The 115343-nt window shown below is 70.9% G+C and carries 97 protein-coding genes and 4 pseudogenes (2 of these 101 running past the window's edge); 56 read left to right on the forward strand and 45 right to left on the reverse strand.

All coding sequences use genetic code 11. The features are described 5' to 3' along the window. Nucleotides 1–374, forward strand: partial view of a helix-turn-helix domain-containing protein gene (locus CRV15_RS31990; protein ID WP_003963306.1) — the 3' portion only. 355 nt of this gene lie to the left of the window's left edge; only the last 374 of its 729 coding nucleotides appear in the window; its start codon lies off the left edge, out of view; the stop codon is at nucleotides 372–374. Beyond that, nucleotides 371–1750: an MFS transporter gene (locus tag CRV15_RS31995; RefSeq protein WP_003963307.1), complete on the forward strand. Its 1380-nt coding sequence runs from the start codon at nucleotides 371–373 to the stop codon at nucleotides 1748–1750. Before CRV15_RS31990 ends, CRV15_RS31995 begins: the two co-directional genes overlap by 4 nt. A 236-nt stretch (nucleotides 1751–1986) precedes the next feature. On the opposite strand, the gene CRV15_RS32000 is transcribed toward CRV15_RS31995, so the two are convergent. Then, nucleotides 1987–5988 carry an FG-GAP-like repeat-containing protein gene (locus tag CRV15_RS32000; protein ID WP_009999315.1) on the reverse strand — a complete coding sequence of 1334 codons (4002 nt, stop codon included), beginning with the start codon at nucleotides 5986–5988 and terminating at the stop codon, nucleotides 1987–1989. A 385-nt stretch (nucleotides 5989–6373) separates the two neighbouring features. Between CRV15_RS32000 and CRV15_RS32005 the strand changes: the two genes are divergently transcribed. The 7 genes from CRV15_RS32005 (at nucleotide 6374) to CRV15_RS32035 (ending at nucleotide 15215) form a co-directional block, all read left to right on the forward strand. Further along, a complete protein-coding gene (locus CRV15_RS32005) occupies nucleotides 6374–7306 on the forward strand; it encodes an AfsA-related hotdog domain-containing protein (protein WP_230864307.1) in 933 nt (310 codons plus the stop codon). Further along, nucleotides 7287–7931: a methyltransferase family protein gene (locus CRV15_RS32010; protein ID WP_003953130.1), complete on the forward strand. Its 645-nt coding sequence runs from the start codon at nucleotides 7287–7289 to the stop codon at nucleotides 7929–7931. The genes CRV15_RS32005 and CRV15_RS32010 overlap by 20 nt, the downstream gene beginning before the upstream one ends. Then, a complete protein-coding gene (locus CRV15_RS32015; RefSeq protein WP_003953129.1) occupies nucleotides 7928–10771 on the forward strand; it encodes a PEP/pyruvate-binding domain-containing protein in 2844 nt (947 codons plus the stop codon). The genes CRV15_RS32010 and CRV15_RS32015 overlap by 4 nt, the downstream gene beginning before the upstream one ends. Further along, entirely contained in the window at nucleotides 10768–11751 is a 984-nt protein-coding gene (locus tag CRV15_RS32020; protein WP_003963309.1) for a UbiA prenyltransferase family protein, read from the forward strand. The genes CRV15_RS32015 and CRV15_RS32020 overlap by 4 nt, the downstream gene beginning before the upstream one ends. A 5-nt stretch (nucleotides 11752–11756) precedes the next feature. Further along, nucleotides 11757–13052 carry an MDR family NADP-dependent oxidoreductase gene (locus CRV15_RS32025; protein WP_306584020.1) on the forward strand — a complete coding sequence of 432 codons (1296 nt, stop codon included), beginning with the start codon at nucleotides 11757–11759 and terminating at the stop codon, nucleotides 13050–13052. Between the two features lie 161 nt (nucleotides 13053–13213). Next, entirely contained in the window at nucleotides 13214–13783 is a 570-nt protein-coding gene (locus tag CRV15_RS32030; RefSeq protein ID WP_003953126.1) for an NUDIX domain-containing protein, read from the forward strand. 145 nt (nucleotides 13784–13928) lie between these two features. Beyond that, nucleotides 13929–15215 carry an MFS transporter gene (locus CRV15_RS32035; protein WP_106432069.1) on the forward strand — a complete coding sequence of 429 codons (1287 nt, stop codon included), beginning with the start codon at nucleotides 13929–13931 and terminating at the stop codon, nucleotides 15213–15215. A 111-nt stretch (nucleotides 15216–15326) separates the two neighbouring features. On the opposite strand, the gene CRV15_RS32040 is transcribed toward CRV15_RS32035, so the two are convergent. Beyond that, a complete protein-coding gene (locus tag CRV15_RS32040; RefSeq protein WP_003963312.1) occupies nucleotides 15327–15986 on the reverse strand; it encodes a tellurite resistance TerB family protein in 660 nt (219 codons plus the stop codon). A gap of 266 nt (nucleotides 15987–16252) precedes the next feature. On the opposite strand from CRV15_RS32040, the gene tpx reads away from it, so the two are divergent. Further along, on the forward strand, nucleotides 16253–16750 hold the full coding sequence (gene tpx / locus CRV15_RS32045) for a thiol peroxidase (RefSeq protein WP_003953123.1): 498 nt from the start codon (nucleotides 16253–16255) through the stop codon (nucleotides 16748–16750). Nucleotides 16751–16878: 128 nt separating this feature from the next. Here tpx and CRV15_RS32050 read toward each other — a convergent pair whose 3' ends face one another. Together CRV15_RS32050 and CRV15_RS32055 are read right to left on the reverse strand one after the other, a co-directional pair. Beyond that, entirely contained in the window at nucleotides 16879–17970 is a 1092-nt protein-coding gene (locus CRV15_RS32050; RefSeq protein WP_003953122.1) for a PLL family lectin, read from the reverse strand. Nucleotides 17971–18222: 252 nt separating this feature from the next. Beyond that, nucleotides 18223–19008, reverse strand: a complete 786-nt coding sequence (locus CRV15_RS32055) for a dienelactone hydrolase family protein (RefSeq protein ID WP_003963313.1) — start codon at nucleotides 19006–19008, stop codon at nucleotides 18223–18225. A 243-nt stretch (nucleotides 19009–19251) separates the two neighbouring features. Here CRV15_RS32055 and CRV15_RS32060 point away from each other — a divergent pair, with 243 nt between their 5' ends. Continuing rightward, nucleotides 19252–19914: a lysophospholipid acyltransferase family protein gene (locus CRV15_RS32060; RefSeq protein ID WP_003963314.1), complete on the forward strand. Its 663-nt coding sequence runs from the start codon at nucleotides 19252–19254 to the stop codon at nucleotides 19912–19914. Between the two features lie 153 nt (nucleotides 19915–20067). Here CRV15_RS32060 and CRV15_RS32065 read toward each other — a convergent pair whose 3' ends face one another. The 3 genes from CRV15_RS32065 to CRV15_RS32075 form a co-directional block, all read right to left on the reverse strand. Next, complete coding sequence (locus CRV15_RS32065) at nucleotides 20068–20655, reverse strand: choice-of-anchor C family protein (RefSeq protein WP_003953119.1); 588 nt, start codon at nucleotides 20653–20655, stop codon at nucleotides 20068–20070. A 370-nt stretch (nucleotides 20656–21025) separates the two neighbouring features. After that, a complete protein-coding gene (locus CRV15_RS32070; protein ID WP_003953118.1) occupies nucleotides 21026–21241 on the reverse strand; it encodes a hypothetical protein in 216 nt (71 codons plus the stop codon). A 390-nt stretch (nucleotides 21242–21631) separates the two neighbouring features. Further along, complete coding sequence (locus CRV15_RS32075) at nucleotides 21632–22657, reverse strand: helix-turn-helix domain-containing protein (RefSeq protein ID WP_003953117.1); 1026 nt, start codon at nucleotides 22655–22657, stop codon at nucleotides 21632–21634. A 389-nt stretch (nucleotides 22658–23046) separates the two neighbouring features. Between CRV15_RS32075 and CRV15_RS32080 the strand changes: the two genes are divergently transcribed. Beyond that, nucleotides 23047–23820: a glucose 1-dehydrogenase gene (locus tag CRV15_RS32080; RefSeq protein ID WP_003953115.1), complete on the forward strand. Its 774-nt coding sequence runs from the start codon at nucleotides 23047–23049 to the stop codon at nucleotides 23818–23820. 7 nt (nucleotides 23821–23827) lie between these two features. On the opposite strand, the gene CRV15_RS32085 is transcribed toward CRV15_RS32080, so the two are convergent. Beyond that, the gene (locus CRV15_RS32085; protein WP_009999328.1) at nucleotides 23828–24724 is read right to left on the reverse strand and encodes a TetR/AcrR family transcriptional regulator C-terminal domain-containing protein; all 897 of its coding nucleotides are present in this window, start codon (nucleotides 24722–24724) and stop codon (nucleotides 23828–23830) included. Between the two features lie 154 nt (nucleotides 24725–24878). Here CRV15_RS32085 and CRV15_RS32090 point away from each other — a divergent pair, with 154 nt between their 5' ends. The 3 genes from CRV15_RS32090 to CRV15_RS32100 all read left to right on the forward strand — a co-directional run bounded on the left by CRV15_RS32090 (nucleotide 24879) and on the right by CRV15_RS32100 (nucleotide 27483). After that, complete coding sequence (locus CRV15_RS32090; RefSeq protein ID WP_003953113.1) at nucleotides 24879–26129, forward strand: ABC transporter ATP-binding protein; 1251 nt, start codon at nucleotides 24879–24881, stop codon at nucleotides 26127–26129. After that, the gene (locus CRV15_RS32095) at nucleotides 26122–26883 is read left to right on the forward strand and encodes an ABC transporter permease (protein WP_003963318.1); all 762 of its coding nucleotides are present in this window, start codon (nucleotides 26122–26124) and stop codon (nucleotides 26881–26883) included. The genes CRV15_RS32090 and CRV15_RS32095 overlap by 8 nt, the downstream gene beginning before the upstream one ends. A 129-nt stretch (nucleotides 26884–27012) precedes the next feature. Next, nucleotides 27013–27483 (forward strand): GNAT family N-acetyltransferase, encoded by a 471-nt coding sequence (locus CRV15_RS32100; protein ID WP_003953111.1) that lies wholly within the window; start codon nucleotides 27013–27015, stop codon nucleotides 27481–27483. A gap of 77 nt (nucleotides 27484–27560) precedes the next feature. Here CRV15_RS32100 and CRV15_RS32105 read toward each other — a convergent pair whose 3' ends face one another. Continuing rightward, on the reverse strand, nucleotides 27561–28070 hold the full coding sequence (locus CRV15_RS32105; protein WP_003953110.1) for a hypothetical protein: 510 nt from the start codon (nucleotides 28068–28070) through the stop codon (nucleotides 27561–27563). A 278-nt stretch (nucleotides 28071–28348) separates the two neighbouring features. Between CRV15_RS32105 and CRV15_RS32110 the strand changes: the two genes are divergently transcribed. From CRV15_RS32110 to CRV15_RS32125, 4 genes are all read left to right on the forward strand, one after another. After that, nucleotides 28349–28924, forward strand: coding sequence for a P-loop nucleotide/nucleoside kinase family protein (locus CRV15_RS32110; protein WP_003953109.1), 576 nt, complete (start codon nucleotides 28349–28351; stop codon nucleotides 28922–28924). Between the two features lie 116 nt (nucleotides 28925–29040). Further along, nucleotides 29041–29808 carry a methyltransferase domain-containing protein gene (locus CRV15_RS32115; RefSeq protein ID WP_003953108.1) on the forward strand — a complete coding sequence of 256 codons (768 nt, stop codon included), beginning with the start codon at nucleotides 29041–29043 and terminating at the stop codon, nucleotides 29806–29808. A 282-nt stretch (nucleotides 29809–30090) separates the two neighbouring features. After that, a complete protein-coding gene (locus tag CRV15_RS32120; protein ID WP_003953107.1) occupies nucleotides 30091–31152 on the forward strand; it encodes an RNA polymerase subunit sigma-70 in 1062 nt (353 codons plus the stop codon). Nucleotides 31153–31234: 82 nt separating this feature from the next. After that, on the forward strand, nucleotides 31235–31690 hold the full coding sequence (locus CRV15_RS32125; protein ID WP_003953106.1) for a hypothetical protein: 456 nt from the start codon (nucleotides 31235–31237) through the stop codon (nucleotides 31688–31690). 151 nt (nucleotides 31691–31841) lie between these two features. On the opposite strand, the gene CRV15_RS32130 is transcribed toward CRV15_RS32125, so the two are convergent. The 9 genes from CRV15_RS32130 to tap form a co-directional block, all read right to left on the reverse strand. After that, nucleotides 31842–32780: an aminoglycoside phosphotransferase family protein gene (locus CRV15_RS32130; protein ID WP_003953105.1), complete on the reverse strand. Its 939-nt coding sequence runs from the start codon at nucleotides 32778–32780 to the stop codon at nucleotides 31842–31844. A 270-nt stretch (nucleotides 32781–33050) separates the two neighbouring features. Then, nucleotides 33051–33791: a hypothetical protein gene (locus CRV15_RS32135; protein WP_003953104.1), complete on the reverse strand. Its 741-nt coding sequence runs from the start codon at nucleotides 33789–33791 to the stop codon at nucleotides 33051–33053. Beyond that, nucleotides 33788–34258 carry a hypothetical protein gene (locus CRV15_RS32140; protein ID WP_003953103.1) on the reverse strand — a complete coding sequence of 157 codons (471 nt, stop codon included), beginning with the start codon at nucleotides 34256–34258 and terminating at the stop codon, nucleotides 33788–33790. The genes CRV15_RS32135 and CRV15_RS32140 overlap by 4 nt, the downstream gene beginning before the upstream one ends. Before the next feature lie 13 nt (nucleotides 34259–34271). Continuing rightward, on the reverse strand, nucleotides 34272–36494 hold the full coding sequence (locus CRV15_RS32145; RefSeq protein ID WP_003953102.1) for a glycoside hydrolase domain-containing protein: 2223 nt from the start codon (nucleotides 36492–36494) through the stop codon (nucleotides 34272–34274). A gap of 385 nt (nucleotides 36495–36879) precedes the next feature. Further along, the gene (locus CRV15_RS32150; protein ID WP_003953101.1) at nucleotides 36880–37500 is read right to left on the reverse strand and encodes a flavodoxin family protein; all 621 of its coding nucleotides are present in this window, start codon (nucleotides 37498–37500) and stop codon (nucleotides 36880–36882) included. A gap of 73 nt (nucleotides 37501–37573) precedes the next feature. After that, on the reverse strand, nucleotides 37574–38173 hold the full coding sequence (locus CRV15_RS32155) for a dihydrofolate reductase family protein (RefSeq protein ID WP_003953100.1): 600 nt from the start codon (nucleotides 38171–38173) through the stop codon (nucleotides 37574–37576). An 86-nt stretch (nucleotides 38174–38259) separates the two neighbouring features. Further along, entirely contained in the window at nucleotides 38260–39144 is an 885-nt protein-coding gene (locus tag CRV15_RS32160) for a metalloregulator ArsR/SmtB family transcription factor (RefSeq protein ID WP_009999332.1), read from the reverse strand. 185 nt (nucleotides 39145–39329) lie between these two features. Then, a complete protein-coding gene (gene tpg / locus CRV15_RS32165; protein ID WP_003953098.1) occupies nucleotides 39330–39884 on the reverse strand; it encodes a telomere-protecting terminal protein Tpg in 555 nt (184 codons plus the stop codon). A gap of 7 nt (nucleotides 39885–39891) precedes the next feature. Then, nucleotides 39892–42471 (reverse strand): telomere-associated protein Tap, encoded by a 2580-nt coding sequence (gene tap, locus CRV15_RS32170; protein ID WP_003963323.1) that lies wholly within the window; start codon nucleotides 42469–42471, stop codon nucleotides 39892–39894. A 903-nt stretch (nucleotides 42472–43374) separates the two neighbouring features. On the opposite strand from tap, the gene CRV15_RS32180 reads away from it, so the two are divergent. From CRV15_RS32180 to CRV15_RS32190, 3 genes are read left to right on the forward strand one after another with little or no spacing between them, the layout of a single operon-like run. After that, nucleotides 43375–43980 carry a hypothetical protein gene (locus CRV15_RS32180; RefSeq protein WP_009999333.1) on the forward strand — a complete coding sequence of 202 codons (606 nt, stop codon included), beginning with the start codon at nucleotides 43375–43377 and terminating at the stop codon, nucleotides 43978–43980. 52 nt (nucleotides 43981–44032) lie between these two features. Then, on the forward strand, nucleotides 44033–45544 hold the full coding sequence (locus CRV15_RS32185) for a DUF6545 domain-containing protein (RefSeq protein WP_003963324.1): 1512 nt from the start codon (nucleotides 44033–44035) through the stop codon (nucleotides 45542–45544). Between the two features lie 29 nt (nucleotides 45545–45573). Beyond that, nucleotides 45574–46041 carry an NUDIX domain-containing protein gene (locus CRV15_RS32190; RefSeq protein ID WP_003963325.1) on the forward strand — a complete coding sequence of 156 codons (468 nt, stop codon included), beginning with the start codon at nucleotides 45574–45576 and terminating at the stop codon, nucleotides 46039–46041. 64 nt (nucleotides 46042–46105) lie between these two features. Here the strand turns inward: CRV15_RS32190 and CRV15_RS32195 are convergent, their stop codons facing one another. The 3 genes and pseudogenes from CRV15_RS32195 to CRV15_RS32205 form a co-directional block, all read right to left on the reverse strand. Next, complete coding sequence (locus CRV15_RS32195; RefSeq protein ID WP_231406030.1) at nucleotides 46106–47101, reverse strand: helix-turn-helix domain-containing protein; 996 nt, start codon at nucleotides 47099–47101, stop codon at nucleotides 46106–46108. A gap of 395 nt (nucleotides 47102–47496) precedes the next feature. Next, nucleotides 47497–47670, reverse strand: a pseudogene (locus CRV15_RS37195) (DNA-binding response regulator); the annotation flags it as partial. Further along, nucleotides 47655–48011: pseudogene (locus CRV15_RS32205) on the reverse strand (sensor histidine kinase); the annotation flags it as partial. The pseudogenes CRV15_RS32205 and CRV15_RS37195, both read right to left, overlap by 16 nt. A 511-nt stretch (nucleotides 48012–48522) precedes the next feature. Between CRV15_RS32205 and CRV15_RS32210 the strand changes: the two are divergent. The 3 genes from CRV15_RS32210 (at nucleotide 48523) to CRV15_RS32220 (ending at nucleotide 52493) form a co-directional block, all read left to right on the forward strand. Then, on the forward strand, nucleotides 48523–50568 hold the full coding sequence (locus CRV15_RS32210; protein ID WP_009999338.1) for an AfsR/SARP family transcriptional regulator: 2046 nt from the start codon (nucleotides 48523–48525) through the stop codon (nucleotides 50566–50568). Nucleotides 50569–51527: 959 nt separating this feature from the next. After that, nucleotides 51528–52001: a hypothetical protein gene (locus CRV15_RS32215; protein ID WP_003953088.1), complete on the forward strand. Its 474-nt coding sequence runs from the start codon at nucleotides 51528–51530 to the stop codon at nucleotides 51999–52001. Between the two features lie 117 nt (nucleotides 52002–52118). Beyond that, nucleotides 52119–52493, forward strand: coding sequence for a glyoxalase superfamily protein (locus tag CRV15_RS32220; RefSeq protein WP_003953087.1), 375 nt, complete (start codon nucleotides 52119–52121; stop codon nucleotides 52491–52493). A gap of 67 nt (nucleotides 52494–52560) precedes the next feature. On the opposite strand, the gene CRV15_RS32225 is transcribed toward CRV15_RS32220, so the two are convergent. Both CRV15_RS32225 and CRV15_RS32230 read right to left on the reverse strand, forming a co-directional pair. Continuing rightward, nucleotides 52561–53589 (reverse strand): trypsin-like serine peptidase, encoded by a 1029-nt coding sequence (locus CRV15_RS32225; RefSeq protein ID WP_230864305.1) that lies wholly within the window; start codon nucleotides 53587–53589, stop codon nucleotides 52561–52563. Nucleotides 53590–53967: 378 nt separating this feature from the next. After that, on the reverse strand, nucleotides 53968–54537 hold the full coding sequence (locus CRV15_RS32230) for a GNAT family N-acetyltransferase (protein ID WP_003953085.1): 570 nt from the start codon (nucleotides 54535–54537) through the stop codon (nucleotides 53968–53970). Between the two features lie 150 nt (nucleotides 54538–54687). On the opposite strand from CRV15_RS32230, the gene CRV15_RS32235 reads away from it, so the two are divergent. From CRV15_RS32235 to CRV15_RS32255, 5 genes are all read left to right on the forward strand, one after another. After that, entirely contained in the window at nucleotides 54688–55098 is a 411-nt protein-coding gene (locus tag CRV15_RS32235; protein ID WP_003953084.1) for a GntR family transcriptional regulator, read from the forward strand. Between the two features lie 201 nt (nucleotides 55099–55299). Next, nucleotides 55300–56313 (forward strand): ABC transporter ATP-binding protein, encoded by a 1014-nt coding sequence (locus CRV15_RS32240; RefSeq protein WP_009999341.1) that lies wholly within the window; start codon nucleotides 55300–55302, stop codon nucleotides 56311–56313. Beyond that, entirely contained in the window at nucleotides 56310–57287 is a 978-nt protein-coding gene (locus tag CRV15_RS32245; RefSeq protein WP_003953082.1) for an ABC-2 transporter permease, read from the forward strand. Before CRV15_RS32240 ends, CRV15_RS32245 begins: the two co-directional genes overlap by 4 nt. A 96-nt stretch (nucleotides 57288–57383) precedes the next feature. Then, entirely contained in the window at nucleotides 57384–57959 is a 576-nt protein-coding gene (locus CRV15_RS32250; protein ID WP_009999343.1) for a TetR/AcrR family transcriptional regulator, read from the forward strand. Nucleotides 57960–58217: 258 nt separating this feature from the next. Next, entirely contained in the window at nucleotides 58218–58604 is a 387-nt protein-coding gene (locus tag CRV15_RS32255) for a beta/gamma crystallin family protein (RefSeq protein ID WP_003963330.1), read from the forward strand. A gap of 122 nt (nucleotides 58605–58726) precedes the next feature. Here CRV15_RS32255 and CRV15_RS32260 read toward each other — a convergent pair whose 3' ends face one another. The 5 genes from CRV15_RS32260 to CRV15_RS32280 all read right to left on the reverse strand — a co-directional run bounded on the left by CRV15_RS32260 (nucleotide 58727) and on the right by CRV15_RS32280 (nucleotide 63731). After that, on the reverse strand, nucleotides 58727–60286 hold the full coding sequence (locus tag CRV15_RS32260) for an alpha/beta hydrolase (RefSeq protein ID WP_003953079.1): 1560 nt from the start codon (nucleotides 60284–60286) through the stop codon (nucleotides 58727–58729). Between the two features lie 249 nt (nucleotides 60287–60535). Further along, nucleotides 60536–61321 carry a glycine-rich domain-containing protein gene (locus tag CRV15_RS32265; RefSeq protein ID WP_003953076.1) on the reverse strand — a complete coding sequence of 262 codons (786 nt, stop codon included), beginning with the start codon at nucleotides 61319–61321 and terminating at the stop codon, nucleotides 60536–60538. A 195-nt stretch (nucleotides 61322–61516) separates the two neighbouring features. Then, nucleotides 61517–62638, reverse strand: a complete 1122-nt coding sequence (locus tag CRV15_RS32270; RefSeq protein ID WP_003953075.1) for a lipid II:glycine glycyltransferase FemX — start codon at nucleotides 62636–62638, stop codon at nucleotides 61517–61519. A gap of 83 nt (nucleotides 62639–62721) precedes the next feature. Next, nucleotides 62722–63363 carry an HAD-IA family hydrolase gene (locus CRV15_RS32275; RefSeq protein ID WP_003953074.1) on the reverse strand — a complete coding sequence of 214 codons (642 nt, stop codon included), beginning with the start codon at nucleotides 63361–63363 and terminating at the stop codon, nucleotides 62722–62724. Between the two features lie 158 nt (nucleotides 63364–63521). Further along, the gene (locus CRV15_RS32280) at nucleotides 63522–63731 is read right to left on the reverse strand and encodes a DUF397 domain-containing protein (RefSeq protein ID WP_009999346.1); all 210 of its coding nucleotides are present in this window, start codon (nucleotides 63729–63731) and stop codon (nucleotides 63522–63524) included. 158 nt (nucleotides 63732–63889) lie between these two features. Between CRV15_RS32280 and CRV15_RS32285 the strand changes: the two genes are divergently transcribed. Then, the gene (locus tag CRV15_RS32285; RefSeq protein WP_003953072.1) at nucleotides 63890–65101 is read left to right on the forward strand and encodes an NsdA family TPR-like regulatory protein; all 1212 of its coding nucleotides are present in this window, start codon (nucleotides 63890–63892) and stop codon (nucleotides 65099–65101) included. A gap of 54 nt (nucleotides 65102–65155) precedes the next feature. On the opposite strand, the gene CRV15_RS32290 is transcribed toward CRV15_RS32285, so the two are convergent. Both CRV15_RS32290 and CRV15_RS32295 read right to left on the reverse strand, forming a co-directional pair. Beyond that, nucleotides 65156–65365 (reverse strand): DUF397 domain-containing protein, encoded by a 210-nt coding sequence (locus CRV15_RS32290; protein WP_003953071.1) that lies wholly within the window; start codon nucleotides 65363–65365, stop codon nucleotides 65156–65158. Then, nucleotides 65362–66189 (reverse strand): helix-turn-helix domain-containing protein, encoded by an 828-nt coding sequence (locus CRV15_RS32295; RefSeq protein WP_003953070.1) that lies wholly within the window; start codon nucleotides 66187–66189, stop codon nucleotides 65362–65364. The genes CRV15_RS32290 and CRV15_RS32295 overlap by 4 nt, the downstream gene beginning before the upstream one ends. Nucleotides 66190–66368: 179 nt before the next feature. On the opposite strand from CRV15_RS32295, the gene CRV15_RS32300 reads away from it, so the two are divergent. After that, nucleotides 66369–66575, forward strand: coding sequence for a hypothetical protein (locus CRV15_RS32300; RefSeq protein WP_003953068.1), 207 nt, complete (start codon nucleotides 66369–66371; stop codon nucleotides 66573–66575). 424 nt (nucleotides 66576–66999) lie between these two features. Beyond that, nucleotides 67000–67491: a PLAT/LH2 domain-containing protein gene (locus CRV15_RS32305; RefSeq protein WP_003953067.1), complete on the forward strand. Its 492-nt coding sequence runs from the start codon at nucleotides 67000–67002 to the stop codon at nucleotides 67489–67491. A 1486-nt stretch (nucleotides 67492–68977) separates the two neighbouring features. Here the strand turns inward: CRV15_RS32305 and CRV15_RS32315 are convergent. Beyond that, nucleotides 68978–69334 (reverse strand): hypothetical protein, encoded by a 357-nt coding sequence (locus CRV15_RS32315; RefSeq protein ID WP_009999351.1) that lies wholly within the window; start codon nucleotides 69332–69334, stop codon nucleotides 68978–68980. A 436-nt stretch (nucleotides 69335–69770) separates the two neighbouring features. On the opposite strand from CRV15_RS32315, the gene CRV15_RS32320 reads away from it, so the two are divergent. Beyond that, nucleotides 69771–72842: a hypothetical protein gene (locus CRV15_RS32320; protein WP_230864303.1), complete on the forward strand. Its 3072-nt coding sequence runs from the start codon at nucleotides 69771–69773 to the stop codon at nucleotides 72840–72842. A gap of 299 nt (nucleotides 72843–73141) precedes the next feature. Further along, a pseudogene (locus CRV15_RS37200) lies at nucleotides 73142–73312 on the forward strand (transposase); the annotation flags it as partial. Between the two features lie 44 nt (nucleotides 73313–73356). Here the strand turns inward: CRV15_RS37200 and CRV15_RS32330 are convergent. Then, on the reverse strand, nucleotides 73357–73950 hold the full coding sequence (locus tag CRV15_RS32330) for a DinB family protein (RefSeq protein ID WP_003953061.1): 594 nt from the start codon (nucleotides 73948–73950) through the stop codon (nucleotides 73357–73359). 826 nt (nucleotides 73951–74776) lie between these two features. Here CRV15_RS32330 and CRV15_RS32340 point away from each other — a divergent pair. The 3 genes from CRV15_RS32340 (at nucleotide 74777) to CRV15_RS32350 (ending at nucleotide 77113) form a co-directional block, all read left to right on the forward strand. Continuing rightward, on the forward strand, nucleotides 74777–75505 hold the full coding sequence (locus tag CRV15_RS32340; RefSeq protein ID WP_003963339.1) for a hypothetical protein: 729 nt from the start codon (nucleotides 74777–74779) through the stop codon (nucleotides 75503–75505). Further along, on the forward strand, nucleotides 75502–75948 hold the full coding sequence (locus tag CRV15_RS32345; RefSeq protein ID WP_003953058.1) for a helix-turn-helix domain-containing protein: 447 nt from the start codon (nucleotides 75502–75504) through the stop codon (nucleotides 75946–75948). The genes CRV15_RS32340 and CRV15_RS32345 overlap by 4 nt, the downstream gene beginning before the upstream one ends. A 289-nt stretch (nucleotides 75949–76237) precedes the next feature. Beyond that, the gene (locus CRV15_RS32350) at nucleotides 76238–77113 is read left to right on the forward strand and encodes a class I SAM-dependent methyltransferase (RefSeq protein WP_003963340.1); all 876 of its coding nucleotides are present in this window, start codon (nucleotides 76238–76240) and stop codon (nucleotides 77111–77113) included. A gap of 133 nt (nucleotides 77114–77246) precedes the next feature. Here CRV15_RS32350 and CRV15_RS32355 read toward each other — a convergent pair whose 3' ends face one another. The 3 genes from CRV15_RS32355 to CRV15_RS32365 all read right to left on the reverse strand — a co-directional run bounded on the left by CRV15_RS32355 (nucleotide 77247) and on the right by CRV15_RS32365 (nucleotide 81991). Continuing rightward, nucleotides 77247–78881, reverse strand: a complete 1635-nt coding sequence (locus CRV15_RS32355) for a serine hydrolase domain-containing protein (RefSeq protein ID WP_003963342.1) — start codon at nucleotides 78879–78881, stop codon at nucleotides 77247–77249. A gap of 411 nt (nucleotides 78882–79292) precedes the next feature. Beyond that, entirely contained in the window at nucleotides 79293–80735 is a 1443-nt protein-coding gene (locus tag CRV15_RS32360; protein ID WP_003953055.1) for a ParB/RepB/Spo0J family partition protein, read from the reverse strand. Continuing rightward, complete coding sequence (locus tag CRV15_RS32365; protein ID WP_003953054.1) at nucleotides 80732–81991, reverse strand: AAA family ATPase; 1260 nt, start codon at nucleotides 81989–81991, stop codon at nucleotides 80732–80734. Before CRV15_RS32365 ends, CRV15_RS32360 begins: the two co-directional genes overlap by 4 nt. A 441-nt stretch (nucleotides 81992–82432) precedes the next feature. Between CRV15_RS32365 and CRV15_RS32370 the strand changes: the two genes are divergently transcribed. Both CRV15_RS32370 and CRV15_RS38000 read left to right on the forward strand, forming a co-directional pair. Further along, nucleotides 82433–82696 (forward strand): hypothetical protein, encoded by a 264-nt coding sequence (locus tag CRV15_RS32370; RefSeq protein WP_003953052.1) that lies wholly within the window; start codon nucleotides 82433–82435, stop codon nucleotides 82694–82696. Between the two features lie 13 nt (nucleotides 82697–82709). Continuing rightward, on the forward strand, nucleotides 82710–84278 hold the full coding sequence (locus tag CRV15_RS38000) for a DUF2637 domain-containing protein (protein WP_372461444.1): 1569 nt from the start codon (nucleotides 82710–82712) through the stop codon (nucleotides 84276–84278). Nucleotides 84279–84883: 605 nt separating this feature from the next. Here the strand turns inward: CRV15_RS38000 and CRV15_RS32380 are convergent. The 5 genes from CRV15_RS32380 to CRV15_RS32400 form a co-directional block, all read right to left on the reverse strand. Next, the gene (locus CRV15_RS32380) at nucleotides 84884–85288 is read right to left on the reverse strand and encodes a DUF6009 family protein (RefSeq protein WP_003963345.1); all 405 of its coding nucleotides are present in this window, start codon (nucleotides 85286–85288) and stop codon (nucleotides 84884–84886) included. Next, nucleotides 85285–86808 carry a DNA primase family protein gene (locus CRV15_RS32385; RefSeq protein ID WP_009999359.1) on the reverse strand — a complete coding sequence of 508 codons (1524 nt, stop codon included), beginning with the start codon at nucleotides 86806–86808 and terminating at the stop codon, nucleotides 85285–85287. Before CRV15_RS32385 ends, CRV15_RS32380 begins: the two co-directional genes overlap by 4 nt. Nucleotides 86809–86879: 71 nt before the next feature. Further along, the gene (locus CRV15_RS32390) at nucleotides 86880–88004 is read right to left on the reverse strand and encodes a bifunctional DNA primase/polymerase (RefSeq protein WP_003963347.1); all 1125 of its coding nucleotides are present in this window, start codon (nucleotides 88002–88004) and stop codon (nucleotides 86880–86882) included. Between the two features lie 648 nt (nucleotides 88005–88652). Beyond that, the gene (locus tag CRV15_RS32395) at nucleotides 88653–89270 is read right to left on the reverse strand and encodes a ScbR family autoregulator-binding transcription factor (protein ID WP_003963348.1); all 618 of its coding nucleotides are present in this window, start codon (nucleotides 89268–89270) and stop codon (nucleotides 88653–88655) included. Between the two features lie 336 nt (nucleotides 89271–89606). Next, nucleotides 89607–90353 (reverse strand): TetR/AcrR family transcriptional regulator, encoded by a 747-nt coding sequence (locus tag CRV15_RS32400; protein ID WP_003963349.1) that lies wholly within the window; start codon nucleotides 90351–90353, stop codon nucleotides 89607–89609. Nucleotides 90354–90661: 308 nt separating this feature from the next. Here CRV15_RS32400 and CRV15_RS36160 point away from each other — a divergent pair, with 308 nt between their 5' ends. Continuing rightward, complete coding sequence (locus CRV15_RS36160) at nucleotides 90662–92059, forward strand: hypothetical protein (protein WP_003963350.1); 1398 nt, start codon at nucleotides 90662–90664, stop codon at nucleotides 92057–92059. A gap of 110 nt (nucleotides 92060–92169) precedes the next feature. After that, complete coding sequence (locus CRV15_RS32415) at nucleotides 92170–92868, forward strand: ScbR family autoregulator-binding transcription factor (protein WP_003963351.1); 699 nt, start codon at nucleotides 92170–92172, stop codon at nucleotides 92866–92868. Nucleotides 92869–93169: 301 nt separating this feature from the next. On the opposite strand, the gene CRV15_RS32420 is transcribed toward CRV15_RS32415, so the two are convergent. Together CRV15_RS32420 and CRV15_RS32425 are read right to left on the reverse strand one after the other, a co-directional pair. Beyond that, nucleotides 93170–94252 (reverse strand): trypsin-like serine peptidase, encoded by a 1083-nt coding sequence (locus CRV15_RS32420; protein ID WP_003963352.1) that lies wholly within the window; start codon nucleotides 94250–94252, stop codon nucleotides 93170–93172. A gap of 219 nt (nucleotides 94253–94471) precedes the next feature. Further along, complete coding sequence (locus CRV15_RS32425; protein ID WP_003963353.1) at nucleotides 94472–95362, reverse strand: alpha/beta fold hydrolase; 891 nt, start codon at nucleotides 95360–95362, stop codon at nucleotides 94472–94474. Nucleotides 95363–95485: 123 nt separating this feature from the next. On the opposite strand from CRV15_RS32425, the gene CRV15_RS32430 reads away from it, so the two are divergent. From CRV15_RS32430 to CRV15_RS32440, 3 genes are all read left to right on the forward strand, one after another. Beyond that, nucleotides 95486–96076 carry a GNAT family N-acetyltransferase gene (locus tag CRV15_RS32430; protein ID WP_003952829.1) on the forward strand — a complete coding sequence of 197 codons (591 nt, stop codon included), beginning with the start codon at nucleotides 95486–95488 and terminating at the stop codon, nucleotides 96074–96076. Between the two features lie 315 nt (nucleotides 96077–96391). After that, on the forward strand, nucleotides 96392–98161 hold the full coding sequence (locus CRV15_RS32435) for an nSTAND1 domain-containing NTPase (RefSeq protein WP_438817809.1): 1770 nt from the start codon (nucleotides 96392–96394) through the stop codon (nucleotides 98159–98161). Between the two features lie 480 nt (nucleotides 98162–98641). After that, nucleotides 98642–100153, forward strand: coding sequence for a hypothetical protein (locus CRV15_RS32440; protein ID WP_009999367.1), 1512 nt, complete (start codon nucleotides 98642–98644; stop codon nucleotides 100151–100153). Between the two features lie 125 nt (nucleotides 100154–100278). Here the strand turns inward: CRV15_RS32440 and CRV15_RS32445 are convergent, their stop codons facing one another. Then, nucleotides 100279–101424, reverse strand: coding sequence for a hypothetical protein (locus tag CRV15_RS32445; protein WP_003952833.1), 1146 nt, complete (start codon nucleotides 101422–101424; stop codon nucleotides 100279–100281). Between the two features lie 338 nt (nucleotides 101425–101762). Next, nucleotides 101763–102353 carry a cysteine hydrolase family protein gene (locus CRV15_RS32450; RefSeq protein ID WP_003952834.1) on the reverse strand — a complete coding sequence of 197 codons (591 nt, stop codon included), beginning with the start codon at nucleotides 102351–102353 and terminating at the stop codon, nucleotides 101763–101765. A gap of 333 nt (nucleotides 102354–102686) precedes the next feature. Here CRV15_RS32450 and CRV15_RS32455 point away from each other — a divergent pair, with 333 nt between their 5' ends. Beyond that, entirely contained in the window at nucleotides 102687–103727 is a 1041-nt protein-coding gene (locus CRV15_RS32455) for a GlxA family transcriptional regulator (protein WP_003963355.1), read from the forward strand. 32 nt (nucleotides 103728–103759) lie between these two features. Here the strand turns inward: CRV15_RS32455 and CRV15_RS32460 are convergent, their stop codons facing one another. Further along, the gene (locus CRV15_RS32460; protein WP_003952836.1) at nucleotides 103760–104467 is read right to left on the reverse strand and encodes a TetR/AcrR family transcriptional regulator; all 708 of its coding nucleotides are present in this window, start codon (nucleotides 104465–104467) and stop codon (nucleotides 103760–103762) included. Nucleotides 104468–104652: 185 nt separating this feature from the next. Here CRV15_RS32460 and CRV15_RS32465 point away from each other — a divergent pair, with 185 nt between their 5' ends. The 10 genes and pseudogenes from CRV15_RS32465 to CRV15_RS32505 all read left to right on the forward strand — a co-directional run. After that, nucleotides 104653–105621, forward strand: a complete 969-nt coding sequence (locus tag CRV15_RS32465) for an MBL fold metallo-hydrolase (protein WP_003963356.1) — start codon at nucleotides 104653–104655, stop codon at nucleotides 105619–105621. A gap of 374 nt (nucleotides 105622–105995) precedes the next feature. Beyond that, a complete protein-coding gene (locus CRV15_RS32470) occupies nucleotides 105996–108428 on the forward strand; it encodes an ATP-binding cassette domain-containing protein (protein WP_003963357.1) in 2433 nt (810 codons plus the stop codon). A 629-nt stretch (nucleotides 108429–109057) separates the two neighbouring features. After that, a pseudogene (locus CRV15_RS32475) lies at nucleotides 109058–109309 on the forward strand (alkanesulfonate monooxygenase); the annotation flags it as partial. Further along, nucleotides 109306–109884: a GNAT family N-acetyltransferase gene (locus tag CRV15_RS32480; protein ID WP_003963359.1), complete on the forward strand. Its 579-nt coding sequence runs from the start codon at nucleotides 109306–109308 to the stop codon at nucleotides 109882–109884. The pseudogene CRV15_RS32475 and the gene CRV15_RS32480, both read left to right, overlap by 4 nt. A gap of 177 nt (nucleotides 109885–110061) precedes the next feature. Continuing rightward, nucleotides 110062–110619, forward strand: coding sequence for an NADPH-dependent FMN reductase (gene ssuE, locus CRV15_RS32485; protein ID WP_003952842.1), 558 nt, complete (start codon nucleotides 110062–110064; stop codon nucleotides 110617–110619). 154 nt (nucleotides 110620–110773) lie between these two features. After that, complete coding sequence (locus tag CRV15_RS37605; protein ID WP_009999368.1) at nucleotides 110774–110899, forward strand: putative leader peptide; 126 nt, start codon at nucleotides 110774–110776, stop codon at nucleotides 110897–110899. A gap of 117 nt (nucleotides 110900–111016) precedes the next feature. Next, the gene (locus CRV15_RS32490) at nucleotides 111017–111967 is read left to right on the forward strand and encodes a glutathione S-transferase C-terminal domain-containing protein (RefSeq protein WP_003952844.1); all 951 of its coding nucleotides are present in this window, start codon (nucleotides 111017–111019) and stop codon (nucleotides 111965–111967) included. 259 nt (nucleotides 111968–112226) lie between these two features. Next, nucleotides 112227–113699: an LLM class flavin-dependent oxidoreductase gene (locus tag CRV15_RS32495; protein WP_003963362.1), complete on the forward strand. Its 1473-nt coding sequence runs from the start codon at nucleotides 112227–112229 to the stop codon at nucleotides 113697–113699. Continuing rightward, nucleotides 113696–115108 (forward strand): NtaA/DmoA family FMN-dependent monooxygenase, encoded by a 1413-nt coding sequence (locus tag CRV15_RS32500; protein ID WP_003952846.1) that lies wholly within the window; start codon nucleotides 113696–113698, stop codon nucleotides 115106–115108. The genes CRV15_RS32495 and CRV15_RS32500 overlap by 4 nt, the downstream gene beginning before the upstream one ends. A 167-nt stretch (nucleotides 115109–115275) precedes the next feature. Continuing rightward, nucleotides 115276–115343, forward strand: the beginning of a protein-coding gene (locus CRV15_RS32505) for an LLM class flavin-dependent oxidoreductase (RefSeq protein WP_009999371.1). Its footprint extends 1063 nt past the window's final position; the window shows 68 of its 1131 coding nt (coding positions 1–68); its start codon is at nucleotides 115276–115278; its stop codon lies beyond the right edge, outside the window.

Genomic DNA, 115343 nt, shown 5'->3' on the forward strand with positions numbered 1-115343 from the left:
CGCTCGCGTATCTGCACTCCGTGGCCTCCGGCTACGCCCGGCGCACCCGGCAGGTCCTCGACGGGCTGGACACGATGCCACGCGCCTGGCGGCAGAGCCTGGACATCAGTGACTGGCTGCTGCGGCTCACCCCCGAGGAGGCCACCGCCCTGGGGGAGGAGTTGCAGGCCGTCGTCGACCGTTACCGGCAGGATCTGCCGGGGGCGGCCACCCCCGAGGGCGCCGAGCGGGTCTCGGTGATCCTGCATCTGCTGCCCGAACCGGGCACCGTCGACATCGCGGCCGACGCAGTGGCCGACCCGGCCGGCCCTCCGGACCACGGGAACGGGGACGGGCACGGGGACGGGGACGGGGACGGGGATGAGCCGAGGTGACGGAGCGGACCGCCGACCGCCGCCGTTCCTTACGCCCGCTGGTCGGTGTCCTCGCCGCCCTCGCGGTCTCGGTGACCGCCACACGGATCTCGGCGCTCGCCCTGCCCTGGTTCGTCCTCGTCACCACCGGCAGCCCGACCCGGATGGGGCTGGTCGCGTTCTGCGAGCTGGCCCCCTATGTGCTGGCCATGGCGCTCGCCGGTCCCCTGGTGGACCGGGTGGGTCCGCGTACCGTCTCCTGGGTCATGGACCTCGCCAGCGCGGCGGCGGCGCTGCTCGTTCCGCTGGGGCACGCCCTGGATCTGCTCTCCTTCCCGCTGCTGTTGCTCCTCGTCGCGCTGATCGGTGTGGCGCGCGGCCCCGGTGACCTGGCCAAGGAGGTCATGGTGCCGGAGGCCGCCGAGCGCGCCGGGGTGCCGCTGGAGCGGGCGACCGGACTCTCCGGGGTGGTCGAGAGGCTGGCCGCGACGGTCGGGCCGGTGGCCGGTGGAGTGCTGATCACCCTGACCGGCCCGCTGGCCGGGCTGCTCGTGAACGCCGTCTGCTTCGCCCTCGGGGCGGTGCTCGTCGCACTCGTCCTGCCCCGGCGGATGGGGCGCGCGGCGGCGGACGGGCCTCCGGCACCCGACGCGGCCCCAGGCACGGACCCGGGTACGGGTACGGGTACGGGTACAGGCGCGGACACGGGCGGGCGTCCGGCGGAGGCAGCAGCGGCGGGCTACTGGCGGCAGTTCGCCGAGGGGTGCGCCTTCCTCCGCAGCGACCGGCTGCTGTTCATGATGGTGTCGATGGTGGGTGTCACCAATCTGCTCGACTCGGCGTTCAGCACCGTCCTGCTTCCCCTCTGGGCGGCGGAGAGTGACGGTGGGCCCGCGCTGATCGGGCTGCTGACCGGGGCCTCCGCGGCCTCCGCGATCGGCGGGAGCCTGCTGGCGGCGGTGGTCGCGCACCGGCTGCCCCGACGGGTGGTGCTCTTCACCGCCTTTCTGCTCGCCGGGGCGCCGAGGTTTCTGATCCTCACTGCCGACGGGGCGCCGACCGGCGCGGTTCTCACCGTGTTCGTGGTCAGTGGCTTCGGCGCGGGCTTCCTCAATCCGATCCTCAGCGCGGTCTGGTTCGAACGGGTGCCGCGCCGGATGCTGGGCCGGGTCAACGCGCTGGGGGACGCGGTGGCCTGGGCGGGCATGCCTCTCGGCGGGCTGCTCGCGGGAGCGGTGGTGACGGCGGCGGGGCTGCTGCCGGTGCTGGTGGTGAGCGGGGTGCTGTATGTCCTGACGACCAGTCTGACCGGGCTGCGGCCGGAGTGGCGCGCGATCGACCGTTCACCCGCTGCCGCCGCGTCCGGGGGGAGCGCCGCCCCTGCGGCACCGGACTGACGCAGGGTGCTCCGGCCCGGCCCCGCCGCATTCCGCTTCGCCGTCCGTTCCCGCTCGTTCCGCTCCGCTCCGCTCATTCCGCTCCGCTCATTCCGTTCGGCTCGTTCCGTTCGGCTCGTTCCGGTGCGTTCCGTTCGCTTCCGTTGCAGGAAGGAGGCCCGCAGGCGGGCCGCCTGCGGGCCTCCTCCACCCCTCGCGCGTCGGGGTCCGTGATCGCTGGAGATCGCTGGATGTCGCTAGATACGGACCTGGCTCGCCGGGGCTCCGACGCCGGAGGCGATCGTGCCGAGGGCGGACCATCCGCCGCTCAGCTCGCCGCCGTTGTTGAACCAGGCCCGTACGGAGCCATCGGCGGCCAGGGCCAGATGGTCCGCGCGGCCGTCGCCGTTGACCTCGGCGAAGAGGACCTGACCGCCGCTCGCGCCGACGGTGGGGGCGTAGACGCCCTGCGGGGACCAGCCCCCGTTGCCGTTGCCACCGTTGTTGAACCAGGCGCGCACCGAACCGTTCGCGTCCACGATCAGATAGTCCGCACGGCCGTCGGCGTTCAGATCAGCCAACCGCACCTGGTCGCCCGTGGCGCCGGTGACACCGGAGGCGAGGGTGGTGCCGCTGCCCCAGCCGCCGTTGCCGTTGCCGCCCTGGTTGAGCCAGGCGCGGACCGAACCGTCGGCGGCGACCGCCAGATAGTCCGCGCGCCCGTCCGCGTTGACGTCGGCGAACCGCACCTGGGCGCCGGTCACACCGGAGACACCGGAGGCGTAGAGACCCAGCGGGGTCCAACCGCCACTGCCGTCACCGCCCTCGTTCAGCCAGGCGCGCACCGAACCGTTCGCGTCCACGATCAGATAGTCCGCGCGGCCGTCGGCGTTCAGATCCGCGAACCGCACCTGGTCGCCCGTGGCGCCCACGCCCGCGGTGAGCTGTCCGGCCTCCGTCCAGCCGCCCGCCGGGGCGGCGCTGTTGTTGAGCCAGGCCCGGACCGCGCCGTTCGCGTCGACGACCAGGTAGTCGTCCCGGCGGTCGGCGTCGACGTCCGCGAACAGCACCCGTCCGGCGGGGGCACCGACGCCGGTCGCGATGGTTCCGGCCGAGGTCCAGCCGCCACCGCCCACGCCGGTGCCGTCGCCGCCGTTGTTCAGCCAGGCGCGCACCGCCCCGTTGGCCTCGACGACCACATAGTCGGCGCGCCGGTCGGCGTTCAGGTCGGCGAACCGCACCGAGGAGCCGGGCACGCCGACGCCGGAGGCGATCTGTCCGGCGGCGTTCCAGCCCGCGACGCCGGTGCCACCCTTGTTGAGCCAGGCCCGGACCGCGCTGTTGGCGTCGACCACGACATAGTCGGCGTAGCCGTCGGCGTTGACGTCGGCGAAGCGCACCTGCTCGGCGGGGACACCGACACCGGTCGCGATGAGACCGGCCTCCGTCCAGCCCGCGACGCCGGTACCGCCCTGGTTCAGCCAGGCCCGGACCGCGCCCCGGGTGTCGACGGTGGTGTAGTCGGCGTAGCCGTCGCCGTTGAGGTCCGCGAAGCGCACCTGCTCGGCGGGGACACCGACACCCGTGGCGATCTGTCCGGCGGCGTTCCAGCCCGCGACGCCGGTACCGCCCTTGTTGAGCCAGGCCCGGACGGCGCCGTTCGCGTCGAGCGCCAGATAGTCGGCGTAGCCGTCGGCGTTGAGGTCGGCGAACCGTATCCGCCCGCCGGGGACACCGACGCCGGTGGCGACGGTCCCGGCCGAGGTCCAGCCGCCGCGGCCGTCGCCGCCCTTGTTGAGCCAGGCGCGCACGGCCCCGTTGGCCTCGACGACGAGGTAGTCGGCGCGGCGGTCGGCGTTCAGGTCGACCTGGTAGTCACCGAAACCGGAACGGGGCGGGGCGGGGCGGACGACCACCTCGGGGCTGATCGAGCCCGCGCGCGCGGCCCGTTCGATCCCGCCGTAGAACGCGTCGGCCATCTTGACGTAGCCGGCGTCGTTCGGGTGCAGCCGGTCCCTCAGATCGGCCGTGGTCAGCGCCGACATGGAGACCTGCTCCACCTTGTGCCCGACGGCCCGGCGCTCGGCGACGATCCGGGGGATCTGCGTGTTGTACGCGTTGACGCGTGCCTGTACGGCCGGTGAGGTGGAGGGCACCAGCGTTGCGACGATCACGGTGGTGGCCGGGGACGCGGCGATGATCTGGTCGATCAGCCCGGCCAGCCGGGCCGGGGCGGTGGCGACCTGGTGGTCGCGGTCCATGTCGTTGGTGCCGATGTGCAGCAGGACGACATTGGGCCGGGCGGCGGCCATCCAGGTGTCGATGTTCGCGGAAAGCCCCTCGATCAGCCAGCCGGAGTGGCCCTCGTGGTCGGTGTCCGGGAGCTGTCCGTGTTTCTGCGAGCCCACGAAGTCCAGCGCCGGGGTGCGGGCGGCGAGCCGCGGATGGAGCGCGGCGCGGTAACTGGAGCGGGTGGAGCTGCCCGCGCCCTCGGTGATCGAGTCACCGAGCGGCATCACGGTGAGCCGCGGCACCGTCCAGTTGCCGCCCTGGAGGTCGGGGACGCCGCCGTAGCCCGGGGTGTCACCGTGGTAGGTGTACGTGTTGAGCGCGTCGACGGCGCTCATCGGGTCACCGGTCTGATAGCGGTCGACGGCGAGGAAGTTCGGCTTCTTGCGGGCGGCGGGCGAGCAGAACCGCTGGGCGCGGTCGAGCGCCTTCTGGTTGTCGATGCCGGAGGTGATGTCGCCCGCCGCGTCCCGGAAGTGGTTCATGACGAACAGCCGGCGGAACTTGCTCTCCTCGCGGGAGAGGGGCACATTGCCCCAGCGGCTGTAGCAGCTCCAGTTCGAGTTGCCGATACCGGCGCCCATGGACCAGTAGTTCTCGGCCGTCCAGTCCCGTCCGAACGCGAAGCCGAGCCGGTTCTTGTCGGCGTCGTTCACATCGCTGAACAGCAGCAGCCGCTTGTTCTCGGCGATCATCCGGGAGACCTTGGGCCAGCCCCGCTCCGCCACCTTCCAGGGCTCCGCGTCCGGGTCGAACACCAGGCCGTGGAGCTGGCCGCCGGGGCCGAGATCGTCCCCGACCTCGGCGTTCAGCTCGTTGTAGCTGGACTCGTCCTGGACGAAGACCGTCACGATCTCACGCGGGTTGGCCTTCAGGAAGTCGGCGATGGCTCCGAAGACGTCCGACATGGGCTGGGAGGTCGGCAGACAGGCCCCGTGGCACATCCGGACCCGGCCGTTGAAGTCGTACGCGTCGAGCATCAGCGCCCGTACCCCGTTGTCGAGCTGGGTCCGGATGGAGTTGGGCTGGCTGGGCATCGGCGCGGCGCCGTTGGCGTCGTCCTGGTTGTAGAAGGCGTTGTGGGTGGTGAGAAAGGTGAGCTGGTCGAACGTCGGGTCCTCGGGCATATGGCCGCGCGCCGGGAGGATCGGCGTGATGTACCAGGTGGTGTACGCGATGTGGTCGTGGTACGCCTGCCATGCCTCCCGGGCCTGGAGCTTCTCGGGGGTCTGCGGCTCGGAGTGGGCGTCCGCCTCCGTCATCGCGGGTCGCGTCCGCGCGTTCTCGAAGGTCACGGGCCCGCCCTCGTGCGCGCTCCGCAGGAACTCCTGCGTCCCCGGCACACTGATGCGGTACCGCTCCCCCGCCTCCCGCTGGACGGTCCAGTCGGTGGCCGCCGCCGCGCAGTCGCGGACGGCGAGGCGCGCGCCCTCGGGTTCGGAGATCCGGGCCATGCACTGGTTGTCCCGGGTCGGGTTCCTGACCTTGAACGTGCCTGAGGCGGACGCCTCGAAGGACCACTGCTGGTGGTCCTCGTCGCCCTTGGGTCGGTGGGTGTTCAACAGCGGGGGTCCGGCCGAGATCTTGTATCCGCCGCCGACGCTCTGGAGGTAGAAGAGTCCGTCGGTGGGCGGGCCACCGCCCACGGGGGCGGCGGCGGGACGCGGCGCGGCGGTCGGCTGCGCGGCGCCGGGCTGAGCTGCGGTCGGCTGCGCGGCTGTCGTCGGCCGGGCCGCTGTGGGGTGGGCCGCTGTGCGGTGGGCTGTCGGCTGGGCCGCGGCGCTCACCGTTCCGGCGGCGAGCGCCCCGGTCACCAGGGCGACGACGAGCGCGCGGAGGCCGCGCCGTGCGGAGGCCGCCTGCCGGGGCGCGGGCGGGTGCTGCCGCGTGCCCTGGTGCTGCCGCGGGTCCTGGTGCTGTGGCTCGGACCCGTGCGCTGCGGCCGTGAACGCCGCGGGTCTCTGGGGCACGGTCCACCGCTGTCGCGGTGTTCCCGGATCTCGTCTCATCGAACGCCCTTTGGCTGGGGGGTGGTCATGTCGCCCAAGGTCTATGCCCCGCACACCTGTACAGTCCACCGCGCCCGACGAACTGTCCCGACCTGCGAAAAAGGTACCCACGCCCGGGACACCCCCACCCATGCGACCGAGCCGCCCGCCCGCGCGTCGGCGAGCGGCGCAGGACCCGGAGCGCGTGTTCGCGCAGTGCAAGCGTCCCGTCCAGCGGAGCGCAAGACCCGGTCAACAGAATCGGGGCTCAGAGTTTCGTGACTCACAGTTGCGCCGAACACACCGTCTCCGTTCCGCGCAGCCCGCATCAAGCCCGGGACCACACACCGTTCGAAGGAGGGCCGCTGTGGTACCACCCGTGGAGGAACACGTCACCACCGAGAAAGCCATGACCGAGAAAGACCTTTCTGGGAAAGGTCTTTCCGAGAAAGTCGTCTTCATCGTCGGTGACCATCTGGCGGGCAGTTCTCCCTCCCCTCATCTGATGTCCCTGTCCCAGCTCCTCTCCGGCCTGCGGGACGGGCAGGTGCGCGAGCCCTGGCCGACCCTGGTACCGGGCCAGGGCATCGAACAGTACGAACGAGGAATCGTCCGCGGTGAGCTGCGTCGACTCGGGCTGCCGGAGTCGATCCTCCTGGATATCCCGATGCCCGAGTTACTGGGCCACTCCGAGGTGCACAAGCACAATCCGGAGAATGTGCTCGTCGCGGGATTGCACCGGGTCGACGAGAATCTTTTCCGGGCGTCCTTCCGGATTTCCGACCGGCAGGAGATGGTCCTCGACCACGCGCCCAGCGCCCATGTGGCCGGCATGGTGATCACCGAACTGGTCCGGCAGATGTCACTGGCGGTCGGCGAGCGGTATCTGCTGCGCCCCACCGGGGTCTCCCGCCGGTTCATCCTCAACTCGCTGCAAACATCGTTCAGCAAATTCCTCCTCCCCCTCCCCGCCCTGATCGAGTACCGCGCGGAGAACCTGGTGCGGAAGGGGCCGGACTGGCTGCGCTTCCAAGGCCACTGCGATGTGGTGCAGGCGGGTGTCACCGCCGCGTCGGGCTCGATGGACATGGTCGTGATGGACGAGAGGCGGGCCGCCCGGATCGAGAAGAGGCAGTTCCTTGAGGTGATGCCGCTGCTCACCGATCTCCACCGGTTCCCGGTTCCGCTCCCACACCCACTCCCGCACTCGGCCCCGGCCCCGCACCCGGTTCCGGTTCCGGTTCCGGTTCCGCACCCGGCTCATTCCCCGGAAGGCGTCCATGCACTGGATTCTGCGTAAATATCCGCTCGTCATTCTTGGCGTCTGTGTGGCGGCGACCGCGACCGCGGTGCTGCGCGGGGTGCTCGACTGGTCCAACCCCTGGCAACGCGTGGCCGTGGTGCTCGCCGGGCTGCATCTGCTGTGGCTGCTGCTGGAGACCTGGACGACGGTCCGCAGTTCGACGTCCACGGAGACCGCCACCGACCGCGGCACCATCTATGTGTACGCCACCGCACGCGCGGCCACCGTCGCCGCCGCCTGTCTGCTGCCCGCCGACAACCAGACCTACCACCCCTGGATGCTCGCGGTGCCGGTGGTCTTCGCCGCCGCCGTGGCCGTGCGGCTGTCCGCGATCCGCACCCTCGGCCGCTTCTACTCGCACCGGGTGCGCGCCCTCGACGACCACCGGATCGTCCGCACGGGCCCGTACCGCTGGGTGCGGCACCCGGCGTATCTCGGCATGGCGCTGGCCCATGTGGTGTTCGTGCTCTTCTTCCTCAACACCGTCAGCGCGGCGGCGCTGATGGTCCTGCTCCCGACGCTCGTGGTGCGCATCCTCGTCGAGGAGCGGATGCTGCTCCGCCTTCCCGGTTACTCCGACTATGCGGCGTCCCACCGCCGCATCATCCCCTGGGTGTGGTGAAACGCTCCGTGAAACTCCCCTTCACACGGAAACTCCCCTTCACACGCTCCCGGCCCGCGGCCGTCGTGCGCGGGCGGGCGCTGCTGAACGCGTCGGCGGTGGGTCCCAAGTTCGCGCGGCAGGCGCGGATGGCCGGGGCCGGACTGCCCGTACCCCGCTTCTTCTGTCTGTCGGCGACGGTGTTCACCCGCGTCCTGCGCCCGGTGCGCGCCGAGATCGACGCCCTGCTGGACCGGCTGGACCCGGCGGACGCCTCGTCGGTCGAGGAGACGGCGGCGGCGCTCAGAGAACTGGTCCTGCGGGCGCCGGTGCCCGAGGATGTGGAACGCCTTCTGTACCGGACCTTCGACCAGGAGTTCGGGGCCGACGCCGTGGTCTCGGTCCGCTCCTCGGTCGTCGGGACGGCGGGCCAGCAGGGCGAGGACTCGGCGGACGACGCGTTCGCCGGTATCAGTGACAGCTTTCTCTATGTGACCCGGGCCGAGCTGCTGGACCGGGTGAAGCAGTGCTGGGCCTCGGGCTTCGGCTCGCAGGCACTCCTGTACCGGGCCGCCCGGGGCAGCGCGCAGCGGGGGTTCGCGGTCGCTGTCGGCGTTCAGCGGATGAGATTCGGCCAGCGGTCCTTCGTGCTGTTCACCTGCGATCCGCTGACGGGTGCCCGCGATCGGGTGCTCGCCGCCGGTCTGGGAATCGGCGAAGGGGTGGTCCAGGAGAAGGTCCCCGTCGACCACTACTTCATCTCGCGCCGCGATGACACCGTACGCGCGGTCATCGCGCACAAGACGGAGCGCATGACAGAGCCCGGGCCAGTACCCGAGGCGGAGCCCGGGACGGAACGCGGGACGGAATGTGGGTCGGGACGCAAAACGGAACGCGCGACAGAGCATGCGGCAGAACGCGCGGCGGCGCCCGGGACGGAACGCATGGCCGACGGCCCCCGTCTGTCGGCGGTGCCCGAGGAGCTGCGCGACCTGCCGGCGCTGACGGACGAGCAGATCCGCCAGGTGGTCGCGGCGGGCGACCGGATCGAGAAGCTGTTCGGCCGCCCGCAGGACATCGAGGGAACGTTCACCGCCGACGGCGCCCTGCATCTGCTCCAGGCCCGTCCGGTCGTGCTCGAACTCGACCGCCAGCGGCTGTGGAGCAACGCCAACATCACCGAGAGCTACCCCGGCGTCACCACCGCCCTGACCTACTCCTTCGCCCAGCACTTCTACCGCGAGGACTTCCACGACTTCTACCGCAAGCTCGGCGTCCCGCGCGATCTGCTCGACCGGCACGAGAACGAGCTGAGGGGAATGATCGGGCTGCTGCGCGGCCGGGTCTACTACTCGCTCAGCGCCTGGTACGTCCTGCACGGCCTCAGCAGGACCTTCCCGCTGTGGCGGAACAGCTTCGAGCGCATGATGGGCATGTCCCCGTCGGTCACCCATATCGCGCCCACCCCCCTGCTGAAACCGGCCGACCGCCTGCCCGCCACCGCGGCGGCCCTGCTGCGTCTCGCGGTGCGCTGGGCCCTTCACGTCCCGGCGGCCCGGCGGTTCGAACGGTGGTGGCACGGGACCATCACCGAGCACCGGAGGGCCGCCGCCACCGCCGACCCGCTCCAGCTCGTCCAGTTGATGCGGTCGCTGTGGCGCGAGGCGGGCAGCCACTGGGGCATCACCCTGGTCAACGACATCCTGCTCCAGATCCACGAGACACTGGCGCTGCGGCTGTTCGAACGCTGGCTGCCGGACGCCGACCCCGGCCTCCACAGCGATCTGCTGTGCGGCGGCGACGAGAACCGCAGCGTCGTGATCCTGATGTCGGTCATCGACATCGCCGAACGGGTGCGCGCCACCCCGGAGCTGCTGGACGCCCTCGCCACCAAACCCGTCGAGGAGGTCTGGCGGGACGTCGACAGCGGCGCCTACGGCACGGAACTCGCCAACCGGCTGCGCACCCATGGGGACCTGCACGGCGACCGGGGCCTCCAGGAGCTGAAGCTCGAAGTCCTGCTGCCGCGCGACCAGCCCTCGCAGCTCCTGCACATGGCGGCGGAGTACGCGCGCGGCGATGTCACCCGGACGATGCTGCGCACCCGCGAGACCGGCATCCGCGACGCCGCCGAGGAACGGCTGCGGGCGCTGCTCGCCCGCCGTCCGCTGCGCCGCAGGGTCCTGCGCGCCCTGGTCGCCGGGCAGCGCCGGTACGTCGACATCCGCGAGAACACCCGTTACAACCGCAGTGAACTGTTCAGTTTCGGCCGCTCCGTCTATCGCAGGCTCGGCGCCGATCTGGCGGCCCGCGGCCTCCTGGACTCCGCCGACGACGTGGTCCATCTGACCGAGGAGGAGATCCTCGGCACCTACGACGGCACCGCGGTCACCGACGATCTGCGCGGCCTGGTGGCGGTGCGCGGCGCCGAGTACCGGGCCAGGGGCGCCGAGCTGCCGATGGACTTCGTCACCATGGGCCCCGTCCTGGACGGGCTGCCGGAGCCCGCGTCCGGCACCGTCGGCGAGGGCACGCTGTACGGGCTGGGGTCCAGCAGCGGAGTGGTACGGGGCACCGCGCGCGTCGTGGTCGACCCGCACGAGCTGCGCGAACCCGGCGAGGGCATGATCCTCGTGGCCCGGGAGACCGACCCCGGCTGGCTGTTCCTGATGCTGTCGGCCCGCGGCATCGTGGTGGAGCGCGGCACCCTGCTGTCCCACACCGCCATCACCGGACGCAAGTTCGGCATCCCGACCATTGTCGCGCTCCAGCACGCGACGACCCGTATCCCGGACGGCGCCCGCGTCGAGATCGACGGCGCGGCCGGCACCGTGACCATCCTTGCAGAGGACAGCGCATGACCTCCCCCACGACGGACCCGACGCTCCACCCGCCCGCGCACCGGGGGCCCGTCTCCCTGGCCCGCAGCGTGCCACGGCTGTCCGCCTTCTTCGCCGAACGGGCACCGGCCCGGGTCTATGTGACCTACGCGGTCCTGTGGGTACTGGCCCTCCAGGGCACCCTGGCGGTGCTCAACCCCGCGGCCGGCTGGCGGCTCGGCGCCCCGCTCCTCGCGGAGATCGTCTCCGTCTATCTGGCACTGCTGTTCATCCGGGTCGTGGACGAGCAGAAGGACCTGGAGTACGACCGGCGGTACAACCCGGACCGGCCGCTGCCCCGCGGGGCGATCGACGTCGCGGAACTGCGCGCGGTCATGGCGCTGATCGTCGTCGCGCAGCTCGCGCTGAACGCCTGGTTCTCCTGGCCGCTGGCCCTGCTGATGGCGGTGGACCTCGCCTATATCTGCTTCCTCGTCCGGTTGGAGCGCTGGTCGGCGGTGGTCCGGGAGCGGATCTTCGTCAATCTGCTGGTGAGCTACCCGGTGCAGGCACTGCTCAGTGTGCATGTCTGGCTCGCGTTCCGGGAGGCCACCGGTACCGGACCGGCGACGGACGCGCTGCTCGCGGCCGTGCTGTGCGCCTGCACGTTCATGCACTACGAGTTCGCCCGCAAGACCGGCGCGCGGAAGGTGCCCGGCGCCACCCTCTACTCGAACGCCGTCGGCCTGCGCGCCTCGGTCGCCCTCACCGTCGGTTGCGCGGTGGCGGCCCTCGGGATCGCGCTCGCGGTGATCCGCCCCTGGGAGCTGAACGGGGCCGCCGCGCTGGCGGGATGGCTGCCGCTGACGGCGTTCGGCTTCATCTGGGGCGGGGCCGAACGGTTCACGGGCCGACGCACACCGACCTGGCCGCCCGGTCCTGCCATGGGCTTTCTGGCCTGGTGCTATCTCGGGGTGTTCGTGGCCGCGCTCGCGGTGGTCCGGCCCGGCGTGGGGGGATGAGCGCGATGCGACGACGCCCGCGGAGGGCGCCGGGACCGGGGGCGCGCCACCGGGACGGCCCGGCGCCGGGGGCCGGGACCGTGTACGGCATCGGCGCCGCGCCCGGTGCCGGGACCGCGACCGTCCACGAGATCGGGAGCGGGCACGAGACAGGGAGCGTGCACGGCGTCGGCGCGGCGACCGTGCCCGAGGTCCGGAACGGGGCCGAGGTCGGGAGCGGGCACGAGGTCGGGAGCGTGCACGAGGTCGGGAGCGTGCACGAGGTCGGGAGCGTGCACGAGGTCGGGAGCGGGGCGCTGCCCCCGACCTACCGCGAGGTCCGGCTGGCCGCCCGGCCCGGTCGGGACCCCCGTCCGGAGCACTTCGAGATCGTGCGGGCGCCGTTGCGGCCCCCGGCGGCGGGGCAGGTGCTGGTGCGCAATCTGGTGCTGCGCATCGGGGCCGCCACCCGCACCCTGATGGCGGACGAGCAGGTTCTGCCGATGGCCCCGTACCAGCCGGGGCAACCACTGCGCGGCACCGCCCTCGGTGCGGTGATCGCCGCCCCCGGCACCTCCCTCCGCAGCGGTGACCTGGTCCGTCATGACCTCGGCTGGCAGCAGTACGCCCTGCTGCCCGCCGCGCAGGTCCGGCGTGTCGACCCGGCCCGCTGGCCCGACCCCGCGGCCTGTCTCTCCCAGGGGTTCGTCGGCTGGCTGGCGGTGGACCGGGCCGCCCGGATCGAGCCCGGCGACACCGTGCTGGTGACCGGCGCGGCGGGCGGAGTCGGCTGTATCGCGGGGCAGTTCGCCCGGCTGCGCGGTGCGGGCAGGCTGATCGGCACCACCGGCTCCCGCTGGAAGGCCGACCATCTGACGGACCGGCTGGGCTTCGACACCGTGCTGGTCCGCGGCGAGGGACCGATCGAGGACCAGCTCCGCGCGGCGGCCCCGGACGGGGTCGACGTCCTGGTGGACACGGTGGGCGGCGAGCAGTTCCGGGCCGCGCTGGCCCTGGCCCGCAGGCGCGCCAGGCTCGTCGTGGTGGGAGCCCTCGCCGGTCAGGCCGGTGGCGGCACGCGCACCGTGACCGCCCTCGACACCCTGGCGCTCTGCTCCCGGGGCATCACGGTGAGCGGTCTCTCGGCCGCCGACCACGGCGCGGACGTCGAACGCTGGGAGGAGGAGTTCAGCGCCGGTCTCCGCACGGGCCTGCTCACGTTCCCCCATGTCCGGCTGACCGGCATCGACCGGGCCCCCGCCGCCCTGCGCGATCTGCTGGCGGGCCGCCACCTCGGCACGGTACTGGTGGAACCGACCTGAGCCCCGGACCGACCCGCCCACCACCCGCACCACCGCACGCCCACGCACCAGCGGACCACCCGCCACGCGAGCCGCCCGCGCCACTGGACCACCCGCACCGCCCGCACCCCCCACGACCACGCGAACCGCCCGCGACCACGCGCAAGGAAGGACCCGCAAGCATGGAGCAGCCGACCACGGAGGAGATCGTCGACCTCTACGCCCAGGACGAGGTACCCGGCCGGGTGACCGGCACCGAGTCCCGGAGCACGGTGCGAGCGCGGAACCTGCCGCACGCGGCCGTGAAGATCCTGCTCCGCGACGCCGCCGACCGGGTGTACGTGCACCGGCGCACCGAGAGCAAGGATCTCTACCCCGGCCTCATCGACGTCTGGATCGGCGGAGTGATCACCGCCGGAGAGGTCCCGCTCCCCGCCGCCGAGCGGGAGCTGGCCGAGGAGCTGGGCCTGCGCGGCTGTGCGCTCAGCCCGGTCGCACGCCGCTGGTACACCGACGCGCACACCAACTACCTGGCCCATCTGTACGAGACGCGCCACGACCCGGACGTCCACGGCCCGATCGTCCACCAGCGGTCCGAGATCGCCGACGGCTGGTGGCTCCCCTGGCACGAGCTGATGACCCGGCTGAACGACCCCGACTGGCCCTTCGTTCCCGATGGACGGTCGCACCTGACCCACTACGCGCACGGGGGACGCCCTCGCTCGGCGGCGCCGTCGCCGCCGCTCGGATGACCCGCGGGTCCGCCGCTCCGCCCCCGGGCACCGGACTCGCGCGAGGTGGGAGGGCCGGGGCCGGATGGCCCAACCCGGTCCCGCCGCACGCGCCGTACCCCCCGGACGGCGGCGCACCCGCCCCCCGGCGCCGTACGGTGACCGCATGGCCGGTCCACCTCGTCGCACCGCCCGTGCGGGGCACCCGGCCCGGCCGGGACACGGCGGCGTGCGTCCCGGATACCGGGCCGCGGCCCTCGTCTTCGCCGTGGGGATGGCCGGGGCGACCCTGCCCACGCCGCTCTACGGGCTCTACCGTGCCGAGCTGGGCTTCTCCGAACTGACGGTGACCCTTGTCTTCGCCGTCTACGGCCTCTCCGTCATCGGCACCCTGCTGTTCGCGGGCGACCTCTCCGACCGGTTCGGCCGCCGCCCCGTCCTGCTGCTCGCCCTGGGCTGCTCGGCGGCGAGCGACCTGTGCTTCCTGCTGGAGGGCGGACTGCCGCTCCTGTACGCCGGACGGGCGGCCTCCGGCGTCTCCGCCGGGCTGCTCAGCGGCGCCGCGACCGCCGCCGTACTCGAACTCGCGCCGCCCGGCGGGGAGAAGCGCGCCGGATTCGCCGCGACCGCCGCGAACATGGGCGGCCTCGGCTGCGGACCGCTGCTCGCGGGGGTGCTCGCCCAGTACGCCCCGGCGCCGCTGCGGACCCCGTTCCTCGCCCATCTGGCGCTGCTCGCCCTTGTCGTGCCCCTCGCCGCCGCCCTGCCGGAGACCGTGGACCGCGCCCGCCGCACGGACCGCGCCCGCCCGGACCACCGGCGGCAGGACCGCCGACGGGAACGCCGCCCGCGTGAACGGCCCCGGAGCGTGGCGGTGCCCCCGGGCGTACGGGGCGTCTTCGTCCCCGCCGCGACCGCCGCGTTCACCGGTTTCGCGCTGCTCGGCCTCTTCACCGCCGTCGCCCCCGCCTTCCTCTCCGAGACGCTGGGCGAACGCAACCACGCGGTGACGGGGGCCGTGGTCTTCTCCGTCTTCCTCGCCTCGACCCTGGGACAGTCGCTGACCGGCCGACTGGGGGTACGGCGTGCCCTGCCCACCGGGTGTCTCGTCCTCGTCGCCGGGCTGCTCCTGGTGGGCGGCTCCCTCGCGGCCGAATCGCTGCCCCTGCTCCTCGCGGGCGCGCTCATCGGCGGCTTCGGCCAGGGGCTCGCCTTCCGGGCGGCCCTCACCTCGGTCGGCTCCGCCGCCCCGCCCGCCCACCGGGCCGCCACCATCTCGGCCTTCTTCGTCGTCGCCTACGTCGGCATCTCGCTGCCGATCGTGGGCGTCGGCGCCCTCTCGCTCCCTCTCGGCCTGCGCGACGCGGGCATGCTCTTCACCGCCGTTTTCACCGTGGCCGCCCTGACGGTCGCCCTGCTGCTCGCCCGCGCGCCCCGCGCCGGGAAGGAGTGACCGGGAGGCCCACAGGTCCAGGACCGCCCCGGCCCCCGTCCCTTCCGGCTGCGACGGCACCGGCGATCCCCGGATGCCGTCACCGAGCGCGGGCCGGGGAGCCGGGTGCTGTCAGATGCCGAACTCCGCCGAGGACAGGCCGAGGGTCGTGCACGCCTCGCGCAGGATCTGCTCCTCGGCCGGGGTGATCCAGCCGTCGGCCCCGGCTATGACGATGCCGGTCTGGATGACGGCACGGGCCTCGGCGGGCTTCTTGGCCACCTTGGCCACCTCCTGGAACGCCTCCGTCCGGCCCCGGGCGAAGTCGGTCATCAGCAGGTCGACATGTTTGCCGAACCGGCTGCGGAGCTGGTCCGCCGGGAAGTTCTGGAGCACGCTGTTCGACGTGATCTGCGACTCGACGTGCTGTCGCTCGCTCGGGTCCACATGCCCGTCGGCAGCGGCCACCAGGGCGCACAGCGCCATGCTGGCGTCACGGAACGCCCCGCTCTTCAGCTCGGTCTTGAGCGAGTCGAGCTGCGTCTTGAGCAGGCCGACGAGCTGGTCCTTGGGGCCGCCCTTCCCGGCCGCCCCGCCCGGGGCGCCCGGGGCGCCGCCCATCGCGCCCGGCCCCGCGTGCCCGGTATGTCCACCGTGCCCGCCGTGCCCGCTGTGTCCATGGCCCGAGCCGGCTCCCCCCTGCATCTGCTGCTGGAGAGCCTTGGCCGCCTGGTCCTTGATCCGGTCCCACATCGCCACTGGTGCCACCTCGGCCTTGCGTATCGTTGCCATTCCCACGGACGCGCTCGGTCACGCGTCAACCAGGAGAACGCACACGGCGCCCGGCTGGTTCCGCACCACGGCGACGGCGTGATCCGATCCTGCATCCGATCCTGGCCCGGCCCTGATCCAGCCCAGATCCGGCCCTGATCCAGCCCAGATCCGATCCGCCGTGGCGTGCCGGTGTGCCAACGGGTGGACTCGGGGCGGCCGGGGCACACGGGCGGTCGGTAGGATCGCGAGGTCCAGCCGCAGCACTCGTCAGGAGGAATCTGTTCATGTCCAAGGTCACGCTGAAGGGCAACCCCGTCACCGTCGGCGGCACCCTGCCGGAGAAGGGCTCCGCCGCCCCCGCGTTCACGCTGGTCGGCGCGGGGCTCGCGGAGCGCTCCCTCGGCGACTGGGACGGTCAGCGCAAGGTGCTCAACATCTTCCCGAGCGTCGACACCCCGACCTGCGCGTCCTCGGTGCGCGAGTTCAACGCGCGGGCCCAGCAGGCCGACAACACCGTGGTGCTGTGCGTCTCCGCCGACCTGCCCTTCGCCCAGGCCCGCTTCTGCGGTGCCGAGGGACTGGAGAACGTCGTCTCCCTGTCCACCTTCCGGAACCCGGGCTTCCTCGCCGACTACGGTGTGGCGCTCGCGGACGGCCCCCTCGCCGGTCTCGCCGCGCGCGCGGTCGTCGTCCTGGACACCGACAACACCGTCCTGCACGTCCAGCTCGTCCCGGAGATCGCCGACGAGCCCGACTACGAGGCCGCCCTCGCCGCGCTCTGAGCCGTACGGCCCACCCGTACACATACGTACGGCCCGGCACCCGGGCCCCGCGGAGGACATCCGCGGGGCCCGGGCGTCACCCATCAGCCCACCGGGCGAACGGAATCGATCGGGCCGGTCTCACCGGGTCAGGCCCGGAGGATGCCGTCGAGGTGGGTCCAGTCGCCCCAGGGGCCGCTCGGATACCGCTGCGCCCGGGTGTAGATCTGGCCGGTGTCGCCGACGCCGAAGATCTGGAGCCGGCCGTCCTTGTTGGTCTCGACCGTCATCTGGGTCAGTCGCCCCCCGAAGGCCCGCCACCCGACCCAGGTCCCTCCCGCCCGCTCCTGGTAGTTGTTGTAGATCTCACCGTCGAAGCCGGTGCCGAAGACCTCCAGCCGGTAGTCGTGGTTCTTGGCCGCCGTGATGTTCGTCAGATGGCCGGGCATCCGCTGCCAGGGCTGCCAGGGGCCGTTGAAGCTGCTCTGCCAGCGGTGCCAGATCTCGCCCAGGGCGTTCACGCCGAAGATCTCGGTCCGGCCGTCCTCGTTGACCACGGCCGACACATGCGCCAGCGTCCCGTCGAACGGGCCCCAGCCGGTCCAGGGGCCACCGAACTGCACCTGCTCACGGCTCCAGATCTCGTGCGTGGCGTTGGTGCCGAAGACCTGAAGGCGGTTGCGGGAGTGCCGGACGGCCGTGAGGGAGTTCAACCGGCCGTCGAACCGGATCCAGGGGGACCACCCGGCCGGGTTCGCGGTGTCCTGCCAGCGGTGCCAGACCTCCCCCGCGGGGTCCACCGCGAACAGCTCGGTGCCGGAGTCCAGTTTGTTCACGGCCGCGATGGACCGCACCGTGCCGTCCAGCCGTCTCCACCCGCCGATCGGGCCGTTCGGCGTGGTCTGCATCCGGTAGTACAGCTCGTCATGGGGAGTGACGCCGTAGAACTCCAGAGACCCGTAGTACGAACGCAGGCTCGTGACGGACGAGCCCCAGTACGACACGGCGCTCCTGGTTCCCGCCGCCGGTGCGGGCGGCACCACCGCCCGCGCGGACGTGCCCTTCCCTGCTGCCGCGGGCGCGGCCATGGCCTGCCCCGTCAGCCCGGAGCCGAGCCCCACGAGGCCCGCTCCGACCGCTCCGGCGGCGAACATCATCCTCCGCCGGTCCATTCCCTGCCGCCCGGTGGACTCCGGTGCGGACGCCGTCGTCCCCCTGCCGATTTCCTCTGGATTACGCACAGTCTCAGCCTGCTTTCCGGTTCGAGAACGGTGGTTCACAGTCCCGGGGCCGCACACAGAGTCGGCTGGTCGTCGTGGATCGCTGAGTACAGAAACAGCGACCCCCATCGCCATCACACCCGCCACACGTGGCGCGTCCCCCCCAAAGCAGCCTCCCCAGGCCGCTGATCAGCAGCGTGACGTGCCGGACGATCACTTGTCGAGCGCTGTTTCTAGCCATAAAACCGGCCAAGGGTTGTCAAGTCGGGTATCTCAGCCTCCGCTTGACCGCCCGTCCACCCCGAGAGCACGGCCGACGAGACCCAGCAGCGCCGCCCAGTGCCGCGCGTCGGCCCCGGCGTCGTACGCGGCGGTGTCCGCCTGGGTGAAGCCGTGCCGCGCGCCCGCGTACACCTCGGTGCGATGGCGGACGCCCGCCTCGGTGAGGGCCTGTTCCAGCCGTTCGATCTGCTCCAGCGGCATGGCCTGGTCCTGGTCGGCGTGGGCGAAGTACACCTCCACCCCCCGGAGCCGGTCGACGAGCAGATGCGGACTGTCGGGTTCGGTCGTGGCGAGCTGCGCGCCGTGGAAACCCGCGACGGCGGCCACCCGGCCGGGGAACGCGGTCGCCGTCCGCAGGGCCAGTCCCGCGCCCATGCAGTAGCCGGTGAGGGCGACGGGGCCGTCCGTCGTCAGCGGGGACTCCGCCAGCCAGCGGAGATACGCGTCCGCGTCGCTCACGACCCGTTCCGGCGTCAGATCCGTCATGAGCGGCATGAGCCGCGAGAAGACCCCCGCGCGCTCATCCGGACCGATGAAGTCCGGCAGCTCGGTCACCGGGGCCCGGCCATGGCGGTGGAGGACGTTGGGAACAAGGACGGCGCAGCCGGAGGCGGCGATCCGGTCGGCCATGTTCCGCGACTGCGGGCGCACCCCGAAGGCGTCCGTGAAGAAGAGGACGGCAGGGTACGGGCCGGGGCCGTCGGGATGGGTCAGATAGGCATCGGCCGTGCCGTCCGGCGTGGGCACGTCCACAGTCGTTCCGCGTACAGAAACCATCGTTCGCACTCCTCCGCACTCCGCACTCCGGGCCGCGGGGCCGCTCGGCCCCTGACTCAGTGACTCAGTGACTCAGTGACTCAGTGACTCACCGTACGCCGGGACCGCATGATCACACGGGCACGACAGGAGGAAAGGCGCGAATGGTACAGAAGAGATGAGTACGAACGCTCAGGCCCGCGCCGCGTCGCACCGCAAGGATGGGGAGCGCCCGGTCCGCACACCTGTTCCCGGAAGGCTCCCATGCTCAGTCGTATCGCCGCTGCCGCCGTCCCCGTGCTCGGACGTCTGACCGTGACCTGCGAGCAGCGGACGGCTCCGGGGCCGGGCACGCTCATCGTCGCCAACCACACCTCCCTCGTGGACCCCGGGGTGGTGCTCGCCGCCCTGCGGGGCATCGGGGTCGAGCCCGTCGTCCTGGCCACCGCCGGTCTGTGGCGCATACCGGTCCTGGGGAGGCTGCTCGACCGCGACGGCCATATCCCGGTCCACCGCAGGACCGCCCGCGCGGCGGACGCGCTGGAGGCGGCGAGGACGGCGCTCACCGAGGGACGGTGTGTCCTGGTGTACGGGGAAGGACGCATTCCGCCCCGCCTGGACGCGGGCGAGGCGGCCCCCGAGCCCTTCCGCACCGGACCGGCGCGGCTGGCGGCGGCCACCGGGGCACAGGTCGTCCCCCTCGGTCAGGCGGGTGCGCGGCGCATCAGCTCGGGGAGCGGGGCGAAGCAGCTCGCCGGGTTCCTCACGGCGCCGGTGCGGCGGCCCCGGGTCCATGTGCATCTGGGGGCGCCGGTGCGGCTGCCCGCCACGCTGCCGGACGCCACCGCGGCGATGCACCGGGCCGTCACCGCCGCCTGGCGCAGCGCCGCCGATCAGCTCGGTGAGCCCGTGGCCCTGGCCTCGTGACGTCCGGGACCTCCCGGCATCGGCAGCGGAGCGACATCAGCGGGAACACCGGAAGGCGGTGACGGCGTCCAGCTCCACCGTCACCGCCCGGCACCTCACACGTCACGCCTCAGACGTCATGCCTCACGCAGAGGCCCGCCACGCGCCCGTCCGTCAGTCGCCGCAGCCACAACTGACACGGACCTGGACATCGTCGACGACCGGCCCCCACGCACCGGCGACGGTGCTCGCGAAGCCGAGCGTGGTCGACGGGCCACCGGCCACGAAGGTCACCTGCCGCCTGATGTAGCCCATGTTGGCCATGGTCTTGCCGGTCGAGTCAAAACTGAAGTCCTGCACGTTCTGACCGTCGATCAGGACCCGGCCCGTCTTGAGGGCCGGACCGCCCCCCGGATTCGCGGCGAGCGCGTAGGTGACCGTGTAGGCCCGCCCCGCCGTCGTGGTGAAGGTCTGCCCGACGGCCCCCGGCTGAGTGCCGTTGAGGTCGACGGACTGGTTGCCTTCGGCGGCCTGCCAGAAACCCGCGCCGATCAGGTCGACCGACCCCGACCCGACCTTCCACGGCCCGAGCGACTGACCGGCCGCCAGGGTCGCGAACGAGTTCACGGGGGCGAGCGGGTACTCGAAGCTCCCGTTGTCGAAACGGCTCAGTGCGGCGGCCGACGGAGCGGCCAGCGCCGTACCCGATCCCGCCGCGAGCATTCCTGCCGCCAGAACGAGCGCTAAGCGACGCGCGACCATGTGTGCCTCCCGAGGGATGAAGTGTGACTCTCGTACGACACGAGCACGATCAGCGTGCCGTGCCGCACAAGCCCTGAGGAGGCGTGCGAACGGCGCGCGGGAGCGCCGGGCAGGGTGCGCGCCAGGCGCGCGCGAAGACGCGCTCCAACAAGCCGGTTGAAGTCCGGAGAGCCGCTGCCACCAGCGGGAACATACCGTTCCGTAGTGTGCTGCGGGGCCGCGCCCCGCCCTCGGTCGCCCAGCGGTCGGGGCGGTCGGGGCGGTCGGGGCGGTCGGGGCGGTCGGGGCGGTCGGGACACCCTGACGGGTGAAACGGAGACCCCCGGGCCGAGGAGGAGTCGGCCCGGGGGCGTGTCGGAAGGCTTCAGCTTCAGGGAGTGTGTCGTTCGAAGACCCTCAGGGCCGCCTCGCTCTCGGCTGCGGGAGGCGACAGCTCGCTCAGTGTGTCCAGGTCGGTGTCCTGCACCAGCTCCGTCTCCCACTCGGCGGCGAGCCGCTCCTGCCGCTCACGCGGCTGCTGCTCGACGGTCTCCCGGTGCTGCGGGCTCAGGGCCTTCAGAAAACGTGTGACGGTGTCGTCCGGCATCGTGCTCTCCTCGATCGCTCGGTCCCGCGGAATCCGACACCAGCATGATCGGAAAGACCGTCCGTTCCGAGCGGCGCCACGACCGGCCAGACCCGAACGGACGGTGTGCGCCCACCCTCATGGCGCGGAGTCGACGGGAGTCGAACGGGAGTGACTTCGTGCCGGGCCCCCGTGTGAGGGCCCGGCACGTTCCCCCGTACGCCTCCAACCATGCCCAAGGGATCGCGCCATGTCGTTGGCACCGGGTGACCGGTTTCTTGTGGTTCAGTGACACCATCTGCCCTGGTGGCCATCAGCCTCGGACGGCCAGCCTCGGTGGCTGCCCCGGGTGGCCGACTGCCCCGGGTCGCCATCAGCCTCCGAGGCCGGCTGCCCCAGTGGTCAGCCGCCTCAGCGGTCGCCCGGCCCGGTCCGCCGGTGCAGTTGGCGGTAGTCGCTCGGGGACATCCCGTACGTGGCCCGGAAGGATCTGCTGAACTCCGCTGCCGTCAGCCCCCAGCGCGCCGCGACGGTGTGGACGCGCTCCCCCGCCCGGAGCGGATCGACGAGTTCGGCCCGGGCGCGCTCCAGCCGGGAGCGGCGGATCAGCGCCGCCACGGTGATGCCCTCCTCGCGGAAGATCCGGTGCAGATGGCCGGTGGAGATGTTGTGGGCGGCGGCGACGGCGGTCGGGGTCAGCTCCGGGTCGCCCAGGTTCCGCTCGATGAACGCCTTGATCCGCAGGACCGTCGTATACCGGTGGGTGTGCGGCGGCAGCGCGTTCTCCTGGTCCAGCGCGTGCGCGAACATCGTCGCGACGAGGTCCGCGGCCACCCCGCCCAGCCGGGGCCCGTCGGCGAGCCGGTAGTCGCCCGCGTTCCGCGCGACCTGGCGCAGGAACTGTCCCAGCAGGGCGCCGACGCCGTGCCGCTCCGACATGGGCAGCCCGATGGCGCGATCGGCGAGCCGCTTCGGTAACGGCAGGAGTTCCTTGGGCACTTCCAGCCCGATGATCTGGATGCGGCCCAGCTCGGACGAGCCCTGGATATCGACCGGCTGGGAGGTGTTCTGGCTGTGGAAGTGCCCGGGTCCGTAGTCCGCCTCCCAGTCCTGCCGGGTGACCACACCGTGCCCGTTCAGCAGCAGGGAGAGATGGTAGCTCTCGGGGTCCGACTGCCGGATGAGCTTCGTCGAGCGCCGCATGATCACCGAAGGGAAGGTGGCGGGCCACACCACCACATCGCCGAGGCCGAACACCTGCTGACGCGCCCGGAAGTCGTCGGCATGGTCGCTGAGCAGATCGAGGGGGGCGTGGGTGCTGCCCATCAGATCGCACCAGTAGGCGAAACGGTCGGACGCGGGGATGTCCATGCTGTCGAAGTGGACCATCGGCAGGGACGGTACGGGGCGGGGCTGCCGCGGGGGAGCTGTGGTCATGGTGGTACCTCCGGGCCACGGGATACGGGTGCGCGAGCCGTTCATGTACACGTGCAGCCTAGGGAATTCATGGGTCATCACGCGTAGGTACCGCATTCCGGGCGCTTGCGCGCGACCTCGATGGGCGCCACACATCTGCCCGGAGCCCGCCCGTATCCGCCGGGAGCCCGCCCGCGCCCGCCCCGGACCCACTGCCCCCGGCCGCCGTCAGAACGGCTGCTTTTCTGTCGTCATCACCAGGGAACGTGTGTACGTTCATCCTCGCGGCCACCGCGAACACCGCCGGGACACCCCACGCCATCCACACCATTCATGCCACCCGCATCAGCGGCATCAGCCGTGTCACTCAGCCATGTCAGCCATGTCAGCCATGAGAGAGGGGACGGCCCATGGGCTCCCTGACCCTGTCCGGCAGAACGGCGCTCGTCACCGGTGCCGGCCGAGGCATCGGCCGGGCGATCGCGATACGGCTCGCCGGGGAGGGCGCACTGGTCACGGTCCACTACGGGCGGAACACGAAGGCCGCCGATGAGGTAGTGACGGCCATCCGCGCGGCCGGTGGATCGGCCTTCGCCCTCCGCGCCGAACTCGGTGAACCCGGCGATGTCGAAGCCCTCTGGGACGGTTACGACCGCCAGGTCGTGGAGCACACGGACGACACCGGCCTCGACATTCTCGTCAACAACGCGGGCATCAATGTGCGCTGCGCGATCGGCGACACCTCACCGGAGACCTTCGACGAGATGTTCGCGGTCAATGTGCGCGCGCCGTTCTTCGTGGCGCAGCGGGCGCTGGAACGGATGCGGGACGGCGGCCGGATCGTCAATGTCTCCTCCGGCGCGGCCCGGATGGCCTTCCCCGAGATCACCGCGTACAGCATGACCAAGGGTGCGATCGACACGTTCAGCCGTACCCTCGCGCAGGCCCTCGGCCCCCGGGGCATCACCGTCAACTCGGTGTCTCCCGGGATTGTCGACACCGACATCAACGCGGCCTGGCTGCGCGGCGACGAGGAGGTGCGGCAGGCGGCGGCCGAGGTCTCCGCGCTGGGCCGGATCGGGCGTCCCGAGGATGTGGCCGACGTGGTCGCCTTCCTCACGTCGGACGCCGCCCGGTGGGTGACCGGGCAGGTCATCGACGCCTCCGGCGGCTCCCGCCTCTGACCGGAGGTCAGGCGCCGCGTTCCGGACACCCCTCGGCGGCCGACGGGCCCGTCCCTTCGGTCGCCGGTCCGTTACCGTCGGCCACCGGACCGGCCATTGGATGGGTCACCGGACCGGCCACCGGGTCGGCCACCGGGGCGCCGTCCTCCTCGTAGGCGCGGATCAGCGCCTCCACGCCGTCCAGAATCCTCGCCATCCCGAAGGTGAAGTCGAAGTCCGGCGGACCGGCCACGGTCATCACACCGGAGCCGAGGACACGCGCCACCGACGGAAAGCGCTCGGGGTCCGCGAGCCGCTTCAGCGTACGGATGTAGCGGCTCATCACCTCGTCCGGGCCGAGGCCGGACGAGGTGATCGCCTCATGGAGGTCGGCCTCCGTCGTCGCCTCATGACGGACAAACCCGGCGATCATCATGATCACCGAGATCCTCTCGCCGTCGTCGAGCGGGGTCTCCTCCAGAGCGGCGAGCCCCTGTTCCCACCACGCCACCGAGTTAGGCGTCGCGGGCGGCCCCACGATGGGCAGGCGCAGTACCCACGGATGACGCCGGACGGCCGCGCGCTGTGCGGTGGCCCACTCCAGCAGCGCCTGCCGCCAGCCCGTTCCCGGCGGGGGCGGTGGGGGCGGCGCGCCGACGGCGGCCTCCTGCATCAGGACATACAGCTCGTCCTTGGCGGCGACATAGCGGTAGAGGGACATCGTGGAGACACCGAGTTCCTTGGCGACCCGGCCCATCGACACCGCGCCGAGCCCTTCCGCCGATGCGACCGCCACGGCGGAGGCCACGATCCGGTCGATGCTCAGCCCCGGCCGGGGCCCTTTGGCGGGGCGTTCGCGCAGGCCCCATGCCGCTTCGACACTGGCGGGCAGCCAGGTGCCGCCGCCGTCGCTCTCGCCCACCATCACGTTCGCCCTTCGCCCGGCCGTGCCCTGTGGCCCGTGCCTCGTCCTGTCGCTCCCTCCGCCGCTCCTGCCGCGACGGCCGCTTGACGACCATCCTAGTAATGCGTAAGTCTTACGCAGTAGAGCGTATGGCATACGCAGAAGGGTGGTTCCCATGACCGACTCCCCTGCCGTCGAGGCCGTGGGCCTGGTGAAGTCCTATCGCCACGCACGCGTTCTCGACGGCATCGACCTCTCTGTCCCGCCCGGCACGGTCTTCGCCCTCCTCGGCCCGAACGGCGCCGGGAAGACCACCACCGTCCGGGTCCTGACCACGCTGACCAGACCCGACGCGGGCCGGGTCCGGGTCGCCGGACATGACGTGACCACCGAACGGCGCCTGGTGCGCCGGGCCATCGGACTGACCGGACAGTTCGCCTCCGTCGACGAGAAGCAGACCGGTGAGGAGAATCTGCGGCTGGTCGCCCGGCTGCGCGGGCTCTCCCCCGGCGCCGCCCGCCGACACGCCGCCGAGTTGATCGAACGGTTCGGCCTGAGCGGCGCCGCCCGGCGCACCGTCGAGACCTACTCGGGCGGCATGCGCCGACGGCTCGACCTGGCGGCGGGCCTGGTGGGCGATGTGCGCGTGGTCTTCCTCGACGAACCCACGACCGGGCTCGACCCCCGCGGGCGCACCGAGCTGTGGCGGGTCGTGACGGAGCTGGCGGCGCAGGGGACGACGGTCTTTCTGACGACCCAGTATCTGGAGGAGGCGGACAGGTTGGCGGACCGGATCGCCCTCCTCGACGGCGGGCGGCTCACCGCGCAGGGCACGGCGGACGAACTCAAGACCCGAGTGGCGGGCCACCGTCTGGAACTGACCGCCGCCGGAGCCGGGGCCTGGACACGGGTGCGGGAACGGCTCTCGGCCCGGGGGGTCCCTCAGGAGTACGGCGACGGCTCGGGGGCGGCGGACCTCATGAGCACCACAAGACTCAGGGACACCACAAGCCTCATGGGCGCGACAGCCCCGGAAGTGACAGCCCCGGAAGCGAAGGCCCCCGGAGCGCTGCCCTCCTCCTCCCACCGCCCGGAGCGGAGCACCGAACGGAACACAGAACGAGGCGCGGAACGGAGCACGGAACGGAATCGGAACCGGAATCCGGAACGGAGTGCGGCGGCGGCCGTGCGCGACGCGTTCCGTGTCCCGCACCCCGCGGGCCCGCGGGACTCCGCCGCTGCCCCCGCCTCCCTCCCCGTTCTCCAGGTCCCCACCGACGGCACCGCCGCCGATGTACGGGCCCTGCTCGATCTGGCCGATCCGGAACGGGGGGACATCCTCCGGTTCGCCGTACGGCGGGCCACCCTCGACGATGTTTTCCTCGCCCTCACCGGGCGGACCGCGCGGGAGCCCGGCCATGTCTGAGACGTTCACCCATATCGCCGTGCTGGCGGGCCGCTCCGTCCGGATCAGCAGGCGCGCCGTCGACGCTCTGGTCATGGCGCTGCTGCTGCCCCTGATGCTGCTGCTGGTCTTCGTCTACTTCTTCGGCGGCGCGATCGACACCGGCCGCGACACCGAGTACGTCACCTATGTCGTCCCCGGAATCCTGGTCCTCTGCGCCGCGTTCGGCGCGGGGACCACGGCGGTCTCGGTCAGCGACGACATGCAGGGCGGGACGGTCGACCGGTTCCGGGCACTGGACGTCAGCGGTACGGCGCTGCTGGCGGGGCATGTCGCCGCGAGCACCCTGCGGAACCTGGTCTCCACCGGGCTCGTCCTCGCGTTCGCCCTGCTGATCGGCTTCCGGCCGGACGCCTCCGCGGCGGGCTGGCTGGCGGCGGGTGCGCTGCTGGGCGCGTTCCTGGTGGCGATCTCCTGGTTCTCGGCGGCGATGGGGCTGCTGGCCCGCAGCCCCGAGGCGGCGGGCGGGTTCACGTTCCTCCTGACGTTCCTGCCCTATCCGAGCAGCGCGTTCGTCCCGGTCGACACCATGCCCGGCTGGCTGCACCCGTTCGCCGACCATCAGCCGGTGACGCCGCTGATCGAGTCGTTGCGCGGGCTGCTGCTCGGACTGCCGGTGGGGAACGCGCCCTGGATCGCGCTGCTGTGGTGCGGCGGGCTGCTGGCCGTGTCGGTCGCCGCCTCGGGGGTGCTGTTCCGGCTCCGCGTCGACTGAGCCGGTCCCGGACCGCGGTCGGCCCGGCACGGGGGTGCGGGCCGACCGCGCTGCCTTCCCGCAGTACACACCGCTCACCAGGCACGCCGTCCGGAAAACTGTTTGCTCCAACCACTTACAGTTGCGTGCATGACATCATCGCTCCGCCTGGAGAAGATCACCCCGGCCAATGTCGAGGCCGCGATCGGGGTGACGATCCGCCCCGACCAGGAGCACTCGGTCGAACCGGTGGCGCACTCCCTCGCCGAGGCGTACGCACGCGGCGACACGGCCTGGCCGCGCCTCATCCTCGACGGCGACCGTGTGGTGGGGTTTCTGATGGCCTTCCTGGACATCGACTGGAAGGGGGACGGCAGCCGGGAGGACGTCCGTTCCGGGCTGTGGCGGCTGAACATCGCCGCCGCCGAGCAGGGGAAGGGGTACGGCCGCTTCGCGGTCGAGTCCGTGGCCGCCGAGATCCGGCGCCGGGGCGGTACCCGTGTCTTCGTCACCTGGCACGCGGGGGCGGACGGCCCGGAGGAGTTCTATCTCAAGCTCGGCTTCCGGCCGACGGGAGAGACCAGCGGGGACCAGCCGGTCGGGGTCCTCGACCTGATGTGAGGGGAGGGGGCGGGCCGACCGCCGTCCAGTGGGCCCGCCCCCGGTGGAACAGCCGGTCAGAGACCGGACGTCAGCGCTCAGACCCTGCCGTTGTAGTACGTGATGTCCCAGTGGTTGCCCTCGTTGGCGTAGACGTTGCCCGCGCGGGACTTGTAGAGGGGAGCCCCGTCGGGGCGCGTACCCGCCCGTTCGAAGTTCCTGGTGATGTACCGGGTCACACAGCGGTACCGGGTCGACACATCGACCTTGTACCCGTTGCGGTGGCTGTACCGCCCGGACGCGTGGCCGACCTCGGTGCCGCCGGTGACGACCACCGTGCAGCGGCTCGCGCCCTTGAACGCGACGACTCCGGCGATGGTGGTCTTGTTGATGTTCGTGAACGAGGTGCACCTGCGGTTGTTCCAGTCGGAACAGTTGCCCGTGGACGACCAGCCGATCCCCGCCTGCCTCAGCTGGGCGGCTGCCTGGGCGTGGGTGTACTTGGCGGGCGCCGCTTCCGCGGCGCCGACGAGCACGGTGCCGACGAGTACGGTGCCGCCCAGGGCGATGGCTAAGACGGGCGTGAGCAGGCTCGATTTGGCCCTCATCACACCACTTCCCCTCGTTGTCGATGACTCCCCGACACCCCGACGGGCGCGGGGGGACCATCGTTGACGCAACGGACTATGCCGATCCATTCCCCGAAAAGGTGAAAACGGCGTAGCGAAGTTGACGTCTCGAAGGGGGCCGGGTCCCGCTGCCACGGTCGCTCTCCCCGCGCCCGGCGACGTCAGCGCCCCTCCACGGGCGTGCCAGGATGGGCCGGAGCCCGGGGGCGGGCAACGGGAAGTCCCGGGCAGGTACGGACCTACGGGAGGGGGACCACGTGATCATCTGGGTGAACGGCGGGTTCGGCAGCGGGAAGACCACGCTCGTGGACGAGTTGGCGCAGCGGTGGCAGGAGGCTCTGGTCTACGACCCGGAGCAGGTGGGCTATCTGCTCCAGGAGATCGTGGGGTCGCCGACCGGCAACTTCCAGGATCTGGCGCTGTGGCGGCAGCAGGCCGCCTCGCTCGCGATGGGACTGGTCACGGAGTACGGCCGTCCGGTGCTGGTTCCGATGACGCTGGTCGACGCCGGGTACGTACGGGAGATCCACGGCGCCCTGGCGGACGCGGGCATCACCGTCCAGCACTTCTTCCTCAAGGTCCCGCGCGCGGTCCTGGAGCAGCGGATCGACGGGCGGACCGTCGCGCCCGGTGATCCCGAGCAGAGCGAGCGGGCCCGGCTCTGGTGCCGGGAACAGATCGACTCGGCGCTCGCCGCGCCCGGTGTGCTGCCCGGCGGCACGGTATACCTGGACGGGGAGCTGACCACGGCGGAGCTGGCCGACCAGGTGCTGGCACGGGTCCACGCCGGGGCCGGGGCGGCGGCCTCGGGACTGTCCGGCATGAGCGGCTGACGGCGGCCCGTCCCGCCGGAGTGGCCCCGTCCAGGCCGGTCGTCCAAGGGAGACGGACGACGGAACAGACGGGTAGACAGACACGGGCAGACGGACCGACGGAGAGGATGTGTGGGATGCCGCGTGCGTTCGAGGAGTGGGTGGCCGAGGCGGCGGCCGAGCCGGTGGCGGGCTGGGACTTCTCCTGGCTGGACGGGCGGGCCACGGAGCAGCGGCCGAGCTGGGGCTATCAGCGGATGATGGGCGAGCGGATGGCCCGCGCCACCGCGGCGCTGGACCTTCAGACCGGTGGCGGCGAGGTGCTGGCCGGGGTACCGGTACGGCCGCGGCTGACGGTGGCCACCGAGGCGTGGCCGCCGAACGCGGCCACGGCCACGCGGCTGCTCCACCCCCTCGGGGTCGCCGTCGTCAGAAACGAGGACGAGCCGCCGCTGCCGTTCGCGGACGCGGCCTTCGACCTGGTGGTCAGCCGGCATCCGGTGAGCGTGTGGTGGGAGGAGATCGCCCGGGTGCTCATGCCCGGCGGGACGTACTTCTCGCAGCAGGTGGGGCCCGCCAGCGTCTTCGAGCTGACCGAGTTCTTCCTCGGTCCGCAGCCCGAGGAGGTGCGGCGGCTGCGCCATCCCGACACGGCCCGGCGGGATGCCGATGCGGCCGGTCTGGAGGTCGTGGACCTGCGCTCGGAGTCGCTGCCGGTCGAGTTCCGGGACATCGGCGCGGTGGTCTACTTTCTGCGCAAGGTGGTCTGGATCGTGCCGGGGTTCACCGTCGAGCGGTATCGGGAGCGGCTGCGCGAGCTGCATGAACGGATCGAGGACGAGGGGCCGTTCACCGCCCGTTCCACACGTTTCCTCATCGAGGCGCGCAAGCCCGTCTCCGGCTGACGGGTGTTTCGGACGTCGTGGTCCTGGGGCCCGCGGCGGCCGACTACCGTCGGTCGGGAGCGATGACATCACCACCACCACCGGTACCGGGCGGGAGCAGAGAACCACGTGGACGGCCAGCACAGCACGACGGCAGCATCGGCAGCGGCGGCAGCATCGGCGGCGGGAACAGGAGCAGGAGCAGGGGCAGGACAGCGGACAGGCAGCAGGGCGGAGAAGGGGCAGGGCATACGGCCCTCCGAGGACACGCGGCCTTCGAAGGACACGCGGTCCGCCAAAGGCATGTGGTCCTCGGCCGAGGACCAGCGGACCGCGGAGGCCATCAGAGCGGGGGACCAGTCCGCGTTCGGTGAGCTGGCAGCACGCCACCGCCATGAACTCCATGTCCACTGCTACCGGATGCTCGGGTCCTTCACGGAGGCCGAGGACATGGTGCAGGAAACGTTACTGCGGGCCTGGGACAAGCGCACGACCTTCGAGGGGCGCTCCGGTTTCCGCGCCTGGCTCTACCGGATCGCCACCAATGCCTGCCTCGACACCCTGGCCCGGCGACGGCGCCGGACCACGGCGGCGGTCGACAGCGGTGGCGGACCTGCGGCCTCGGTCGCGGCCGAGGTCACCTGGCTCCAGCCCTGCCCCGATCGGCTGCTCGACCTCGCCGCGCCCGCGGCGGCGGAGCCGGAGACCGCCGCCATCGGACGGGAGACGATCGAGCTGGCGTTCCTGGCGGCGATCCAGCATCTGCCGCCGCGTCAGCGGGCCGTCCTGGTGCTGCGGGACGCCGCCGGGCTGCCCGCCCAGGAGACCGCCGACACGCTGGAGATGAGCGTTCCCTCGGTCAAGAGCGCGCTTCAGCGCGCCCGCGCGACCCTGCGGGAGCATCTGCCCGAGAAACGTACGGACTGGAACGCGGCCACCGGTCCGACCCCGGCCGAACGGGCGCTGCTCGACCGGTATGTCGCCGCCTGCCGACGCTCCGACCTGCCCGCACTCACCGCGCTGCTGCACGAGGACGCGCGTCAGTGCATGCCTCCGGCGCATCTGGTGTTCAGCGGGCGGGAAGCGATCCTGGACATGTGGCGGCCGGTCCTGGAGGGCGAGGGCTCCTGGGGGGTCTGGTACTCGCGGACGCTGGAGGTGAACCGGCAGCCCGCCGCCGTGAACTATGTACGCCGTCCCGGCGCGGAGCGGTACACCGCCGTCAACATCGACGTCCTGCGGATCGAGAACGGTCTGATCACCGACATCACGACCTTTGGACCCGAGTTGCTGCCCGCCGCGGGCCTCTCCGCCACGCTCGACCCGGCGGATCTGGACCCGGCGGACCCCGACCCCGGCATGTGACGCAGGTCACTCGGGTTTCGCCGATTCCTTCGTGGGCGCTCCGCCGTCATATGAGCACCAACGCAAGGGAAAGGCACCTCATATGACCGACAACCGCTACGGCACCCCCGCTACCCGAGCCGACCTGGAGCTCCGCGCCCTGCACCGGCTCGCCGGGCCCTGGCGGGTCAGCGGGGGCGCCACCGGCACCGTCACCTATCGCTGGCTGGAGGGCGGGCACTTCCTCGCCCAGGACATCGATCTGACGCAGAACGGGCAGCGGATCGTCGGCATGGAGATCATCGGCCGGAGCAAGCCCTTCGGCGCCGAGAAGCCGGGCGAGGACATCCTCTCCCACTTCTACGACAACGAGGGCAACACCTTCGACTATGTCTACGACCCCTCCGACGACGGCGACACGCTCACGATCTGGGCCGGCGAGAAGGGCTCTCCCGCCTTCTACCAGGGCACGTTCAGCCCTGACGGCGACACCCTCAGCGGGAGCTGGACCTACCCGGGCGGCGGGGGGTACTCGTCCGTCATGACCCGGGTCCGCTGAGGCCGGCCCCGTGTCCCTGGCCCGAAGGTCTCGGGCCAGGGACACGGAGGTGCCGTCAAGGGGTCAGGCCGTCAGAGCCCCAGGGCTTCGGGGCTGCCGGGCCTGCCGGGACTGCCGGGTTTCGGGGCTGCTTCCGGGTTTCGGGGTGGTCTCAGCGCGCGCTGCGGTGCTCCAGCAGCGCGGTGGCGATGGCCACCTGCGTCGGCTCCAGCGCGACCTTGCCGTCCTCGATGTCCCACAGGGCGTTCTGGAGCACCCGCCCCAGCGTCCAGCCCACGGCCCGGTCCCGTTCCAGACCGAGCGCGCCGGTCAGCAGGTCGAACCGCCGCAGCACCGTCCGTGTCACCCCGGGCCCGCCCGAGGCCGCGACCTTCTCCCAGGCGCTGTCCAGCGCCGGAAGCAGTTCAAAGCCGGGGTCGCCCGCGAGCGGTTCGGGGTCGATCGCGAGCCAGGGCTCCCGCCGGGCCGCGAGCACGTTGTCGTAGTGCAGATCCCAGTGGAGCAGCCGGTCGCCGCTCTCCCCGATCAGCTCGGCGACGGCGGACGCGCACACCTCCACAAGCCGCCGCTCGGCCGGGTCGCCCAGCCGGGTGACCGCCTCGGGGGTCCGCTCCAGCATCGCCGCCGCGATGCCCGAGAGTTTCCGCACTCCGATGGGCGCGGCCACCGCCGTCAGCCGGGCCAGCAGCCCCGCCAGCGCCGCCATGGCCGTGTCGTCGTCGTCCAGCGACGACAGGGTCCGGGCCGCGTCGAGCCGTTCCAGGAGCTGGGTCGCGCTCCTCTCGTCGTGGTCGAGCAGCCGGACGACGCCCTCGCCGCGCCAGGCCAGCAGGCCCGTGGCGGTGTGGGCGGTCTCCTCGCGGAGCTGCTGGAGCTTGAGCACGGCGGGCGTGCCGTCCTCCCGGAGCACGGGGAGCACCAGGGAGGCCATGCCATGGGCCGGCGGGCCGTCCGGCCGGAGCCGCCATCGGTCCAGGAACTCACCGCCGATGCGGGGGAGCTCCACGAGCCAGGCACGGGCCTCGGGGCCCTGGGTGCCGTACGACGCGGCGAACACGTCGGGGACATCGATCAGTGTCGATGAGGACATGGTGAGATTTCCTTCGTCTGTTTCTGCGAGAGCTTGCGGGGCCGGAAGCGGCCTGGAAGGGCTCGGGACGAAGGGTGCGGCGGGGGTGCCCGGGGTCCGGGCAGGCGTCAAAGCATGCCCTCAGCCTAACCCCGCCGGGGGCTGTGCGATCAAGCGAAATACCTTGGGCGGGGGCGGCTGCGGGGCCTTCCGACACGCACACGAACCGGTGGTCCGGGTCCCGTCGTGGGACCCGGACCACCGGGCGGTGCTCGTGACGCGATCCGGGTGTCACACCTGCCGCGCGGCGAGCCTCCTCGCCGACGCACGGCGCTGCGGCTGGAGCGGGTCCACCAGGACACCGGAGCCGGAGCCCGGGGTGAAGTGCCAGCCTCGGATCTTCTCCGCCACCCGGGTAAGCCGTTCGTCACCCGGAGGAACGTCGACGGAGAAGAGGGATTCGTCCGGCTTGCGGTCGTCCCCGCTCCAGCGGACCACACCCTCGCAGTCGGCAAGGATGTCCCGGATGGCCTGCTCCTCCAGCGGGTAGAAGCCACCACGAGCCCCGAAGGGGTAGGAACCGGGCCGAATCCGTACCGCCGTGCCGGACGCCTGGTTCGACTCCGCCAGCCCCTTGCGCACCGTCCCCGGCGCGCGCCAGCCGATCACGTCGCCGTCGCGGAGCGCGTCGACCTCGTAGTGGAAGCGCTGGAGCACATGCACCAGCACGGTCTCGGCATCGCCCATGCGCACCTGTATGCCGAAGGGCAGCCCCGGTACGGGACGGGTGTGGATATTGCCGTTGCCGTCGGCGACCTTCTCCATCTCCCAGCCGTTCTTCGACGGGACGCCGGTCAGGACACGCTTGTTGCGCTCCTGCGCCTTCCGTACCGCCTCACGGATCTCATTCGGGTCGGGACCGCTCGCTGCCGCCCGGGCGGGAAGCGATATCGCCTGCGAGGCCACCGCCGCGCCGACGGCCACGAACGCCGCACGCCGCAAGGCGGTGCGACGGGAAATCTTCACTGTCACGTAGTCGTCTCCTCAAGCTTTTTGTCGGAGCGTATGGCGTATCCGGTCAGGACGATGGATGTCACTCCGAGGAGCCCTGTCACAGGATTGACGTATCCGGGAATGGCCGCTTCATATGTCCGCCCACTCTCGGTGCGGCACCCGAAACGCAGAGGCACAAAGGAAGATTCATACCCGTTGAGGTTTTTGATCTTTTCCGGCCCCAATGTCTCCTGACACGCCTTGGCTTGATTGCTTTCATCCAGGAAGAAGAGATGCAGAAGACCCCATGTGTACATGCCGATCATCCCGGCCCAGGCCAGCGCGACGGCACCCTTGAGAAGGGTGCGCCTGGTCCGTCTGGCTCCGGTGCGCGCCAACAGCAGCCCGGCCCGGACGGCCAGCCATGGCGTGGCGATGACCCCTGTCAGCAGCAACAGGAGCAAAAGGACGGGATTATGGCTCTCGTATGGAGCATCTCCTGACATACGGTGTAGCTTGTCACACGTTCCGGGAGATCGAGTTGTACTTCTCCATGATGTAGTACAACCCCATCCGCTTCTTTGCCTCGCCGAGCGCAGGCTCGACGGGAGGACCCTGGTAGCGACGCAGGACCTCGTAGATCTCCCGGTCGTTGAAGTTCAGACGCGGCGGGCCGATCGCGGGCGAGTTGTCGTCCCCGCCGGGCTTTCCGTCGATGTCCCACATATGGATCACGGCGACGCTGGTGAGCGCGAACGCCTGGTCGTCGTACGCCTTTTTCCAGATGTTGTACTTGTCCTCGTCCCTGCCGACGTCAAGAATCGGGCGACCCGTCACATAACCCTTGGTGAGGCCGTGGTTCCAGGCGCCGATGAGCGTCACCGCCCGCTGTTTGGCGATTCCCGTGGAGGTGTCCCTGATGTACTTCCCCGTGGTATTGAACGCGGCGATCACGGTCGCCCAGGCCGCTTCATCGGCAGGGTCGATGTGCCGCATCTCCCAGTACGCCGTGGTCTGGATGAGCGCCTTGCGCATCTTGTGCCTGTTCGACAGCTCCGTGATGACCTGGTCATGGTCCAGCACGGTTGTCTGGAAGCACTTCCAGTGCTGATAGCTCCTGGTGCCGCCGCTGTTGGGGTAGCCGAGGGATTCCATGTACTTGCCCACGTCGGTCATCATCGCCGTGGTCACCGACGGGTCGAGACGGGTGTCGGGCTTGGCCGTGCGCGGTGTGTTGAACGTGCCCTGTCCGGTGTCGCGTCCCGAGGCGATGTTGACATCGATCTCGATCGACCCGGCCCCGGTGCCGACGGTGCGTGTGACGATCTGGTCGTAGGCCCAGTCGGCCGGGAGTGGATAGCCGAAGTTCCCGGAGAATCCGGATGACATATCGGAGACGAAGGAGGCCGTGGAGTGACCGGCCTCGGCGACGCGCGTGCATACATTGCGCGGGCCGTAGGCACCGATCTGGAATCGGTTGCCGTCGTCGGCTATCGCGTCCTGGATGCCCTTGAAATGCGGCAGGACGTTGTTGACGATGTCTTCCAGAAGGGCATCGAAGTCGACCGCGAAGAAGATTCGCGTACCGGGCTTGAAGCCGTGGTCCAGAGCCGCGTTGATCGCAGCCTGCCCGGCGGTCCGGCCGGCGATGTAGCTGAAGTCGGAGGCGTCACGGCCGTAAGTCTGGTAGATGGGGAAGCAGCGTAGACCGTTGGCCGCGATGGTCGCGAGCTCGCCCTCCTGGATCTCCTTCTCATAGGGCTTTCCTCCCGTGGGATTCGTGAGGTAGCGCCCGATGTAGGTGATGCCTTCGGCCTTCAGCGTGGCGGCCCGTTCCGGTGTGATCCTCGTGACCCCGTCGCACGCCGCGCCCTTGCGGGACTGGTCCCCGTGGGAGACCAGCAGTGAGGCCCAGGTCGAGAAGTCTCCCCTGCCGTTGACCGGGAGTTTCACAAAAGCCTGGAAGTCGGAAACAGCCGACGCGAGAGCGCTGGTGAAGGTACCGGTGAAAGCGGTGGGACGCTGGTTGAGGACCATCCCGGCCGAGAACAGCCGTACCCAGGTATTGGAGTCACCGGAGGCGACGGGGTGGTTCTTCAGCCCGGCCTGGGTCCCCGGACCGAAGACCCCGTTGGCCGTGCCGTCGGCCATGCCGAGCTCGTACTGCACGGCGAACAGCATGGATTTGGCGACATCACGCGAGTGATGGCCGTCGGCCGGGATGATGAAGAAGTCCCTGCGGTGGACATAATTTCCGTTCAGCCACTGCTGCACGCCCCGAATGGTGTTCGAACCGCCGTTGACGGTCGTGTAGGCGTCCATGTTGAGGAGACCCTTGAACACCTTCGGCACCAGGTCACTGCCGGGGTAGGCGAAGTCCACACCCATGTTCTGCTTCAGCTTGAGAATCGACGCAATCACACGGGAGTTGTACCGTCCATCGATTTCACCACCGTCGTAGCCCTTGCAGTACAGGGCGGACTGAATGATCCTCGCGAAGTTCGCGGACGGCACCGTGGAGGCGTTGAGAATGGGGTACTTCGTCTGGAGCGTGGACAGAGTCGTCGGGCCGAACGTGTCCGACAGTGTAGCGATGCCCAGCTCGTACTGAAGGGCTCGGGTCAGGGCAAACATCGTCTTCCAGCCCGTCTCCCCGTTCTCGGGAAGGTGGCCTATGCCCAGTTTTCCGTCATAGGCGGCGTTGATGAACGCCTGTGCTCTGCGCACCATCTCGTCGGCCATGAAGTCTCCTGTCGTTTGGGGTCAGGCAAAGGGCATGGGACGGCGAGAGCTATTCCACCGCCCAGAGTCTCCAAGGGAACGAATCATCACAGAGGGCGCAAGGTGCTTCGTGCATACAAGCGGTAATCGATAAAGGAACACGGAAGGAAACCCGCCGACTGTCCGGAGCTCCTGAGTAGACACCCGTACGGCTGTACGGATCAAGCACCACCACCGGAAACGACGTGATCACCAGGCTTGGCGGATGGGGCATCGACGCCGGCAGGGCACCACCAACGGGCCGAATGTGGACACGGCCCGCGCACACGGTCATCACACCGTAATAACCAGCACGGGTTCATGCGAACAGCGGCTCAGCCGCGGAGCTGAAGCCCTTCGATCACCGTCAGACGACACCGGCCGTCGACTCCACGCGGGGGAATTCGGCGAGCGGGGCCTCGCGGTGGAAGAAATCCTCGGCGCGGCGCAGTGCCCGCTCGTCGTTGCGCACCTGGCCGGGGCGGGAGCCATTGCCGAGCAGGACGCCGCCGAAGCGCATTCCCATGTACGCGGCGGTGCTGTTGAGGGTTTCCGTGAGGGTGTCGGCGCGGTTCTCCTGGCGCTCGGCCATGACCGTCACGCCCCACAGGGTCCGGCCCGCCATGTGTTTCTTGAAGTCCAGGCCGGGCGTGCCCAGCCAGCCGGACCAGTAGTCGAGATAGCGCTTGGTCTGCGCGGACACCGTGTACCAGTACAGCGGCGTGGCCAGCACGACGTCCGTGGCCTCCAGCGTGGCCTCGCGCAGCATCTGCTCGGTCTCCTCGACGGGCCACTCCCCGGTCTCGTGGCGTCCGTCCTGGAAGTCGGGCAGCGGCAGTTCGTTCAGGTCCACCCAGCGCTGGGGGATGTCGGCGGGCAGGTGTTCGGCGGCGGCGCGGGCGAGGGTCTCGGTGTTGCCGCCGGGGCGAGAGCTGCCGAGGAGAAAGAGGAAGGAGCGGCCGGTCCAGGGGTGCTCGTCGGTGATCATGACAGGTCCAACTCCCCCTGCCCGGGGGCTATTCCGTATCACGTGCACCCCCGTTCCTCCGTCTCCCGGCCGTTCAGCGGACGCGGTCGTAGACGAGGCACAGCGTGCCGTGCTCACCCGCCGCCTCGCTGACCAGCGACCACTTCCCGGCGGGGAGGTCGGCGTCGAAGAGGCGCGGCCCGGCGCCGAGGAAGACGGGGAAGACCGTGAGCGCCAGCCGGTCCACGCGGTCGGCAGCCAGCAGGGGCTTGATGACGCTCGCGCTGGAGAGGACGAGTATGTCGCCGCCGTCGGTCTCCTTCAGCTCGTCGACGACTTCGGCGGCGGGCTTGTCCACGAGGGTCGTCCGCTCCCACGGCGCCTCGGTGCGGCTGGAGGAGAGGACCACCTTGTCGGTGTCGACTAGCCACCGCGCGAACGCCTCGTGGCGGGGGTCGGTTCCCTCCGCGCCGATGACGGTGGGCCAGTGGGCGAGGAAGCCCTCGGCGTTGACCCGTCCGAGCAGGGCCGTCGTGGCGGGTGTCCAGAGGCTGGTCAGATGGTCGCTCGCGACATCGGTGACGGCGTAGGGCAGCACCCAGCCGCTGTCCAGCGGGTCGGGCCCGGCGTAGCGGCCGTCGAGGGACAGGGCGATGTTGGTGACGACACGGCGGCGGGAGGTCTGCTGGGGCACTTCGTTTCTCCTGGTGTCGGTGGGGTGTGCGCAGGGTGTGGCCGAGGCGCCGGTACCTGGCCGGCGCTGGTGCCGGTATCCGGTTCTCAGGAGGTGTCCGGCGCCTCGGCAGGACCCTCCGCGAGGGTTTCCCTGAGCCTGTCGAGGCTCTGGCCGAAACCGATCTCTATGCCCGCGACGAAGTCCGCGGAGTCGGCCGTGCTGCCGGTGATCCGGTAGTGGACGTCCAGCTCCGTACCGGCGCCTGTCCCGCCGGTGCCAGTGCCAGTGCCGGTACCGGTGCCCATCGGCCGCAGGTCCAGGTCGACCTGCGCGGTGAACGCGGTGCCGCCATCGGGAAGCAGCGGGGAGAGCCGATAGGAGAGGCGCTCGCCGGGGCGTACGTCGTCGACGGTCCCCTCCGCGCGCCCGACGACCGGGTCCGATCCGTCGGTGTCCTCGGTGTCGCGGTACTCCAGGACGATCCGGCCGCCCGGCCGCGGCTCGAAGACCAGCTCGGACACGCGCAGCTCGTCGGGTGTCCACCAGTGCGCGAGCAGGGGTGACTCGGTGAGATGGCGCCACACCGGCCCGATGCCCGCCGCCAGCGGCCGGAGGAAGCGGAACGAGCGGCCATCGGCCCACCCCTCCCCCGCTTCCCGGGCGGTGGACCTCTCCGTGTGCAGGCTGAGCCCATAGCGGTCATGGGCGGTGCCCGCCCCGGTGGCCCGGTCGGCCGCGTCGGCGAGCCGGTCCAGCTCGGCGGCCAGCTCCCGCAGGACAGCGGGCCGCAGTGTGTACACGCGGCGCTGGCCGGAGCGTTGGGAGGTGACGACGCCCGCGCGCTCCAGGGTCTGGAGGTGCTTGGTCGTCTGCGGCTGACGCGCCTCGGCGAGCCGGGCGAGAACGCCGACCGGGCGGGGGCGCTCGGCCAGCAGGGCCACGAGCCGCCAGCGGGCCGGGTCGGCCAGCGCGGTGAGGAGTGCGTCCATGGCTTTAGTATTCGTTACAGAGAATATTCGCGTCAAGGAATATTTCTGGGCGGTCATCGGCCGGTGCGGAGAAGAGGCGGCAGGAAACGAGAGGGGGCGGCAGGAGGTCAGGAGCTCAGGAGCTCAGAAGACCGGCAGGGCAGGACCGTTCGGGCGGACGGGACCGTTCAGGCGGACAGGCGCGGTCAGTAGGACAGGTCGAGGTAGTCGATGTCCGTGATCTCGACGTCCAGCCCGGCCGCGCGGGCGCCCTCGTCGCGGAAGTACACCCGTTGCAGCCCTTCGGCCACGATCTCGCGCAGTCGGCGCTCGGCGGCGCCCTCGTGCTGGGCGGTGAAGAGGCGGTCGGCGTACTGCGGGGGAAGGTGGACGGTGAGACGGCGCATGCGCGGGTCGTCGGTGGTGCCGATGGGGGCGGTGTAGCCGAAGCGGGCCCGGGTCTCGACGGTGATGCCGGTACGGGCGGCCGCCTCGCGGCGGCGGCGTTCGCGGACCCTCGGCTGCCAGCGGAGCCGGACCTCCTTCTCGATCCGGTCGGCGATGGGCCGCGGCGGGGTCCTGCGTTCGCCGGAGAGATAGCGCTCGACGGAGCGGCGGGTGACCCCGATCGCCTCCGCCACCGCCTTCGTCGTCTTGAGCCTGCCGAGCAGGAACCGCACCCGTGCCTGTGTGGACTTCGGCGGCTCACGGGTGAACAGTTCCTGGTCGGCGCGGATCAGCGCGTCGTCGATGTCGCCCATCGGCTACTCACTCCCCCTCGTCGAGGACGGCGTCGACGCCGTCCTTGATGTGCCGGGCCGGGTTGAGGCCCTTCTCCATCAGGTCCACCGCCCAGGCCATCTCCTGGACCCCTTCCAGTTTGGCCAGTCCGGGGGTGGCGCCGAGGCGGAAGGACCCGGGCAGGACACGACCCTCGGGGGTGAGGGGCAGGAAGTCGAGCGGGGACGGCCCGGCGGACGGGTACACGACACAGTCGGAGAGCGCCGCGAGCGGATGACGTCCGGTCGTCTCGGCTGTCTTGACCATCTTGCGGTGCATGTTGACCCTGGCCTTGGCGATGACGGCGGCACGGACGTCGGGGCGCCAGGTGGGGCGTTCCAGGGCGGGCCAGCGTTCGCCGTCGCGGTAGCCGCGGCCCTGGGAGCGTTCGCGGAGTTTGCCGATACCGCCCTTGACGGTGGACTTGATGGCGGACAGCACGGCGGCCAGTCCGGGGTCGCGCTGTTTGTGTCCGTCCATCGCGGCGAGGAAGGTGTGCTCGTCGGCGTCCTTGGCGACGGGGACGCCGAGGTCGGCCATGGTCTGGACATAGGCGTCGCGCAGCCGTTCGTGCCAGGGGTCGAGGCAGGGGGCCGTCCCGTAGCGCAGATAGCCTTCGAGGGGGCGGATGTCGGCGCCGAGCTGTGCGGCGTATGCCACGGTCGGGGTCGCGTACCAGGCCGGACCGGTCGGACGGGCGCCGGACGGGGTGAACGGTGACGGCAGCCGCGGGTCGATCGCGACGGCCGAGAGGTCGACCAACCAGGAACCGGGGATCTTCTGGTCGAAGGCGGGGAAGGCGACGTGGACGGGGTCGCCGAGCCCGATCGGCATCCGGGCGGCGGCGGCGAGGAAGGCGGTGTTGATGTCGATCCCGACCGCGTAGGGGAGCAGGCACTCCTCGTCGGCGAGCAGCTCCGGGTCGCGGACCCACTGGTACGCCTCCTCGTCGAGGAAGCGGTCGGCGGGCCAGCCCTGGGCGACGGGGTGTTCGGCGGGCGCCTCCGGCGGCGCGGGGTCGACGGGGCGGGTGAGGGCGCCGGGGTTGGGCGCGGAGACCCAGGTTCCGGTCGTCTCGTCCTTGACGGCCCGGGTCGGGGGGCGCAGCGCGGTCATCAGCTCCAGGCCGCTGACGGCGGTGGAGCCCCGGGGGGTGAGGACCCGGGTGGCGTAGGTGGTGAGGGTGCGGGCGAGTTCGGCGGCGTCCAGCGAGGCGGCTTCGCCCCAGGCACGGGGGTCGAGGGCGCCCCAGGGCAGGACGGCGAGCTGGACGCACTGCCGCTGTCCGGCCTTCGCGGGCCGGTAGATCCTCGGCCAGGGGCCGAAGCCGCGCTGTGTCAGCTTCCAGCCCGCGCGGCCGATCTCCTTGACCACGGGGTGGTCGGCGGGCAGCCGCAGTCCCCGCCGGTCCTCCAGGACCAGGGGCAGTCCCAGCCGTGCGGCGGCGGGGGCGGTGAGGACGAGCAGCGGATCGGCGTCCTTGCCGTGGCGGTGCAGCCGTGCCGCCCCGATCCCGGACTCGGTGAGCGCCCACGCCACCAGCTCGGGAACCGTGCCGGCGGGGCACTCCAACAGCACGCCGCCCGCCGCGTAGGCGGTGCCGTCGCCGTCGAGCACCGCCAGGGGCCCGGAGGGGAAACGGGGGTCGCGCGGCGGCTGCGGGGGGTGTACGGCCCGGGCGCCGCGGGCTGCTGCGGGGCGGGGCCCCGGCGGCACGGACACGGGTGCGGGTGCGGGTACCGCTGGCACCGGCGCGGCGGCCCGGACCGGAGCGGGTCCGGCCGACCCGGCGGGTGCGGCGGGCGCGGGGACCGGGGAGACGCCGGGCGTCGGCACGGGCTGCCCGGGCTCGGCGGCGGCCGAAGCCGGAGCGGGCACCGGGGCCGGAGCCTGAGCCGGAGCCTGAGCCGGAGTCGCCCCGGCGGACCCGGCGGGCGCGGCAGGCCCGGCGGGTGCGGCAGGCAACGGGGACAGGGCGGCACCGTCACCCGGCGCGGGCTGCGCGGACGCGGCGACGGCCGAGGCTCCCGGCGCCGCCGAGGCAGGGGCCGGAACGGTATCCGAAGCCGAGACAGGCGCAGGCCCGGCGGACCCGGCGGACCCGGCGGACCCGGCGGACCCGGCGGACCCGGCGGACCCGGCGGACCCGGCAGGCAACGGGGACGGGGCGGCACCGTCACCCGGCGCGGGGTACACGGACGCGGCGACAGCCGGGGCAGGCGCCGGAGATGAGCCGACACCGTCACCCGGCGCGGGGTGCGCGGGCTCACCAGCGGTCCAGGCTTCCCGCACCGCCGGAACCGAAGCGGGTGTCGGCGTCGGGTACTTCGTCGCCCAGCCTTCCAGCAGGCGGGCGTACGCCTGTCGCTTCGGGGCCTTGGGCTCGCTGCGGCCCGTCTCCCAGGCGCGGATGGACTCCCGGCGGACCTCGAAGACCTCCGCCAGCTCCTGCTGAGTCACCTTCGCCGCCTCCCGCAGCCGCTTGCGCTCCGCGGGCGGCGGCAGTTCATCGGGCCGCGCCAGCAACGCGTCGACCCGGGCGAAAAGGGCATCCTGGCCGTGGGACATCACATACCTCCGCGCAGAACACTACCCTTTTCGCTACTCACTCCTCGCACACGCCTCGACGGGCATACGGAAGACGGAAGCCGGAAGCCGGAAATCCGATCCTGTTCGTCCTGGTGGCCGGTGCGGTCAGCGCGGCGGCCGAGTCCGTCCGTATCCGTCCCGCCCTCGCGCCGCGCTCGGCCCCGACCGGCCACCGCGGGGTGTTCCGGTCCTTCACCTCCTGGCATCCGACCGTTCCGGATCAGTGGCAGCCGACCGCCGACCGACGGCACTCCGGCGCCGGATCGCACATCCCGCCACGGTCCAGCGCCGGATCGCGGACCGCGCGACCCCCAGCGACTGCGACTGCGACGACCCCGCCCGCGTCCATCAGGACACAGCCGAGGACCACAGTCCCGACAGGCTACCGCCGAGTAGGGTCAAGGGTCGACGGGATGCCCTGACACACCGTTCAGTGGCTCATCCAGCCACATCGGCGGGCCGATGCACGGGCCACCAGGAGCGCCGGGCGCCACCCTTACCCATTTTCGTCAATCTAAAACGAGTAGATTCACGCCATCTTCACGACTTGCGACGGGTATCCTCAGACTCTCTACACAGCAGCATCCACCTGCGTAGATTCGTCATACACCGATCCGTCTGAGGGTTCATTTATCGCCATGCGCAGTTAATTGGGCCGATCATGCACTGAGTGGCTGGTTATGATTCCCGAAGAGTCATGATCTTTTCGCTCTCGTACCTCCCGTGCACACCCGCACGAGGGACGAGTACGGACCCCGCGCCAAACCCTCGTATCCGGTGTGTTGCCGACCCCACCGGTACGGGGAACGGGACCCGGCCCTGCGCCGGAGCGCCCGGTGTGGGGCACTGGGCGGTGTCCATGGTGGCGAGGAATGGGGTGGAGTGTTCACGCACGCAGGGCAGTACCCCGGCTCAGCTCTCGTGGCCGGTGCCCTCGACCAGTTACGGGCCCGGCGCACCCACCGTCTTCTGCGTCAGGAGACGGAGCGCCTGGTGGCCTCCCTGCCCCTCCCCCGGCCCTTCGACCTCTCCCGGTTCGTCGGCAATCTGGAGGAGGCCCGTGGTCGGCGCATCGTCATGAAGCCGATGCCCGCCCATCTGGCCGGTCTCACCGGCTTCTGCGGGCTCTGGATCAAGCACGACACCCGGCCGCTCGATCTGATCCTCCATCTGACGGGCGGTTCGCCCTCGCACGAGCTCCAGATCAAGGTGCATGAACTCGTCCATCTCTGGGCGGAGGACGCCACCGGGGTCGTCGGCACCGACGAGGTTCTGCGCGACCTGACCCCGGCGCGGGTGCGGGAGCTGATCGCCTCCGGACAGGCCGCCGGGCGGCACCGTTACGACACCGCCGTGGAGAAACGCACCGAGGACGCGGCCACCCTGATCAGTCAGCGGGCCCTCAACCCCCCGCTGATCGAGGACTCCGTGGCCCGCCGCCTCGCCGAGGACTTCTCCTACCCCTTCGGGAGCGACACCGCCCTGTGAGGAAACCCCTGCGGGAATCCCCGTAAGGAAGCCATTGAGCGTGAAGGAAGCCATGAGCGTGACCGACGCGTTCTCCTACGCGATCGCGGGCCTTCTGATCCTCCAGCCCCTGCTGCGAGCCAAGTCCGCCTGGAACGGGCACCGCAGGGAGCGCTCGCTCTGGGGCTTCTTCGCCGCGCTCGCGGTGAGCTGGCTGTGCCGGACCTCGGAGGTCAAGGCGCTGCTGGACCGGACCGGCGTCCTCGACCTGAGCTATCTCTTCAAGCACGTCACGGCCATCATCGGGATCTGTGTCCTGCTGCGCTATGTCACCGCGGTCTACGCGGAGACCGGCCGGACGACCGGGCACCCGGCCGGCCACTCGACCGGTCTCCCCGGTGACCGCACCGGCTCGGACCACGGCGCGGACCACGGCGCGGACCGGCGGCGCAGCGCCCGGGTGTCGGCCGTCGTGCATCGGATCGCCACCCGGGCCTCGGCGGGCACCATCGCCGTGATGGCGGCGACGTTCTTCTTCCTGCTCCATCCCCCGGACACCGCCGCCCCGTCCTTCCTGGAGCGCCATGAGGGGGACCCGGGGCTGCCGGTCTACATGGGGCTGTTCTACCTCTACATGGGGACGGCCGCGGCGGTCTGCGCCGTGCAGTGGGGCGGGGCGGCCCGGGTGACGCCGGTGCGCTCCGTGCGCGTCGGGATGCTCATGATGTCCTGGGCGATGGCCCTGGCCGTGGTGTACGTGCTGCTGCGCACCGCCTTCGTCGTGACAGTGAGCTTCACGACGGTGCCCGACGACATCAGCCGGACGCAGGAGGCGGTCACCGACTCCCTGCTCTATCTGTTCTCGGTGCTGTGGGGGGTCGGCGCCATCGCCCCTCTCGCGCGGGCGGGTTCCTACCGTTACCGGGCGGTCCGCAGCCTTCTGTCGCTGCACTGGCTGTGGCGGGATCTGGCGACGGCGGCCCCGGACGTCGTCCGCCACCGGCCCAGTCGGCTCTTCGCGCGGCTGCCGGTGGTCGGCCGTCCCCTCGACACCTTCCGTGACGTGTTCACCAGCCCCGATCCGTCCCTGCTCGTCCGCGTCAGCCGCTACACCGTCGACATCCGCGACTGCATCTTCGAACTGCGGCGCCAGGCCCCGACGGACCTCGCCGAGCGGGCCCGCGACCATGTGCGGAGCCTTCCCCATGGGACCTTCGGAACGGACGGGACCCCGGGAACGGACGGCCCCTTCGGGGACGGAGCCTTCGGGGACGGAACCCTGGGGGACGGAACCCCCGGAGGGAACAGAGCACACGGAACGGACAGGGCGCGCGGAACGGCCGGGCGCGAGGGCCACGACCCCGAGATCCTGGCCGAGGCCCTGTGGATACGTTCCGCCCTGCTGTACCGGGCCCCTTCGCCGCCCGGTCCCCCGCGCTCCGTGCCGGCGCCGTACCCCTTCGACCCCGGCACGGACCCCCGGCAGGAAGTGCCACACTTGCGGGCGGTGGCCTGCGCGTACGGCCGTGTCCGCGCCTGTGACGTGCGGGCCGTACTGGCCCGGGCCACCGCCGACTGCGCCTGATCACCCACCCACCGACGCAAGGAGCACCTGTGACCAACCCCCTCGCCCGGCCGACCATGTCGGCAGGGGCCCTCCTGGACAACGGCAAGGGCGAATACCTCATCGTCAAGCCCGGTTACAAGGAGGGCTGGAATCTGCCGGGCGGCGGCGTCGACGAGGGCGAGACCCCCCGGCAGGCGTGCGAGCGGGAGCTGCGGGAGGAGCTGGGTATCGAGCAGACGCCCGGACGGCTGCTGGTCTCCACGTATGTCCAGACGGCGGACGGCGGGCACATCTACTGGATCTTCGACGGCGGCACGCTCACGCCCGAGCAGCAGCAGGCGATCGTGATCCAGGAGAGCGAGCTGACGGCGTTCCGCTTCAGCGGTCCCGACGACATCTCCCCCACGGACATTCCGCCCTCGCGCAGGCCCCTGTGGGACGCGGCGCTGGGCGCGCTCCGGGACGGTGGTTCCGTCCATCTCGAAGTGGCGGGACCGCGCCCCGAGCGCCGGTGACCGGGGGACGGTGAGCGTGCCACCACCATGGCGGTGACGGCCCGGCGGCGGGAGGACGGCCACGCTACGGCGTGCGCGGCTCGTCCTCACCGGTACCGAGGATCTCCGCCATGGTGTCACTGATGAAGTCCCGCAACTGATCCCTGGCTTCCCGCGATATCTCCTGCTCGCCGCCGCGTGCGGCCATGATCGTGAACTCGTTGTGCACGGCGCGCGCCGAGACGACCAGCCGGTGGACACCCGGGTCGCTGCTGCGGAAGTACACCGGGGGGACGTCGAAGGCCAGGGCCAGGGCGTCGAGCACGCCGTCCGGCGCGGTCGTGCGTCTGCCTGTGCGCAGTTCCCTGACCAGACGCTCGGTCAGGACGGCCGGGCCGCCCCTGCCGTTGCCCGCCACCGCCAGGTCCGCGTCCGACGGCCCCGTACCGCCGTGGAGTTCGGCGCGCAGATAGGCGATCTTCTCGGCGATGGTGGTGGCGGCCTGCGCGGGCATCTCCTTGCTCTGCCTCCCGGCCTGCTCCTGCCGCCCCGGCTCGACCCGCGTCCCCGCCGACGGGTGGTCGCCCCGGCGCGCCCGTGCGCCCTGGGCCACCAGGGCAGTCGGAGCAGTCGGAGCAGTCTGCTCCGGTACCGCGGGCTGGTCGAAGCCGAACGAACGCCGTTGCGCGGCGAGCAGTTCCGCGCGGGTGACGTTGTAGGCGCGCGCCAGGGCCGTCACGGCCTCGTCGGACAGGGCGCGCCTGCCCTGTTCGGCCGCCCGGATCGGCATGGGGGACATGCTGTTGGTGTAGCGGGTGGTGTCGGACTGACGCATCCCGGCATCACACCGTAAATCGGCGAGATTCGGCGGCGCCGGACGAGGAAACAGCTCGTCGAGATCGGCCCCGAGCATCGCGGCGATCCCCGGCAGGCGTTCCTGCGGCGGTGTGGCCAATCCGTTTTCCCAGCGATAGACGGCGTTCGTCCTGATATCCAGCGCCGCGGCCAGATCTGACTGCGACATACGCCTGATCACGCGGTAATCGCGAAGTTTGTTTCCGTCAAAGATGCGGTCGGGCATGGGGTTACTCCGGGAATGGGCGGAAGAGGGACGACTGCCCCTTGAACAGATCACCAGATGGAGATACTTTCACCTTTCAGCGATGGGTGAGTGATCTTGCGACCGCTTCGACCGGCCACTCTCCTCGTCGACAAGCGACCCGCCTCCCGCGGGCAGCTCCCCGTACGACCGTACGAACTGTACGGCCCGCACGAGGGGACCCCGGCGGGGGACATCACCGACCCGGTGAGAAAGAGACCGTCCCGACCATGGCCACGACCGCGCCCAGGGCTCCACACCACTTTGCACGGCCGGCCCGGCGGGCCCGTCCACGGCACGGCCCAGGCCCGCAGACAGGCGAGAACGGCCGGCACCCTGCGGTGGGTCCCGTCCGCCGACGGCAGGCCCGGCTTGGTCAGGATGGAGCTGCTGTGCTTGCCGACCGCCGCCACCAGCGCTTCCGCGTCGCCGACCGCCGCCACCACCTCGTGACCGCAGCGGTCGAGCAGGCCGATGAGACCTTCCCGCAGCAGCACGCTGTCCTCGGCGAGCGCTGCGCGGAGCGCTCGGCGGCCTCGGTCACTTGGCACGGAAACTCCACATGTATCAGAGTCGGTCCGCCGGGCGGACTGGACAGGGCCAGTCTGTCATCCAGCACTGACACCCGGTCCGCGAGACCGGTGAGGCCGCTGCCCGCCGCCGCGTCCGCGCCGCCCCGGCCGTCGTCGCGCATCTCCAGGGACAGGCTGGCGTCGTGGTGACCGCCGCCCACCCGCGCGCGGCGCGCGCCGCTGTGCTTGGCGACGCCGGCCAGTGCCTCGCAGACGACGAAGTGGGCGGCGGACTCCACCGCCCGCGGCACCCGGCCCGGCAGGGCGAAGCCGATGTCCACGGGGATCAGGGCACCGGCCACCGCTCCGCCGAGCAGATAGGCGGTGGAGCGCCAGGGCCGGCCGGAGAGCGGACAGCCCGGGCGGGACATCACCTGCCACACATTCCGAACCTTCCGAGGGCGCATGGGGGATCACCTGAGGAAGGTGGACGGGCGGAGGCCATCGGTCCAGGGCCGGATCGGGGGCAGGGCCCGCCCCACCCTCGTACGGGCCCATACGCACCCAACCACCTGACAGTGTCTCCCGTCTGACGGTCTGACACACCGCGAAACGACCGCACGAGGCGCGACCACCGCACGACCACCGCACGGTCGCACCGCGCCATCGCACCACGTCACGACCGCACCACCGCACCACCGCACCACCGCACAGCACACTCAACGTCACGGCACGTTACGGCACGTCACGACATGGCACGACCGCGCCATGTCACCGCACCACCGCACCACGTCACGGCACGACCGCACGACCGCACGACCGATGTTCCAGCGTTCTGATCCGACCGCGGCGCCCCCGGGCCGCCCGGTCGACCGCAACAGGGGGGTTTACGTGGAATTCCAGCTTCTCGGTCCCGTCGAGGTGAGAGACGAAGGGCGTCCCATCGCGCTGTCGGGCTCCAAGATGCACACCGCCCTGGCGGCGCTGCTGCTCGCCCGCGGCCGGGTGGTGAGCGACGAGCGGTTGAGCGAACTCCTGTGGGGACTGAGACCGCCCGCCACCCGGAACGCGCAGATCTACACGCATATCTCACGGCTGCGGCAGCGGCTGGGGCCCTCGGTCGGGCTGACCCGCCGACAGCCCGGCTACCGGCTCGTCACCGACGGGGCGCACGTCGACGCCTTCGAGTTCGAACGGCTGGAGCGGCTGGGGCGCACGGCCCTGGAGGAGCGCCGCTTCGCCCAGGCCGCCTCGGTGCTGCGACGGGCGCTCGACCTGTGGCAGGGCCCGGCACTCGGCAATGTCACCCCGTATCTCGCGGAAGTGGAGCTGCCGCGGTTCGAGGAGGCCAGGATGAGCGTGCTGGAGGACCGGATCGGGGCGGAGCTGGCGCTCGGCCGGCACGGCCCGCTGACCTCAGAACTCACCTGGCTCGTAGGGGAGTTCCCGCTCAGGGAGCGGCTGCGGGCCCAGCTCATGACCGCGCTGTACCGGTGCGGACGGCAGGCGGAGGCACTGCACGTCTACCACGAGGGCCGCGAGGTGCTCACCGAGGAGCTGGGGGTGGACCCCGGGTCCGATCTCACCGCCGCCTATCAGGCCGTGCTCAGCCGGGAGCTGGACAATCTGCCGCAGCCCGCGCGGGTGGTGCTCCAGGAGCCGCCCGCCGGGGCCGCCGCGCCGCTGGTGACGCTGCCGTCCGCCACCGCGGACTTCACGGGCCGCACGGCGGAGCTGGACCAGGTCCGCGAACGGCTGGCGCCTTCGCCCGGACACCGGCCCACCGCGTTCGGACCCCGGCGGCTGCTCGTCTCCGGGATGCCGGGCGTGGGCAAGACCGCGCTGGCCGTGCAGGCCGCGCACACCATGGCGGAGGAGTTCCCCGACGGGCTGCTCCATCTGCGGCTCCGGGCCGCCGACGGCACCCCCGCCGACTGCGGCGACGTACTCACCGGGCTGCTGCGGCAGCTCGGCGAGAGCCCCGAGCGGCTGCGGGCCCCGGACGGGGACCGGCTGCGGCTCGACGATCTGATCCATCGCTGCCGGACCCTGACGGCGGGACGGAAGCTGTTGGTCCTCCTCGACGACGCGGTGAACGAGCTGCAACTGGAGCCGCTGCTGCCCGCGACCGCCGATGCCGCCGTCCTGGTGACGAGCCGCAACCAGTTCTCGATGGGGCCCGGTTCATGGACGGTGACACTGGAGCCGCTGACCACGGAGGAATCGTTCGGTCTGCTCGCGGCGGTCATCGGGGACGCACGGGTGCGCGCGGAGCCCGAGGCGGCGCGCGAGGTCGTCGAGGCGTGCGCGCGGCTGCCGCTCGCGCTGCGGGCCGCCGCCACCCGGCTCGCGGTCCGGCCGCACTGGCCGGTGGCACGGCTGGCCCGGCGGCTGGCCGACCCTGCCGCCCGGCTCGCGGAGCTGCGGGTCGGCACGCTGGACGTACGGCGGGTCCTGTCGGCGGCGCTGGGTCGTCGACAGGAGAGGGAAGTGGAGCTGATCCACCGTCTCGTGCACTGTGCGGACGGCGAGTTCACCGCGTCGCAGGCGGCCCTGCCGCTCTTCGGGCTGCCCGGGGAGGTGGCCGAGGAGCGGGCCGAGGACTTCCTTGAGCGGCTGGTCGAGGCGTCCCTGCTGGAGGCGCACGGCGTCGACGGTGCGGGCGCGCCCCGCTACCGCTTCCATCCGCTGCTCCGCCTCACCGTGGCTCCCGCGCGGCCCGCCCTGTCCGCGCTGTCCGCCCTGCCCACGGCGGCCATGCCCGCCATGCCGGTGTCCGCCGGGGCGGCTCCGGGGGACTCAGGCCCGGCCGCGGGCCGCCCGTTCTCGGTCCCTGACACGTCCGGCCCGGCCGCGACCGTGCCCCGGACCGCCGCCGGAACTTCCGTCGTCGAACGGGTCCGGCCCCGGGCCCAGGAGCGGATCGCCGTGGGCTGACGTGCCGGGACCGACGGCGACGGCGTTCCCGCACAGCGGCCACTGACGGGCGTGCGCGTGCGAGCCGACCCGGGCGGGGCCGCGGGGAGTACCGCCGGAAGAACGCCGTCCGCCCATAGGGGGCGGGCGGCGTCCCGTGCCCGACGGGCAGCTCGCGGGGGCGTCGGCCGAGGACATCGCCGCAGGTACTGCGGCTGGTGGCCGCCGAGGCCCTGTTGGTGGTCGTCATCGGCGGGTCCTCGGGCCGCTGGTCGCCGGGTTCGACCTGGCCGGTACGCGGGGCGCGCCGGCCCTGCTGTCGGTGTGGACTGCGATCGAGCTGCCGTGGGCTTGCACTCGGCGCGGCCGTGACAGCCGGTGCGGTACTGGCCGTGCTCTCGGCCGTCGCCCCGGCCGTACTCGTCCTGCGTCGCCGGGCGACACCGTCCGAAGCCCTCACTACCTGCACAAGACGAAGGTCAAGCGTAGGTCAAGTGCAGAACCAGTGCAGTTAACTGGGCGCGGCATCAAAAGGCGCCGTCCCCTCGATCCGGCCACCGCCATGACGGCCGCAGGATGCACCATTCCCACCATATCCGGGCAAGGGTCATCAGACATCGGCGTCTTACCCGCCGCTTCCTCCCGGTCGGGTCGGCCCGATCAGCGACGGAGAGGGCCCCACCCAGAGGACGGGCGAGCAGGCGAAATCCCGCCCGGTGACAGAGCTTCCACCGGAACGGGCCCGAGCGGCGACAGCCGGCCGCAGCGAACAGCCTGCGCTCTTGGCCGCCGAGCAACACCGGCCCCTGCTGTCATCAGTCACTTTTCCGGCACGTATGCGAAGCGCCTATGCCAGAGGGTCGTGTCTGGCGGGATTGCCTGCTGCCGGAGCCATCCAGCGGACCGCACGATGTTCTCGTTCCGCCGGGCCGTCCCGCACAGGTGGCCCGGCCCATCGACCACCGACGAAGGAGACTGACATGGCTCCGCGCAAGACTCTGGGAATGATCGTCGCCGCGGCGGCGCTCGTCGCCGGACAGTTCGCCGTCGGCAACGCAAGCGCCGCGCCCGCGCAGGCGTCCCCGCTCCAGCAGAAGGTCGACACATTCCTGGAGCAGCACCCCGAGGCCCGTCAGACCAGCCGGAACACGGTGGACTTCCCCGGCGGCAGCGCGACGATCGCCGAGCCCGGGGCCACCGTCGACCGGACCAGGGCGCCCGCGTGCGACAACGGATGGCTGTGTGTCCAGGTCGCCAACGGCACGATCTACCGGTACTACACGTGCCAGCTCTACCAGTTCAGGGGCACGGGCGACGGCACGTTCAACAACAACCAGAGCTCGGGCACCGTCGCCCGCTTCTACAACCAGAACGGCACCCAGCGCTGGACGAACACCGCCAAGGACACCGGCACCGCGTCCTGGACCCCGGTGTGGTCGATCAGGCCCTGCTGATCACCTGACCACCTGAGCCTGACCACGTGAGTCCCGGCATCGCCTGAGTCCCGGCCGCGCGGCGGACCCCGTGCGGCCGGGCACCGGCTGTCGGACCCCCGGTGCAGGATGGCCCGTATGGAAACGAACAGAGCCGATGACATCGGCGGGGGCTGCGGAGCCGACGAGGAAGTGATCCCGGTCCTGCGGGTGGCGGACGCGGCGGTCGCCGTCGCGTGGTACGCCCGGCTGGGCTTCGTCCAGCAGTGGGAGCACCGGTTCGAACCCGGCCTGCCGGTCTTCACCGAGGTCGCGCGGGGCCGCGTGCGGCTGTTCCTCTCGGAGCACATGGGGGACGCCCGGCCGGACACCCTGGTCCATCTGCGGGTCACCGACCTCGACGCGGTCGCGGCGGAGTTCGGGGCGGAGCCCGAGGAACAGCCGTGGGGACGGGAGACGGAGCTGCGCGACCCCGATGGGAACCGGCTGAGGGTCGGTTCCGTGGACGGGTGAACACAACGGTCCGTACCCGGCCGGAACAGGGCCGACCGGGTACGGACCGACAGCGCGGCGGGGACGGTCAGGTGACGTCGGCCACCGACCGGTAGAGCTGCATCACACCGTTGTCGAAGTACGGGCTGATCGCGTACTGACAGCAGCCCCACTGGGTCTGGACGCCATTCGCGTAGCCCATCAGAGTTTGTTGGTTGAACGCGGCCAGGAAGGGGCTTCCGCTCGCTCCCTCTGCCCACGCGCAAGCGACATAGATCCGGGAGGGGTCGGACGGGTGCTGGGCGGAGACCACGATGCCGCAGTACTGCTGCACGTTGCCGCCCCCGTGGTTGCTGGGGTACCCGTTCAGCATGTAGTTCATGCTCTTGGGCTGGTTGAAGGCGATGCCCCAGCCGCCGGTGACGTCGCCCAGTTTCCGGCCGTTGACCAGTTCGGTGACGACGAAGGCGACATCCCGGCCCACATCACCGTGGCTCGCCCAGGAGGCGAAGGTCGTCATCCTCTTCGCCCAGAAGACGCCGTAGGGGCGCTGGCCGGAACGGAACCCGGGTACATAGGTCCAGTGGGTCATGAACGCACCGGGCCGGCCGTTCACCGGGCCGGTGTGGACGCAGTGCCCGGCCGTCAGCACCAACTGCCTCGACCCGCTGTTCACCATCGACGCCGTGCAGGCGTGGCTGGTCCCCCTGATGGGGTCGCGGTAGAACACCCTCCCGGTCTTGGAGCTCTGGGGAATCCGGGGCTCGGCCGTGGGGCCCTCCGGAGTGCCGGAGCCCTTGGCCGCCGAGGCCGGAGTCTCCAGGGGAGCCACCGCGCTCGGTTCACCGTCGGGGCCGGGAGCCTTCCCGGCCCGGAGCGCGGTGGTGGGGTCCGGGACGTGGGGCGGGAGCGCCGCGGCCATCCGCTCGGGGGTCCAGTACTCCGCCAGCCTCTTGCCGTCGGCGGCGGAGTCGACGGCGGTTCCGTCGTCGAGCAGGGCCGGGGAGCTGAGCACGGTCGGACCGCTGTCCGGCCTGCCGACGTCGGCGGGGGTCGCGGACGCCGACCCGCTCAGGCCGATGGCCAGGGCGAGCACGGCTATGGCAGGGAAGGACACTTTCCTCACATGGCGCACAGGTGGTTCACCTCTCCAGATGCACGGCCTGGTGGACGCGGGAGTCGAGGGCTGTCCAGGAGCCGGTGCGTGACGGTGGGCGCGCCGAAGATGTTCCACACATTCCCTGTGCCGGTAAATGGTACTCAGTACCCACAGCATGGAAACGCGCCATCGCGCTCGGAACCGGTGTCACCTGCGGAATCATCCGGCGGAGCTGTGCGTTCGCCACTCGGGAAAGAGCAAGCGGAGCCACGGTCGAAGGACTGACCACGCAGTCCACCCATCTGAATGACCGGTTGGGCCGCACGCCCGACCTCCGGGCCGTGCGGGGAGCGGCGGCTGTCGACAGGGCTGGGCCCCGCCGCGTTCGGGGCGCGCTCAGAGCCCACCCAGCGAGTGCAGCTCGGCGAACTCGTCGGCGAGCAGCCCCATCGCCACCAGATCGTGGTACGCCCCGGCGAGAAAGGCGTGCTCGCGCCGCCGCCCCTCCTCGGTGAAGCCGAGTCGGCGGTGGAGCGCGAGGGATGCCTCGTTGTACCCGTAGATGTCCACTTCGCACTTGTGGTAGCGGCGCTCGGCGAACATGTAGCGCATCAGGATGACGGCCGCCTCCGTGGCGAAGCCCTGGCCCTGATGTTCGGCGCCTATGGAGATGCCGTAACGGAAGTGGCCCGCGCAGGGGTCGGCGTCATAGGTGTTGATGATTCCGACGGCCTGCCCCGGGCCGCCGACGGCCTCGATCGCGAGCTGGAAGCAGTCCTCCTCCGGCTTGGCCGTGGACCGCTCCTTCGCCCAGCCGCGATATCCCTCGGCCGACCGGGGCGGAAGCACCGCCTCACCCGAGCGCTGATGGCCCGAGTGCTGGTCAAAGCGCATGAACGTGTCCCAGTCACTGGGCTCGACCCCACGCAGGCGTACCCGCGTACCGGTCCAGAACGATGTAGTCATAACCCAGTTGATCAGGGATCTTCCCCACACGTCCAGATATTTTCCGCACCCCGGAGACCTGGAGGCGGCTGTGTCTTGACGCGCGTCCCCGCCCACTCATACCCTCATTCCACTATTCAGTTAGTGGAATGAGGGTATGAGGGTGACGGAGTGATCGACTACCGCATCGAGCGCCGCAGCGGCGTCCCCGCCTATCTCCAGATCGTCCAGCAGACCAAACAGGCCCTGCGGCTGGGGACCCTGGTGCCGGGTGACCGGCTGCCCACCGCCAAGGAGGTCGTCGAGGCCACCGCCATCAACCCCAACACCGTGCTGAAGGCGTATCGCGAGCTGGAGCGCGAAGGGCTCGTCGAACCGCGCCCGGGGCGTGGCACCTTCGTGCGCCGGGGGCTCGCGGCGCCGCAGACGGAGGAGGACTCGCCGCTCCGGGGCGAGCTGCGCGACTGGCTGCGGCGGGCGCGGGGCGCGGGGCTCGGCAGGGACGACGTGAGCGCGCTGTTCGAAGCCCATCTGGAGGAGACCTTCGGGCACGCGCACACCGGTCTCCGGCCGCCGGACTGAGCCGCCTCACGGCACACGCCGCGCAGACACCACACGCGCAGCACGTCCAGCCGATACAGCCCGCACAGCACGCGCTCCACACACTGCACGTGCCGCACATGCTCCATGCACTGGACGCACAGCACTCGCTTCATGCACTGCACGCACCGCACGTGCCGCACGCACCGCACGCAAGAAACCAAGGATCAGGAGTACCCAGGGGTGTTCACCCAGACCTACGGCTCGCCTCTCAACGGCGTGGCCGCCCTTGAGGCACACATTCTCCACAAGCGGTTCCGGGGCGGGGACGCACTCCGGGACTGTTCCTTCCGGCTCCCGGCGGGCCGGATCTGCGCCCTCGTCGGCCCCAACGGAGCCGGAAAGAGCACCCTGATGGGTCTGGCCTCCGGCATGCTCGGCGCCGACGGCGGACGCATACGGGTCTTCGGTGAGGACCCCCGGAGCGCGCAGGCCCGCGGACAGGTCGCCTTCCTCTCCCAGAGCAAGCCCCTCTACCCCGGTCTGACCATCGCCGAAACCCTGCGCATGGGCCGGGAGCTGAATCCCGGCCACTGGCACCAGGAGACCGCGGAACGGCTCGTACGCGCCGGGGACCTCCCCCTCCACGCGAAGGTCGGCACCCTCTCCGGCGGGCAGCGCACCCGGGTCGCCCTCGCCCTCTGCTTCGGCAAGCGCCCCCGGCTCCTGATGCTCGACGAGCCCCTGGCCGACCTCGACCCGGTGGTCCGCCACGAGATCACCGGGCTGCTCATGGCGATGGCCGCCGAGCACGGCACCACGGTCCTGATGTCCTCGCACACCCTGCGCGAGATCGACGAGGTCTGCGACTATCTCGTCGTCCTCACCCAGGGCCACGTGCGGCTGGCCGGTGAGGCCGACGACCTGCTGAACGCGCACAGCGTGCTCGTCGGAGCCATGCCCGGCAACGACTCCGGACTGCCGCCGTCCCTCGCCGCCCACGTCGTCATCGAATCCCGGGTGGCGGGCCGTCAGGTCACCGCCCTCGTCCGCCGGGAGGACCGGGTACTGGGCACCTGGGATGTGCATGAACCCTCGCTCGAAGAGCTTCTGCTCGCATATCTGCGCTCCCCTGACGCTCCGACGCTGCTCACTCCGAGCGCCCAGCCCCAGCTGCACCCTCAGTCCCAGCCCACCGCCGAAAACGCAGGCGGATCCGCCTCCGGGCCCCGCACGAACCAGGAGTACGCCGCGTGAGCACTGACATCACCGGCATCACCGGCACCGCCGCCGAGAGCCCTCGCACCGCCACCGCGCCGACGCCACCGCCCGCCGATGCGGAGCCCCGGCGCCTCCTCCACGGTCTGACCTGGCTGGTGTGGCGCCGCCACCGGGCCGCCGCGTTCGCAGGCCTCGCCATCGTCGTCGCGCTCGCCGCCTACTCGTTCCACCTGCACCAGGCCATCGGGGAGTTCCTGGACGCCCGCGGCATCAGGGGCTGCCTCTACATGGGCGGCACAGAGCCCTGCCTGAACGCGCAGTGGGAGATCACCCAGTACCGCCAGAAGTTCTACGACGACCTCCGGTATCTGATGATCGCGGTCCTGGCGCTCCCCTACCTCGTGGGCGCCTTCGTCGGGGCGCCCCTGATCGCACGCGAACTGGAGGCGGGGACGCACACCCTGGTGTGGACCCAGTCCGTGACGCGCGGACAGTGGCTCGCCCGCAGCCTCGCGCTGCCGCTCGCCGCCGTCACCGTCGTCTCCGCCACCGCGGCGTCCCTCGCCTCCTGGGTCCTCACGGAAGCGGGTCAGACCACCATCGGGATGTACTGGTACTCCCGGATCGTGTTCATCCCCAGCGGGCCCGCCCTCATCGGCTACACCGTGCTCGGCTTCGCCATCGGCGCCGCCGCCGGCGTCCTGACCCGCAAGGTCATCCCCTCGATGGCCGCGACCCTGGTCGGCATGTCCGCCGTGACCCTCCTCCTGACCGCCGTACGGAACGAGTATCTGTCCCCGGTCGCCCGCGTCGTCGACAGCGGGACTCACATCCCGCAGACCGCCTGGACCATCTACGACGACTTCCATGACGGCCGGATGCGCCAGGCATACCATCCCCTGTCGAGCATGCGGGACCTCCAGTTCATCGAGGCAGGGATCTGTCTGGCGCTGGCCGCGGTGCTCCTCGCCCTGACGGTCCGGCTGGTGGCCCTGCGCCGCCGGGTCTGACCATCCCGGGTCCTCCCGGGTCTGACCCTCCGCCGCAGTTTTCTGCAACGACCGTCGCTTAGACGGCAAGTGTCGCAGAGGGCGTAGGCTGTGCCCATGCAGAAAAACTCCACCGACCGCGTGGACCCCCGGGTACGGCGCACCCGCGCCCTGCTGCGCACGGCGGCGCTCGAACTGGCCGCGGAACGCGATGTCGAGTCGCTGACCATCGCCGACATCGCCGAACGGGCCACCGTGAACCGCGCCACCGTCTACCAGCACTACCGCGACCGTGACGCGCTGCTCCTGGACGCGATGGAGGAGGAGGTCACCCGGCTCGCGCACGCGGCGGCCCGCTGCCCGCTGACGCGGCCCGCCAAGCGCACACCCGACGAGCTGGTCGCCCTCTTCCGCCATGTCGGGACCAACGCCACGCTGTACCACCGCATGCTCGGACCCGGTGGCGCGGCCCGTTTCATCAATCAACTGCGCGATCTGCTCGCCGCCGAGGTCGCCGCCCAACTGCCGCCGACGAACGCCCCCGCCGACACCGTGTCCCTGCGGACGCACTATCTGGCGGGGGCGTTCGTCGGTGTCTTCACCCAGTGGGTGTCCCTGGGGGACGACCGCCCGACGGCGGAGGAGGCGGCGGGTGCGGTGTGGGCGCTGCTGCGGGGCACGACCACCGCGTAACCGACGCCGGGCCCTCCAGCGATCCGACAAGGGTCCGGTTAGCGATCCGGTAGTGATCCGGTAGCGGCCCCTCTGTCCGATTCGGACATTGCTCGGCGGGCTCTTGCACCGGATGAACCCCCGGCGAAACGGAACCGTGCAAGTGGTAGCGGACAGGCCCACCTCGGGGCGATCCATTTTATTCCGCATTGACTCTCATCAATTCTCATCGATTCTCATCAATCTGCGTGAAACTCACCCATTTCCCTGGAGGCAGTGATGTTGCGACGCTTAAGATCGACGGGGTTGCTGGCGGGGGCGGCCAGCCTGCTCCTCGCCCTCGGAACGACCGGTCCGGCGGACGCGGCCCCGCAGCACCAGCGCTTCGGCACAGGCGGAAACCTCGTGGCGATCGTCTACGAGCACATGAACTTCCAGGGAGCCTCGCTCTCCCTCTACTCCGAGTCGTGCGTGTTCGGCGAGCAGCACCAGAACCTCCCCGGTCAGTGGAACGACCAGATCAGCTCCATCCGCATCCTGGGCGGCTGTGACCTGCGCGGCTACGAGCACACCGACCACGGCGGCAACGTCGCCCGTTGGAACCGCAGCTCGTCCTATCTGGCCCACTGGAACGACCGGATCAGCTCGGTCGGCTTCCGGATCTGACCTCACCCGGGCTCGTCGTGCCCCGGCGGCCTGGCCGGGTGTGAGGTCCCGGCCAGGCCCAGGTGTTCCACGCACGCGTCCAGTTCCGCCGGGCCCGCCCGGCCGGCCGCGCCGAACGAGGGTCACCGCACGGGGCAGGGCCCGTCGGCCGGTACGGTGCTGTCCCGCGCGGGCAGGGTCCCGTTCACGAGGTAGTCGTCGGTGATCCGGTGCGCGCAGGGGCTGTGCGGGGAGAGGTAGACCCCGTGCGTACGGACCGGGACGGTGACCAGCCGGGAGCCCTTCATCGCCCGGTGCATGCCGAGCCCGCCCGCGTAGGTCGTCCGGGTGTCGCCGGTGGCCTGGATCTGGAGAGCGGGCACACTGTTGTCGATCCGCGTCAGCTTCTCCAGCGGCTTCTTCTCCCAGAACGCGCAGGGCACGGGGGCGTTGAGCACCGGGCCGAACACCGGCTGCGCGGGCCGGGCGCGCTCGATGGCGTCCCGGTACCAGTCGGCGGAACGCGGCATGCTCACATCGGCGCACAGGATCGCGAGCGTGGCCGACAGATCGACTTCGGCGCCGCTCCCCTGCGGCCGGTACATCATGTTCAGCAGCCAGCGCAGAATCTCGTTCGCCTCGACGGGTTTGCCGTCCGCCGCGTCCAGGATCTGCCGCAACGAGCCCGCGAACTCCGCGTTGTTCTCCTCGTCCAGTCCATACACATACGGAAGGAACGGCACCATGCGGCCGTCGAGCCGCACGCCCCCGATCGGGATCGGATTCTCGTCCGCGCGCCGGATCAGCTCCTCGAACGTGGCACGGACGGCGGCGGGCGTCGTGCCCAGACCGTAGGCGGCGTGCCGGGGCGCGGCCCAGGCGGCGAAGTCGTCGAGGGCCCGCTCGTTCGCCGGGCCCATCGCCTGGAACATCCTGATCCCGTACTCGGCGGGGTCGGGCGCGCTGTCCAGGACCAGCCGGTCGACACGCTCCGGGAACATCTGCGCGTATGTGGCGCCGAGGACGGTCCCGTACGAGGTGCCGTACCACGAGGTCTTGCGCTCGCCGAGCGCGCTGCGGACGAGATCGACGTCGCGGGCGATGTTGCGGGTGGAGAAGTGCGGCAGGGTGTCGGGGTACTTCTTCCAGCAGGCGTCCGCGTCCTGTTTCGCCAGCCGCCACGCCTCGTCGAACGCGGCCGGTCCCGGCCCCGCCGCCCGCATCCAGCTCATCCGGGTGAGCCCGCAGTCGAGAGCGCCGCTCTCGCCGAGCCCCCGGGTGTCCATCCCGATGATGTCGTACCGGGCCGCCGCCTCCGCCGACATGAACGCCCGCAGATCGGCGGGCGTCCCGAGCCCGCGCCCGCCGGGCCCGCCGGGGTTGGTCTGGAGTATCCCGCGCCGCTTCGCCGGGTCGGTGGCCCTGATCCGCGATATCGCGATATCGAGCGTGCGCCCCCCGGGCTCGCGGTAGTCGAGCGGAACGGTGACCTTCGCGCACTCGACACCGCGCTCCGTGAGCTGCTTGTCCTTGCACTCCGCCCAGGCGACCCGCTGCTGACGGAAGCGGTCGAGCCGGTCGGTCTTCTCAGCGAAGGGGAACGGGGAGGTCTTCGTGGTGGCCGCCCCCGGGGCGAAACCGGTCAGGGCGGTGACGGACGTGAGGGAGAGCGCGGCGGCGGCGAGCACGGTGATCCGTTTCATGGCGCACACGCTAGGAGTGCCGTGATCTCCCTCCCAGGGAGCGGACTCCCGGACCTGGCTTCGGGGCGGCCCCAGGCGGATGGTGGGGGTACCCCCACCCGTCTGTGAAGCGCGTAGTGACGTACGTCGTGAAGTACACCGTGAAGTACGTCGTGAACTTGTGCCGGGACACCCCACGGCCCCACGGCCCCACGGCGGCCCTGCTCTCCGCAGGGCCGCCGTGGCTCAAAGCACCGCTCACAGCTCAGCTCAGCTCACGGTCATGATGACGCAGCCGTCGCCGCCCACACCACCGCTGCGCCCGCCGCCCGTCGACGTGCCGCCCCCACCGCCATGACCACCGTTTCCGGCACCCTGGCACCTGCCGTCCGAGGTCGGGGCACTCGGTCCGGAGGTGTTGGAGATACCGGAGTTGCCGCCGCGCGCTCCGCCGGAGCCATTGCTTCCGTTACCGCTGCACCTCCCGGTGCCACCGGCGCTGCCGTCCGGCGTCGCCCCGCGCGCCGCGCGCGCACGCACGTCGATGCTGCCGCCGTGTCCACCGCTTCCGCCCTGGCCGACCTGAGCCCCGCCGCCGCCTCCGGCTCCCTGGGCGACCACCTCGCTGCCGCTGAGACGGAACGCGGTCCTGCCCCCGTCGAAGCCGCCCGCGCCGTTCTTGCTGACCTCGCCGCCCCGGCCGCCCGCACCGCCTCCGCCGACGGCAATGCTCACCGACTCACCGGGGCTGACGTCGTACTCGCAAAGGCTGATGGAGGCACCGGCACCCCCGCTCCCCCCTGCGGCCCCATCGACCGGCCCGTAGGTGCCGCCCGCTCCACCGCCACCGCCGCCACCGGCCCCGATGAGCTTCATCGTGACCAGGTGGGCCCCTGCGGGTACAGAGCACTGGACCTGAGTGGCCGTCCTGTACACCGTGGTCCCGGTGGGACAGGCCGCCGATGGCTGTGCGACGGCCTGCCCCGCCATCACATGCCCCAGCCCCAGTACGAGTACGGAGCCACCGATCATGGCGGCCCTGCGCATCATGGTCATGTAGTTGTGTCCCCTGTTCCCGGGGCCAGCACCCCGGCTTGACGCAAGCCCACGGACGGCTCGTTCTCCGCACATCCGCCGCCGTCGGACCTTCCGCCCCCAGGCTGGCCGTCCGACTCCCGCGCAGGAACGCCGCGTTGATACCCGTACCGGCGGGGAGACGCTGCCGCCCGGCACCTGGGCGAAGGGCGGGACCTAGCGACGGGACATATAGAGGTCCAGGGCCTTGTGCAGGACCTTGTTGAGCGGGTAGTCCCACTCACCGAGGTACTCGATCGCCTCGCCTCCGCTGCCCACCTTGAAGCGGAGCAGTCCCAGCAGATGGTTGCTCTCGTCCAGGGTGTCCGTGATGCCCCGGAAGTCATAGACGGCGGCGCCGAGTTCATGGGCGTCGCACATCATCTGCCACTGGATGGCGTTGTTCGGCTGGACCTCGCGTTTCCGGCTGGTGGAAGCGCCGTAGGAGTACCAGACATGCCCGCCGACGGTGATCATCGTGGCGGCCGCGAGCACCTCGCCCTCGTGGGAGGCGAGGTAGAGGCGCATACGGTCGGGGTGCTCGGCCCTCAACGCGTTCCACATCCGCTGGAAGTAGCCCAGCGGCCGGGGGATGAACCGGTCCCGCTCGGCGGTCTCGGTGTAGATGGTATGAAAGGCGGCCAGATCCTCATATCCACCCTGGACCACCTTGACGCCGGCCTTCTCCGCCTTCTTGATGTTGCGGCGCCACTGCTGGTTGAGCCCCTGCCTGATCTCCTCCAAGGAGTGGCCCGCGAAGGGAACCTGGAACACATACCGTGGCTGACCGGCGGCGAAGCCGTCCTCCCCGCCGGGCTCCGCCTGCTGCCACCCCATACGCCGCAACCGGTCGGCGAGGTCGAAGGCGCGCGGCTCGTGGGCGGTGGCCTCCGCGTCCCGCAGCCGCCGCGCCTGCGGGTCCGCGATCGCGGCCTTGACCGCGTCGGCACTCCACCGGCGGGCGACGACGGGCGGCCCCATCTTCACCGAGAAGGCGCCCTGCTCCTTCAAGTGGGCGAGCATCGGCCGCAGCCACTGCTCGATGTCGGGCGCGGCCCAGTCGATCACCGGTCCCTCGGGCAGATAGGCGAGGTACCGCTTGATCTTGGGCAACGGCCGCAGCAGCACCAGCCCGGCGCCCACGAGACGGCCCTCCTCATCGAACCACCCCAGGCTCCGGGCCCGCCAGTCCGGCTTCACCTCGCCCCAGGAGGGCACCTGCGTATGGCTCATCGAGGGCTGAGCCATGACAAAGGCCAGATGTTCTTCCCGGGTGATCACCTTCAGGTGATAGGTCATGTCGCCACGCTCCTTTGTTCGGCGGGCAAGTCTAGGGAGCGGACAACGGTGGAACGAACCACCGGGCGGACGGGCCGGAGGCTCTACGCCTCGCCGGTGAGCGGGATACCGAGCAGGGCTTCCACATCGGCGATCGTCCGCGCCGGTTCGCTCGCCAGCACGGTGGCGAGCCCGAGATCGCGGGCCGGGGGCAGATTGCGTGCGGTGTCGTCGACGAACACGCACCTCTCCCCCGGCATCCCCATCCGCTCCAGCATCACCCCGTACAGCTCCGGATCGGGCTTGCGCATCCCGTACTCCCCGGACAGCAGGACGACGTCGAAGCGCTCCGGGAGGTCGTATCCGGCGTAGACGTCGAACGGGTCGTACGGCCCGCCCAGGCTGTTCGAGAAGACACCCACGCGCACCCCGGCGGCCCGGGCCCGTTCGACGGCGGCGATCACCGACGGCTCGGGCCGCAACCCCTCCAGGACCCGCCCCAACAGCCCTGTCCCGTCCATGCCGAGCAGCGCGCCGGTACGGACGTTCCAGTCCGACTGGCTGATCGCCCCGCGTTCCAGCTCGGCGAACAGACCCGATCCGACCGGATCTTCACTGATCGTGGCCAGAAAGGTCCCGTCCGGCAGCCCGGCCCGCCGGTCGAAGTCCGCCGCGCACTCCGCGACACCGGAGGTCAGTACGCCCCCGAAGCCCAGGATCAGCCCCGTCCAGCCGCCGCCACTCATGCGGCACCGCCCGTCAGGTACCGGGCCCGGGCGGGCGGGCCGATGAGTGAGCCAAACACGAAGATTCGTCGTCGCACGATCTCAGAGCATTGCGCACGATGCGCCACTGAGTGCGCCAAAAAGGCCAGATGTCATCCGTATCGCGCAGCGACGAAACCTTACATCCCGGCAGAACGTGACCGAACCAGCTCCACGAGCCCGGCGAACGCCTGCGGAGCCAGAAGGAGAACGGGGCCGTCGGGGCGCTTGCTGTCGCGTACGGGGACGAGGCCGTGGGCCGCCAGGTGGGCCGGGGCCCACTCGACGCACTCACCGCCGTTGTTGCCGCTGTAGCTGGACCTGATCCACCCGCTGGACACGTCGGTCATCGACGTCACCTCACTGCTCGGACCGGCAGGAACCGTACGCGTTCCAGGTGAGCACACCGCGCTGCCGCTGACCACAGGACGAACGGTCCTACCCTGAGGATTTCACCGGCGCCCGAGCGTCTGGAACGTCCAGCCAGCCGACGGACATCCGGCCGGGAATGTGCACTGGCCAGGCCCGTACGAGCAGTCACCGACCGGCCTTGGTGGAGAGAGGGAAGATCCCGATGACGTCAACCGGCCGTCAAAAGCGTCCACCCACCGCAGACGTGGGGCTGGACTTCCCCCGCGACCGTGCCGACGCGGTCACCGCGGCCACCTCCTTCTGGACCTCCGTGAACCGCCGCGACTTCCTGACCGGCTCCGGTTTCGCCGCCTCCGCGTTCACCACCCCCGTGACCCGCTGGCTCGTCACCCCGGCCGACGAACCCGCCGACATGGCCGGTGGCCGCCGCGTCGGCCGGGCCGATCTGGAGGAGCTGCGTCACGCGGCCGACGACGCCCGTCGCTGGGACTCCAAGTACGGCGGCGGCAACTGGAAGGCAAACTCCGTCACCCTCTGCCTCCAGACACGAGCCGCCCCGCTGCTGGGGGGCTCCTTCAGCGACACCGTCGGCAGAGACCTGTTCTCCGTCACCAGCGAACTGTCCCGCCTCGCCGGATGGACCGCGTTCGACACCGGACAGCACGACGTCGCCCAACGCCACTTCATCCAGGCCCTCCGCCTCGCCCGCGCGGGCGGCGATGTCCAACTCGGCTGCTACGTGCTGACCACGATGGCGATGCAGGCGATGCTGCGCGGCTTCGCCTCCGAGGCCGTGGACATGGCCCAAGGCGCGTACGAACGGGCCAAGGGCCGGGCCGCCCCGCGCGTACTGGCCTTCACCAAGCTGATCGAGGCCCGCGCCCACGCCCACGAACACAACGCCCGCGCCGCCTCACGCGCGCTCGCCGCCTCCGAAGACCTGCTCAGCAGCGCCGAAGCCCACACCGGTGCGGAGCCCGCCTGGATCGACTTCTACGGCCACGCGCGCCTCTCCGCCGACGCCGCCGAGATCTTCCGCGACCTCAAGAACCCGAAAGCCGCCCTGGCCTGGAACCAGCGCGCCGCCGCCATGCCCCCGGGCGTCTTCACCCGCTCGGTCGGCATGCGCCTCGCCATCGTCGCCACCGCCCACCTCCAGGCCCGCGACCTCGACCAGGGCCTTGACCTCGGCCACCGCTCCGTGGACATCCTCGCCCGCGTCCAGTCCTCCCGGGCGAGGGACTACGTCCGCGAATTCATCACGGCGCTGGGCCCCTGGCGACGGGAGCCGACCGTCCGCGACTTCCTCCACCGGACGCGGAACGAGCTGAACGTGGCAGTCGCCTGAGACGGGCAGCAGAACAGCCCCTGCCCTCCTGCGGCAGGGGCTGTTCCTGGACGACTACAGCTCGACGGTATGGGCCATCTTCACAAGGCCCGCGAACGCCTGCGGAGTCATCATCAGAACGGGGCCGTCGGCCCGCTTGCTGTCCCGTACGGGGACGACGCCATGTGCTGCCGCGTGAGCCGGGGCCCACTCGACACACTCACCACCGTTGCCCATGCTGTAGCTGGATTTGATCCAGCGGTCCGGAGTAGGCGAGTCGTTCATGAGTACCATTCCTTTGAAACGGAATCGAGCATTTCTGCCGATTCGTCCGGAGGGCAAGCCATGGACTTAAGGAGATCATAGCCATCCCGAGCCATCTCCACATCTGCCGGATCTGCCAGCAAGTACCCCTTGGGGAAGCCTTCCACATGGACCACGTCCGCTCCTTCCTTGAAGGACAGCAGCCCAAACGGACTTCCAACGAGACCGTTGAACTTCGCTGACGGAATGATCTGAACCCGATGGTGGGGCGTCTCGGCGAGGTCTCGCAAGCGAGTGAGCTGAGCGCGCATCAAGGTGGAGCTACCGACGCAATTCTTCAGTACCGACTCGTTCAGGATCACCCACAAACGTGCGGGATCTTCACGTGTCAGGATGCGCTGACGCTCTATGCGCGCAGTCACCAGGTCGTCGAGCTTGTTCGGGCGGCCAGCTCGCAACATCTCCCGGGCGTACTCTGGAGTCTGGACGAGCCCCGGGAAGAACTGCGGGTGGAACATGGCCACCACTGTCGCTTTCCACTCCAGCTCGACGTATGGCCGAAACCACGGCGGAAACGCGTACCGCATCGCCAGCGGCCAGAGCCGGGCGAAGCGCCCCTGGCTGTGCGGGAAGATCTCGTCGCACACCTCGGCGAACGAGAGCTGGGGTACCCGGCTGCCGGTTTCGATCTTGGCCACGAGTGACGCACTGCATGCCGCTTTTTGACCGAGTTCGATGCGAGACATATGCAGTCGCTCGCGCTCGATTTTCACTTCGTTACCGAAGTAGGCAAGCGGAGACGCATTCGGATCGGCCTGGTCCTCGTTCTGGCTTTCGACACTCACACTGCCTCCCGTTGGGGAATGGGACAAGGGCAACTGTCCACCGGAATCACTTGGCGTGAGCCCTTGGCGAGCGCCAACCTTAAGCCCAAGAGAGAAAGATGGCCCCGGCCAGAAAATCGGATCTGGCCACCGGCGCACCGCACTCTCCGACGTCCCCCCACCCACCACGGAGATGGACCGTGAACGAGCCCCCTCCCAACCCCAGACACTTCGGCTACCTGGCACGGAACCCGATCGGGTTCCCCCCGTGCCACTGCCCGGAGCCTCGCTGCACGCTCAAGAGACCCCTGCCCGAGCCCACGGACTCCCCCGTCTTCGCCGACCTGCGGGGCCGGGTCCAGGAGGACATCGAACGACGCCACAGATTCGGGAACTTCGGCCGCTGAAGCGCGTGAAAGGACCACTCGCCGTGAAAGGCCGCAGACGAATATTCGAATGCATCGCGGGATTGGTGGGCACGCTGACCGCGTGTTCTCTTTCCGTGAGATTCCTCGACTCGGGAATCGTCGAGACCATCTGAATTCCCGATTCCGTCGAGCACAGTTCCGGCACAGCTTCCGTGCCGCAGACGCCGTCCGCTGGACGTGAGCCCGGGCAACTCCTGCACCCCCGGGCGATCCCAGGGACGGCCCTCGACCCCCGACTGCCCCGAGGGGTCGAGGACGGGCCCCGGCCGCACCCCCGCACCCGCGGCCGGGGCCCGTATACCCGGGATGGCTCGTTCTGCCCTGGCACCGGAAATCGAACGTGACCTAGCGTTCCACCTCGTCACGGAAAGTATTCATCAGTGCTGCCGGCCAAGGGAGTTCCATGCCCGAGAAGATCAAGTACAGCCTCTTCATCGCCACCGCGAACATCCGGGACGCGGGCACCGACGCGACCGTGAAGGTCCAGCTCATCGGCGAGAAGGGCAAGAGCCCGGAGATCGAGCTGAACAAGCCGGGCAACGACTTCGAGCAGGGCGACAGCGACATCTATGACATCGAGATCGACGACATCGGCGATCTCCAGCAGGTCCGCTTCTTCCATGACAACGGCGGCGCGCAGCCCGGCTGGTGTCTGGGCCACCTCGCCATCCGCTGGATGAAGGAGGAGGGTATGACGATCACCACCCAGTGGTGGTCGCCCGAACTGGGCAATGTGACAGGGACGGCCCTGTTGAAGGTGGACGGCAGCCTCTTCGGCCTCCCCCAGCAGATCACCGTCACCGGGGTGTGGCTGGCCAGGGACTCCGGCGGCATCGACAAGACCTTCCCTCTGCGTACCGACGGTCGCAAGGAGCACATCATCCCGCTGTTCTGACCGAGGCTTCAGCGTGAAGCGCGAGGGAGGAGAGGCACAGCGCCGCTCCCCCTCGCGCTTCCGTGACCTCGGCGGCTCACGGAAGCGTTCGCGGGGCGCAAAGTGGTGCGCGGGCCTTAAGGCAGCCGCACACGAGCAACCTATGGGTGGGTCTCTACCTGTTCGTTCGGTATCTCCTCACCAGGAGGTTGTCATGCCCCTGCCTTATTCTCTCCGCCGTTCCCCAGCCCGGCGGGCGTCGACCGTATCGGCCTCGCTCACCGCGCTCACCCTGGCCGCAGCCCTCACCGCACCCGGTGCCTCCGCCAACAGCGGCCCCGTACAGCCGGAAGGCCAGGCCGCGTTCACAGCCAACGGGACCTTCACCGTCCCCGCCGGAGTCACCCAGGTGACATTCCACGCCTGGGGCCCCGGCGGACCCGGCGGGCCGGGAGCGGGCGGCGGCGGAGGTGCCGGAGGAGGCGGAGGAGGAACGTTCCCGCCTCTCATCTCACAGCCGAAGGGTGGTGGCGGCGGCGGTGGGGGCGCCGGGGGCAGTGGTGGCGGAGGAGGGGGAGGCGGAGGTGGAGGTTCCTATGTGCAGTGCACCCTCGCGGTGGCCTCGGGCTCCGCGGTACGCGTGGTGGTCGGCCAGGGACCGTCCACCGGGGCACCCGGCGGAGGCGGCTCCGGCGGCAACGGCGGTGCCGCCGGGACCACTTTCGCCAGCGGACAGGGCGGCGGCGCGGGCGGCAGCGGGGGCAACGCGGGCGTCTCGTTCCTGAACGGCATCACCGCCACACAGGTCTTCCTCAGGGGGGCTCTCTACCCGACTCTCCGCGCGTTGGCGGGCCGCCCCGGTGGTGGAACGATCGGATCTTCAGAAGCACGCGGCGGTGGGGGTGGACTGCCCGGCGGCGGCGGAGAGAACGGAAAAATCGGCCAGAGCGGAGGCGCCGCAGGTCCGGGCGGCTCTCCCCAAGCGGGCGGCCCAGCCGGGAAATCCGGCTTCAGGGGCTCCAGCGGCTACTGCCAGGGCGGCTCATCCGTAGTGCGGCAGCAGGGTACGAGCGGCCTCGTGGGCGGCACAGGCGGTATGGGCCTCGCCGGCGCCGCTGGACAGGCGGGAAGGGTCGGCGGCGGAGGGGAAGGCGGAGTCGGCGGCTCCGGCGGCACAGGCGGTGCAGGGGGCACTGGAGGCACCGGAGCCGCAGGCACCATCGCCCCGCCCGCAGGCGTGGGAGTCGGCGGCACGGGCGGTACCGGAGGCTCAGGCGGCAAAGGCGGCAGCGGCGGACGGGGCGACACCCTCGGAAGCCCGGCCAACACCCCTGGCTCCACCGGCACACAGGGCGGCGGCGGATCGTCCGGGATCAAGGGAGGCCCCGGCTACGTCCTGATCACCTGGTAGCCCGCACCCCCTACCGGCCGTGAACAGCCGCACAGCCCACGGCCGGTACCCACTCCCCCACCCATCAACGAGCCATCGCCCACTCCGACACGGAACTCAGCGACGACCGGCCTCACGCACCAGCCGCTCCAGCTTCGCGCAGGTCCCGCAGGGGGCCTCGTGCTGCCATCCGTCGTCGTCGGTCCACTCGACCTTTCCGCTCCCGCCGCACGAACCACAGCCGGACGTGGACACACCCCCCGTCTCGATCCGGGTGTACAGGGCGTCCTTCTCCAGGAGGACCGCTTCCACGCCCGGCAGTGTGTCCTGGGGGAGCTTGATCCGAAGCTGCCCCTCCCACTCTCCGGCAACAACGCCTTCCACCCCGTTGACCCACCCTGATCCACTGCTCTGAACGCGGATCAGATCGCCGTCCTGGACCGGTGGATTGCCGTGCCCGGCCGCATCGTTCACGTGCCGCACCTCCTCCTCGTCGTGCTGTCAGCCCATTAACTGATTGTTTCAGAATGAGATTCGGATCTTCCGAAGGCAGGCGCTGCCAGCCTCGACCAGGGGGCTGGTGGCCACGCTGGTCTCCGCTCTGAAACGGCAAGGCGTCGTGGCGTGCGACCGCCTCGCGGCCAGATTAGTTCTTGAGGGTGCCCGCCGCGGGTCCCGTGCTTAGGCCCCCTGCCCTTGGAGGTAGGCGGGTCTGTGGTTGACGCGGTGACGATCCGGCTCCGGGGAAGGCGGGCAGCATCCTTGGACACCCACTGCGGTAGAGCCGTTGGCTTCAGTACTGTTTCTAGCCAATTCCGCCACAACGTGCCGTAGTTGTGATTGATCTATGTAGGTTCGCGATCCGGAAGCGCCGTTCGCCTTCCACTCCGCCCTCACGACGGGACACGTGATGACCACCCCTAGCAGCGGCACACCGGCGACCACCCCGACGACCACGCCGCCCACGCCGCCCACGCACGATGCGGACAAGGCGATGCTCGACGGCCCGACGCCGAAGGACCTGCTTCCCTCCACCGGCAACTACCCGACGGAGGTCGTCCGGTACCAGTCGGTGGTGCTCACCGACATCCCCGGGGCGGCCCCGGGGCGCGCCCTGACCGGCGCGATCGACCTCGGCGAGGAAAACCTCCCGTTCTACGACCGCCCCGCCGAGGGCATGGTCGTCACGACGGAGCAGAGCTGGTCGGCCCAGGGCGTCACGCTCGGCCGGCTGCTGCACAGCCTGGCCCTCGCGCCCGGCGAGAGCACCCGGGTCGCGGTCGTCGACTGGCAGCGCACCACCCGGGCGACGGGCGCCGAGACGGCCGGCGAGAACGAGTTGCTGACCGGCTCCACCGACCAGAACCGGTCGATCAGCGAGGTCGCGAACGCGATCGCCCGCGAGGAGCAGCACGGCAGCTCCCAGGGGTTCGAGGTGGGCCAGTCGTCCAGCGAGGGTGGCAGCGTCGGCGGCTCGCTCGGCGTTGTGTTCAGCGGTGGCGGCAACTGGAGCAAGTCGTCGAACTTCGGCATCGCGAGCACGGTGTCGCGCTCCACAGGGGTGCGGTCGGTGGCGCAGGAGGCGACGCAGCGGATCAGCGCGCGGACCCAGCAGCTCGCGACCGCGGCCCGCAGCCGGAACATGACGGTCGTGCGCGAGACGTCGCAGGCGGAGAAGGACCAGGTGATGACCCGGGTCGTGACCAACTACAACCACATGCACGCGATGTCGGTGCAGTACTACGAGGTCGTCCAGGTCTACACCGTGACGACGAAGCCGACCCGGCTGGAGCGCTGTCTGTTCATCCCGCTCCAGGAGCTGACCTTCACCCACACCAGCCTCCAGCGGTACAAGGACGTGCTCGCGTCGGTGGCGCCGGCCGACTGGGCGACGAAGATCCGCGCGGCGAACCCGTTCGACACGGCCGTGCGCAGACTCGACGCGTGCGCGGCACCGGAGGTGCCGACCACTCAGGAGTTCGCCGGGGTGGAGCTGGCCGACGTCGCCGCTTCGGCCATGGGCGTGTACGGGGTGCGCAAGGCCGATGGCAGCCCGGTCAAGTTCGATCCCGCGACCCAGCAGTGGAAGCCGCTGCCCACCACGGGACTGAGCGGCAGCCTGACCCGCATCGCACCGGGCAAGGACACCGTCTGGGCGATCAGGGCCACCGACAACATGGTCGTCCAGTTCGACGGGACGACCTGGCGAGCTGACGGCTGGGGCGGCTACGCGCTCCGCATCGTCTGCGCCACGGACGGCACGGTCTATGTCATCGGTACCAACAACGCGATCCATCAGCGTGGCCAGAGCTCATGGACGAACCTGGGGGTCACGGCCGACGACATAGCCGTCACCGGCAAGGACAAGCTGTGGTACTCCCGGCAGGGGCTCTTGTACGAGCGCAGTGGTACCAGCTGGGTGCAGCGGGGCGGACCGGGCGTGCAGCGTCTGTCCGCGACATCCGACGGTGCTCTCTGGGCCGTCGTCCAGTCCCAGTCCAGCACCGAGACCTTGCCCCTCCTGGTGGAGTCCGGTGCGACGACCGCGGTCCGTCCCACGGCCGGCGGCCTTCAGAGCGTCACCGGGCTGGCACAGATCGCCTCGGTCGGCGGCGGAGACTACTGGGTGCTGATGGGCAACGGGACCGTCCGCCGGATTCTGGGACGCGAGGCACTGGTGGCCTTCGACGACCAGCCGAAGGAGGACTCCGCCTACGCGTCCAGGATCGACGTCTGGTCCGACAGCGACGGAATCCGCGGCATCCAGGTCGTCCATCCGAGCCACACCTTCGGATGCGGCGACATCGGCGGCTCCGGCGCGCAGCAGGCGTCCTACACCTTCGGCGGCGCCGACAAGCTGCTCTCCTACGAAGCCTGGTCCGGCAGGACCGCCCGCGGCAGCCTCGCCGGGCTGCGTCTGAAAATGACCTCAGGCGTCGCCAACTTCGGCATCGCGGCGACCACCACCGTCGCGGCCGACCTGTCCGAGGACGCCGGCGGCGGATCGGCCATCTGCGGGCTGTTCGGCTCGACGGTGAGGTCCGGCAGCCGCACCTACGTCGCGTCGCTCGGCTTCCACGTACGGGGCGGGAACGTGCCCCAGCCGGTCCTCGACCACCTGAACGACAACCGGCGCCACTACAGCCAGGCCGTCTGGGCCAACGCGGACGAGCTGACCTTGAGCCGCATCCTCGCCAACTACTCCTACACCCCGGCGGGTTCGAGCGCGGGCCCCGTCCCGCTCGGGATGCTGCTGGACCCGAAGCCGATCGCGGCCACCGGCAACTACCTGGGCTTCCGCTGGAACTTCGCGAGCGAGCAGGAGCGCGAGGCGTGGACCGCCGCCCGCCGGCCGGCGGACAACACCTTCGGCACGCCGGTGGCCGACACGATCGCCATCGCCACGAACGGCGTCTTCGCCGAGGCCGTTCTCGGCCGGTCCAACTCGGCCGAGAAGATCGACCTGACCCGCTTCTGGAACTGGAAGGACTCGCCCATCCAGATCACCCCGGCCGACATCGCCCCGGTGTCCACCGCCTCTCGCGCGCAGAACCTCGACACCACGGCGGCCGGCATGGGCGTCTCCCAGGCGAAGTTCACACCGCTGGTGGCGATGCCCGACCCGGTCGGCCTCCAGACGACGCAGGCCATCGCCACCGCGAACCTGTTCCGCGACATGAGCGGCCTCGACAACATGAGCCAGTTCCTCACCAAGGGCATCGAGGCCGCCGCCGGCAACGACAAGGAGGCCGGGATGCGCGCCCAGGAGGCGATGAAGACCGCCACCGAACACGCGCAGAAGATGGCCCAGATCGCGGTCGACGCCCTCGGCAAGGTGCTGCCGCTCGCCACCGGCGGAGCCGCAGGCGGAGGCGGCAGCATCAGCGCCCTCGGCGGCATGCTGAACCAGGGCGCCAAGGCCGCCGCTCCGGACAAGAAGGCCGACACGCCGTCCACGGACGGGACCGCAGCGAAGTCCTGATCGCCCCACGTCGCGGGTCCGGGCCGCCACCTGGACCCGCCCCACCATCCGAACAGTGGGTGCTCCGGAGATGCATGGCCCGCGCGTCTTCTACCAGGGCCATTCGCTCCAGAATGAGTTGAGCCGGGGGTCTTGCACCAGGCGATCCTGGCCAGTAGGGCATCCGAATGCGAGCTGATCTTGTTGCGGACAGCCTGTAGGAGCGGGTGGCTCCGCTCCTGCCACCCGCCCCCGAGCGACGCCATCGCCATCCCGGGCGACTTCGCGTTCCGGACAGGGCGGCTCTCGCCGGCATCCTTCACGGCTCCGGGCTGGGCAAGGTCCGGTGGGTGGTAGAGCGCGCGTTCGCCTGGCTGCACCAGTTCAAGCGACTCCGTATCCGCTACGAACGCCGCGCCGACCTCCATCAGGGCCTGCTCGAACTCGCCTACAGCATCATCTGCCTCCGACGGCTCCGAGCGGCATTCTGAAACGATCAGTAAGGCACCGCGCGCCCGGCACTGGCCGCCCGCGTTCATCGCTGGTCCGCCGCCCGTGCCACCCGCTCCAGCTTCGCGCGGTACTCCTCCCACCACCCCTGGTCCCCCGGCGGCAGACTCGTCCCGCTCGCCGACTCCCCGGCGGAGCCGTCGATCAGCTCCCGGACGATGTCGGCGTGCCCGGCGTGCCGTTGGGTGTCTCCCAGGACGCGGACGAGGAGGTGGTGCAGGGTCGCCCCGCGCCGCTCCTCCGGCCACCAGGGGACCTGGCCGACCGTGTCGAGCGGCAACTCCGCGATCGTGGCGTCCGCGTGGGCCCAGACCCGCCGGTACTGCTCGACGATGTCCTCGCGGGACTCATCCGCAGTGGCCCACATATCCACATTGTCCTCGGCCATGGCCAGCTTCCAGGACGGGAGCCCCTCACCGAACGGGTGGCCGAAGGCATCGCCGAAGTAGCCGACTTCGACGAAGGTGGCGTGCTTGACCAGCCCCAGCAGATTGGTGCCGGTGGGCGTCATGGGGCGGCGTATCCCGTACTCCGACAGCCCCTCCAGCTTCCACACCAGGGCGTCCCGCGCCTCCTGGAGGTAGCGGTGCAGATCCGATTTCGCGTCCGGCTCGATCATGATGTCCAGTCTTCCACCCGCCACTGACAATCGCCCGGGTCCCACAAGTCGGCCTCATCGGCGTGGCCTTCGGTTCGAGGGGCGCCAACAGGCCGACATCCCACGGCTGTCAGGGGCTCACATCATCAGAAGCAGCAGTAGTCCTCAGCCGACGAACAGCTCCCCCACGACCGGTCGGCGGGCATCGGGCCTGCGGAGGCGCGGGAGTCGCCCGGCCCCCGGGCCGGGCGGCGGAACCACCCACTCGGTCAAGCCCACGCCTTCTCGTTGATCGGTCGTCACGGCCGTGACCACCCGGGACGCAGTACCGCTGCTGCTGTCCACGGCCCGCACCGTACAGCCGGAGCCGCACGCGAAGCCGCCTCAGCCACCGGGGAACTGCCCGCAAGCAGCCGACGAGCCGTCACTTAATACTTACGGAGAAGAACAAAACCGCAGGTCAGAGGGGGTGTCATTGGCGTGATGTGTTACTCCAGGAGGAACATATCCGCTGCGGTGTGTCCCTCCTGAGGGGACATAACGAGGTCTCAATGTCAAGCAGAGGTGACACCACAAAGCGGGCAATGTCAACCCCAGGCGACATTGAGCGGTCTCTATGTCAACTGGAGGCGACATGGGTGGGGAGATGTGCCGTCAGCGGGCGCTCCGAGGGCGGACGCTGGCTGTAGACGGCATTCCGGTCAGTCTTCCGGCGCGATACGCGCGGCGAGATATGTACCCCGTGGGGGAACACATCTCCTCCTCATGTCATGCCCACACGACATAGGTGTCAAGCGGAGATGACATACTGTCCCCCGAACGAAGATCCGAACCGGGGGGCAGTGTCATGTCGAGCGAGCGGCAGTACCGCGACACCGGCGTGGACGCCTTCGGGTTCCCTAAACCAGGGGCACCACCACAGCCGGAGCTGCCCCTGACCGATCCGGCGGACGCCTGGGACCAGCCGCTTCGACCGGTCCGGCACTTGGACGACGTCGCCCGGCGCTACCCTGGGCGGAAGCTGACGCTCGACGGCGAGCGCAAGCCGCTGGAGTTCTACGGAACGCCTGAGCAGCCGAACGCGTTTTCCATGGACAGCCTGGAGTTCTTCCTCGTCATCGCCCAGTTCTTCCGGGAAGCTCTGCCGCTGCGGATGATTCTGCTGCTGATCGCCTGCCAGCGCGCGGGCGGGCGGATCCATCTGACGCAGGAGGAGATGGCGACGGTCCTGGACGCATCCCGTACCAAGGTGAACCAGACCTTGAGCGAGATCATGTACCACGGCATCGTGTTCAAGGTGAAGCGTGGTGTCTACCAGTTCAACCCGCCCTACAGCTATCGGGTGGCGGAGTTCATCCCGGGAACCGAGACGACGCCCGCCGAATACGTCAAAGTGGACCAGCACACCACCATCAACAGCATCCGTTCAGACCAGACTCTGCCCGAGTTGGTGCGTTTCCCCTCGTTGGAGAAAATGCGCGAGGAGATCGAGCGACTGAGGGCAGAACGTTCGGAAGAGCGGGCCCGACGCCGCCGCCTGCGGGCCAGGGAGCGGGAGAAGGGGAGAGAACAGTGAGCGGTCTGCATTTCGCCGCCGTCAACGCGGAAGGGGTCGTCGCCGATCTCGATCTGCTGCCTGCCGCGTACCGGGTGCTGCTGAAGCTGAGGGCGCACAGCGAGCCCGGTGGACGCATCGAGATCGATCAGGTGACGATCGCCCAGCTCCTGGGCCTGAGCCGGGCCGCGGTGAACGCGGCGCTGCGTGATCTGGATCTGGCGCAGCTGGTGAAGAAGCAGCGTGCGGGCATCTACCAGATCAATCCGATGCTCGCGGGCTATCTCTCGCCGGAGGACGCGGTTGCGGCGGTCCGGGCCATGCCGTCGGAACAGCGTCTGAACGCGCCCGACTTCGTCGAGCGGTACAAGAGCGCCGTCACGGCCTATCAGGATCAACTCGCCGAGAAGCGACGGCGGAAGGACGACGAGAGACGGCGTCAGATCTTCCGCGCCGTTTCCTGACACCCCCTCCCCCACCTACCTTTCCCCGCCCCGGCGCCGGGTAGCGCCTCGGGGTGGGTGTGCGGTGCTCGACGCCGTGGAACGGGATGGCCCCGGCGAGAGTAGTTCGTTTGTCTTGAAACGACTGCACGTACCGGGGGCGGTTTGGCGTCCGGGCCGGGGTGATGGATTCTGCTCGTCACTCGCGGCAGGGGACGGAACCCTCTCCCCCACGCTGCCGCGTTGCCGCCATCCCCATAGCCTCCTCCCTTCGGCGAGCAGGAGGCCGTCGTTCTGGAAGGAACGCGCCGTGCCGCAAGAATTAGCTGGTGAACTCAGGGTGACAGCCGCGCAGGTCGGAGCCTGGTACGACCAGTTCGGAGACATCTACCACCAGACCCTCGGCGAGAGCATCCACTGCGGGCTGTGGTTCCCGCCGGACGAGCCGCACCCCGCCCGCGTGGATCTGGTCTCCTTGTCCTCGGAGGCCCAGGACCGGTTCACCGACTACCTCATCAAGACCTTGGACCCCCACGCCGACCAGCATGTTCTGGACATCGGCTGCGGCACGGGGCGCTCGGCCCTCCGGCTGTCCCAGCAGCGCGGCGCCAAGGTCACAGGTGTCGCCATCAGCAAGGTCCAGATTGAGCACGCAAACCGGCTCGCCGAGACCCACGACCTGAGTGACCGCCTGGTCTTCGAACACGCCGACGCCATGCACCTGCCCTACGAGGACGAGTCCTTCGACAGCGCCTGGGCGATCGAGAGCCTGTGCCACATGGACCGGGCGAAGGCCCTGCGCGAGGCGTACCGCGTGCTGCGTCCCGGCGGGGACTTCCTGCTTCTGGAGTCTGTCCTCACCAACCCGCTCACCGAGGCCGAGGCCACTTCGCTCGACACGATGCTCGCCGCCAACACTCCGCTGTGGCTGCCGGAGTTCTTTGAGCTGATCACCCGGGCCGGCTTCGAGACCCTGGAGCTGAAGGACCTGTCGGCGAACCTGGCGATGACGATGAATGTGCTGGAGCTGGTCTGCCACGACCGCCGGGAGGAGTTCACCCGACGCTTTGGCGCGGAATTCACGGAGCTGCTGATGGCAGGGCTCCCAGAGGCACGGAACATCACCGCCCGGAAGACCCGCTTCTTCATGCTGCTGCTGCGCAAGCCGCCCGTCCCGGCGAACTGACCCGGCCCTCCAGCGACCAGCAGCCCCGGTCTGCCCGCTCCAACAGCGGCAGACCGGGGCTTTTCTGTGGGGGGTTTGATGCCACTTGGCGCCACGTTCAGCCACTCCAGTAACACGTATCTCTCCAGTCCCATTACGGCGTAATAATCCGCGCCGAGGCTCCGGGCTGTCGGGTGGCCATACGCATACCGACATGGATACAGCGGGTCCCATCGGCGAGGGCGGAGAAGACCACCGGCAGCCACTCCCCCGTCGTCAGCTCGATGTCCCGGCCCGCGAAGACGGTGTCCGTCACCGGGATCAGTTCCATCTCGCGTGGAACGGGGGAGCCCGGCACCCCGGGGGAGAACTCATGCACCAGCCGCCCCGGAGCACTCTCCCCCGTCACGGTGATGACGGTTCCCGCCCGTCGATAGGTCCCCAGCAATGGGGCGAGGTCGACGGTCGGGGGCTCGGCGGCGGGGGCGAAGGGTTCCGGCAGGACCACACCGGACAGCTCGTCGAGGAGTTCTCCGCAGAGCGCCGCCGACAACCGCCGGGCCTCTCCCCCATTGGTCAGCAGCGCGACCGCCACCCCGTTCTCCGGGACCACCCGGAGAAACGCGTACTGTCCGGCTGACGCACCGTCATGGCCGAAGCCGGGGATGCCGTCCCAGTCGTACAGGGTCCAGCCCAAACCCCAGCCATCGGCGCCGACCGTCCACTGATCGGGCACCCCGGTCTCCCGGTGCTGCATCGCGGCGACCGCGTTGACGGACATCACCCGGGTACCCCCGGGTGCCGTACCGCCGTCGAGATGCATCCGGGCCAGCCGGAGCACATCGGCGGCGGTGGCGATGACCCGCCCCGCCGGACCGGCGGAACGCGGTGTCCTGTCCCCCTGCGGAACGGGCACCGGGCACTGGTCGGGCCCATCAGGGAGATGTCCTGTCGCCACCGGAAAGCACACGGCCTCCTCGGGGAGTGTCACCGTATGGTCGAGCCCCAGCGGGATCAGCAGCCTCTCGCGCAGAGCGGTGTCCCAGGTGGTACCGGTGATCACCTCGACGATACGGCCGAGCACGACATAGCCGGTGCTGCTGTACGAGAGTGCCGTACCGGGCCGGAAGTCGAGGGCCACCTCCCGGAGCTTCGCCACATGGCGGGCGAGACAGTCGTCCTCCTGGCCCTGGTCATGAGGGAGATCGCAGGCAAGTCCACTGGTGTGGGAGAGAAGTTGACGGACGGTGATTCTGCGGGTGGCCTCGGGATCGGCGGTGGCGAACTCCGGCAGGATGTCCACGACGGTTGTATCCAGGCGGAGTTCCCGCGTATCCACGAGCTGGGTCACCAGTGTGGCCGTATAGATCTTGGCGAGGGAACCGAGAGGGAAGACGGAGTCATGCGTCACCGGTGACCCCGTCTCCCGGTGCAGTACGCCGCTGACCAAGGTGGAGATCCGTCCACCGACAAGGATCGCGAGCGAGGCTCCCGGCACCCGGCACTCGGCGCGCAGGGTGTCGAGACGGGACTGCCAGTGCGTCAGATCGGGGGGTGTGTACCTGCCCTCGCGGGCGTCTCCCCCGGACTCCTCCCGGCATGGCCCGCCCTGCTCCGTTCGGCCGGCACGAGGGATGGGCAGACCGAACCGCCAGGGCACGCTGCCATGAACGCCGCCCCTGCCGCTGCCGCCGGTACTTCCGCCGCTGTTACCGCTGCCGCTACTGCCAGTGCCAGTGCCGCTCCAGCCGGAGTACTCGTACCGGTTCTCATTTGTCGGCGTGTGCATGGTTCATTCCTCGTCGGTCCGGAACCAGTGGGCCGCCGCACGATCATCGTACGGTGTATATCTGGCGGAACATCGTACGTAAAGCGAACGTTGTACGCAAGAGTGAACAGTGTCCTGGTAGGGCCTTTATTACGGCGTAATACTGCGGGGCGCCGGGTCCTCGGCGGGCCCGGATATTACGGCGTAATGAAGACCGGTCCGGTCCGCTCCCCCACAGGGCCGCGGGGCGGCCGTCCATGACACTCCCCCGGTCCCCACCCGCTCCCCCGGTTCGGGCCCACCCATGCCTCCGAAACCAGGGCGTCGATTATTACGCCGTAATGAAGCCGGGCCCGGGGAGGGAGAGTCTTAGCTCTCGCTCCCCGGGCCCCGATTATTACGGCGTAATAAGGCGGTCCGGTCCGGGCGCTGCTACATGTCCTTCAGCAGCAGCTCGGCGACCCGGCTGCGGTACTCCGGGCTGCTGGCCTCGATGAGATCGGCGACGAAGGCTTCGGGTCCGCCGAGGAGTTCCAGATAGCGGCCGATCATCCGATGCCGCTCGGAGGCGAAGACCTTCGCGAAGATGATGTCCATGCTGGCGGCGCCGTCGCCCCAGGGCATCTTGATCTGCCGGGGCTTGTCCGACGACTCGGACGGTACGGGCTCCCCACCCGGCTCCCCGATGAGCTCCCCACCCGGGTCCCCGGCCGACTCTCCGACAGGTTCGACTGCCTCAGCCGACAGGGCGGACCGGGCGGACTCGGCGGAAGCCCGCGGGGGCTCGGCCTCCCGGCGGTCCGTCTTCATTACGCCGTAATGAAGTCCGTCCGGAAGACCGTCCGGAACACCGCCCGCCGGATGCGGCACCGAGGCTTGGCCCGAAGCTGGAACGGACTCCTCGGCGACTCCCCCACCTCGGGATTCTCCGGCAGGCTGCTGCTCCTCGTTCCCCCCGGCCTTCTCCGTCCTCTCGACCGGAGCGAGCGACTGAAGCGACTGGAGCGACTGAACCTGCGGAATCTCCCCGAGATCCGTGACGCCACTCGACGTGGGCTCCGCCGGCCGGGCCTCCGGTACTACGGGTGTCTCCGGCGCCTTCTCCTGCTGCTCCGTCGCTGCCTCCGCCCGAGCCACGGCCGCAGCCCGCTCCTCGGCGACCCGAGCCCGCTTCTCCTTCAGCAGCCGAAGGTGCTCCTCCTGCTCGGCCGGGTCCTTCCGGCCCACCCTCCGCAGCAGTTCGGCGGGCTCCTCCCCCGTCTCCAGCTTCCGCTGGAGCTCCGGGGTCAGCGTCAGCAGGGCGAGCCGCTGCGAGACCCAGCCCTGGGACCGGTGCAGTCGCGCGGCCAAGGCCTCCTGGGTCCCATGCACCTTGAGCAGTTGCTCCAGGGCGCGCGCCTCGTCCAGATGGTCCAGGTCCTGCCGGTGGATGTTGGCCACCAGCGCCGATTCCAGTATTTCGTCGGGGTTGCTGCCCAGCCCCTCGTCCAGCATCACCTTGATGGTGCTGAGGCCGGCCTCACGGGCGGCGGCCAGCCGGGAGTTGCCGTCGATGACGACGTACTTGGTGTCGGGCTCCAGCTCGTCCTCGTGGTCCGGGTTCCCCTCTACATAGGAGAACCGGGACATGATGCTGATCGCGGTCTTCTGTCCGTGGTCCCGCATGCTTCCGGCGAGCTGGGAGAGATCTCCCAGCTCGGTGCGCGGATTGGCGGGGTTGAGGCTGATGACGTCGACGGACAGTTCCACCGGGGGGAGTGCACCCGCGGTGGGGGCCTTGGTGGCGGCGTCGATCGCCTGCCGCCGGGGGCTGATCGACGCTCGCTGGGCCTGCTGGAACGAGGAACCCGTGCCCAGCTTGGACGCCTTGCTCATGAGATCTCCCGGGCAAGGGCACGCAGGGCCACGGCCTGGGCGGAGCGCGGGGCATAGGCGAGCAGGGGCTGCTTCACCCGGACGGCTTCCTTCTGTTCCTTCAGATCCCCGATGAGGCCCACAACGCGCGGATCTTTTATCTCCATCCAGTTCTGGAGCGAGGATGTGGCGATGTAGCCGCGGCGCGCGTCGTAGTGGTTGACGACGATGCCCAGGTAGTCCAGCTCCAGTGCCATATCGCTGCGGAGATCCTCGATCTGGGAGGTCAGCAGACCGTAGGCGTCGGCGGAGCTGTCCTCGGCCTGGACGACGACCAGGACACCCGAGTTGCCGGAGGGCTCGTTGGGGCGGCGGCGTCCGTAGTACGCCGCAGCGTCCATGCTGAGGCCGAGGCTCGGCGGGCAGTCGACGAGGATGGCGTCGTACTCGTCCTCCAGCGGGGCGAGCGCCCTTTCCAGGGCGGCTTCACGGGCGCGGACACCGGAGAGCTTGACGTCCAGGAGGAAAGCGTCGGTGCAGGCGGGGAGGAGGTGGAGGCGGTCGCCGAAGCGGTCGTCCGCCACGGTGACGATCAGCTCGCTCAGCTCGGCCTTGCCCTCGCCCGCCATGTGCTTGGTGAGGCTGTCGCCTTCAAGGGGGAGGGGGTCGTGTCCGAGTTGCTTCGTCAGATGGCACTGGGGGTCGAAGTCGACCAGGAGGACCCGCAGCCCGAGGCCCGGGAGATCCTCGAACTCCAGCGGATCGTCCTCGGGGGCCAGTGCCGGACCTCCCTCGATACCCGCGCGGGCGGTCGCGAGATACTTGGAGACCCGGACCGGGTGGAGTCGGCCCGCGTCCTCGGCCAGGGCCTCGCCGGTCCCGGCGGTGACGGCGGTCTTGCCGACGCCGCCCTTCTGGTTGCAGACGATGAACCGCTTGACCACGGCGGGGCGCTGGATGCCGGGGGCGGGGTTACGGTCGAGCCAGACCTGAACGGACTGGGAGAGTCCCTGGACCAGGGAGACACCCCGTGCGGTGCAGTCACGGCGGAACTCCTCCCACTGGCCCGGCGGGAGCCAGGTGGAGAAGGACTTGGCGCCGGAGGTTTCGATGGGGGAGAGGTTGGCGCCCAGTCCGCGCCAGGCGGTGATGCCCGCCTCGACCGCGTGCTGGATATCGACGCCGTGCTGAGCCGTACGGACCTTCAGATCCTGCTGAAGCGCGGTGGGGAGTTTGGAGACGACCTTTTCCCGGTCGCCTGAGGAAGGCGAAGTCATGGGGGATACCTTACTAACTCACAAGATCATGTGAAGCACCGACACGTTAGTAAGCCATAAGTTGAGCCGGATGGGGGAGTGACGATCGGAGAATCGGGGGATGGGGGAGGCCCAGTCGAGGGACCCAAAAATGGACGAGTGGGATGAAAGGGTGAACGACCCCTCAGGGCGAGCTACATTACGGCGTAATAAAAGAGGGTCAGGGAATCGTCGGTCCGGCGCGGGAGGTACGGGGGAGACCCGGGGGAGTCACGGAGGGCCGGTGGCCAGAGGCCGGGGGAGTGGCGCATGAGCCCTGAGGGAAGCCGGACGGGGGACACGCCGGAGTGGTCATGCGTTCGTCGTACAACGCGATGGGCATCTGGTAAAACGCCCATTCGGCGCTCATACGTCGCCCACTTGCCGCAATTCACGGCCCTTCACGCAGTCGTTAACCGGGACATGACGAAAACAGAAACCTCACCCCTGGCCCCCGGGCGCGTGGTGGTCGGCGCGGAAGCCGCACGGCTGGGGAAGTGGGTGCTCGTCCCCCGGACCACTCACCCCCCGGCCGGGCGGACCTCGCTCCAGCACGAGGGCCAGCGGATCGAGCTGACGTACTCCTCGTCCGTTCTGAAGCAACTACTGACCTCGCTGGAGCAGATCCAGTCGGACTTCCGGCGGCTGTCCGGGCCCACCGGTGTGCCCATGCGTGGCGACGCGTAGAGGGCCGGGGGTGATGTCAGACGAATACACCGTGTACGGCACCTACCCCGCGTACGGGCCCACCCCGCAGGGGGGCCACCCCGGTGGCTACCCCGGCTGGGACGGGGTCCACCCGGGTAATCCGCTCCCGCACGACATGCCGCTGGGGCAGTTCCACCCCATGGGCCAGATGCCCATGAACGGAACAGGCCCTTTCGTCCCCAACGGAGCGGGTCCCTTCGTTCCTGTGGACCCCATGAGCCATATGAGTCCTATGGGCTATGCGCAGCACATGGGGCCTGTGGGGACAGACAGCCTGGCCTCCGGGTGGGACCCCACATGGGACCCGACGGCGGAGCTTCAGCAGATGCTGCGGAACGCCCAGGCGGCCGGGGCGGTGGACAACGGTACGGTCCACCGCCCCGTAGCAGCGGAGGGGTTCTTCGGCTCCGACGGCTTCGGGGGTGCCCAGCACTACCCGGAGTCCATGGGGTACGGGGACGTCGCCGGACCTGCGGAGGGCGTCGGGTCGCCCGGGTCCTTGGAGTTCGAGGAGGGGTTCGAGGACGGGGATGACCCCGAGGGCTCCACCGAGGAGGACGAGGAGGTCTTCGAGACCGAGCCCGCACCCGCCGTACCCCGGCGCAGACGACCGGCCGCGGGCCGTCGCAAGAAGCGGAAGTGGTGGTCGAGCCCCCGCGGACGACGCTTTGTCATCGCGCGGGCGCTCAGCTTCCTCATCGCGGTACTCGCCGCGGTACTCGTCTCGATGGTCAGTGTGTTCGGCGGACTGGTCGCCCTGGAACCGTTGCGGAATGTCGCCGCGGCCCGGACGGCACCCGGTCTGATCGGCTGGTGGCCGCTGTTGGTGTACGGGCCCTGGACGGTGGCGTCGCTGTCGATCCTGCGGGCCGCGCTGCACCGTCGGCGTGCGCTGCACTCGTGGCTGGTGGTTTTGCTTTTCACTGGTGTGGCAACAGTGCTCTGTGTGACCCAAGCGCCGAGAACACTGCCTGACATCGCGGCGGCGGCCCTTCCCTCGTTGGCGGCACTCACCTGCTTTCACCAGCTCGTGCGGCTGATCACCCTGGTCCGCCCGCCGCTGCCGACACCGTCGGCCCGGCACCGGGGCCGGGTTCTGCGCCGCCAGGGCCGCTGCATGGTCGAGTTGTCCGAAACGGAACTACGGAAGGGAAAGTTCCAGGTGTATATGGGGCCGCAGGAGTCCCAGTCCGCCGGGGACAGCGGGAGCGGTGAGAAGGCCGGCTGCACCGGGGCCTCCGGAGCAGCCGGAAGCCTCGGCAACGCAAGGAACGCTGAGCCCACAGTGAACGCCGTGAGCGCTGAGAACGCTGAGAACACCGCCCAGGAGGCGGGGGAGGCCCGTCGGGGCGGTGGCCGGCCCGCGGGGCCGGAGTCTGTCGTCGTCGGCGCGGCGGAGGTCGTGCGCGAGCCGGTCTCCCCGGTGGGCCGGACGGCCCGTCAGGCGCACGCGGGCCAGGCCGTTCCCGCGTCGGCGGTGCGGGTGCACCAGGTGCACCGCGTCACCCCGGCGGAGGGGAAGGTCACCGTCGGCAGCGACCGATGGGTCTCCCGGCGCTGATCCTGCAATGCCCTCCAGAAAGCCCTGGAGGGGGGCTGGGGCGGCGGTAAACCGCCGCCCGGCTCCAGATACCGGGGGTGGGGGTTCAGGCGCTCAGACAGGCGCTGAGAGCTTTTTCGGGGGATCAGGGGTTCGGGGCGCAGAGCAGCGACCGAAGGGCAGCGACTGAGCGACTCTTCGGTCGCTGCTTCAGTCTCAGGACTAAATGCCTGGTCAGAGGGGGTATTCAACCCCAAACAGCGACTGAAGCGACTCAGCGACTGTATCTATAACGTGAATAACGCACGCACACACACATGCAAACGCGCGGGAAATGTCTTATAGACCCGGTCGCTGAGTCGCTTCAGTCGCTGATGGGTCAAAAACAAGGCTCTGACCTGGTACTTTACTCTGAGACTGAAGCAGCGACCGAAAGGGTCAGGGTCGCTGTCGTTGAGTCTCAGTTCAGTCGCTGAGGCCCCCGGACACGCCGGAGGGCTCCCCCGGCCGTGCGCGGGCCGGGAGAGCCCTCGTACTTCAGTCGCTGTTCGGTCGCTGCCCGCGCGAGCCCGCCCCCGGGGGTCCGCCACCCCGCCCGCCGGGCCTCTCGCCGCCTCGCAGGCGGGTCAGCTGATCGGGAGCGTTATCCCCAGCTCGCGCATCGCGGCCGACTCCGGGCCGCCCTCCGACCGCTGGGTCTTGTACCCCTTGATGCCGGGCTTGATGGTCCTCGGGTCCACCGCCTCCGACGGGGCACCCGAGGTGTACAGCCCGTCGGGCCGTCCGTCGCGGTCGTGCGGGAGCAGCCAGAAGACCCTTCTCAGGAAGGTCCCCGAAGCCCTGGACGAGCGCGCCTTGGGGCCGAGGACGGCGTATCCGACCATCCGTCCGTCCCGGTGGTACGCGGGCCTGCCCCGGCGGGTCGGGAGCCGGTCCAGGCTCTGGCGCACATAGTCCAAGGGTTCGATGTCTTCCAGCCACACCAGCTCGACCTCATGGGCCAGCTGTGTGGGCTCGATGAGGGCGCTCATGACATTTCTCCCATTTCGGCGTTAAGCCCGATCCCCGGGTAGAACTTGCGCTGGTTGGACAGAATCATCTCCTTCGGGGAGGAGATGCCGACAGTGTCCCGCACCCGGGCCGCGAAGGCGCGGGAGGTCGCGGGGTTGGCTCCTTCCAACTGACACCAGTCCCTGTAGCTCGCGTAGAGCAAGGTTTGTTCCGCGCGCATCGACGGCCCCACGGTGCAGCACTCGGACAGAAAACGTCCTGTGTGGTCCTCCGTCTCCGCGTACGCGGTCGTGGCGGTACGCACCCGCTCGGGCCCCGTCAGGTCCCGTGGACCTGTGAGATACCGCCGGGAGCCCTCCACCAACCAGTTCAGGATGCCCGGGCCTTCCTCCGTTACCAAGACATCTGCGAGGTTGTCCACCTTGCGGTCGTCGTCCACGACCCGTTCGAACGGGAGCAGCTTCATGCGCCGCCAGAACGCGTAGCCGCCGGTCCCGACCTCCGGGCGGTGGTTGCCCAGCAGCCAGAGCTTGTGCGTGGGACCGAAGCTGAAGAAGTCCTGCCGCATCCGGCGGGCCTTGATCCGGTCGCCGCCGGTGAGCAGCTTGACGCGGGCCTCGTCGAAGCGGTCGCCGGGCTTCAGCTCCGAGCACACGATGATGCGGCGGCCGTGCAGCTCGGCGAGGTCCGTGGGGTGTCCCTCGAACGGGCGGGCCATGAGGAAGCCCGGAGGCGCGGCGTCCGCGTAGTCGCCCAGCAGCTTGACCATGACGTCGAGCAGCACGCTCTTGCCGTTCTTGCCCTGTCCGTAGAGGAACGGCAGCACCTGGGCGCCGACATCGCCGGTGATCGAGTACCCCAGCAGCTCATGCAGGAAGTCGATCATCTCCTCGCCCTCGGCGTCGTCGCCGAAGCAGTCCGCGAGGAAACGCTTCCAGCGCGGCGTCGCCCGGGGACGGGCGGCCACGCTGGTGGAGCGGGAGTGGTAGTGCTTCTCCGGGTCCGGAGGGGTCACCGCCCCCGTGGTGAGGTCGATGACCCCCTCGGGGGTGCACAGCGCGTACGGGTCGGCGTCCAGCATCGAGGGGCTGAGCACCATGCCGGGCGCGGCCTTCGCCTGTGCCAGCATCGCCTTGATCCCGGCCGTGGACAGGGCCCGGCGCCGGTGGCGGCGCAGCGCGCTGTCCGTGAACCGGCCCCGGATGTCGGTCTCGGCGAGCATTTCGGCCATCTCGCCGGCCGCCCACATCACACCGTCGTCCTCGTCGAGGTCCCAGCGGTACTTGTTCCACCGGTACCAGCCGAGGCCGGGGACATGCCGGAAGTCCCGCCCGTACAGCGAGACGAACAGCTTGGCGTTGCCGCGGTCGCTGAGGCTGTCGGGGAGCACGCCGTGCTCGCTGGCGGCGGCGGGGGCGTCCGGTCCGGGGGCGGCCTGTGCGGGGACGCCGCCGGGGGAGCCCAGGATGATCTGACGGGCGACCTCGACCGGGTCGAACAGGCCCGCCTGCGGCTGCGCCGGGTCCCGCACGGACCCCACGGCGGAATCCCCGGCCGTGCGGGCCGGGGCCCGGGTTGCCTCCGTGGACCCTTGAGAGGTGGGGGCGTCGTTCACCTGCGTTCTCCCAAGTCGAGTGGCCGCCTGCTGCCCGCGCTCATACCGCTGCGGATGATCGCGAGACAACGGCGCTCCTGTCCCGGGCGGGCGTGCATGGCGGCGGCGAGCAGCGCGGCCTCGGCGGCGTCAGCGGCCATCCGTCCGGCACCCACCAGTCCACCGGCGGTGAAGGCGGCGCGGTTGAGCTTCTCGGTGAAGCCCGCGCCCTGGGGGACCGCCGCGCACTCCGTCACGGCGGTCAGGACGGTGGCGAGCACCCGGGCCGCCGAGTCCCGGCCACCGCGCGCCGCGTTCACGGCGGCCCAGGCCCGGGACGGTACGGGGGTCGCGGTGCGCGGGTGCGGTGGTACGGGCCGGTGCCCGGTGCGTTCCAGCTCGGCGGCGAGCCAGTCGGGCAGCGGCGCGGGCCGCCGCACGGGCCCACAGGCGGTGTACCGGCCGGATGCGGTACGGGTCCCCGGCGCGATGATGTAACCGCCGTGGGCGCGGACGTCGACCTGCCAGGCCAGTGCGCGGTTCACACCGGAGCCGGTCGAGCAGCGCCACTCCTGCCCGGGGCGGGCGGTGTACCAGAGATGGAGTCCTCCTGACGGGGTGCGCACCCGGAGGGTGGACTCGTCCTGGCTGGGGTCGGGACGGCCGCGCAGCGCCGCGAGCACGGCAAGGCTGTGGAAGCCGTGGCGGAGCCCGTCGAGACAGACGGACTCGGGGATGTGGATTCCCGGCAGCAGCCGGTCCGGGGTGGGCAGTGGGGCGGGGTGGGCGTCCACGTCGATGACGACGAGTCCGGCCGGGCCACAGGCCACGCCGACGCCGAAACGGGGCTGTCGGGTCCACCACGCGGTGATAAGGGCGGGGTCGGTGGTGGCGGCGTGGAAGCCGTGGCACCAGCGCCCGGCGGGGATGCAGTCGCACTCCTGCGGCGGGTGCGGCCGGTCCCTGCAATCGCCGCAGTTGGGCGCCGGGGTCTTGCGTCCCGGGGCCAGGGGGTGCACAGGCCAGCCCTGGGCGGCGCACCACAACGCGGTCTCCAGCGGGCTCGCCCACGGTGCGGCCGAGGTGGTACCCGACTCGCCCAGGGCTGAGTCGCTGTTAGGAATCCCCAGGTCAGGGGGCATCGAGGTTCCTTTCAGCGACTGAAGCGACTCAACTTCACAGATATGTTCAGCACAGGCTAACCGACCGCCTTCCGCGGTTCCGGCAGGTTCCCGGAACGGCGGGGCGGCGAAGGCGTCCCGGGGGACCCGGAAACGTGCCCTGGCGCGTACAACGAGGAAGCCCGGACGGGGAGACGGTCCGTGCGGCAGATGATCAGACCGGCGGTGCGCAGGGGCCCTCCGTGCGCCGTGCGGGGGACGGCGCGCCGCCGCAGGGCCGGTTGCCGAGGGCCTCTCCGGAGCCGGGGACGGGGCTGTTCGCGGCTGTGGGAACGGGGCCCCGGCAGCCGCTGGGCGGACGGCGGTCACTGATGACGGGCATGCCTTGTGTCCCCCGGGCGTGCGTGGTCGACCCCGCGGCAGCCGCAGGGCAAGGCGGTGCGGTGCGACGACCGGGCGCGGTCTCTGCCCGATGGCGATCTTCCCTGCTGCGTGGCGCGGCTCCGCCCGGGCCGGGCGGTAATTCCCTTAAAATAAAACCCATTCGTTTTCTTTGTCGAGGGACCCGCCCGCACGGCGTGGCAAGCACCCTCCACCGAGGAGCACGACGAAACGGGGCGTTCCGTTCCGTGGCGGGGGCGATTTCCACCCGCTCGTCCGGGCGTGTCGTCAGCCGGTGGGGATCTCGGCCTCCCCGGGCGCGCCGGACACACCGGCCAGCGCCAGCCGCCAGGCGTCCGCCAGCCGGTCCACGGCCTTCGCGTCCCGGGGAAGCCCCCGCGACTGGGCCTCGGCGCCCGCCGTCAGAAACTCGACCAGGGTGATGACGTCCGACGGCCGGATGCCCGGCCGGAGCTGCCCGTCCGCGTGCGCCCGGGCCAGCAGCTCCCGCACGTCGGGGAGCCAGATCTCCGACCAGCAGCCGGGCTCCGCCGTCCCGCTGCCCGCCCGCTCCCGGGCCAGCCGCAGCGCGCAGCGCACGGGGATCTCCTCCTCCAGCAGCCGGGCCAGCTCCAGGGTCAGTTCGACAACGGTCTCCAGCGGGGGCCCCGGGCGGGTCGTCAGCCGCCGCAGCGCTGCCCGGGTCAGGGCGTGGCCCTCGCGGATGACGGCGTCGGCCAGGTCGCCCTTGGTGGAGAAGTGGAACGTGAGCGCGCCGAGCGAGATGCCCGCGGCGCGGCTCACCCTGACGAGGGATGTGCCGTCGTATCCGTCGCGGTCGAACAGCGTGGCCGCCGACCGTATGAGCGCCGCGCGCGTCCGCACCGCCCGATCCTGCTTTGGCATGCCTTGCTCCCGAGGGGATCTTCCGGCGGCCGGACCGTCCGTCGGCGGAAAAAGCCTACGGGCAGGGCGGGCCCGGCAGGGCGCGGTCCGCCGGGCGGGCCCACGCGGTGACAGGGCCTCAGCGGCGGTGTTCCAACGGTGGTGCTCCAGCGGCGGTGTTTCAACGGTCGTGTTTCAACGGTGGTGCTCCAGCGGCGGGGAGAAGCGGCGGTGGGAGGTGGCGGTGCGGTGGGGGAGAGGGGCAGTGGACGCGGACGGGCCGGTTCCGTGGCAGGGGGATGTCTGCCGACGGAACCGGCCCATGGCGAAAACCGCGGGGCAGGCCCGGGTGTGCGGCTAGGAGGCGGAACTCCTCAGCTGGTTGAGCCGCGCCTCCAGGCCGTCGAGAATCCGGTCCAGGCCGTAGCCGAAGTTCTGCTCGCGCAACGCGGTCGGATCTTTGTCCCGATTGGTGGCGTATGTCTGCTGGAGCCGTGGGTGGTCCCGCGTGGCCTGCTCGGCGGCGGGCCACAGCCGCCGAGCCCAGTCCTGCTCGCTCTGACCGCTGCGCGCCAGCATCGTCAGCCACGCGGCCTCGCTCGTGGTCATGCCGGTGACGTACGCGAAGACCATGCGCACCGCGTTGTCCGCCTCGTCCAGGGGGAAGCCCGCGGACTCGAACATCGCGAGCATCCGGTCCGAGAGCCGCAGCATGTTGGGCCCCAGATAGGCGACGCCCATCTCGCCGAGGACCGACACGATCCACGGGTGGTCGAGGAACATCGACCGGATGCCGTGCGCGCGCAGCGTCGCCTTCGCCCGCCAGTCGGGCGCCCGGTCGGCGTCCGCCACGTCCAGTTCGCCGTAGACCTCGTCGACGACCAGCTCGATCAGCTCGTCCTTGTTGGCGACATGGCGGTAGAGCGAGGTGGCTCCGGCGCCGAGCCGGGTGCCGAGCTTGCGCATGCTCAGGGCGTCGATGCCTTCGGCGTCCAGCAGCCGGACGGCCTCGGACACGATCTGCTCACGGCTCAGGGCCGGCTGCTCCCGCCGGGTCCGGGGGCGGGCCCACACCGATGGGATCTGCTGGGAGTCGACGGGCATTGGACCTCCTCTTCTCCTCCCCACCGTAGCGCACGCCATACGCATTCAGCGTACACAGTCAAAATATGCGAACAGTGTTCGCACTCTCGGTACGGTGTTCACGCGCTGCCGCGTCACGACGGCGGACGGAGCGGCGGCCCGCGAGCAGTTCCCCCTAAAGCGTTCCTTGAGCCACCCCTACAGCGGCCCTCAGGCGCGCGCCCCGAGGCTCGACCTGAGCGACAGCGTTCGAGAGGACGCGGCGAAGAGGACGTGAGCGCAGACGCGAGCGCGGGCGCAGTGAGAAGCCGAGCGAGAAGAGGGCGGACGTGACCATCGACCCCACCAGCGGCCTGGCAGTGTCGGTCCTGCTCTCGCTCGTCTCCGCCGTCGCCTACGCGGGCGGCGCGATCGTCCAGGAGCGCGTGGCCGCCACCTCTCCCGAAGGACTCGCCGCCGCGCTGCGCACCCCCGGCTGGTGGACGGCGAACGGGCTGAACGGCATCGGCGCCCTGCTCCATGTGGTCGCGCTGGCCTACGGACCGCTCAGCGTCGTCCAGCCGCTCGGCGCGCTCACCATCGTCTTCGCCCTCCCGCTGGTGGCCCTCTCCGCGGGACGGCGGCCCGGGGCCGCGGCCCGGCGGGGCGCGGCGATGGCGACCGCGGGCCTGGCCGGACTGCTCGCGCTGACCGGCTCGGCGGGTACCGGCTCCCTCGCCACCGCCGACCGGCTGCCGCTGGCCTGCGCCTCGTTCGCCGCCGTGGCCGCCCTGGCCGCCGCCGCCCGTGCCGCCCGCCGCCACCCGGTGGTCCGGAGCGCGCTGTTCGCCTGCGCCGCGGGTGCGGCGTACGGCGTCAGCTCCGTCTTCACCAAGGCGGCGGCGGTCGACTGGGCGGCGGGGGAGACGGCCGGGGCGCTCCTCGCCGGGGTCGTGATACTCGGCCTCGCGGCGGCCGGGACGGTGGCCTCCCAAACCTCCTACCGGGGCGCGGGTCTGGCGGCGCCGCTGGCGGTGGTGACCGTGGTCAACCCCGTGGTGGCGGCCGGTATCGGGATGGCGTTCTTCGGCGAGAGCTTCCGGTACGGGGCACTGGGCCCGGTCCTCGCGCTGGGTGCCGGAGCGGTGGTGGCGGGCGGTCTGGCCCTGCTGACACGGGAGCGGGTCCGCTCGGCGCGGGGCCCGGAACCGACGCTCCGTCCGGTGCCGGTGCCGGTGCCGGTGTCTGTGCCGGTCCGGGTGCCCGTGCCGGTGCCGGTCCGGGTTTCGGTTTCGGTTCCCGCTGTGGTCATCGGCTCCACGGCGGTGCCCTCCGGGCCGGTCCCGGTCCCGGCACAGGTGCCCCTGCACTCGCCGGTCCTGCCGGTGCTCGCCTCCCGCCCTCCCGCCGCCCGGCCCGTTCCGCGGACGGCGGCCCCGACCGCCTTCCGGGCCCGGGTCGTCCCGCCCGCCGGTGCCGATCAGCGTTCCGCTCACGGCCGGGCCGCCGTGGTCCGTCCGGCGGCCGTCCGTCCGGTGAACGCCCGTGCGGAGGTGGCCCGTTCGGCGGACAGGCGCCCGGCGGGTGGGCGCCCGGTCCTCGCCCGTACGGCGCGCTTCGGTCCGCCCGTTCGACCGGATCTTCCCGTCCGGCAGGGGCCGCCGTTCGGCCAGGGAAAACCAGGGCCCGGGTTTTCTCGACTTGGCGGTAGATTTCGGCCTGCCGTTGATCTCTCCCGCCCATCGTGAAAAGCTGCGATGGCAGAGAGTGATCATATATAACATATAGTGACGAGTGCTGTCATTCAGACCCTTCGGTTTCTTTTCTGCGCCGGGCGGCGGCGGTAAGGAGGTGCCTCATGGCGCGGCAGGAGCGAGCCATCCGGACGCGGAGGAAGATCCTGGTCGTGGCTGCCAGCGTCTTCGACCAGGTGGGCTACGAGGCGGCGACCATCTCCGACATCCTCGACCAGTCGGGGCTGACCAAGGGGGCGCTCTACTTCCACTTCGGTTCGAAGGAGGAGTTGGCCCAAGCGGTCCTCGCGGAGCAGGTCGCGGCCCTGCCGCCGGTCCCTCCGCAGGGCCTCAAGCTCCAGGAGGCGATCGATGAGGGCATGCTCCTCGCCCATCTCCTCACCGGGGAGCACGGTGACCCGATCATCCAGGGGAGCATCCGGCTCACCGTGGACCAGGGCTCCTCCAAGGACAATCTCGACCGGCGGGTGCCGATGCAGGGCTGGATCGATCACAGCCTCGGGCTGTTCAGCGAGGCGCGGAAGAACGGGGAGGTCCTGCCCCACGCCGATCTGGACAGCGTCTCCCGGCTCTTCGCCGGCTGTTACACCGGAGTCCAGGTGCTGTCGCGGATCATGACGGACCGCCAGGACCTGGCCGAGCGGATGTCCGACATGTATCGGAATCTGATGCCCGCGCTGGCCGTCCCCTCCGTGCTGGCGCGGCTGGACTTCTCGACGGACCGGGGGGCGCTCGTGTACGAGCGGGTCATGCGAGCGAGCCAGGAGCAGGACGAGGGCGCCGGGTACACGGTCGGTGTGTGAGGAATCCGGGGTCATGCATGGGGCCATTCGGGTGGCGTGGGCCCTGTCAGCGGGCCTGGAGCGGCCTTCGCCCCGTACGGTGGAATGCCGCTCACCGGCGGGCGGTGGCCCGTCCGTTGTCGTCGTCACGGCGGTACGGGCCGCCGCGTCCGGGTGCGGCGTGGCCGCGGCATGGCCGAGGCCCGGCTCCCGGGAAGGGAGCCGGGCCGTTCACCGGATGGGCCGTTCACCGGGTTGGTTGCTCGTCGGGTTGGTCGGTCGTCGGGTGGCTGCTCGTCGAGTGAGGTCGTCCGCCGGATGATCAGGTACGGCTGCCCTGGGTGTCCCACATCGCCTTGACGTACTCACCGAAGTACGAGCTGCGGTTCCAGCCCTCGTTCACCAGGGTGCTCACCACACCGTTGACATGGCCGAGCCCCGATGCGACCGGGTTGCGCAGCCAGGGGGCACCGCCGCCCCGCATCGCGCACCGGATCTCCACCCGCCGGTCCGGGGCGCCGACGGGGGAGGCGGTTCCCGGGCAGGACCGCTGGGTCCGAGCGGTGTCGTGGTCGTACGAGTACCCGGTGACCGTCACCCTCTGCCGGTGGTCCTGGTTCCAGCTCAGCCCGTTTCCGCCGGTGACATCGATCAGCTTGCGCCCGTTGAGGGGGTGGGTGGTCACCATGGCGATGTCGTACTGGAGATCGCCCCTGGCCACCCACTCGCTGAACGCGCGGAACTCCTTCGCCTGGAAGGTGCCGTGGGGCCGGGTCCCCGAGTGGAAGGCCGGAACATAGACCCAGTTCCGTACGTACCGCCCCGGGGTGCCGTTGGTGCCGCCCTCGTTGACGCAGTGCGCCGCGGTGATGACGAGCTGTTTTGACGGGCTGCCGAGCGCGGAGGCCGAGCAGAAGTAGTTCTTGCTGTCGGCGGGGCTGGTGTAGAAGACCTTGCCGACGCCGCTCGTGTCCGCCTGGACGCCGTCTCGCACACCGCTGTCGCGTGTGTGCTGCGCGGGTGGGACGGGTGGCGTGCTGCCGGGTTTCCCGGTCGGTTCCTGCCGTCCGGGGGAGACGGCCGAGATGTCGTCCGCCGTCGTCCGGGCCCTGGCGGGGAGGGCCTTCGCCATTCGCTCGGACGTCCAGTACCGCTCCAGCGCGGTGATGGAGGACGCGGAGGCGATGCGGGTGCCGTCCAGCAGCAGGGCGGCAGCCGCCTCGGTCGCTGCCGCCGTCCCGGTCGTGGCCGCGGTTGTGGCCGCGGCGGTGGCGGTGGCTGCGACCGGCGGACCGGCCTCCGTGCCGCCCCCCGCCTGCGCGAGGCCGCCGGAGCCGAGGGCCAGGGCGAGTGCCGCGGCGGGGAGGAGAGTGCGTCTGACGGGGGTGTGTCTGGTACGGCGCACGAGCGGTCCCTTTCCGGGAGGGGGCTTGGGGAGACGGCGGTGAGGGACGCGGGGTGCGCTGAGTGATCGCGTTGACCGACGTTCTCCTGTGCGGAAGAAGTCAATGAATTCCGACGGGGTCAAGCAGCCTCACTTCTCGCCAGTGGCAGGGGTGCCGAGGGTCCCCGGACGGCCGGAGAGAGTCGCATACCGGTCGTTGTCCCAGGTCGTGATGGAGCGTCACAACAGCGTCGCCAGGGCGTCACCGGCGGTGTGATCGAGGATCGCGGCGGCGAGCGGGGCGTGCACCTGGCGGGGGAGTGCGTGCCCCAGCCCCGGGACCTCGACGACCCGGGCACCCCGGATCACCTGGGCGATGTGGTGGGCGTGCGGCGGCGGGAACACGGGTTCGGCCGGACCGGAGATCGAGAGTGTGGGGACGTCGGCCCGTGCGAGTCGCTCCGTACGGTCCATGCCGGAGGGGTCGGCCCGGCGGTGCGCGGTGCCGGGGCGGTGGTGCCCGGTGTGCTCGACGATCACCCGTTCCCGGGCCCGGACGGCGTCCTCGTCGAAGGGGAGCTGATCGCCGTTCAGCACCCGCCAGTGCTCGACCCGCCGGTCGAGCTCGGCCGTGAGCCCCTCCTCCGGGACGGGGCGGGACCACAGCTCCAGCACCCGGGGGTCGATCCCGGGCAGCGCGCCGGGCGGGGTCCGCGTCCCGTCCGGACGGGTGTACGGGGTGGAACTGAGCGCGCAGGTGCCGATCAGGGTGGCGCTGAGCAGCCGCTCGGGGCGGTCGGCGACGAGGAGTTGGGCGAGCATGCCGCCCAGGGACATGCCCACGATGTGCGCACGTTCCACACCGAGGCCGTCCAGGACCGCGACGGCGTCCTGTGCCAGCGCGGTCACGGGGTAGGGCCGTTCCTCGAACGACCAGGTGGAGCGGCCCGTGTCGCGATGGTCGTAACGGATCACGCGATGGCGGGTGGCGAGCAGGTCCACGAACTCCTCCGGCCAGCCGAGGCCGGGCGCCTGCGCCCCCATGATCAGCAGCAGCGGGGAGGCGTCGGGGTCGCCGCGCTCCTCGGTCCACAGGCGGATGCCGGGTGCCGCGTCGACGAAGCGTTCCATGGGTGCTCCTCGGGTCGGGGGGCGTCGGGTTCTCCACCCCCACTGGCAAGACGAGACGTATCGTATCGCATGAGAGGTGGGTGGCGCCGCTGTGCCGCTGGGGCCCGCGTTACCGTGGCACCCATGAACGCCGAGCACACCGAGCACAGCAAGCACGCTGAGAACGCCGACGTCGACGACACCGAGAACGACGTCGACACCGGGCGCACCGCCTGGACCACCCGCCCCGAGACCGCTGACGACATCCCCGCCGTACGCGCGATCAACCTCGCCGCGTTCCCCACCGCGCTGGAAGCCGACCTCGTCGAAGCGCTCCGCGCGGACCGTGAGGCGTGGATCGACGGACTGTCGCTGCTCGCCGTGGCCCCCGACGGCCGGGCCGCCGGACACGCGCTGCTCACCCGCTGCCGCGTCGGCACGGAACCGGCGCTCGCCCTCGCCCCCTGCGCGGTCCTCCCCGAGTACCAGGGACAGGGCGCCGGTACGGCCGCCGTGCGCGCCGCCCTGGACGCGGCCCGCGCGCTCGGCGAGAACACCGTGGTCGTCCTCGGACATCCCGGCTACTACCCGCGGTTCGGGTTCGCCCCGGCGTCCGGCTTCGGCATCCGCGCCCCGTTCGACGTACCGGACGAGGCGATGATGGCGCTCACGCTCGATCCCGGGCGCCCCGCGGCGACGGGCACCATCCAGTACCCCGCCGCGTTCGGCGTCTGACACCGGGTCCGGGCCGCGTTCGGCGTCTGGCACCGGGTCCGCGCGACCCGCGGGACGCCTATCACGCGCCGATAGCGGTGCCGGGCCCGGGCGGACTCCGACGCGCACCCCTGTGGCGCGTCGAAGCCCGCCCCGGCCGTTCGCGTCGGCTTTCCCCCGATACCGCGGCCACCTCCGCGTTCCAGCGCCCTGCCACGTTGTCCGGTAACTCCGTTCCCCGCTGTTCGGACAATGTCCGCGCGCGGTTCGATGCCGGAGAGGAGCAGGCAGGAGCAGCCAGGGCGGCAGCGAAGCCGACCGGGGAGGAGCGGGCCGATGGCGGGGCGTCGAGAGCGGCCACTGGACCCGGAGGCGGGGCCGGTGGAACGGTTCGCCTGCGGGCTGCGGGAGTTACGGGCGGCGGCGGGCGGGCCGACCTACCGCGAGATGGCACACGTCGCCGGGTACTCGGCGAGCACACTGGCCGCGGCCGCCGCGGGCGATCAGTTGCCGTCGCTTCCGGTGGCGCTCGCGTACACGTCCGTGTGCGGGGGCGGAACGGAGGAGTGGGCGGCCCTGTGGCACGAGACCGCCGTCGCGGTCGAACGGCAGCAGGTGGTCCGCGTCGCCGACGACCCCGACACGACCCGGCCGCCGTACCGGGGACTCGTCCGGTACGAGCCGGGGGACCGGGATCTGTTCTTCGGCCGGGAGCAGACGCTCGGACGGCTCGTCGAACTGGTCCGCGCGCACCGGCTGGTGATCCTCACCGGCGCCTCCGGCAGCGGCAAGTCCTCGCTGCTGCGCGCCGGGCTGCTGCCCGCTCTGCGACCGTACCCGGAGAACGGGGCAACGGGGCGCAGCGCGCCGATCGGCCAGGGGCACGGCGGTGCGGCCGGTCCGGTGCGGAGCGGGACGGCCGGTCCGGTGCCGGGCGGGGTCGTCGGTCCGGTGCCGCGCGGGACGGTCGGTCCGGTGCGCTGCGCGGCGGTCCGGGTCCTCACCCCCGGGCCCCGTCCGGCCGCCGCCCACGCCCCCGCCTTCGTCCCGCCGCCCGCAGGGTCCGGGGACGCCTTCGTGATCGTGGACCAGTTCGAACAGGTCTTCACCTTGTGCGACGACCCGGCCGAGCGGGCGCGGTTCCTCCGGCTGCTGCTGGCGGCCCGGGAGCCCGGCAGCCGACTGCGGGTCGTCGTCGCCGTCCGGGCCGACTTCTACGGCCGCTGCACGGAACACCCCGGCCTGGTCGAGGCGGTGCGCGAGGCGCATCTGCCCATCGGCCCGATGACCCCGGCCGAGCTGCGACGGGCGGTCGTGGGCCCGGCCAGGTCCGCACGGCTCGTGGTCGAACGCGATCTGGCCGCGCGGATCGTCGAGGAGACGGCCGCCGAGCCGGGTGGTCTGCCGCTGATGTCGCACGCGCTGCTGGAGGTGTGGCACCGCCGCAGGGGCCGGACGCTCACCCTCGCCGCGTACGAGGCCGTCGGCGGCATCCACGGCGCCGTCGCCGACACCGCCGAACACACCTACCAGCGGCTCACCCCCGAGCAGGCCCGGCACGCCCGCCGTATCCTCCTCCGGCTCATCACCCCCGGCCAGGGCGCTCCCGACACCCGCCGCCCCGCGCCCCGCGCCGAGCTGGAGACCGCCGACGGCGCGGCGGCGGTGTGCGAACACCTCAGCCGTGCCCGGCTGATCACCCTCGACGACGACACCGCCGACCTCGCGCACGACGCCCTCATCACCGCCTGGCCGCGGCTGCGCGACTGGGTCGACGAGGAACGCGCGCGGCTCGTCGTCCACTGTCGGCTCACCGCCGACGCCGCGACCTGGGCCGGACGCCACCAGGACCCCGGGGCGCTGTACCGCGGCACCCGCCTCGCGACCGCGCGGGAGGCGTTCCCCCCTCCCCATGAGGGGCTGACCGCCGCCGAACGCGCCTTCCTCACCGCCGCGATCACCGCCGCGACCACCGTCCGGCGTGACGAGGAGCGCGCCCGTGATCGCGTCGTCCGCCGCCTCCGGCGTTCCGCCGCAGCCCGCGCGGCCCTCCTCGCGCTCGTGCTGCTCGCGCTCGTGCCGCTCGCGGGTGTGATCGCCTGGTAGGGAGCCGTGCCCGTGTTCGTGCTCGTGCTCGTGTTCGTGACCGTGAGCAGCCGTATCCGTGTCCCTCTCGCCGGCCGACCGTTGCAGGACGGGGGACGGGGGACGGGGGACGGGGGACGGGGGACGGGGGACGGGGGACGGGGGACAGGGGACAGGGGACAGGGGACAGGGAGCCGCGGCCGGGGAGCCGCGGCCGGGGAGGCATACTCCGGCACGGTGCCGGGGAACTCGCCCCGGGGTACCCGTCCGACGCGTCGTCGCCCCCCCGGACGACCGGACGAACCGGCCCCCGGCCGGGGGAGTGAACCGGCCGCGCGGAGGGAAGGTGACCCTTCGTCCTCCCGCGCGCGGCGCCCGCCGGAGCGTCCTCCGGTGCGGGGACGGGGCACATCCCCTGCCCCTGGAGGTGCCTTCGGGGTCCTGCCCGGTCCGGGCGGGCCGGGAGGAGAGTCGTACCGCTGTGCAACCACCATTGAGGGGGTGCTCGTGCGCGCGCAGGACAGTGGCAAGGAGCGGGACCGGGGGACCGGACCGGCGGGGCCCCGGCCCCGATCGCCCCGGGTGCCCGGGTGGGCGGCCCAAGTCCTCGCGCTCCAGCGGCTGGCCGGGAACGCGGCCGTCTCGCGCGCACTCGCCGAGGCCCGGCACCAGCACGGCCCCGGGTGCGGGCACGCGAATCCCCCGGTGCAGCGCGACGCGGACACCGATCTGCACGAGCACGGTCCGGGATGCCGCCACGGGGAGACGCCCGCGCAGCGCCGGGTGCCGCCGGACGAGGCGGTCGCCACCCTTGGCAGGCACGCGGCGGCCGACCACGGCGCCGTGGCGTACACGGCCGATTCGCTCATCGTGGGCGTCCAGCGTGCCGCGGAGCCGTCCGCCGTGTGGATCCAGCGGACACCGGGCAACACCCCCGCGGCCCCGGCTGCGGCTCCGGCCCCACCGCAGCCGCAGGTCGGGCTGCCGCCGGACCTCAATGCCGTACTCGGCAGGGAGATCCCGGACTACTGGAACGACCTGGTGTGGAACGACAGCGGACGGGGCTACCACACGGCCTCCGTGCCCCAGGGCCACCGGGTGTGGAGCGCCGTCGAGGAGTACACCCGGCTCTCCCAGGAACACATGCCCGTCACCGCGCCGAAGGGCGAGGCGACCCGGATGGCCGAGTCCCGGAAGCGGCTCGCCGACCCGGCGATCACCGATGAGCAGCGGGCGTCCCACACCCGTCGGCTCCAGGAGGGCAAGCCCGGCGGTCCGCCCCCGCCGAGCAGCGCTTTCATGGACATCGTGGACATCGTCGTATGCGCCAACCCCGAGCTGTGGGAGAAGTACACGACCAACCGGCAGCTGTACCACCAGTCGCTGATCTCCCACAGTGAGCGGGGACTGGAGGCGTCGGGGAAGGACCGCAGCGAGCTGATTCCCTGGTCCACCGGGCGTCGGCCCAACCTCGGCGGTGCGGCGTCGACCTCGGTCCGGCCCGGTTTCGAACGCCCCGGCCAGCTGCCGCCGGGCGTCCCCCAGGACGCCGGGGAGGCGTTCCTCTGGCACGGCACCGGCACCGGCATCATGGACCTGATCGACGAGCACGGGCCGGCGCCCGAGCTGGGCCGGAACAGGGGCACCGAGGACAAGCCCCGATACGGTGTGCTGGGCCAGGGCACCTACGTCGCCGACAACTCCTCCAAGGCACAGACGTACTTCGCCTGTCCCCGGTGCGAGGACCCCGAGTGCACGGACGTGACGCACCCGCCCCGGCAGTTGATGCTGATGCGGGGCCTCATCGGCTCACCCAACTTCGCGCACTACGGGAACAACCGGCGGGGTGAGGACCACAAGACGATGAAGGACGGCCGCACCTCCGTGATGAGCCCCGGCTTCAAGAAGAACCCGACCCTGTTCGGCGCGACAGGGACCAACGAATTCCTGATCAAGGACAAGTCGCTGCTCTACCCGGAGATCCGTGTCCACTACCGGCGGCCCGCGACATGACCGCGGGCCGCACACACCGATGACGCTCGGGCTGAGTGCCCGCGCCCCCGGTACCGCCCCGGGTACCGCCCCCGGTACTGCTTCCTGACCGGCCGGGGGCGTCAGATCACCGGTCCGTCAGGACGTCAGATCCGCATGGCCTTCTCGTGGAAGGGGCAGGCGTCGGCCGCGCCGGAGGCAAGGGCGGCACCCGCGGTGGAGGCGGTGCGCGCGCCACCGGGAGTCGTCTCGCCCATCTGGATGAGGATCTCGTCCGACAGCAGGTCCTGCTGCCCCTTCAGCGCGTCGGCGACCTTCGCGTCCACGGGGAAGACCATTTCGGCGGCGATGTTGTCCTGGACGATCCGGGCGAGGTTGTCCAGCGCGACGAAGATCGGGTCCTTGGGCGGCTCGACGGCCGGCAGGTCGATCAGATGGGTGGCCACCTTGGCCGGGTTCATGCACGGCTTGATGATGATCGAGTTCTGGTTGAGGACGGACGTCGTCCACTGCGAGAGCACCACGCAGTAGAGGTCCTTCCACTCCGTCTCACCGATCTTGGCCCGCCACCGCTTCATGACGTCCTGCACACCGGCGATCTGCGCCGCCGACGCGTGCTTCATGTTGGTGCGGATGTTCGGGTACACGCTGCCGGAGAAGTCCTCGAACGACTTCATGTCGAAGGACTTGGCGAGGGTGGAGTCGTCGATGAACTTGAGCGCGGCGTTCAGCAGCGCCGTGCAGCCCGCCGCCATGTCCGCGGGTATGTTCGCGCTCTTGATGTGGTCGCGGGCGGTGAGCAGGGACGCGGCGTACCCCTGGAGCGGGGTGATCCAGCCGGTGGTGCTGTTGCCCTTGAACGCGACCATCCGCAGATCGTGCGGATCGATGCGGCTCGCGTTGGGGAGGTTCGGAACCTGGCTGCTCAGATACGGGGCGATGACCGAGAAGATACCGAGCGGAACGTGGCTGATGGACTTCGCCAGTTCAAAGGTCTCGGAGACGGGGTTCTCCGTCGTCAGCGTTCCCTTGTGGACCAGGGTGAACCTGCCGCCCTTGGCGTCGTTCTGCACGACGACCACGGGGCTCAGATGCTTGATCAGGTCGGCCTTGAGCGCGGCGTAGTTCAGTCTCATCTCTCTGTTCACCGAGAGCATCGAGTCTCTCGCCTCGCGCTCCGTGACCGGCTGGATGCCGGACGGGGCCGCCGAGGCGGGCGAAGCCTGGGCGGCGAGGAAGGAAGCGGCGCCTACGGCGGAGGCGGCACCGATGAAACCGCGGCGGGTAGCCATGATCTGTATCTCCGTCTGAATCGGGGATGGAGGTGTTCTGTCATTCCGTGGGGGAGGTGAGAGGTGTTCACTCGGTCACTCCGTGGGGGGGAGGGGGAGAGGTGGGGGGACCGGCACTGCGCGGGCCGGTGGGAGCTGTCCCGTACGTGGACGGCGGGACCGGCCCGGGCGCAGGTCGAGGAGGGGCGGTCGTCGGACCGTGAGGGTGTCGTCGGACCGTGGGGGTGGGGGAGGGGCGGACCGTGGGGGTGGTCCGGCCGAAGTCAGGCCAGACCAGACCAGACAAGGTCTGACCAGGCCAGACATGGTCAGGTCAGGTCAGGCATGGTCAGGTCAGGTCAGACCAGGGACTCCTGGGACGGGACGACCACCCCGTAGAGGTCCGCGACGGTCGCGAGCGCGCCGTGGTGGATCTGATGTGCGGTCAGCTCGACGCCCGCCGACGACAGGGGCCGGGTCGCACAGGCGTCGGCGACGACGGTGGGCCGGTTCCCGTGCAGGAACGCGCCCTGCGTCGTGAACAGCACACACATGTGCGTCATAAACCCGACGACGATGACGTCCTTGTTCCCGGCCGCGTCGACGAGGCTGCCCAGGTCGGTGTCCACGAACGCGTTCGGGACCTGCTTGACGACGATGGGCTCGTCCCCGACCGGTGCCACGAGCGGGTGGATCTCCCCGATCTCCGCGCGGATGTCGTACGGGGTGCCCTCGCCGCCGTCGTTGACCACGTGGATGACCTCGGCACCCGCCGCCCGGGCCCGGCCCAGCAGCGCGGCGGCGGATTCGAGCGCCTGCTGCCAGCCCTCCAGCTCCATCACACCGGTGGTGTAGGTGTTCTGGAAGTCGACCAGGATCAGGGTCGAGTCGGCAAGCGACGCAGGCGTCTCATCGAAGCCGTTGAGCGCGCGCAGGGTCGTCGTAGCCATGGGAGTACCACCTCAGGGTGTGTGTGCCGGATGCAGGGCAGGCAGGGCAGGCAGGCCGACCGGACGTGGGCCGGATTGATGCCAAATGTGTCGCTGATGTGAAGCTCACCCCCGCGGTGAGCTGCGATTAAAAAAACTACGGCCCGTGAAGAGGTGTTAACAATGTCATCTAGCATGCAGATCCGGACATGCCGTTCCAGCCAGCCGTATGCCTGGGACACCCCTGACCCCTGACCCCGCGTCATACCCGGCCGTCGGCTTCCGGTCTGGGGCCCCTGGCTCCGACCTTGCCGCCGCCCTGGCTGTGACCCGACCCTGACCTGCGGAGACTTCATGAGCACCGTCAGACGACTCATCGTGATCGTCCTCTTCGAGGGCGTCGATCTGCTCGACGTCACCGGACCGCCCGAGGTGTTCGCCCTCGTCCAGCGGGAGACGGAGGACGCGACCGGCTACGAGGTCGTCCTGGCCGCCGAGACCATGGCCCCCGTCACCACGTCCGCCGGGGTGCGCATCCTTCCCGACGCCACCTTCGAGGAACTGGCCGTACGGGCCATCGACACGCTGCTGGTGCCCGGTTCGGTCGAGGTCGACAACGAACGCCGGGTCCACGCGCTCACCGACCCGACCGTGGTCGCCTGGGTGCGGAAGCTCGCCGAGCGGACCCGCAGGGTCACGTCCGTCTGTGTGGGGGCGCATATCCTCGCCGCCGCCGGGCTGCTCGACGGCAAGCGCGCCACCACCCACTGGTCGACGGCGGAACAGCTCGCCGCCGACCACCCGGAGGTCGAGGTGGACGCCGACCCCATCTTCATCCGCGAGGGCAATGTGTGGACCGGCGCGGGGATCAGCGCCTGTCTCGATCTGTCGCTCGCCCTGGTGGCCGACGACTTCGGCGAGACCACGGCGCTGCGCGTGGCCCGTCAGCTCGTGATGTATCTGAAACGGCCCAGTGGGCAGAGCCAGTTCAGCGTTCCGCTGGAGCCCGTCTCCGCGACCCGGCGCGTGGAGGAGCTGCGGCACTACGTCACGCGCAACATCGGCGAACAGCTCACCGCCGCGGACCTCGCCGCGCACGCCCATGTCAGCGAGCGGCAGCTCAACCGGATCTTCAAGGCCGAGCTGGGCATGACGCCGAGCGCCTATATCGAGTCGGCGCGCGTGGAGATGGCGCGCAATCAGTTGGAGTCGACGGACGTCACTCTGGACCGCATCGTGTCCACCTGCGGATTCGGTACGACGGACACCCTCATCCGGGCGTTCCGGCGCAGGCTGGGCACGACGCCGACGGAGTACCGGCTCCGCTTCAGGGTCGGGCCGGTCACCGGGATCTCCGAGGCGTGGCCCCGGGCCTACGAGGTGTCCGAGGTGTAGGAGGCGCCTGAGATTTGGGGGTGCCTGAAGGCTCAGGGGGTGCCCGAGGTGCCCGAGGTGCCCTCGGTGTCCGAGGGGCGCAGTGCGCGGGCCAGCCGGTCGACGGCGGCAGTGTCCACGGAAGCCGTCCCCGTGAGGGTGTCGACCAAGGCCTGCGCGAGGACGGTGGCGGTGCCGATCCGGGTGTCCTCCCGTTCGTCGCCGGTGACCTTCCCGATCACGGCGTCGCGTACCGCCTGCGAGATGTCGAGCCCCCCGAACAGCTCCGGGAAGGACAGCGCCATCAGGCACACCCCCACATTGGCGGAGAGGATGGCCTGACCGGCCAGCTCCGGTGCCGTGCGCAGCCGCCCGGCCGCCCGGCAGCGCTCCAGGGCCGACAGCAGCAGGGCCTGCGCCTCCTTGATCGCCTGCGGCTTGGCGTCCCCGGTGGGGGTGAACATCAGCCGGTACAGATGGGGATGGCCGAGCGCGAACGCGACATGGCTGTCCCAGGCCGTCCGCAGATCCGCCACTGGGTCGTCGGTGAGCGGGTTGCGCCGTTTATTGGCGAGGAAGCGCTGGAAGCCGACATCGGCCACTGCTGTGAGCAGCCCCTGTTTGTCGCCGAACTGGCGGTAGATCTCCGGCATGCCGACTCTGGCCCGGTCACAGATGGCCCGGGTCGAGATCGCCAGGGCGTCCTTGGTGGCGAGCAGTTCCGCGGTGGCTTCCAGGATGCGCTCTCGTGCCGTTGACATGCCGCCAATGATAACAGCGCTAACAGATTAGATTCGGGCTTAAGCGAATAAACCGTGCATATCTCTGAAGCTCTTGTAGCGTCGCTAACGAACTGTGTTAGCTTTGCCAACATCGAGAGGCCGGGTCGCCTCCACAGGTCCTCCACAAGCCTGGCTGTTCCTAGCGAGAGAGCTGGTATTCCCCCATGAGTCGTCCGACGTTCCTCCGTGCCGCCTCCACCGTCGTCGCGGTCACCGCGAGCGTGGCCCTCCTCGCCGCCTGCGGCGGAGAGGACACCAAAGACGAGGCGAAGGCGAAGCCCAACACCGACGCCAAGACCGCCGACACCCAGACCCCCGCGTCGGGGGCCGCCGACTCCTCGTCCGCCGGCGCCGGGGCATTCACCGTGACCCATGTGGGCGGGCCGACCACGATCCTGGAGATCGCGGGCTCGCGCATCCTGATCGACCCGACCTTCGACGCGCCCAAGAAGTACAAGAGCGGCCTGGAGAAGATCCAGGCCCCCGCGTTCGGCACCGACAGGATCGGCAAGATCGACGCCGTGCTCCTCTCCCACCACCAGCACGACGACAACCTCGACGACAAGGGCCGTGACCTGCTCAAGGAGATGCCCGTCGTGCTCTCCACGCCCGGGGCGCGAAAGACCCTCGGCGATCACGTCACCGGTATGAAGGCGTGGGAGGCGCAGGAGCTGAAGACGGCGGGTGGCACCATCAAGATCACCGCGGTGCCCGGTCTGCACGGTCCCGACGGTGTGGACCGCGGCGCGGACGGCGAGGTCACCGGCTTCGTCCTCAGCGGAGAGGGCGTGCCCACCACCTATGTCTCCGGTGACAACGCCTCCGTCAAGGTCGCCAAGGAGGTGGGGGAGCGCGTCACCAAGGAGATCGGCCCCATCGACACGGCCATCCTCTTCGCCGGAGCCGCCCGCACCCCCGCGATCCTCGACAACGCTCCGCTGACTCTCACCTCGAAGAACGCGGCGCAGGTGGCGAAGGACCTCAACCCGCGCAAGGTGGTGCCGGTCCACACCGACAGTTGGAACATCTACTCCGAGGACACCAAGTCCCTGGTCAAGGCGTTCCAGGAGCAGGGCATCGACGACAAGCTGATCGACCTGGCCCCGGCGGGCGAGACGAAGAAGCTGTCGTGAGCGACCGAAGCGACTGAAGCGATCGAAGCACCGCGATAAAGCGGCACCGCGAGGCACCGCGAGGCACCGCGATAGAGAAGCGCCGTGGTGAAGAGCCACCACGGTGAAACCACCGGCGGTGAAACCACCGCGGTGAGGCGGACGTGGTCCGGGGCACCGGCCCGGCCCCGGGCCACACCGAGCATTTCCCCGCCCCGCCGTCCTTGCTCCGCGCCGTCCTTGCTCCGCCCCGCTCCGTAGGCAGAGCAGGGGCGGCAGAGCAGGGGCGGCAGGGCAGGCGCTTATGCAGATCTTATGTTGAATTTTGTCGACAAGAACTGACTTGCGATACTTGTGCGCCCTATGAGGCTATGAGGCATCTCCGGGCCTGACGGATGGAGACACGAGTGAGCAAGGCCAAGAAGGCGGACACCCGGGCGTCCGCGCCGCACACCGCCGACACCCACGAGATGATCCGCGTGCACGGCGCCCGCGAGAACAACCTCCGCGACGTCAGCATCGAGATCCCCAAGCGCCGCCTGACAGTCTTCACCGGCGTCTCCGGCTCCGGCAAGAGCTCACTCGTCTTCGACACGATCGCCGCCGAGTCCCAGCGGCTCGTCAACGAGACCTACAACACCTTCGCACAGGGCTTCATGACGACGCCCGCCCGCCCCGAGGTCGACGTACTCGAAGGACTGACCACCGCCATCGTCGTCGACCAGCAGCGGATGGGCGCCGACCCCCGCTCCACCGTCGGCACCGCCACCGACGCCAACGCGATGCTGCGCATCCTCTTCAGCCGACTCGGCACCCCCCACATCGGCCCGCCCGGAGCGTTCGCGTTCAACGTCCCCTCGGTCCGCGCCAGCGGCGCGATCACGGTCGAACGCGGCTCCGCCAAGACCGTGAAGCAGACCTTCACCCGCACCGGCGGCATGTGCCCGCGCTGCGAGGGCCGGGGCAGCGTCTCCGACATCGACCTCACCCAGCTCTACGACGACTCCAAGTCGATCGCCGAAGGCGCGTTCACCATCCCCGGCTGGAAGTCGGACAACGTCTGGACCGTGGGGCTCTACGCCCAGTCCGGCTTCCTCGACCCGGACAAGCCGATCCGTGAGTTCACCCGCCAGGAAATGCAGGACTTCCTGCACCGCGAGCCGGTCAAGGTGAAGGTCAACGGCGTCAACCTCACCTACGAGGGGCTCATCCCCAAGATCCGCAAGTCCTTCCTGGCCAAGGACAAGGAGGCCATGCAGCCGCATATCCGGGCCTTCGTGGAGCGCGCCGTCACTTTCACCGACTGCCCCGACTGCGAGGGCACCCGGCTCAGCGAAGCGGCCCGTTCCTCCCGGATCGACGGAATCAACATCGCCGACGCCTGCGCCATGCAGATCAGCGATCTCGCCGCCTGGGCCGGCGGCCTCGCCGAGCCCTCCGTGGCGCCGCTGCTCACGGCCCTGCGGGAGACGCTCGACTCGTTCGTGGAGATCGGCCTCGGCTATCTCTCCCTCGACCGCTCGTCCGGCACCCTCTCCGGCGGCGAGGCGCAGCGCGTCAAGATGATCCGCCACCTCGGCTCCGCGCTCACCGACGTCACCTATGTCTTCGACGAGCCCACCACGGGTCTGCACCCGCACGACATCCAGCGGATGAACGAGCTGCTGCTGCGGCTGCGCGACAAGGGCAACACCGTGCTGGTCGTCGAGCACAAGCCGGAGACGATCGCGATCGCGGACCATGTCGTCGACCTCGGCCCCGGCGCCGGTACGGCGGGCGGCTCGGTCTGCTTCGAGGGCACCGTCGAGGGCCTGCGGGCCGCCGACACCGCCACCGGCCGTCACTTCGACGACCGCGCCGCCCTCAAGAAGACCGTGCGGAAGCCCACCGGAACCCTGGAGATCCGCGGCGCGGCGACGCACAACCTGCGCGATGTCGATGTGGATATTCCGCTCGGGGTGCTCACCGTCGTCACCGGTGTCGCGGGCTCCGGAAAGAGTTCCCTGGTCCACGGCTCCCTGATGAACGGCTCGCCGGGTGCTCGGCCGGACCCGGACGGCGCGGGGGTGGTCTCGATCGACCAGAGCGCGATCCGTGGCTCGCGCCGGTCCAACCCGGCCACGTACACCGGGCTGCTCGACCCGATCCGCAAGGCGTTCGCGAAGGCCAGCGGGGCGAAGCCGGCCCTGTTCAGCGCCAACTCGGAAGGCGCCTGCCCCGCCTGCAAGGGCGCCGGGGTCATCTACACCGATCTCGCGATCATGGCGGGTGTCTCGACCCCCTGCGAGGAGTGCGAGGGCAAGCGCTACCAGGCGTCGGTGCTGGAGCACCGCCTCGGGGGCCGCGACATCAGCGAGGTGCTGGCGATGTCGGTGACCGAGGCGGCGGAGTTCTTCGCCACCGGTGAGGCGCGGACGCCCGCCGCCCATCGCATCCTCGGCCGCCTCGCGGATGTCGGGCTCGGCTATCTCACCCTCGGACAGCCGCTCACCACCCTCTCCGGCGGCGAGCGGCAGCGGCTCAAGCTGGCGACCCACATGGCCGAGAAGGGCGGCGTCTACATCCTCGACGAGCCGACCACCGGTCTGCACCTCGCCGACGTCGAGCAGCTTCTCGGCCTTCTCGACCGGCTGGTCGACTCCGGCAAGTCGGTGATCGTGGTCGAACACCACCAGGCCGTCATGGCCCACGCCGACTGGATCGTCGACCTCGGCCCCGGCGCGGGCCACGACGGCGGCCGGATCGTCTTCGAGGGCACCCCCGCCGCCCTTGTCGCCGCCCGTTCCACCCTCACCGGCGAGCACCTGGCGGCGTACGTCGACGCCTGAGCGTTCTCGGGGCCGCTCCCTCTCCGGGGCCCCCGCTCCCTCTCTCAGGGCTGACCTCTCTCAGGGCTGACCGCTCTCCGGGCCTGGCCGCCGGGGCTCGCCGCCCCGGCGGGACGCGCCTCCGGGGCCGGGGCCGCCTTCCCGCGCGGCGGGTCGTTCCGGCCCCGGCGGGAGGGCGGACACCGGCCTGGCGGGAGGGCGGACACCGTCCTGGCCGAATATGTCCATCACGTAAGGGATTTGCTCAACGTCGCCGCATCGTCCGGTCCCTGGTTGACGAGAAGCGAAAAGTTCTGCTCAATTGAGTGCATGACTGCCGAGCGGCACCTGATCACCCGTGATCACATCGACTTCGGCCGGGTGTGGTCGGCCGCGTGTCGCACCTGACCCGGCGCCGACCCTTCTGAGTCCCCGCCGCGCTCCGTCGCACCCCGTACCGCCCCTTCGCGCCACGGGGTTCCCGCCTCCTGAGGCGCCGCCCGCCCCGGCGGCACCGAGGCCGCTTCGCCGTGCCCGGCTCCCGGTACGGCCCCAGAGGACCTGAGGGAAGGTCACCCCCCATGCCCGTGGAGTTCCTTGGCATCGCCGCCACCAACAACGGCTCCGAAACGACCCCGCGCTCCGGCGCCTCCTCCAACGCCCTGGTCGGCACCCCGGAGACGGTCGCCCGCGCGCTGCTGGACTACGACGACCTCGGTGTCGACATCCTCTCCGCCCGCGGCTACGACCTGCTGGGCGACGCCATCGACTCCGGCAGGCAGGTGATCCCGATCGTCCGCGCGGAGGTCGTCGGGCGCGACGCCCGGCGGACGGAGCGCGGTCCCCACACCCTGGCGGCGGACAGTCCCACGGCGGGCAACCCCACGGCGGTGCGCGAGTGACCTCCGTCGAGCGGACGGACCCCGATGAGCGGACGGCCTCCGCCGCGCAACCGCCACCGGCCCCCGCCGGGCCCGTGGTCCTGCGGGCGGCGGTGTCCGACCCCAGGACAGGGCCCCTGCTGCGCGAACTCGGTGAGGAGTACGCGGCCCGCTACGGCAGGGACGCCCACGCCGAACTCGCCCGCTACCCCGACGAGGAGTTCACCGCCCCGTACGGCGGTGTCCTGCTCCTGCTCCTGGAGGCCGGAGAGCCCGTCGCGGGCGGCGCGTTCCGCCGGTACGACGAGAGCACGGCCGAGCTGAAACGGATCTGGACGCACTCCGCCCACCGGCGGCGCGGGCTGGCCCGGCGTGTCGTCGCCGAGCTGGAGCGCGAGGCGGGCGCCCGGGGCTACCGGCGGATACGCCTGACCACCGGTCCCCGCCAGCCCGAGGCCCGGGGGCTGTACCTCAGCACCGGCTACACCCCGCTGTTCGACACCGAGGCCGACCCGGAGTCCATCGGCCTCCTGCCCTTCGAGAAGCATCTGCCGCCCGCGGGGCACCGGGCCCGCCCGGGCGTCCGCGACGAGTGAGCGCCCGGGTGCGGGTGTCCGTACCCGGAGCCCCCCATCACCACGCGGAGCACCGGGGCCGTCGGCATCTACTGCTCCGGGACTGTCGGCACCCACCGCTCCGGGACGGGCGTGCCCCTCGGCCCCGTACCGCGCCCCCGCCACCGCACGCCACCGCACGCCTCCGAAAGGTCCGCCATGGCCACCGTCCTGTCCGTCTCCGGAAGCCCCTCCGCCACCTCCCGTACCGCTCATCTCCTGCGCCACCTGGACCGACGGCTCACGGCCCAGGGACACGAGGTGATCCCCCTGGACGTCCGTACCCTCCCCGCCGAGGCCCTGTTCGGCGCCGACCTCCGCCACCCGGCGATCACCGGGGCGGCCACGCTGTTCGACCGCGCCGAAGGGATCGTCATCGGCACCCCCGTCTACAAGGCCGCCTACTCCGGACTGCTGAAGTCGCTGCTGGACCTGCTGCCGCAGTACGCCCTCGCGGGCAAGACCGTCCTGCCGCTGGCGACCGGCGGCACCACCGCACACGCCCTGGCGATCGACTACGCCCTGCGCCCGGTGCTCAGCTCCATGGGCGCCACCCACATCGTCCAGGGCTGGTTCACCCTCGACCAGGACATCACGGTGGGCGACTCCGGAGCCGTGACCGTCACCCAGGGCGCGGCCGAGGCCCTGGCCCAGGTGGTCGACCGGTTCTCGGCGGCTCTCGGCGGCCGTACGACCCGCCTGGCACCCACCGGATGAGCACAAACACCGCAGCTCACCGGCGAAAGGGCCCCGGTACGGGGGGCGGTGCCGTACGGAAGACGGGCCGTACCCCCTTGACGCGGCCCGCGCGCCACCGGAAACTCCAGAGCAGAATCCCCAGCGCCAGCGGACGGGCAGGAGCGGACAGGACATGACGGAGCGTCTGGAGTCGCCCGCAGGCTGTGCGGTGCGCGCGCCCCAGCCGCCGCTGCTCCTGACCTCCCGCCGCCACATCGATCTCCTGCGCGTCTCCAGCGCGGCGAGCCCTCCGCGCTGATCCGGCGGTGCCCAGCGGCACCGCGTCCCGGTCGCGTACGCGCGCCCCGCTTCCCGCGCGCGTACGCCCGCCGCACCTCCGTGCATCAGAGAGCCGGACCCGGACCGAGGGAGACCCATGTCCGCCACCCTTCCGACCACCCTGCCCGCGCCCGCCCCGCCACGACCGTTCCGGGGCAGGATCGGCCGTGATCCGCGCGGCGGCTACTACGCCGCAGCGCGCCGCTACCGCCTCCACCTGTCGCTCTCCTGCCCCCGCTGTCTGCGCATCGCCGTGACCCACAGCCTGCTCGGACTGGGGGAGACCCTCCCGGTGGTCCTGCTGCCCGCGGTCCCCGACAGCCCCGACGGGGGACACCTCGCCCTGCGCCCCCTGTACGAGGCCAGCGCGCACCGCTACCCCGGACCGGCCGCCGCACCCGTCCTGAGCGACGGCTGGACGGGGCGGATCGTGAGCACCCACACCCCCGACATCCTCCGGGACCTGGCCCGGACCTTCGGCGGTCCCGGCCCCGACCTCTGTCCGCAGGGGGCCGAGGAGGAGCTGGCAGCCGTCGGACGGCTCTGCGCGTACGGCATCGACGAAGCCGCCCAGCACGCCGGACGGGCCGACACCGACGCCCGCGCGCGCCGGATTGCCCTCGATACCCTGCTGCGGGCCCTGGGCTCGCTGGAACGGACCCTCACCACCCGGGAGTTCGTCCTCGGCGACGGACCCACCGCCGCCGACGTACAGGTGTGGGTGGCCCTGGTGCAGCTCGACACCGTGCACCGGCTGCACCTCGACGCCGCAGCGGTCCATCGCGTCGCCGACCATCCGAGGCTGTGGCGGTACGCGCGGCGGCTGGCAGCCCGGCCCGCCTTCGGCCGCAATCTCGACCTGGACGGCATCGCCCGCAGGCACCACGGCCACTGCCGGGGGCTGGAGGCCGCGGGGGCGGCGGTGCAGATCCTGGACTGGACCGGGCAGCTCCCGGACGGGGCCGATGACGCGCCGTCCCGGCGGGACCCGGACGGTTTCACGAAACCGCAATACGCCCTCCACCTGAGGCCGCACGGCTCCGCCTAGTCTGCGGACATACGGACATTCGGACAGGACGTGCTCCGGTACGGCCTGCTCCGGCGGCGCCCGCTCCGGTATCACCTGCTTCCCTGCCCCCCGGTGCGATCACCTGCTTCCGTACCCCCGGCGCCACGCCCCCGCGTCCGGCGCCACAACGACCTGCGACGAGTGGCCGGAGTCCGCTGTCGTTCCTGACCGTTCACTGCCGCCGGCCCTCCGCGCGAGGGCCGGTGACCACCCAGGGTCGACCAGGAAGGCCCCTGCTGTGTCCCCACCTTCCCCCCTTTCCCCAACGTCCCCTCTGCACCTCGCCGTCGCGCTGGACGGCGCGGGCTGGCACCCGGCCGCGTGGCGTGAGCCGGGCGCCAGACCCCGCGCCCTGTTCACCGCCGGTTACTGGGCCGGTCTTGTGGCCGAGGCCGAACGCGGCCTGCTCGACTTCGTGACCTTCGAGGACTCGCTCGGCCTGCAATCCGCGCACCCCTTGGCCCCCGAGTACCCCCCGGCCTCCGCGCACCCCCTGGCCCCCGACACCCGCACCGACCAGGTACGGGGCCGGCTGGACGCGGTGCTCGTCGCCGCCCGTGTCGCCCCGTTGACCCGTGCCATCGGGCTGGTGCCGACCGTCGTCGCCACCCATACCGAGCCGTTCCACATCTCCAAGGCCATCGCCACCCTGGACCATGTCAGCGCCGGGCGCGCGGGCCTGCTCCTCCAGATATCGGCGCGGCACGACGAGGCCGCGCACTTCGGCCGCCGGACCTTCCCCCGTCCGAACCCCGAGAACGCAAGGGACGCAGAGAACGCAGAGTACGCAGAGAACGCAGGGGACACCCGGCGTACTGAAGGCACCGGACAACCGCCCGCCCCGGCCGGACCGGACCTGATCGCGGAACTCTCCGACGAGGCCGCCGACCACGCCGAGGTGGTGCGCCGCCTCTGGGACAGCTGGGAGGACGACGCGGAGATCCGCGATGTCGCCACCGGACGCTTTATCGACCGGGACAAATTACATTACATCGACTTCGAGGGCAGGCACTTCAACGTCAAGGGCCCCTCGATCACCCCCCGGCCACCGCAAGGACAGCCCGTCATCAGCCTGCTCGCCCACCGGGACGTGCCGTACTCCCTGGTGGGCCGTACGGCCGACATCGCCTGTGTCACCCCGCACGACACCGGACAGGTCCGCGCCGCCGTCGCCGAGATCCGCGCCGCGCAGGCCGCGGCGGGCCGGGCGGACGAGCGGCTGCCCGTCCTCGGGGACCTGGTGGTCTTCCTGGACGACGACCACGCCGCGGCGACCGACCGGAGGGCCCGCCTGGACGGCCTCGCGGGCCACCCCTGGACCAGCGACGCCGCGATCTTCACCGGCACCCCCGCAGACCTGGCGGACCTGCTCCTGGAGTGGCGCCCGTCCGGTCTCGGCGGCTTCCGGCTGCGCCCCGGGGTCCTCGGCCACGACCTGGAGCAGATCACCCGGGGCCTCGTCCCCGAACTCCAGCGCCGGGGCGCCTTCCGGCACGCCTACGCCGCGGACACCCTGCGCGGGCACCTCGGGCTGCCCCGCCCCGCCAATCGCTACGCCACCGCCCGATCCGGAGGTCCCCGATCCGGAGGTCCCCGATCCGGAGGCCCCCGATCCGGAGGCCCCCGATCCGGAGGCCCCCGATCCGGAGGTACCTGGCCCGGAGGTCCCCGATCCGGAGAAGCACGGCCCGGAGGTGCCGTCCGACCATGACCCGTCCGACCAGGGAAGAACCGTCAGGGAACAGGCCCCGGAAACAGATCCGCCTCGCCGCCCATTTCCCCGGCGTCAACAACACCACCGTCTGGAGCGACCCCCGGGCGGGCAGCCATATCGAGTTCGCCTCCTTCGCGCATCTGGCACGGACCGCCGAACGCGCCAAGTTCGACTTCCTGTTCCTCGCCGAAGGGCTGCGCCTGCGCGAGCAGGGCGGACGGATACACGACCTCGACGTGGTCGGGCGCCCCGACACCTTCACCGTGCTCACCGCGCTCGCCGCCGTCACGGAACGGCTGGGCCTGACCGGCACCATCAACTCCACGTTCAACGAGCCCTACGAGGTGGCCCGCCAGTTCGCCAGCCTGGACCATCTCTCGGGCGGACGCGCCGCCTGGAACGTCGTCACCTCCTGGGACGCCTTCACCGGCGAGAACTTCCGGCGCGGCGGCTTCCTCCCGCAGGAGGAGCGCTACTCCCGGGCCCGGGAGTTCCTGGCCACCGCCAACGAGCTGTTCGACTCCTGGAACGGGGACGAGATCGTCGCCGACCGGCACTCCGGAGTCTTCCTCGGGGACGCGCGGGCGGGAACCTTCGCCCACCGCGGACAGCACTTCGACATCACCGGCCGGTTCAACGTCCCCCGCAGTCCCCAGGGCCGCCCGGTGATCTTCCAGGCCGGGGACTCCGAGGAGGGACGTGAGTTCGCCGCGTCCAGCGCCGACGCCATCTTCAGCAGGCACAGCACCCTGGAGGCGGGCCGGGAGTTCTACGCCGATGTCAAGGGACGCCTGGCCCGCCACGGCCGGACCCCCGACCAGCTCCTCGTCCTGCCCGCGGCGACCTTCGCCCTCGGCGACACCGACGCGGAGGCGCGGGAACTGGCCCATGAGGTGCGGCGCCAACAGGTCAGCGGCCGGACCGCGATCACCTACCTCGAACAGGTCTGGAACCGCGACCTGTCGGCGTACGACCCGGACGGCCCGCTCCCCGCCGTCGACCCGGACCCCGGTGAGCACACCATCGCCCAGGGCCGCGCGAGCGTCCGGATGTTCGGCGACCGGCTCGCCGTCGCCCGGCAGTGGCGCGAGCGGGCCGCCGCGGAGAACCTCTCCATCCGCGAACTGGTCATCGAGACCACCGGCCGCCAGTCGTTCATCGGCTCCCCGGCCACCGTCGCGGCGACGATCGACACCTTCGTCCAGACGGACGCCGCCGACGGCTTCATCCTGGTGCCGCACATCACCCCCGGCGGACTGGACGAGTTCGCGGACACCGTCGTCCCCCTGCTCCAGGAACGCGGGGTGTTCCGCCACGACTACACCGGCACCACCCTCCGCGAGCACCTCGGCCTGGCGCACCCCGACGCCCGGGCGCGGCCGGGGCCCCGGCGGGCGGTGCCATGACCGCCCGGGTCCGGCGGCGCACCGGGCCCGGCGGCCCCGGCCCGGCGCGCACCGGGCTCCCGCCCACCCGTCGGCCGCCCCGGCCGTCGGCTCCCCGGGCTGCTCCCGCCGACCCCCGGCCCCCACCGGCACCCCGCCCATCGACCGCTGAGGAGCGACACCCCACCATGTCCGGCATCCCCCTGGGAGTCCTCGACCTCGTTCCGATACCGTCCGGTTCCACCGCCGCGGACGC

The sequence above is a fragment of the Streptomyces clavuligerus genome (assembly GCF_005519465.1).
GTDB lineage: Bacteria > Actinomycetota > Actinomycetes > Streptomycetales > Streptomycetaceae > Streptomyces > Streptomyces clavuligerus.

Coding starts and splice junctions, on each gene's coding strand:
- CRV15_RS32010 (WP_003953130.1), top strand. CDS start 7,287: ATGCACTGGATTCTGCGTAAATATCCGCTCGTCATTCTTGGCGTCTGT.
- CRV15_RS32020 (WP_003963309.1), top strand. CDS start 10,768: ATGACCTCCCCCACGACGGACCCGACGCTCCACCCGCCCGCGCACCGG.
- CRV15_RS32025 (WP_306584020.1), top strand. CDS start 11,757: ATGCGACGACGCCCGCGGAGGGCGCCGGGACCGGGGGCGCGCCACCGG.
- CRV15_RS32030 (WP_003953126.1), top strand. CDS start 13,214: ATGGAGCAGCCGACCACGGAGGAGATCGTCGACCTCTACGCCCAGGAC.
- CRV15_RS32035 (WP_106432069.1), top strand. CDS start 13,929: ATGGCCGGTCCACCTCGTCGCACCGCCCGTGCGGGGCACCCGGCCCGG.
- CRV15_RS32040 (WP_003963312.1), bottom strand. CDS start 15,986: ATGGCAACGATACGCAAGGCCGAGGTGGCACCAGTGGCGATGTGGGAC.
- tpx (WP_003953123.1), top strand. CDS start 16,253: ATGTCCAAGGTCACGCTGAAGGGCAACCCCGTCACCGTCGGCGGCACC.
- CRV15_RS32055 (WP_003963313.1), bottom strand. CDS start 19,008: ATGGTTTCTGTACGCGGAACGACTGTGGACGTGCCCACGCCGGACGGC.
- CRV15_RS32060 (WP_003963314.1), top strand. CDS start 19,252: ATGCTCAGTCGTATCGCCGCTGCCGCCGTCCCCGTGCTCGGACGTCTG.
- CRV15_RS32065 (WP_003953119.1), bottom strand. CDS start 20,655: ATGGTCGCGCGTCGCTTAGCGCTCGTTCTGGCGGCAGGAATGCTCGCG.
- CRV15_RS32070 (WP_003953118.1), bottom strand. CDS start 21,241: ATGCCGGACGACACCGTCACACGTTTTCTGAAGGCCCTGAGCCCGCAG.
- CRV15_RS32075 (WP_003953117.1), bottom strand. CDS start 22,657: ATGACCACAGCTCCCCCGCGGCAGCCCCGCCCCGTACCGTCCCTGCCG.
- CRV15_RS32080 (WP_003953115.1), top strand. CDS start 23,047: ATGGGCTCCCTGACCCTGTCCGGCAGAACGGCGCTCGTCACCGGTGCC.
- CRV15_RS32085 (WP_009999328.1), bottom strand. CDS start 24,724: ATGGTGGGCGAGAGCGACGGCGGCGGCACCTGGCTGCCCGCCAGTGTC.
- CRV15_RS32090 (WP_003953113.1), top strand. CDS start 24,879: ATGACCGACTCCCCTGCCGTCGAGGCCGTGGGCCTGGTGAAGTCCTAT.
- CRV15_RS32095 (WP_003963318.1), top strand. CDS start 26,122: ATGTCTGAGACGTTCACCCATATCGCCGTGCTGGCGGGCCGCTCCGTC.
- CRV15_RS32100 (WP_003953111.1), top strand. CDS start 27,013: ATGACATCATCGCTCCGCCTGGAGAAGATCACCCCGGCCAATGTCGAG.
- CRV15_RS32105 (WP_003953110.1), bottom strand. CDS start 28,070: ATGAGGGCCAAATCGAGCCTGCTCACGCCCGTCTTAGCCATCGCCCTG.
- CRV15_RS32115 (WP_003953108.1), top strand. CDS start 29,041: ATGCCGCGTGCGTTCGAGGAGTGGGTGGCCGAGGCGGCGGCCGAGCCG.
- CRV15_RS32120 (WP_003953107.1), top strand. CDS start 30,091: ATGTGGTCCTCGGCCGAGGACCAGCGGACCGCGGAGGCCATCAGAGCG.
- CRV15_RS32125 (WP_003953106.1), top strand. CDS start 31,235: ATGACCGACAACCGCTACGGCACCCCCGCTACCCGAGCCGACCTGGAG.
- CRV15_RS32130 (WP_003953105.1), bottom strand. CDS start 32,780: ATGTCCTCATCGACACTGATCGATGTCCCCGACGTGTTCGCCGCGTCG.
- CRV15_RS32140 (WP_003953103.1), bottom strand. CDS start 34,258: ATGTCAGGAGATGCTCCATACGAGAGCCATAATCCCGTCCTTTTGCTC.
- CRV15_RS32145 (WP_003953102.1), bottom strand. CDS start 36,494: ATGGCCGACGAGATGGTGCGCAGAGCACAGGCGTTCATCAACGCCGCC.
- CRV15_RS32150 (WP_003953101.1), bottom strand. CDS start 37,500: ATGATCACCGACGAGCACCCCTGGACCGGCCGCTCCTTCCTCTTTCTC.
- CRV15_RS32160 (WP_009999332.1), bottom strand. CDS start 39,144: ATGGACGCACTCCTCACCGCGCTGGCCGACCCGGCCCGCTGGCGGCTC.
- tpg (WP_003953098.1), bottom strand. CDS start 39,884: ATGGGCGACATCGACGACGCGCTGATCCGCGCCGACCAGGAACTGTTC.
- tap (WP_003963323.1), bottom strand. CDS start 42,471: ATGTCCCACGGCCAGGATGCCCTTTTCGCCCGGGTCGACGCGTTGCTG.
- CRV15_RS32185 (WP_003963324.1), top strand. CDS start 44,033: ATGAGCGTGACCGACGCGTTCTCCTACGCGATCGCGGGCCTTCTGATC.
- CRV15_RS32195 (WP_231406030.1), bottom strand. CDS start 47,101: ATGCCCGACCGCATCTTTGACGGAAACAAACTTCGCGATTACCGCGTG.
- CRV15_RS32215 (WP_003953088.1), top strand. CDS start 51,528: ATGGCTCCGCGCAAGACTCTGGGAATGATCGTCGCCGCGGCGGCGCTC.
- CRV15_RS32220 (WP_003953087.1), top strand. CDS start 52,119: ATGGAAACGAACAGAGCCGATGACATCGGCGGGGGCTGCGGAGCCGAC.
- CRV15_RS32230 (WP_003953085.1), bottom strand. CDS start 54,537: ATGACTACATCGTTCTGGACCGGTACGCGGGTACGCCTGCGTGGGGTC.
- CRV15_RS32250 (WP_009999343.1), top strand. CDS start 57,384: ATGCAGAAAAACTCCACCGACCGCGTGGACCCCCGGGTACGGCGCACC.
- CRV15_RS32255 (WP_003963330.1), top strand. CDS start 58,218: ATGTTGCGACGCTTAAGATCGACGGGGTTGCTGGCGGGGGCGGCCAGC.
- CRV15_RS32260 (WP_003953079.1), bottom strand. CDS start 60,286: ATGAAACGGATCACCGTGCTCGCCGCCGCCGCGCTCTCCCTCACGTCC.
- CRV15_RS32265 (WP_003953076.1), bottom strand. CDS start 61,321: ATGACCATGATGCGCAGGGCCGCCATGATCGGTGGCTCCGTACTCGTA.
- CRV15_RS32270 (WP_003953075.1), bottom strand. CDS start 62,638: ATGACCTATCACCTGAAGGTGATCACCCGGGAAGAACATCTGGCCTTT.
- CRV15_RS32275 (WP_003953074.1), bottom strand. CDS start 63,363: ATGAGTGGCGGCGGCTGGACGGGGCTGATCCTGGGCTTCGGGGGCGTA.
- CRV15_RS32280 (WP_009999346.1), bottom strand. CDS start 63,731: ATGACCGACGTGTCCAGCGGGTGGATCAGGTCCAGCTACAGCGGCAAC.
- CRV15_RS32285 (WP_003953072.1), top strand. CDS start 63,890: ATGTGCACTGGCCAGGCCCGTACGAGCAGTCACCGACCGGCCTTGGTG.
- CRV15_RS32290 (WP_003953071.1), bottom strand. CDS start 65,365: ATGAACGACTCGCCTACTCCGGACCGCTGGATCAAATCCAGCTACAGC.
- CRV15_RS32305 (WP_003953067.1), top strand. CDS start 67,000: ATGCCCGAGAAGATCAAGTACAGCCTCTTCATCGCCACCGCGAACATC.
- CRV15_RS32320 (WP_230864303.1), top strand. CDS start 69,771: ATGACCACCCCTAGCAGCGGCACACCGGCGACCACCCCGACGACCACG.
- CRV15_RS32330 (WP_003953061.1), bottom strand. CDS start 73,950: ATGATCGAGCCGGACGCGAAATCGGATCTGCACCGCTACCTCCAGGAG.
- CRV15_RS32340 (WP_003963339.1), top strand. CDS start 74,777: ATGTCGAGCGAGCGGCAGTACCGCGACACCGGCGTGGACGCCTTCGGG.
- CRV15_RS32355 (WP_003963342.1), bottom strand. CDS start 78,881: ATGCACACGCCGACAAATGAGAACCGGTACGAGTACTCCGGCTGGAGC.
- CRV15_RS32360 (WP_003953055.1), bottom strand. CDS start 80,735: ATGAGCAAGGCGTCCAAGCTGGGCACGGGTTCCTCGTTCCAGCAGGCC.
- CRV15_RS32365 (WP_003953054.1), bottom strand. CDS start 81,991: ATGACTTCGCCTTCCTCAGGCGACCGGGAAAAGGTCGTCTCCAAACTC.
- CRV15_RS32370 (WP_003953052.1), top strand. CDS start 82,433: ATGACGAAAACAGAAACCTCACCCCTGGCCCCCGGGCGCGTGGTGGTC.
- CRV15_RS38000 (WP_372461444.1), top strand. CDS start 82,710: ATGTCAGACGAATACACCGTGTACGGCACCTACCCCGCGTACGGGCCC.
- CRV15_RS32380 (WP_003963345.1), bottom strand. CDS start 85,288: ATGAGCGCCCTCATCGAGCCCACACAGCTGGCCCATGAGGTCGAGCTG.
- CRV15_RS32390 (WP_003963347.1), bottom strand. CDS start 88,004: ATGCCCCCTGACCTGGGGATTCCTAACAGCGACTCAGCCCTGGGCGAG.
- CRV15_RS32395 (WP_003963348.1), bottom strand. CDS start 89,270: ATGCCAAAGCAGGATCGGGCGGTGCGGACGCGCGCGGCGCTCATACGG.
- CRV15_RS32400 (WP_003963349.1), bottom strand. CDS start 90,353: ATGCCCGTCGACTCCCAGCAGATCCCATCGGTGTGGGCCCGCCCCCGG.
- CRV15_RS32415 (WP_003963351.1), top strand. CDS start 92,170: ATGGCGCGGCAGGAGCGAGCCATCCGGACGCGGAGGAAGATCCTGGTC.
- CRV15_RS32425 (WP_003963353.1), bottom strand. CDS start 95,362: ATGGAACGCTTCGTCGACGCGGCACCCGGCATCCGCCTGTGGACCGAG.
- CRV15_RS32430 (WP_003952829.1), top strand. CDS start 95,486: ATGAACGCCGAGCACACCGAGCACAGCAAGCACGCTGAGAACGCCGAC.
- CRV15_RS32435 (WP_438817809.1), top strand. CDS start 96,392: ATGGCGGGGCGTCGAGAGCGGCCACTGGACCCGGAGGCGGGGCCGGTG.
- CRV15_RS32445 (WP_003952833.1), bottom strand. CDS start 101,424: ATGGCTACCCGCCGCGGTTTCATCGGTGCCGCCTCCGCCGTAGGCGCC.
- CRV15_RS32450 (WP_003952834.1), bottom strand. CDS start 102,353: ATGGCTACGACGACCCTGCGCGCGCTCAACGGCTTCGATGAGACGCCT.
- CRV15_RS32455 (WP_003963355.1), top strand. CDS start 102,687: ATGAGCACCGTCAGACGACTCATCGTGATCGTCCTCTTCGAGGGCGTC.
- CRV15_RS32460 (WP_003952836.1), bottom strand. CDS start 104,467: ATGTCAACGGCACGAGAGCGCATCCTGGAAGCCACCGCGGAACTGCTC.
- CRV15_RS32465 (WP_003963356.1), top strand. CDS start 104,653: ATGAGTCGTCCGACGTTCCTCCGTGCCGCCTCCACCGTCGTCGCGGTC.
- CRV15_RS32470 (WP_003963357.1), top strand. CDS start 105,996: ATGGAGACACGAGTGAGCAAGGCCAAGAAGGCGGACACCCGGGCGTCC.
- ssuE (WP_003952842.1), top strand. CDS start 110,062: ATGGCCACCGTCCTGTCCGTCTCCGGAAGCCCCTCCGCCACCTCCCGT.
- CRV15_RS37605 (WP_009999368.1), top strand. CDS start 110,774: ATGACGGAGCGTCTGGAGTCGCCCGCAGGCTGTGCGGTGCGCGCGCCC.
- CRV15_RS32490 (WP_003952844.1), top strand. CDS start 111,017: ATGTCCGCCACCCTTCCGACCACCCTGCCCGCGCCCGCCCCGCCACGA.
- CRV15_RS32500 (WP_003952846.1), top strand. CDS start 113,696: ATGACCCGTCCGACCAGGGAAGAACCGTCAGGGAACAGGCCCCGGAAA.